Origin of the sequence: Kitasatospora sp. NPDC002551 (genome assembly GCF_040296005.1) — a bacterium.
In the GTDB taxonomy this organism is placed as follows: Bacteria; Actinomycetota; Actinomycetes; order Streptomycetales; family Streptomycetaceae; genus Kitasatospora.
In genome coordinates, this window is record NZ_JBEOWI010000036.1 from 1 (window position 1) to 96,030 (window position 96,030).

At 75.1% G+C, this 96,030-nt stretch carries 74 protein-coding genes; 41 read left to right on the forward strand and 33 right to left on the reverse strand.

The annotated features are described in order from the left end of the window. Positions 1 to 450: 450 nt before the first annotated feature. The 12 genes from ABT093_RS26710 to ABT093_RS26765 all read left to right on the forward strand — a co-directional run bounded on the left by ABT093_RS26710 (position 451) and on the right by ABT093_RS26765 (position 15,738). Entirely contained in the window at positions 451 to 927 is a 477-nt protein-coding gene (locus tag ABT093_RS26710; RefSeq protein WP_350568787.1) for a GNAT family N-acetyltransferase, read from the forward strand. A gap of 874 nt (positions 928 to 1,801) precedes the next feature. Beyond that, positions 1,802 to 2,659 carry a leishmanolysin-related zinc metalloendopeptidase gene (locus tag ABT093_RS26715; protein WP_350568789.1) on the forward strand — a complete coding sequence of 286 codons (858 nt, stop codon included), beginning with the start codon at positions 1,802 to 1,804 and terminating at the stop codon, positions 2,657 to 2,659. Positions 2,660 to 2,672: 13 nt separating this feature from the next. Next, positions 2,673 to 3,053, forward strand: a complete 381-nt coding sequence (locus ABT093_RS26720; RefSeq protein ID WP_350568791.1) for a hypothetical protein — start codon at positions 2,673 to 2,675, stop codon at positions 3,051 to 3,053. Positions 3,054 to 3,308: 255 nt separating this feature from the next. Beyond that, positions 3,309 to 6,932 (forward strand): DUF4132 domain-containing protein, encoded by a 3,624-nt coding sequence (locus tag ABT093_RS26725; protein WP_350568793.1) that lies wholly within the window; start codon positions 3,309 to 3,311, stop codon positions 6,930 to 6,932. Positions 6,933 to 6,982: 50 nt separating this feature from the next. After that, on the forward strand, positions 6,983 to 8,065 hold the full coding sequence (locus ABT093_RS26730; protein ID WP_350568795.1) for an ATP-binding protein: 1,083 nt from the start codon (positions 6,983 to 6,985) through the stop codon (positions 8,063 to 8,065). Continuing rightward, on the forward strand, positions 8,065 to 10,347 hold the full coding sequence (locus ABT093_RS26735) for a DUF5682 family protein (protein WP_350568797.1): 2,283 nt from the start codon (positions 8,065 to 8,067) through the stop codon (positions 10,345 to 10,347). The genes ABT093_RS26730 and ABT093_RS26735 overlap by 1 nt, the downstream gene beginning before the upstream one ends. Beyond that, positions 10,344 to 11,486: a VWA domain-containing protein gene (locus ABT093_RS26740; RefSeq protein WP_350568799.1), complete on the forward strand. Its 1,143-nt coding sequence runs from the start codon at positions 10,344 to 10,346 to the stop codon at positions 11,484 to 11,486. Before ABT093_RS26735 ends, ABT093_RS26740 begins: the two co-directional genes overlap by 4 nt. Next, positions 11,483 to 13,498: a YehQ family protein gene (locus tag ABT093_RS26745; protein WP_350568801.1), complete on the forward strand. Its 2,016-nt coding sequence runs from the start codon at positions 11,483 to 11,485 to the stop codon at positions 13,496 to 13,498. The genes ABT093_RS26740 and ABT093_RS26745 overlap by 4 nt, the downstream gene beginning before the upstream one ends. A gap of 169 nt (positions 13,499 to 13,667) precedes the next feature. After that, on the forward strand, positions 13,668 to 14,078 hold the full coding sequence (locus ABT093_RS26750) for a VOC family protein (protein WP_350568802.1): 411 nt from the start codon (positions 13,668 to 13,670) through the stop codon (positions 14,076 to 14,078). A 51-nt stretch (positions 14,079 to 14,129) separates the two neighbouring features. Next, complete coding sequence (locus ABT093_RS26755) at positions 14,130 to 14,651, forward strand: helix-turn-helix transcriptional regulator (RefSeq protein ID WP_350568804.1); 522 nt, start codon at positions 14,130 to 14,132, stop codon at positions 14,649 to 14,651. A gap of 85 nt (positions 14,652 to 14,736) precedes the next feature. Further along, positions 14,737 to 15,150, forward strand: coding sequence for a VOC family protein (locus ABT093_RS26760; protein WP_350568806.1), 414 nt, complete (start codon positions 14,737 to 14,739; stop codon positions 15,148 to 15,150). Between the two features lie 153 nt (positions 15,151 to 15,303). Next, entirely contained in the window at positions 15,304 to 15,738 is a 435-nt protein-coding gene (locus ABT093_RS26765) for a YdeI/OmpD-associated family protein (protein ID WP_350568808.1), read from the forward strand. 127 nt (positions 15,739 to 15,865) lie between these two features. On the opposite strand, the gene ABT093_RS26770 is transcribed toward ABT093_RS26765, so the two are convergent. Then, positions 15,866 to 16,018, reverse strand: a complete 153-nt coding sequence (locus ABT093_RS26770; RefSeq protein WP_209413824.1) for a hypothetical protein — start codon at positions 16,016 to 16,018, stop codon at positions 15,866 to 15,868. Positions 16,019 to 16,227: 209 nt separating this feature from the next. Next, positions 16,228 to 19,005 (reverse strand): AAA family ATPase, encoded by a 2,778-nt coding sequence (locus ABT093_RS26775; protein WP_350568897.1) that lies wholly within the window; start codon positions 19,003 to 19,005, stop codon positions 16,228 to 16,230. 151 nt (positions 19,006 to 19,156) lie between these two features. On the opposite strand from ABT093_RS26775, the gene ABT093_RS26780 reads away from it, so the two are divergent. From ABT093_RS26780 to ABT093_RS26805, 6 genes are all read left to right on the forward strand, one after another. Then, a complete protein-coding gene (locus ABT093_RS26780) occupies positions 19,157 to 19,714 on the forward strand; it encodes a TetR/AcrR family transcriptional regulator (RefSeq protein ID WP_350568809.1) in 558 nt (185 codons plus the stop codon). 165 nt (positions 19,715 to 19,879) lie between these two features. Then, a complete protein-coding gene (locus ABT093_RS26785; RefSeq protein ID WP_350568810.1) occupies positions 19,880 to 20,647 on the forward strand; it encodes an SDR family NAD(P)-dependent oxidoreductase in 768 nt (255 codons plus the stop codon). Between the two features lie 34 nt (positions 20,648 to 20,681). Then, on the forward strand, positions 20,682 to 21,476 hold the full coding sequence (locus tag ABT093_RS26790; protein ID WP_350568812.1) for a FadR/GntR family transcriptional regulator: 795 nt from the start codon (positions 20,682 to 20,684) through the stop codon (positions 21,474 to 21,476). Continuing rightward, positions 21,473 to 22,618, forward strand: a complete 1,146-nt coding sequence (gene dgoD, locus ABT093_RS26795) for a galactonate dehydratase (RefSeq protein WP_350568813.1) — start codon at positions 21,473 to 21,475, stop codon at positions 22,616 to 22,618. The genes ABT093_RS26790 and dgoD overlap by 4 nt, the downstream gene beginning before the upstream one ends. A 76-nt stretch (positions 22,619 to 22,694) precedes the next feature. Continuing rightward, positions 22,695 to 23,378, forward strand: coding sequence for a bifunctional 4-hydroxy-2-oxoglutarate aldolase/2-dehydro-3-deoxy-phosphogluconate aldolase (locus tag ABT093_RS26800; protein WP_350568814.1), 684 nt, complete (start codon positions 22,695 to 22,697; stop codon positions 23,376 to 23,378). After that, positions 23,375 to 24,337: a sugar kinase gene (locus ABT093_RS26805; RefSeq protein WP_350568815.1), complete on the forward strand. Its 963-nt coding sequence runs from the start codon at positions 23,375 to 23,377 to the stop codon at positions 24,335 to 24,337. Before ABT093_RS26800 ends, ABT093_RS26805 begins: the two co-directional genes overlap by 4 nt. Positions 24,338 to 24,376: 39 nt before the next feature. Here ABT093_RS26805 and ABT093_RS26810 read toward each other — a convergent pair whose 3' ends face one another. From ABT093_RS26810 to ABT093_RS26825, 4 genes are all read right to left on the reverse strand, one after another. After that, entirely contained in the window at positions 24,377 to 25,156 is a 780-nt protein-coding gene (locus ABT093_RS26810) for a GntR family transcriptional regulator (RefSeq protein ID WP_350568816.1), read from the reverse strand. Positions 25,157 to 25,263: 107 nt separating this feature from the next. After that, on the reverse strand, positions 25,264 to 26,064 hold the full coding sequence (locus ABT093_RS26815) for a sulfite exporter TauE/SafE family protein (RefSeq protein WP_350568817.1): 801 nt from the start codon (positions 26,062 to 26,064) through the stop codon (positions 25,264 to 25,266). Continuing rightward, a complete protein-coding gene (locus ABT093_RS26820; protein WP_350568818.1) occupies positions 26,061 to 27,497 on the reverse strand; it encodes an MBL fold metallo-hydrolase in 1,437 nt (478 codons plus the stop codon). The genes ABT093_RS26815 and ABT093_RS26820 overlap by 4 nt, the downstream gene beginning before the upstream one ends. A gap of 78 nt (positions 27,498 to 27,575) precedes the next feature. Continuing rightward, the gene (locus tag ABT093_RS26825; RefSeq protein ID WP_350568819.1) at positions 27,576 to 28,778 is read right to left on the reverse strand and encodes an NAD(P)/FAD-dependent oxidoreductase; all 1,203 of its coding nucleotides are present in this window, start codon (positions 28,776 to 28,778) and stop codon (positions 27,576 to 27,578) included. A gap of 268 nt (positions 28,779 to 29,046) precedes the next feature. On the opposite strand from ABT093_RS26825, the gene ABT093_RS26830 reads away from it, so the two are divergent. The 3 genes from ABT093_RS26830 to ABT093_RS26840 all read left to right on the forward strand — a co-directional run bounded on the left by ABT093_RS26830 (position 29,047) and on the right by ABT093_RS26840 (position 34,439). Then, positions 29,047 to 29,925: a universal stress protein gene (locus ABT093_RS26830; protein WP_350568820.1), complete on the forward strand. Its 879-nt coding sequence runs from the start codon at positions 29,047 to 29,049 to the stop codon at positions 29,923 to 29,925. 50 nt (positions 29,926 to 29,975) lie between these two features. Beyond that, positions 29,976 to 30,623, forward strand: coding sequence for an Rv1733c family protein (locus ABT093_RS26835; RefSeq protein ID WP_350568821.1), 648 nt, complete (start codon positions 29,976 to 29,978; stop codon positions 30,621 to 30,623). Positions 30,624 to 30,845: 222 nt separating this feature from the next. Next, positions 30,846 to 34,439: a DUF7617 domain-containing protein gene (locus tag ABT093_RS26840; protein ID WP_350568822.1), complete on the forward strand. Its 3,594-nt coding sequence runs from the start codon at positions 30,846 to 30,848 to the stop codon at positions 34,437 to 34,439. An 84-nt stretch (positions 34,440 to 34,523) separates the two neighbouring features. On the opposite strand, the gene galK is transcribed toward ABT093_RS26840, so the two are convergent. Further along, positions 34,524 to 35,669 (reverse strand): galactokinase, encoded by a 1,146-nt coding sequence (gene galK, locus ABT093_RS26845; RefSeq protein ID WP_350568824.1) that lies wholly within the window; start codon positions 35,667 to 35,669, stop codon positions 34,524 to 34,526. Positions 35,670 to 35,871: 202 nt separating this feature from the next. On the opposite strand from galK, the gene galT reads away from it, so the two are divergent. Then, complete coding sequence (galT, locus tag ABT093_RS26850) at positions 35,872 to 36,978, forward strand: galactose-1-phosphate uridylyltransferase (protein WP_350568825.1); 1,107 nt, start codon at positions 35,872 to 35,874, stop codon at positions 36,976 to 36,978. A 32-nt stretch (positions 36,979 to 37,010) separates the two neighbouring features. On the opposite strand, the gene ABT093_RS26855 is transcribed toward galT, so the two are convergent. Genes ABT093_RS26855 through ABT093_RS26870 form a run of 4 tightly spaced genes read right to left on the reverse strand, consistent with a single transcriptional unit; the run spans position 37,011 to position 42,689 of the window. Then, positions 37,011 to 38,465 carry a carboxylesterase/lipase family protein gene (locus tag ABT093_RS26855; protein WP_350568826.1) on the reverse strand — a complete coding sequence of 485 codons (1,455 nt, stop codon included), beginning with the start codon at positions 38,463 to 38,465 and terminating at the stop codon, positions 37,011 to 37,013. Between the two features lie 20 nt (positions 38,466 to 38,485). Next, complete coding sequence (gene surE / locus ABT093_RS26860; RefSeq protein WP_350568827.1) at positions 38,486 to 39,559, reverse strand: 5'/3'-nucleotidase SurE; 1,074 nt, start codon at positions 39,557 to 39,559, stop codon at positions 38,486 to 38,488. Between the two features lie 30 nt (positions 39,560 to 39,589). Further along, positions 39,590 to 41,371, reverse strand: a complete 1,782-nt coding sequence (locus tag ABT093_RS26865; RefSeq protein WP_350568829.1) for a glycoside hydrolase family 3 protein — start codon at positions 41,369 to 41,371, stop codon at positions 39,590 to 39,592. A gap of 58 nt (positions 41,372 to 41,429) precedes the next feature. Next, positions 41,430 to 42,689 carry an MFS transporter gene (locus ABT093_RS26870; protein ID WP_350568831.1) on the reverse strand — a complete coding sequence of 420 codons (1,260 nt, stop codon included), beginning with the start codon at positions 42,687 to 42,689 and terminating at the stop codon, positions 41,430 to 41,432. 234 nt (positions 42,690 to 42,923) lie between these two features. On the opposite strand from ABT093_RS26870, the gene ABT093_RS26875 reads away from it, so the two are divergent. The 3 genes from ABT093_RS26875 (at position 42,924) to ABT093_RS26885 (ending at position 45,887) form a co-directional block, all read left to right on the forward strand. Continuing rightward, on the forward strand, positions 42,924 to 43,598 hold the full coding sequence (locus tag ABT093_RS26875; protein ID WP_350568833.1) for a TetR/AcrR family transcriptional regulator: 675 nt from the start codon (positions 42,924 to 42,926) through the stop codon (positions 43,596 to 43,598). A 227-nt stretch (positions 43,599 to 43,825) separates the two neighbouring features. Further along, positions 43,826 to 45,223 (forward strand): NAD(P)/FAD-dependent oxidoreductase, encoded by a 1,398-nt coding sequence (locus ABT093_RS26880; RefSeq protein WP_350568835.1) that lies wholly within the window; start codon positions 43,826 to 43,828, stop codon positions 45,221 to 45,223. Between the two features lie 247 nt (positions 45,224 to 45,470). After that, positions 45,471 to 45,887 carry a hypothetical protein gene (locus ABT093_RS26885; protein ID WP_350568836.1) on the forward strand — a complete coding sequence of 139 codons (417 nt, stop codon included), beginning with the start codon at positions 45,471 to 45,473 and terminating at the stop codon, positions 45,885 to 45,887. A gap of 72 nt (positions 45,888 to 45,959) precedes the next feature. Here ABT093_RS26885 and ABT093_RS26890 read toward each other — a convergent pair whose 3' ends face one another. Further along, a complete protein-coding gene (locus tag ABT093_RS26890) occupies positions 45,960 to 47,330 on the reverse strand; it encodes an MFS transporter (RefSeq protein ID WP_350568837.1) in 1,371 nt (456 codons plus the stop codon). 391 nt (positions 47,331 to 47,721) lie between these two features. Here ABT093_RS26890 and ABT093_RS26895 point away from each other — a divergent pair, with 391 nt between their 5' ends. The 6 genes from ABT093_RS26895 to ABT093_RS26920 all read left to right on the forward strand — a co-directional run bounded on the left by ABT093_RS26895 (position 47,722) and on the right by ABT093_RS26920 (position 59,604). Next, a complete protein-coding gene (locus ABT093_RS26895) occupies positions 47,722 to 53,736 on the forward strand; it encodes an acyltransferase domain-containing protein (protein WP_350568839.1) in 6,015 nt (2,004 codons plus the stop codon). Next, positions 53,733 to 55,562, forward strand: a complete 1,830-nt coding sequence (locus tag ABT093_RS26900; RefSeq protein WP_350568841.1) for a non-ribosomal peptide synthetase — start codon at positions 53,733 to 53,735, stop codon at positions 55,560 to 55,562. Before ABT093_RS26895 ends, ABT093_RS26900 begins: the two co-directional genes overlap by 4 nt. A 63-nt stretch (positions 55,563 to 55,625) precedes the next feature. Further along, positions 55,626 to 57,407, forward strand: coding sequence for a beta-ketoacyl synthase N-terminal-like domain-containing protein (locus ABT093_RS26905; RefSeq protein ID WP_350568842.1), 1,782 nt, complete (start codon positions 55,626 to 55,628; stop codon positions 57,405 to 57,407). After that, positions 57,404 to 58,645, forward strand: coding sequence for a cytochrome P450 (locus ABT093_RS26910; protein ID WP_350568844.1), 1,242 nt, complete (start codon positions 57,404 to 57,406; stop codon positions 58,643 to 58,645). Before ABT093_RS26905 ends, ABT093_RS26910 begins: the two co-directional genes overlap by 4 nt. Then, on the forward strand, positions 58,642 to 58,839 hold the full coding sequence (locus ABT093_RS26915; protein WP_350568846.1) for an MbtH family NRPS accessory protein: 198 nt from the start codon (positions 58,642 to 58,644) through the stop codon (positions 58,837 to 58,839). The genes ABT093_RS26910 and ABT093_RS26915 overlap by 4 nt, the downstream gene beginning before the upstream one ends. Before the next feature lie 69 nt (positions 58,840 to 58,908). Then, positions 58,909 to 59,604: a formyltransferase family protein gene (locus ABT093_RS26920; protein ID WP_350568848.1), complete on the forward strand. Its 696-nt coding sequence runs from the start codon at positions 58,909 to 58,911 to the stop codon at positions 59,602 to 59,604. Between the two features lie 73 nt (positions 59,605 to 59,677). On the opposite strand, the gene ABT093_RS26925 is transcribed toward ABT093_RS26920, so the two are convergent. The 17 genes from ABT093_RS26925 to ABT093_RS27000 all read right to left on the reverse strand — a co-directional run bounded on the left by ABT093_RS26925 (position 59,678) and on the right by ABT093_RS27000 (position 75,795). Continuing rightward, positions 59,678 to 60,499 (reverse strand): lipase family protein, encoded by an 822-nt coding sequence (locus ABT093_RS26925; RefSeq protein WP_350568850.1) that lies wholly within the window; start codon positions 60,497 to 60,499, stop codon positions 59,678 to 59,680. 196 nt (positions 60,500 to 60,695) lie between these two features. Beyond that, on the reverse strand, positions 60,696 to 61,685 hold the full coding sequence (hypE, locus tag ABT093_RS26930; protein WP_502884324.1) for a hydrogenase expression/formation protein HypE: 990 nt from the start codon (positions 61,683 to 61,685) through the stop codon (positions 60,696 to 60,698). 88 nt (positions 61,686 to 61,773) lie between these two features. After that, on the reverse strand, positions 61,774 to 62,898 hold the full coding sequence (hypD, locus tag ABT093_RS26935) for a hydrogenase formation protein HypD (protein ID WP_350568853.1): 1,125 nt from the start codon (positions 62,896 to 62,898) through the stop codon (positions 61,774 to 61,776). Then, positions 62,895 to 63,185, reverse strand: a complete 291-nt coding sequence (locus ABT093_RS26940; protein WP_350568854.1) for a HypC/HybG/HupF family hydrogenase formation chaperone — start codon at positions 63,183 to 63,185, stop codon at positions 62,895 to 62,897. Before ABT093_RS26940 ends, hypD begins: the two co-directional genes overlap by 4 nt. Positions 63,186 to 63,198: 13 nt before the next feature. Continuing rightward, entirely contained in the window at positions 63,199 to 65,511 is a 2,313-nt protein-coding gene (hypF, locus tag ABT093_RS26945) for a carbamoyltransferase HypF (RefSeq protein ID WP_350568856.1), read from the reverse strand. Continuing rightward, a complete protein-coding gene (gene hypB / locus ABT093_RS26950) occupies positions 65,508 to 66,272 on the reverse strand; it encodes a hydrogenase nickel incorporation protein HypB (RefSeq protein WP_350568858.1) in 765 nt (254 codons plus the stop codon). The genes hypF and hypB overlap by 4 nt, the downstream gene beginning before the upstream one ends. A 4-nt stretch (positions 66,273 to 66,276) precedes the next feature. Next, the gene (gene hypA / locus ABT093_RS26955; protein WP_350568860.1) at positions 66,277 to 66,663 is read right to left on the reverse strand and encodes a hydrogenase maturation nickel metallochaperone HypA; all 387 of its coding nucleotides are present in this window, start codon (positions 66,661 to 66,663) and stop codon (positions 66,277 to 66,279) included. Between the two features lie 115 nt (positions 66,664 to 66,778). Further along, positions 66,779 to 66,889: a DUF6893 family small protein gene (locus ABT093_RS41045; protein WP_502884322.1), complete on the reverse strand. Its 111-nt coding sequence runs from the start codon at positions 66,887 to 66,889 to the stop codon at positions 66,779 to 66,781. Beyond that, positions 66,883 to 67,389 (reverse strand): hydrogenase maturation protease, encoded by a 507-nt coding sequence (locus tag ABT093_RS26960; RefSeq protein WP_350568861.1) that lies wholly within the window; start codon positions 67,387 to 67,389, stop codon positions 66,883 to 66,885. Before ABT093_RS26960 ends, ABT093_RS41045 begins: the two co-directional genes overlap by 7 nt. Then, entirely contained in the window at positions 67,386 to 68,756 is a 1,371-nt protein-coding gene (locus ABT093_RS26965) for a hypothetical protein (RefSeq protein WP_350568863.1), read from the reverse strand. Before ABT093_RS26965 ends, ABT093_RS26960 begins: the two co-directional genes overlap by 4 nt. Continuing rightward, complete coding sequence (locus tag ABT093_RS26970; RefSeq protein ID WP_350568864.1) at positions 68,753 to 69,397, reverse strand: DUF6084 family protein; 645 nt, start codon at positions 69,395 to 69,397, stop codon at positions 68,753 to 68,755. Before ABT093_RS26970 ends, ABT093_RS26965 begins: the two co-directional genes overlap by 4 nt. Continuing rightward, on the reverse strand, positions 69,394 to 70,041 hold the full coding sequence (locus ABT093_RS26975; RefSeq protein ID WP_502884323.1) for a DUF5947 family protein: 648 nt from the start codon (positions 70,039 to 70,041) through the stop codon (positions 69,394 to 69,396). Before ABT093_RS26975 ends, ABT093_RS26970 begins: the two co-directional genes overlap by 4 nt. Then, positions 70,038 to 70,517: a NifU-related iron-sulfur-binding protein gene (locus ABT093_RS26980; RefSeq protein WP_350568866.1), complete on the reverse strand. Its 480-nt coding sequence runs from the start codon at positions 70,515 to 70,517 to the stop codon at positions 70,038 to 70,040. Before ABT093_RS26980 ends, ABT093_RS26975 begins: the two co-directional genes overlap by 4 nt. Next, a complete protein-coding gene (locus ABT093_RS26985; protein WP_350568868.1) occupies positions 70,514 to 72,298 on the reverse strand; it encodes a nickel-dependent hydrogenase large subunit in 1,785 nt (594 codons plus the stop codon). The genes ABT093_RS26980 and ABT093_RS26985 overlap by 4 nt, the downstream gene beginning before the upstream one ends. An 82-nt stretch (positions 72,299 to 72,380) precedes the next feature. Continuing rightward, entirely contained in the window at positions 72,381 to 73,436 is a 1,056-nt protein-coding gene (locus ABT093_RS26990; RefSeq protein WP_350568870.1) for an NADH-quinone oxidoreductase subunit B family protein, read from the reverse strand. Positions 73,437 to 73,568: 132 nt separating this feature from the next. Continuing rightward, the gene (locus ABT093_RS26995; RefSeq protein ID WP_350568901.1) at positions 73,569 to 75,251 is read right to left on the reverse strand and encodes an enoyl-CoA hydratase-related protein; all 1,683 of its coding nucleotides are present in this window, start codon (positions 75,249 to 75,251) and stop codon (positions 73,569 to 73,571) included. 130 nt (positions 75,252 to 75,381) lie between these two features. Then, entirely contained in the window at positions 75,382 to 75,795 is a 414-nt protein-coding gene (locus ABT093_RS27000) for a winged helix-turn-helix transcriptional regulator (protein WP_350568872.1), read from the reverse strand. Positions 75,796 to 75,919: 124 nt separating this feature from the next. On the opposite strand from ABT093_RS27000, the gene ABT093_RS27005 reads away from it, so the two are divergent. The 7 genes from ABT093_RS27005 (at position 75,920) to ABT093_RS27035 (ending at position 85,135) form a co-directional block, all read left to right on the forward strand. Beyond that, positions 75,920 to 77,422, forward strand: a complete 1,503-nt coding sequence (locus ABT093_RS27005; RefSeq protein WP_350568874.1) for an MFS transporter — start codon at positions 75,920 to 75,922, stop codon at positions 77,420 to 77,422. Between the two features lie 229 nt (positions 77,423 to 77,651). Then, on the forward strand, positions 77,652 to 79,298 hold the full coding sequence (locus ABT093_RS27010) for an ABC transporter substrate-binding protein (protein WP_350568876.1): 1,647 nt from the start codon (positions 77,652 to 77,654) through the stop codon (positions 79,296 to 79,298). A 1-nt stretch (position 79,299) separates the two neighbouring features. After that, positions 79,300 to 80,262 (forward strand): ABC transporter permease, encoded by a 963-nt coding sequence (locus tag ABT093_RS27015; RefSeq protein WP_350568877.1) that lies wholly within the window; start codon positions 79,300 to 79,302, stop codon positions 80,260 to 80,262. After that, positions 80,259 to 81,110, forward strand: coding sequence for an ABC transporter permease (locus tag ABT093_RS27020; RefSeq protein ID WP_350568879.1), 852 nt, complete (start codon positions 80,259 to 80,261; stop codon positions 81,108 to 81,110). The genes ABT093_RS27015 and ABT093_RS27020 overlap by 4 nt, the downstream gene beginning before the upstream one ends. Next, on the forward strand, positions 81,107 to 82,882 hold the full coding sequence (locus ABT093_RS27025; RefSeq protein ID WP_350568880.1) for a dipeptide ABC transporter ATP-binding protein: 1,776 nt from the start codon (positions 81,107 to 81,109) through the stop codon (positions 82,880 to 82,882). The genes ABT093_RS27020 and ABT093_RS27025 overlap by 4 nt, the downstream gene beginning before the upstream one ends. Continuing rightward, positions 82,879 to 84,069, forward strand: coding sequence for an acyl-CoA dehydrogenase family protein (locus ABT093_RS27030; RefSeq protein ID WP_350568882.1), 1,191 nt, complete (start codon positions 82,879 to 82,881; stop codon positions 84,067 to 84,069). The genes ABT093_RS27025 and ABT093_RS27030 overlap by 4 nt, the downstream gene beginning before the upstream one ends. A gap of 25 nt (positions 84,070 to 84,094) precedes the next feature. Next, the gene (locus ABT093_RS27035; protein ID WP_350568884.1) at positions 84,095 to 85,135 is read left to right on the forward strand and encodes an LLM class flavin-dependent oxidoreductase; all 1,041 of its coding nucleotides are present in this window, start codon (positions 84,095 to 84,097) and stop codon (positions 85,133 to 85,135) included. On the opposite strand, the gene ABT093_RS27040 is transcribed toward ABT093_RS27035, so the two are convergent. Beyond that, positions 85,119 to 87,830, reverse strand: coding sequence for a BTAD domain-containing putative transcriptional regulator (locus ABT093_RS27040; protein WP_350568885.1), 2,712 nt, complete (start codon positions 87,828 to 87,830; stop codon positions 85,119 to 85,121). The genes ABT093_RS27035 and ABT093_RS27040 overlap by 17 nt on opposite strands. A 12-nt stretch (positions 87,831 to 87,842) precedes the next feature. Between ABT093_RS27040 and ABT093_RS27045 the strand changes: the two genes are divergently transcribed. From ABT093_RS27045 to ABT093_RS27055, 3 genes are all read left to right on the forward strand, one after another. Continuing rightward, complete coding sequence (locus tag ABT093_RS27045; protein WP_350568887.1) at positions 87,843 to 88,256, forward strand: hypothetical protein; 414 nt, start codon at positions 87,843 to 87,845, stop codon at positions 88,254 to 88,256. A gap of 246 nt (positions 88,257 to 88,502) precedes the next feature. After that, complete coding sequence (locus ABT093_RS27050; protein WP_350568889.1) at positions 88,503 to 91,331, forward strand: helix-turn-helix transcriptional regulator; 2,829 nt, start codon at positions 88,503 to 88,505, stop codon at positions 91,329 to 91,331. 5 nt (positions 91,332 to 91,336) lie between these two features. Beyond that, positions 91,337 to 92,554: a 3-deoxy-7-phosphoheptulonate synthase gene (locus ABT093_RS27055; RefSeq protein WP_350568891.1), complete on the forward strand. Its 1,218-nt coding sequence runs from the start codon at positions 91,337 to 91,339 to the stop codon at positions 92,552 to 92,554. A 205-nt stretch (positions 92,555 to 92,759) separates the two neighbouring features. On the opposite strand, the gene mhpA is transcribed toward ABT093_RS27055, so the two are convergent. From mhpA to ABT093_RS27070, 3 genes are all read right to left on the reverse strand, one after another. Continuing rightward, a complete protein-coding gene (mhpA, locus tag ABT093_RS27060) occupies positions 92,760 to 94,376 on the reverse strand; it encodes a bifunctional 3-(3-hydroxy-phenyl)propionate/3-hydroxycinnamic acid hydroxylase MhpA (protein ID WP_350568893.1) in 1,617 nt (538 codons plus the stop codon). Continuing rightward, positions 94,373 to 95,161: an arylamine N-acetyltransferase family protein gene (locus ABT093_RS27065; protein WP_350568894.1), complete on the reverse strand. Its 789-nt coding sequence runs from the start codon at positions 95,159 to 95,161 to the stop codon at positions 94,373 to 94,375. The genes mhpA and ABT093_RS27065 overlap by 4 nt, the downstream gene beginning before the upstream one ends. 5 nt (positions 95,162 to 95,166) lie before the next feature. After that, on the reverse strand, positions 95,167 to 96,030 hold an 864-nt coding region (locus tag ABT093_RS27070; RefSeq protein ID WP_350568896.1), incomplete at its 5' end, for an acyltransferase domain-containing protein.

Below are 96,030 nucleotides of genomic sequence, written 5' to 3' on the forward strand. Positions count from 1 at the left end.
GGCCGGGGCCCCGCGCGGCCCGGCCCCTCCGCCCCGCGCGGGGGGGGCGCGGCCCGGCCGGGCCTGCCAACCGCCGCTGTTCGTAGGCCGGTTGTCATCGATGCCGGACACAACGGTGACGGGTGCGCGGTCGCTCCGGCGCGGCATTGCACGGATTGATCAGGAGCCGCACCGTGAGTTCCGGCCGCAGGGCGAACCGGGCAGGCTCGGTCGGACTGCAGGAGCCTGGAGAGCTGTCCGAGCCGCGTCCGCCGACGAGGTCTTCGCGTACGCATCGGCGGGCGGACACCGTTGGCAGCGGTGTTCCTGGTCCGCTCGGGTCCAGGCGTCGGCCAGGTCTGGCCGGTCTCGACCTCGACCCAGGTGGAGGGGTGTTGTGTGGTCCTCGCCGGGGACGATCGACAGGTGAGCACCCCACCCCTCCCCCGCAGAGGTGCCAGGATGCACTCCATGGATCTTGAGAACGCCGGCGGGCTGATGACACGTCGCGCGAACGCCTCGGACTGGACCGGACTGGCCAGGATCGACTCCATCGCCGCCGCGGGCGACCACGCGCGGGGCGTGAGCATCCGACGCTGGTGCGAGCAGGGACTGGTCCTGCTCGCCGAGGACGCCTCCGGGCCCTTGGGCTACAGCGTGCTGGAGTACACCTTCTTCGAGCAGGGCTTCGTCACCATGCTGATGGTCGCGCCCACCGCCCGTGGACAAGGCGTGGCCGCACGCCTCCTCAAAGCCACCGAAGCCGCGTGCACCACCCCGAAGCTGTTCACCTCGACCAACGTCTCCAACCACCCCATGCAGCGCCTGCTGCAGTTCGCCGGCTGGAGCCCGGTCGGCCTGCTCCACGGCCTGGACGAAGGCGATCCCGAACTCTTCTACCTGTGCCCGAGCACCCGGCTGCGTGGCGCATCCGGGGCAGAGGGTTGAGCAGCAAGCCACGTGTTCGGACGAAGGCCGGGAGCCCTGCCCAGACGTTCGACCGTCACGGACCGAGCGCAGGAGCGGGGCCGACCCGCCGCCGGAGCGGCCGGAGGCCCCACAGGGGCGACCGAAGTCGGCCTTCCCCTGCGCCGACCCGGGTGCGGCGCTCTCTCTCATTTCTCGTAGTCGCGCAGCCAGTCGCGCATCCGGTCGGCTGACGTGACGGTCGGTCCCGGGCTGTCCGGCCGGGGCCACCGCCAGGAGGTGAGGTGGCCGCCACCGGCTTCAGGGGTGGGCCGCCGGGAGGAAACCGAGCGGCAACCGGGCGGCAACCGAGAGGAGCTGGACGACCACGGTCGGGGACGAGGCGGCGGGCAGTGCCGCGCCACCGCTACCGGTTGTGACCGGCTCGGCCCGAACGGTCGCTCCGGAGCGTCACCACGGCAGCCGAACGCCCTGGTCGGAGTCCCACCCTCGGCCCCCTGCGACCAACGGGGCGTACGAGGTCGGTCACCGACCGTTCCGATGGCTCACAGTGGCCAGGGTTCGCCGGAAAGAGCACGGCTCGATCCGTGACCCGCAGTCACCCGACACCCCGGCAACTCAGCTCCGCACGGTCACCGGGCCGGCCGGCCCGCGGTCGCTACCGCATGCAACGCCCTTGCCACACAACGAGTTTGGGCGAGATCCACGGGTCCACAGCACCAGAACCGAGAGACAATCAATAACGACAGAGGGGCGAACCCGCAGCGTCGCGTTCCCCGCGCGCCGACCAGCCCTCCCGCAGCCGAAGGACCCCGGCGCGGTGCGTGCCGGGCACCCGACGCTCCCTTCCACCATCGGCACCGTGACACGACTCCCACGAAGGAGTGGGAACCTCATGAGCGAGAACGAGCGCCACTTCGCGCGCGCCGACCACGAGGCCGCCAAGCGCCTCGCCAACACCGAATCCCCGTTCACCATCGAGGTCGAGTTCCTCGACGGGCTGACCGACACCCAGAAGAACGCGTTCAAGCAAGCCGCCGACCGCTGGGTCAAGGTCATCGTCGGCGACCTGCCCGACATCGCGCTGGACGACGGCCGAATCGTCGACGACCTCCTCATCCAGGCCGAGGGAAAGCCCATCGACGGCGTCGGGATCGTCCTGGGCCAGGCAGGCCCCACAGGCCTGCGACCCAACCCCGGCCCCACGGAGTTCATCCCCGCGACCGGTCTGATGTCCTTCGACACCGCCGACCTCGCCAGCATGGAGGCCAACGGCACGCTCGTCGACGTCATCACCCACGAGATGGGTCACGTCCTCGGCATCGGCACCATCTGGGACCTCAAGCACCTCCTGCGCGGCGCCGGAACCTCCAACCCGACCTTCATCGGCCGGGCGGCCATGGCCGAGTACGCCCGCCTCGTGGGCACGTCCGCCCCCAGGCGCGTCCCCGTCGAGAACACCGGCGATCCGGGAACCCGCGACGCCCACTGGCGCGAGTCCGTCTTCGCCAACGAACTCATGACCGGCTTCGTCGGCCGGGCCGGCAATCCGCTGAGCCGGCTGACCGTGGCGAGCCTCGCGGACCTGGGCTACCAGGTCGACCTGGACGCCGCCGACCCCTACACCCTGCCCAACCACCTGGAACTCGCCGAGAGCGGCGTGCTGCGGGCCCGCATCGCTCCCATCGACGTCGGTGTCATGCGCCCCACCTCGCCCGAGATCCTGCCCGCCGGCAGCCTCCAGGCCGCCTGAGGCGGCATCCGCCATGGCGGACAACGACCCACCCCACCGGAAGAACGAGCCCTACGCCGTCCGGCGTCCCGAGGCATCCGTTCTCGACAGCCGAGCCGTCGTCCCCCGGGACAACGTCGTACGCCCCCCGCCCAACCAGTTCACCCACACCCTGATCACCGACCAGCCCTACTGGTACGACCACAGCAGCCCCGGCGGACCGCCCGACGGAACGGTCCCGGCCGGAACCCCCGTCGCCCTCCTGATCCGGACCGGCGACCGCTGCCGTGCCGTCACTCCCACCGGCCTCTACGTCACCGTCCCCTGCCCCCAGCTCCGTCCCCTGCCCGGCCCGCACCGGGACCGGTCGGCGCCTCCCGACGCCGCCGCCGGTCCAGGGGCCGGAGCTGAGTAACGGTACGCCGGGCGGCGGGTGATCAGCCCGGGCTGGGACCGAGGCCCTCGCGGCGACCGGAGACAGCTCCGGCCGCGACGAGGGCCGACGACGGTCGGCCGCGCGGACAGGTTCCCCCGGTGCCGGTCGCACGACTGCGCCCGACCGCGCGGGGGCGGTCCGGGCGGCCGTGACGGGCGGTCCGGCGATCTGGCTGTCGGAGGGCGTCGGTACTGTTCCTCACCTGATCGAACGTTCGAGGAGAGGGGCGGAGCTGTGCGGCGCTGGGAGTTCGTCGAGGGCGGCTCGGACAAGTTCTGGGAGGCCTCGGTCGACGATGCGGTGGTGACCGTGCGCTACGGCCGGTCCGGCACCGCCGGGCGGGAGCAGAGCAAGGAGTTCCCGACCGCGGAGGCCGCGCAGGCGCACTTCGCCAGGACGGTCGCCGAGAAGGAGCGCAAGGGCTATCGCGAGAGCACGGCCGGCGCGGCACCCGTCCCGCCGTCCGTCGCGGTGACCCCGCCGGCCGCCGCCCCCGGGCTTCCGGAGGCCCCGGTCGACGAGGACGCCTTCGTCCTGCCGGAGGCCTGGCGGAGGGCGCTGATCCCCCGCCGGGGCGGGGTCTCCCGCCCTCCGGCCGCCGCGGCGAGGAACGCGGTGTCGGAGTACCGCGCCTCGCTGAGGCAGCTGGACGACCGGATGGAGCAGGCGCTCACCTCGGACCGCAGCGACGCGGACCTGGTGGCGGCCGCCCGCGCCCACCACTCCGGCCGGCAGGACCCGCTCGGTGCGGCGGTGGTCGCCGCGTTGTTCTCGCGCTTCGCCGAGAACAGCGTGCGGAAGGCCGTGGACGCCTGGGTGGCGGAGTTCGGTCTGCCGTTCGCGGCCAGGGCCACCGTCGAGCTGTTCACGACGGCCGTCGAGACCGACTGGCACAACTCCCGCTCCGTCAACCCCCGCGTCCGGCGCGGACCCGACCCGAGGAGCGGCGTGTACCGCCCCGCCGCGGACCGGGTCCGGTCACTGCTCGCGGCGTGCGACGAGGAGACCCACCGCGCGGCGGTCGAGGAGCTGGCCGGGTGCCGGAACAGCCTGACCCGCCTGCTGGTGGCGGCCTACCTGGTGCCGTCCGAGTCCGCCTGGGCCGAGGAGTGCGCCGAGTCGGGGGCCCGGCTGGGCTCCGCCGAGTGGTCGATGCTGCTGTGCTCGCTCTCCTCGGCCGAGCCCCTGGAGAAGCTTCCCCCGCTGCCGAGCCTGGGCTGGAACGGATGGTCCGCCGAGATCATCGCGACCGTGGCGGAGGGCCTCGGGGGCGCCGCCGCGCCGCTGATGCTGCACGACCTGACCACCAGCCACCACGACAACGACGGGAGGAAGCGGCTGCTGGGCGCGCTCGCCGAGCTCCCCTCCGACGAGGGCTTCCGGGGGCTGCTGGCCCTTCAGGGCGACAACAAGGCCGCCCGCGGAGCCCTGCTCGCCGCCGCCCGCCGCTTCCCCCGGCGGGCCGTGCGCCTCCTCGCGGAGGCCGCGGCGGCCCCGGCCGGCCCGGCCGCGCAGCGGCTGTCCCGGCAGCTCCTGACCGGCCACGTCGCCGCCCACCGCGCGATCGCGCTGGAGCTGTTGCCGCAGCTGCCGCCGGAGCAGGCCGCCGTGGTCGAACCGCTCACCGACCTCGGCCACCTGGTACCGGAGGTCCGTTCCGACTCGCTGCCGGAGCTGTTCACCAGCCCGCCGTGGGAGCGGCCGCGCTCCACCGGCAAGCCCCGCGTGCTGACCGGCCTCACCCCGCCGCAGGAGCCGCAGGTGCGGTGGCTGCCGGGTGAGCGGGAGGCCTGGGCGAGCGCCGAATCCTGGTACGCCCGCTGGTCGGACGGCGACTGGCAGCGGATCGCGGGCACGATCCGGGCCGCGGGCGAGTGGTCCGCCGAAGCCCGGTACCGCTCCAACCGGCACGAGGAGCTGGCGCTGTTCGCGTACGGCGACGAGGAGCTGGCCCGGCCGCTGATCGCGCGGTGGCGGACCGACGAGCACATCTGGGACGCCCAGGGCGCGCTGCGCCGGGTCGCCGCCCGTTTCGGGCCGGACGCGCTCGAACCGATCCGGGCCGCCGCGCTGCAGAACCCGGCCGCGTACGCGTCCCTGCTGCTGCCGTACCTGGACGTCCGGGTGGCCGAGACGATGGCGGACTGGCTGGGGCGCCTCAAGTCGGCCGGGGACACCGCCCGTTCCTGGTTCACCCGGCACGGCTCGGACGCGGCCCGGCTGCTGGTTCCGGCCTCGGTCGGGAAGGCCGGAGCGGCCCGGCGCGATGCCGAGCACGCCCTGCGGCTGATCGCCGCCGCGCACGGCGCCCCGGCGGTGCGCGCGGTAGCCGGCGAGTACGGGCCGAAGGCGGAGGAGGTGGTGGGCACGCTGCTGTCGGCCGACCCCCTGGTGAACGCGCTGCCGGCGAAGCTGCCCCAGCCCGGCGACTGGGCGGAGCCGGTGATGCTGCCGCAGCTCCTGGTGCGCGGCGGCGAGGGCGCCCTGCCCACCGCGGCGGTGCGGCACGTGCTCACCATCCTCGCGCTGTCCAAGTCCGGGGAGTTCTACCCCGGCCTCGACCAGGTGGTGGAGGTGTGCGAACCCCGGTCGTTGACGGAGTTCGGCTGGGCCGTGTTCGAGCAGTGGCGGCTGGCCGGCATGCCGTCCCAGGACGGGTGGGCGCTGCACGCGCTCGGCCGGCTGGGTGACGACGAGACGGTCCGCCGGCTGACGCCGGTGCTCCGGGCGTGGCCGGGCGAGGGGGCGCACCACCGGGCCGTGGACGGCCTGGAGGTTCTGGCCGGGATCGGCAGCGACGTCGCCCTGCTGCATCTGCACGGCATCGCGCAGCGGGTGAAGTTCAAGGCGCTCAAGGCGCGGGCACAGGAGAAGATCGCCGAGGTCGCGGCCGGTCTCGGCCTGTCCGGGGAGCAGCTGTCGGACCGCCTGGTGCCGGACTTCGGGCTGGACGCCGACGGGACGACGGTCGTCGACTACGGCACCCGGACGTTCACGGTCGGCTTCGACGAGCAGCTCAGGCCGTACGTGCTGGACGCGGCCGGCGCCCGCCGCAAGGATCTGCCGGTCCCGGGGGCGAGGGACGACGCCGAGCTGGCGCCTGCCGAGCGCAAGCGTTTCGCCGCGCTGAAGAAGGACGTCCGCACGGTGGCGGGGGACCAGATCCGCCGTCTGGAGGACGCGATGGTCACCCGGCGGTCGTGGACGGCGGAGGAGTTCGACCAGCTGTTCGTCGGGCATCCGCTGCTGTGGCACCTGGTGCGCCGGCTGGTGTGGCTGGCAGAGGCGGACGGCACCACGACGGCGTTCCGGGTCGCCGAGGACCGCACCCTGGCGAACGTCGCGGACGAGGTGTTCGTGCTGCCCGCCGGGGCCACCGTCCGGCTGGCCCACCCGCTGCTGCTCGGCGCGGAGCTCGCGGCGTGGTCGGAGCTGTTCGCCGACTACGAGATCCTGCAGCCGTTCCGTCAGCTCGGCCGCGCGGTGCACGCGCTGACCGACGGGGAGCGGGCGGGCCACCGCCTGGCCCGCTTCGAGAACGGTCCGGTGCTGCCCACCGCCCGGCTGGTCGGCATGGAGCGGCGCGGCTGGCAGCGCGGCGAGCCGCAGGACGCGGGCGTGGAGCGCTGGCTGTCCCGCCGGGTCGGGCCCGACCGCTACGTGGTGCTCGCACCGGAGCACGGCATCGCGGTCGGCATGCACGACGTGTACCCCGAGCAGCGGGTGGAGACGGTGTGGCTCGACACCCGTCCGGGCGACTACTGGACGCACAACCGGACGTTTCCGACCTTCGCCGAGCTCGACCCGGTCACCGCCTCCGAGGTGATCGCCGACCTGATCGAGCTGACCACGCCGTGACGGCGCACCACCTCACCGACAGCCACGCGAACCACTCCGGGAAGGCCGCCATGACCACCACCGCCGAGGAGCAGCTCCAGCGGCCGCCCGCCGAGGTCCGGTACGCCGAGGAGCTGGCGGCGCTGCGCGCCGGGGACCGCGACCCGCGCCCGCCGGGCTGGGAGCTGAGCCTGCGCGCGGCCCGCCGGTTCATCGTCGGCGACGAGGCGGCCGGCATCGCCCGCAAGTTCGTCGGCGATCCGGCGCTGGTCGAGCGCGCCCTGGTGACCCTGGCCACCAACCGCGGCCTGCTGCTGGTCGGTGAGCCGGGCACCGCGAAGTCGCTGCTGTCGGAGCTGATCGCGGCGGCGGTCAGCGGGACGTCCCGGCTGACCGTGCAGGGCGGCGCGGCGACCACCGAGGACCAGATCAAGTACTCGTGGAACTACGCCCTGCTGGTCTCCGAGGGCCCCTCCACCCGGTCGCTGGTGCCCGCGCCGATGCTGCGCGGCATGGCCGAGGGCCGGGTGGTCCGGTTCGAGGAGATCACCCGCTGCCCGCTGGAGGTGCAGGACTCGCTGCTGTCCCTGCTCTCCGAGCGGGTGGTGGCGATCCCCGAACTGGACGGGCCGGAGGGCATGGTCTTCGCCAGGCAGGGCTTCAACGTGATCGCCACCGCCAACACCCGCGACCGAGGGGTGAACGAGATGAGCGCGGCGCTCAAGCGCCGGTTCAACTTCGAGACGGTCTTCCCGATCCCCGACCTGGCGACCGAACTCGCCCTGGTGGAGGCGGAGTCCGGGCATCTGCTGCGCCGCTCCGGGGTGGCCGCCGCACCCGACCGGGACCTGCTGGAGGTCCTCGTGACCACGTTCCGCGAGCTGCGGGCCGGTGAGGGCGGTGACCGTCCGGCCGCGGTGATGAGCACCGCGGAGGCGGTCTCGGTCGCCCATGCCATCGGGCTGCGCGGCTGGTACCTGCGCGGCGAGGCCGGCAACGCGGCCGACCTGGTCGCCGGCCTGGCCGGCGCCGCCGCCAAGGACAGTCCGGAGGACCTGGCCCGGCTGCGCCGCTACCTGGAGCAGCGGGTCCCTCGGCGGCACGGCCCGCACTGGAAGGCCGTGCACGACGCCCGCCACCTGCTGGCCGGCTGATGCCCGCGGTCTTCCTCGGGGTCCGCCACCACTCCCCCGCCTGCGCCCGGCTGGTGGCGGACACCGTCCGACGGCTGCGGCCCGGGTACGTGCTCGTCGAGGGACCGGCCGACCTCAACGGCCGGCTGGACGAGCTGGCCCTCGACCACGAGCTGCCGATCGCCGTGTTCAGCCACTACCGCGACGCCGAGCGGACCGCCACCACCTGGGCGCCGCTGTGCGACTACTCGCCCGAGTGGGTGGCGCTGCGGGAGGGCCGGGCGGCCGGCGCGGAGGTGCTCTTCGTCGACCTGCCGTCCTGGCACCCGGCGTTCGACCTGCGCGCCAACCGGTACGCCGACGCGGAGGCCCGGTACGCCGAGGCGACCGCCCGGCTGTGCGAGCGCTTCGGCACCGGCTCGGTGGACGCCCTGTGGGACGGCCTGTTCGAGGTGGCACCGGCGGACGGGCTCGCCGAGCGCCTGGACGCCTACTTCGACCTGGTCCGCGGCGACGCCGAGGCGGACGAGGGCGACCGGGCCCGCGAGGCGTACATGGCGGCCTGGATCCGCGCCGTCCTGGCCGAGGCGGGGACGGCGACCGTGCTGGTGGTCACCGGCGGCTTCCACACCCCCGCGCTCCGCACCCTCTGCGCGCGGCCCGCGGAGGCGCCCGGCCGGCCCGCGCTTCCGGAGCCGCGCCCCGGCGCGGTGTCCGGAAGCTACCTGGTGCCCTACTCGTTCCGGCAGCTGGACGCCTTCACCGGCTACCAGTCGGGCATGCCCTCGCCCGCCTACTACCAGCGGCTGTGGGAGAACGGCCCCGGCCCCGCGGCCGACCGGCTGCGGCAGTCCGTGGTGTCGCGGCTGCGCGGGCGGGGCCTCCCCGTCTCCACGGCCGACCTGGTGGCCGCCGCCGCGCTCACCGGCGGCCTGGCCGCGCTGCGCGGACACCCGGTGCCGGCCCGTGCCGACGTGCTCGACGGCCTGGTCGGCGCACTGGTCAAGGACGACCTGACCCAGCCCCTGCCCTGGTCCCGGCGCGCCCCGCTGGCGCCGGGCAGCCACCCGGTGGTGGTCGAGACGGTCGCCGCGTGCAGCGGCGAGCGCACCGGGCGGCTGCACCCCGACACCCCGGCCCCGCCGCTGGTCCACGACGTCGCCGCCCGGCTCGCCGCGATCGGCGCCACCGGCACCCGCCCGGTGACCTGCGAGCTCACCACCGAGCACGGTCTGACGGCCAGCCGGACCCTGCACCGGCTGCGCGTCCTCGGCGTGCCCGGCCGTCACCGCACCGCCGGGCCCGCCCACGGCGCCGACCCGGTCACCACCGAACGCTGGGAGGCCGGACCGGAGGCCGGCCGCGACGCCGCCCTGATCGAGGCGGGCGCGTACGGCGCCACGCTCGACGAGGCCGCCGCCGGCGTCCTCGCCGAGCGCGCCCGTACCACCGGCCCCACGGACGGCGGACTCGCCGTCCTGCTCTTCGACACCGTGCTGTGCGGCGCCACCGCCCTCACCGACCGCCTGCTGACCACGCTCACCGCCGTCCTCGCCCGCCACCCCGACCCGGGTTCGCTCGGCGCCGTCCTCGCCACCGCGCTCGGCCTGTGGCGGCACGACCGGGTGTACGGCACCGCCCGCAGTCCGCTGCTGGCCGCCGTCCTGGACGGTGCGGTCGCCCGCATCCTGTGGCTGGTCGAGGGCGCGCACGGCCGCTCCGGCGCCGACCCGGCGCGCCTCGCGGCCCTCGCCGCCGTCCGCGACGCGCTGTGCCACGCCCCTGGCCCGCTCACGGTCACCCCCGAGGACGCCGCCGCCCTCGCCCTGCGCATCGCCCGCGACCCGCACGCCCCCGCCGACCTGCGCGGCGCCGCCCACGGCCTCCACCTCGTCCTCACCCCCTCGGCCGATCCCGGCCTCGCCTCCGCCGCCCTGCGCGCCGCGGGCGACCCCGGCGCGCTCGGCGACTGGCTGGCCGGCCTGTTCGCCCTCGCCCGGGAGGAGGTCACCGCCGACGCGGGTGACGGCTCCCTGCTGGCCGCCGTGGACTCCGTGCTCGCCGATCTCACCGACGCCGAGTTCCTCATCGCCCTGCCCGCCCTGCGCCAGGCCTTCGCCTGGTTCCCGCCGCGCGAGCGCGAGCGGATCGCCCGCCGTCTGATCGAGCGTCGCGGTCTGCGCGGCTCCGCCCGCGCCCTGCTCCGCACCACCGCCGACCCCGTGCACCTGGCCGCCGCCCGCGCCCTGGAGGAGAACGTGACCGCCCTGCTCGACCGCCACGGCCTGCGGAGCGCCCGGTGACCTCGCCCGAGCCGGCCCCCGGAACGGCGCCCGACCCCGCCCTGGAGCGCTGGCGCCTGGTCCTCGGTTCCCCCGCCGAGCGCTGGACCGGCAGCCCGGGCGCCGACGGCGCCGCCCGCGACGCCGCCCTGGAGTGGCTGTACGGCCGCGACGAGGACCTCGACCGGCGCGGCATCCGCGGTGCCGGCCTGGACCCGTCCCGGGTCACCGCGGTCGACTGGCTGGACGCCATCCACCGGCTCTTCCCCCGCGAGACGATCGAGCGCCTGGAGCGCGACGCCGTCGAGCACTACGGCATCGACGAGATCGTCACCGACCCGACCGTCCTGGAGCGGGTCGAGCCGAGCGCCGCCCTGCTGCGCGCCGTGCTCCGCACCAGGCACCTGATGAACGAGCAGCTGCTCGGCCAGGCCCGCCGCATCGTGGCCACGGTGGTCCGGCAGCTGATGGAACGCCTCACCCCGGAGCTGCGCCAGGCGTTCACCGGCGCCCGGTCCGCCCGCCCGAGCCGCCGCCCGCTCGCCCGCGACTTCGACTTCCGCCGCACCGTCCGGGCCAATCTCGGCCGCTACCGTCCCGCCGAGCGGCGGATACTGATCGAACGCCCGCACTTCCACTCCCGCACCCGCCGGCACCTGGAGCAGTGGCAGCTGATCCTGCTCGTCGACCAGTCCGGTTCCATGGTCGGTTCGGTGATCCACTCCGCGGTCACCGCGGCCTGCCTGTGGGGCCTTCCGGGCCTGAAGACCCATCTGGTCGCCTTCGACACCGAGGTGGTGGACCTCACCTCCGACGTCACCGACCCGGTGGAGCTGCTGCTGCGGGTCCAGCTCGGCGGCGGCACCGACATCGCCCGTGCCGTCGACTACGCGGCCGGTCTGGTGGAGAACCCTCGGCGCACCGTCCTCGCGGTGATCAGCGACTTCTACGAGGGCGGCGACCGGTACCGGCTGCTGCGCACCGTCCGCTCGCTGACCGAGCAGGGCGCCACCGTGCTCGGCCTCGCCGCGCTGGACGAGGAGGCCGCCCCGGCGTACGACCGGGAGCTGGCCGGCCGGCTCGCGGACGCCGGGGCGCGGGTGGGCGCGATGACGCCGGGGATGCTCGCCGAGTTCGTCGCCGAGAGGATCGGCCGATGACCGCCGCGACGCGGACCGATCTGCTCGCCCTGGACACCGACACGCTCGCCGCCCTCGCCAACCGAGGCCTGGTGAAGCGCGCCGCCCGCGAGGTCGCCGCGGGCGACGGGCCCCTTCCCGAACTCGACCCGAACGGCACGCTGCGCGGCACCTGCCCGGACGGCAACACCGTCGTCCTGCCGCCCGGCACCGGGCTGGACGGCGGCAGCTGCACCTGCGGCGCCCCCGGCGTGTGCCGGCACCGGATCGCCCTGGTCCTCGCCCACCAGCATGCCGCCGCCGACGGCCCCACCCCGCCGGGTCCCGCCCCCGGCGGCGGCCCCGCGACGTCCGGCGCCCCGGCGCCCGCCCCCATGTGGTCCCCCGGCGCACTGGACGACGAGGCGCTGACCGCCGCCGTCGGAGCCCGTGCCGTGGCCGCCGCCCGCCGGACGCTGGCGCGCGGCTGCACCGCGCGGCTGCACCACGCGCGCCCGGACGATCCGCAGCCGGTCGCCGAACTGGCCGCCTGCACGGTCCGGTTCCCCGTCCCCGGTGAGCTGGGCTTCGCGGTGACCGACGCCGCGCAGGACCGCCGCGGCGAGATGATCGCCCTCGCGGTCTGGGCCTTCCGAGCCGCCGACGGCCGACCGACCGTCACGCTCGGCGATCCTTCCGCGCCGGATCCGGGCATCCCGGCGGTCCTGGACACCGCCCTCGATCTCGCCCGCGACCTGCTCCTCGACGGCGCCGTGCACGCCGGGCCGGTCCTCACGGCTTCTCTCCGCCGGGTGCGCGGCGAGCTCGCCGACCGTTCCCTGCACTGGCCGGCCGACCTGGTCGCCGACCTGATCGGCCAGCTCGACGCGTACGCCTCCCGGTCCGCCGACCACCGGCCCGGGGAGACCGCGCTGCTGCTGGCCGAGCTCCACGCCCGTCACCGCGCCGCCGCCCGCCCCGGCGCGTCCCGGTCCGAGATCCTCGGCGTCCGGGAGACCGCCGAGACCCCGCTGCGCCGGGTCCGCCTGACCGCGCTGGGCTGCCGGATCCGCGGCACCGCGACGACCCGGTCCGCCGAGATCTACCTCGCCCACCCCGCCGCCGGGACCGTCCTGGTGCTCCGCCGCGGCTGGGACGTCCCCGCCGACGGCTCTCCACCCACCGGGCACGCGCTGGGCGCCCGCCGGATCGCCGGCCACCGCCTCGACGCCCTCGCCCGCGGCAACGTGGTCAGCGAGAGCGCGGTCCGCAGCGCCGCCCGTGAACTGCGCCTCGGCCGAGGCCGGGCCGCCGCCGGCACCGTCACCCCGGTCGGCGGCTCCTGGACCGACCTGCCCGCGCCGCTGCTGCTCACCGACCTCGACGCCCACCTGCGCACCCTCGAAGGCCGGCCGCCATGGCTGATCCGGCCGCGCATCGCCGCCGAGTCCCTGCACGTGGTCCGGCTCTCGGCCGTGGAGGGGATCCGGTACGACGCCGGCGAGCAGCGTCTGGAGGCCCCGGTCCGGGACGCCGTGGGCAACCCGGCCACCCTGGCCGCCACCCACGACCCGGTCTGCCCCGGCTCCCTCGACGCGCTCGCCGCGGCGCTCGGGTCCGGCGCCGTCACCCATGTCAGCGCCGTCGTCCGACGGGCGGCGGGCCGTACGGTCCTGGAGCCCGCCGCACTCCTCGCGGGTGACACCGTCATCGTCCCCGACCTCGCTCCCGGCACCGGGTCCACCGCCCTCTCCCCCGCCGCGCCGCCGCCGGCCGACCCCGTCGCGGCCGACCTCGCCGAGGCCCTCGCCGCTCTCGCCGACACCGCCCACCGGGGCCTGCGCCACCCGGACGGCCCCACCCTGACCCGTCTGGACCGCACCGCCGCCCAGCTGGACCGAGGCGGCCTGGCCACCACCGCCGGGCTCCTGCGCGCCCTCGCCCACGCCATGCGCGCGGGCGACCCGGAGGCCGCCGCCCGGACCTGGTCGGACGCGGTCGTCCGGGTCGCCGTCACCGTCGAGGCGCACCGGGAGAGCGCCGGCCGCCCCTGAGCACCGCCGCCGGGAACACCGGCCGGGGCGGCCCGAGCGGACGGCGGCGGAGTCCGGGCGTGCCCGGAGCCACGCGTGCCCGGAGCGATGCGCGTCCGGAACCATGCGTGTCCGGATCGATCAGGAATCGAGAAGCGCTGTTCACGGAGTTGCCCATAGCCTGCTCGCCATGGACATCACCATTCACACGACCGCCCTTCCGCACGACGACCCGGACGCGTCGCTCGCCTTCTACCGCGACGCCCTCGGCTTCGAGGTCCGCAGCGACGTCGGGCAGGGCCGGATGCGCTGGATCACGGTCGGCCCGCCCGGTCAGCCGGGCACGTCGATCCTGCTGGCGCCGCCCGCCTCCGATCCCGGCATCACCGAGGACGAGCGCCGCACGATCACCGAGATGATGGCCAAGGGCACCTACGGCTGGATCCTGCTGGCCACCCCGGACCTCGACGCCGTGTTCGAGAAGGTGCAGGCCGGTGACGCCGAGGTCGTCCAGGAGCCGACCGAGCAGCCGTACGGCGTCCGCGACTGCGCGTTCCGCGACCCCGCGGGCAACCTGATCCGCATCCAGGAACTGCGCTGACGCGCGAGGACGCCGATGGACAGGGAAGACGAGGGACAGAGGGGGGCTCCCATGTGCAAGGAGGAATGGCGGCGCGCACGCGTCCAGGCGCAGCGCCTGGCCGATCTCGCGCGGCTGCGCCGTGTCCGCGACCGGATCGACCGGGAGTACGCGCAGCCGCTGAACGTGGAGGCGCTCGCCCACGATGTGAACATGTCCGCCGGGCATCTGAGCCGGCAGTTCCGGGCCGCCTACGGCGAGTCGCCGTACGCGTACCTGATGACGCGTCGCATCGAACGGGCGACGGCGCTGCTGCGGCGGGGCGACCTCAGCGTCACCGAGGTCTGTTTCGCGGTCGGCTGCGCGTCGCTGGGCACGTTCACCACCCGCTTCACCGAGCTGGTCGGCATGCCGCCCGGGGCCTTCCGGCGCCAGGCGGCGGATGCGGCGGCCGGCCGGTCCGACACCTCGGGTGCGGCCCGCGACGCGGGACCGGCGGTCACCGTGGAGGGGATGCCCGCGTGCGTGGCGAAGCAGGTCGCGAGACCGGTCAGGAATCGAGAAGCCCCGCCCGCCGCGCGGCCCCTAACGTGATGTCCATGGCGAGCGGCACTTCCGCCCCTCCCGCCACAGCCCGCACATCCCCATCCATCCGCAACACCAGCACACGGAGTACGACATGAAGGCGCACGTCAGCTCGATCCTCCTCGGCGTCCGGGACATGGACCGGGCCAAGCAGTTCTACACCGAGGGACTCGGCTGGAAGATCCAGAACGACTACGGCATCTCGGTGTTCTTCGAGTCGGACGGCGCCTCGCCGGTCGGCTTCTACGAGCGCGGGGGCCTGGCCGGCCAGGTGGGCACGGACCCGGAAGGCAGCGGCTTCAGCGGGCTGGTCCTGACCTACGTCGTCCGCAGTGAGGCGCGGGTCGACGAGATCATCGCGGAGGCCCGGAAGGCCGGCGCCACGATCCTCAAGCCCGCCGGCGCCCTGCCGTGGGGCGGGTACGGCGGCACCTTCGCCGACCCGGACGGCTACGTCTGGAGCCTCGGCTACAGCGCCCAGGGAACCGACCAGCCCTACGCCGAGTAGCCGCGCCCTCCTGCCCCACAGCCGTTCGGGACGGCGCGGCGCGTGCCGCGGCCGTCCCGGACACGGCGATGGCCCCGGCGCGGGAAACGGGAACGGGAACGGTCACGGCGGCCGGAGCCGCGGTGAGCCGACAGAACGACCAGGAGAAGGATCGTGAGGTTCACGGCCCAGGTCGAACCACCCGAGCCCATGCGGGGGCTGGAGGTTCCGCCCGCGGTGGTGGCGGCGCTCGGCGGGGGCGCGCGGCCGCCGGTGACGATCACGGTCAACGGGCATTCCTGGACGAGCCGGGTCGCCCTCCTGCGCGGCCGTCACCTGATCGGCCTCAGCAACGCCAACCGACGGGCCGCGGGTGTCGCGATCGGCGACGAGGTCGAGGTCGAGGTGCGACTCGGCACCGGGCCGCGCGTCGTCGTGGAGCCCGCGGACTTCACCCGGGCCCTGGACGGCGATCCCGCCGCCCGCGCCGCGTACGACAAGCTCGCCCACAGCCGCAGGCGTGAGCACGTGCGCGCCGTCGAGAGCGCGAAGAAGCCCGAAACCCGCTTGCGGCGGATCGAGAAGGCGATCGCCGCCCTGCGGGGCTGAACCCCGGGGAACGGGACTTCGCCGGCCGTGCCGCCTCGGCCTCGGCCGCTCCGGCGGGACGGAGGCCTGCCCGGTTCGCCGCCCCCGGGTCAGTGCTCCCGGGCAGCGGCCTGCCAGGCGGCGCCGCTCAGCCGCCGAGGCGGGCGAGCAGCAGGCGCGCCCGCCGGGTCTTGGCCTCGGCGCGGTTCTTCAGGTACAGCGCGTGGGCGAGGCGGTGCTGCTCGGCCTCGCGCATCCGCTCGTCGATGATGGCGCGCGCGGTGTCAAGGTGGTAGTTCATGACAGTCGTCTCCCTCTGGCAGGTGGCCCGCCGATGGCTTCACCATCGACCCCCAAGGCCGCCTTCCACCTATGATTCTACACCCAAATGTGACCACCGCTTGCCATTTCACAGCCGAACAAGCCTTGTTGTCCTACTGTTTAAAGGCCCGTCGGTTGGTGAGCATTCGGTGTGCCGGGCGTGACCGGCCGCCGTCCGGACGAGGACGGTCAGGGCGCGGCGGGGTGCTGGCCGCCCAGCCGGGTCAGGGCGTCGCGCAGGGCGGCGCGGGTGGTGATGCCCAGCTTGGGGAAGGCGCGGTAGAGGTGGGCGCTGACGGTGCGGGGGGACAGCCGCATCTGCTCACCGATCTCCTTGTTCGTCAGGCCGCCGGCGGCGAGCTCGGACACCCGGCGTTCCTGCCAGGTCAGCGGCACCGCGGTGGGCGCCGGGGTGCGGGACGCGACGCCGGCGGCCCGCAGTTCGGCCTGGGCGCGCTCCGCCCAGGCGGTGGCGCCGAGCCGGTCGAGCGTCTCGGCCGCCGGGGCGAGGAACGCGCGGGCCGCCGCGCCGCCCTGGGTGCGGCGCACCCGGGTGCCGTGCGCGAGCCGGATCCGGGCCAGCTCGAACGGGAAGCGCTCGGCGGCCGGGTGTGACTGGGCGCGCGCGTACATGTCCGCCGCCTCCCCCTCGTCGTCGGCCGTCAGCGCCAGGGCTCCGTAGGTGACCAGGGCCAGGCGCGGGGAGATGTCCGGCAGGCCGGCGTCCCGGGCCGCCAGCGCGTGGGCGCGGGCCTGCTCGGCGCGGCCGGTGTGCAGGGCGGCCTCCACCAGGTCGAGCAGGGTCCGCGACGCCTGGTAGGCGTAAGGCCGGAACGCGCCCGGCGCGGTGATGCCGATGGAGTAGAGGAACGCGGTCTCGTAGTCGCCGGCGCTCAGCGCGATGGTCGCGCCGACGGCGTCCGCGATCTGGGTCAGGAAACCGACGGCGCGCGGGCGGGCCCAGGCGTCGACCGCGGCCTGCAGGTCGCGTGCCTCCTGCGCCCGGCCGCGCAGGGCGGCCAGCTGGGCCAGGTAGGCCCGCGTCTGGTGGGCGAACAGCCCGTGGCCGTGTTCGCCGGCCAGGGCCAGGGCGCGCCGTCCGGTGCGCTCGGCGGCCTCCCACTGACCGAGCGCCAGCTGGTCGAGCATGATCAGGTGCAGCATGACGATGCCGCTGGAGACCGCGCCGGTGTCCAGTTCACGGTCCACCACGCGCTCCAGGTGCGGGCGCAGCGGGCTGAGGACGTCGAGGTGGTAGGCGGACACGGCCAGGCGCGTGACGTCCCACGGGTCCTGGTCCTCCAGGTCCACCGCGGCCCGGTCCACCGGCTCGGACCAGCCGGCGCCGTGCCGGACCACGTCGCTCCAGGTGCTGCCGTACATCGACGCCCGCGCGGTGGCGCGGTCGCCGAGGGAGGCGAGCACCTCGTGCGTGCGCTTCCAGGCGTTGCGGCTGCCGGCGTACTGGCTGACGGCCAGCAGCAGGCTCACCAGCCGGTCGAGCACCTGCGCGCCGTCGCCCCCGTCCGCTCCGCCGTCGCGCAGCCGCTCGACCGCCGCGGTGACCCGGCGGTGGGTGGCCCGCACGTCGCCGTCCTGGTACAGCGCCAGGTAGGCGTTGGCGAGGACCGCGGCCGGATCGTCCTCCGAGCCGTGCGCGGACGCGGCCCGCGCGAGGCTGCGCGCCTGGCCGAGCCGGTCCGCCTGCGCCGCGACGAAGGCGGCGTCACCGACCCGCCGGGACCGGTCGGCCCGGTGCTCGCTCAGCTCGGCGGCGCGGGTCAGCCAGGACACCGCCATCAGCGCGCCGCCGCGCCGGGTGGCCGAGCGGGCCGCGGCCTCCAGGGCGGCGGCCACCTCCTCGTCGGGTTCGACGGTGGCGGCCGCCAGGTGGGTGGCGCGCCGTTCCGGGTCCTCCCGGTGGACGTGCGCCAGCACCCGGTGGGCGGCGCGGCGCTGGTCGGTCGTGGCCAGCCGGACGACGCTCGACCGCACCAGCGGGTGCCGGAAGGCGAGGTCGCCGGTGGCGGGCTCGACGACCAGCAGACCGCAGGCCACCGCCTCGTCGACACCGCTCATGCGGTAGCGCGCGGCCGTCGGGGCCGCGCCGTCGCCCGACCTGGCCGCCGCGCCGTCGAGGGCTCCGGTCAGCAGTTCCGCGCGGACGGCGTCGCCGAGGCGCGCGAGGCGGGCGGCGTAGATCTCCTGGATCCGCCGGGGCAGCGGCACGCCGTGCCGGCCGGGCGGTTCCTCCGGCGCCGGGCCACCGGGGCGGGCGGCGATGTGGGCGGGCAGTTCCAGCAGGGCCAGCGGGTTGCCGCGGGCCTCGTCCAGCACCTGCGCGCGCAGCCGCTTGCCCAGCTCGGGGTGGTGACGGTCCAGCAGCCGGGTGGCGTCCGCGTCCGCGAGCGCGCCGACCGGCATCTCCGGCAGGGCCGCGGTGTCGAACCGCGAGGCGATGTCGCCGCGGACGGCGACCAGGAGTCTGGCCCCGGGGCTGCCGGCCAGCCGGCGGCCGACGAAGCCGCAGACCTCGGCGCTGGCGTCGTCCAGCCACTGGCCGTCGTCGAGGACGAGCAGCAGCGGCCGCCGCGCGGCCGTCGAGGAGAGCAGGGTGAGCACGGCGATGCCGAGGGCCATGACCGACGGTGGCGGGCCGTCGGTGCGGCTGAACACCGCGTCGAACGCCGCGCGCACGTCGGCCTTCAGTTCGCCGCCGTCGGCCCGGCCGCCGTCCGGGAGCAGCGGGTAGAGGAGCTGATGCAGCCCGGCGTAGGGCAGTTCGGTCTCCGCCTCGACCCCGGTGGCGCGGATCACCAGGTGGCCGGCCCGGGCCGCGTGCTGCGCCGCCAGGTCGAGCAGGGCGCTCTTGCCGACCCCCGCCTCTCCCCTGAGCAGCAGCGCCTGTCCGTCGGCGGCCCGCACGAACGCGGTCAGCCGATCCCGTTCGGGCTCCCGGCCGACCATCACCATGCCCGGTTCCACGCTCCGTTCCCTCCCCTGCCCCCGGCCGCCCCCGAAGGCGCGTCACCACCCGCCGTACTCAACTGGACGGTTAGTTGATTAGACTGTGCCTTGGTACAACTGTCAAGTAAATGGTTAGTTAGGAGCTGGGTGCATGGAGCGCGACGCGGAAGCCACGAAGCGCAGACTCATCGCGGCCGGCCGGGCGGAGTTCGCCGCGCACGGACTGAACGGCGCCCGCGTCGACCGCATCGCCGCCGCCGCGCGCAGCAACAAGGCGCAGATCTACCACTACTTCGGGAACAAGGCCGGGCTGTTCGACGCGGTCTGGAACGAGCTGGTCGAACAGATCGTGGTGAGCGTGCCGCTCGACGCGGACGACCTGCCGGGGTTCGCGGCCGCGCTGAGCGACCTCTACGCCGAGGACCCGGCCATGCCCCGGATCATCACCTGGCAGCGGCTGGAGCACGGCAGCTCGGTCAACGAGCTCGGGGTCGCGGACGTGCGCAGCAGGAGTGCCGCCATCGCCGAGGCGCAGGCCAGGGGCCTGGTCTCGACCCGGTTCGAGCCCGAGGTCCTGATCGCCCTGCTGGTGCACGTCGCGATGCTCTGGCCGGCGGCCAATCCGGAGGTCCTGGCGGTGGTGGACCTGGAGGACCGCGCGCGGCGCCGCGAGGTGGTCCGCCGGATCGCCGCCGCCCTGGTGGAGTGAGGCCGCGGCGGTTCCGCCGACGGGCGGGGGTCCGCCGACGGGCTTCGCCGACGGACCGGCCCCGGGGCGGGGGCGGGGGCGTTCCTGGCACGGGGAACCGCACGGGCCCAGGCCGATGCGGCCGGGATATTTCCATAATTAATGACAAGCACTAGGGTGCGGCTCGTGGCAGAACTGACGGGTCGAAGGTTCGAGGGAAAGGTCGCCGTGATCACCGGTGCCGCCCAGGGCATCGGCGCGGCCACCGCGCACCGGCTGGCGTCCGAGGGCGCCTCGGTGGTCCTGGTCGACATCGCGGACGCCCCCGGCCGGGCCACCGCCGCGGCGATCAGGGAGCGGGGCGGCAGGGCCGAGTACCGGCACGGCGACGTGGCCTCCGCCGCGATGTGGGACGAGCTGGCCGCCGCCGTCCGGCACACCCACGGGCGGCTCGACGTGCTGCACAGCAACGCCTACGCCGTCGTGGTCAAGCCCGCCCACGCGCTCAGCGAACAGGAGTGGGACAGCCAGCTGGACGTCACGCTCAAGGCCTCCTGGCTGGCGGTGCGCGCCTTCGCCCCGGCGCTGCGCGAGTCCCTGGGCTCGGTCGTGCTCACCTCCTCGGTGCACGCCCTGGTGGGCCTGCCCGGCCATCCGGCCTACGCCGCGGCCAAGGGCGCGCTGGGTGCGCTCGGGCGGCAGCTCGCCGTGGAGTACGGGCCGCGGGTGCGGGTCAACACCGTCCTCCCCGGGCCGATCATGACCTCGGCCTGGGACCGGGTGGACGCGGCCGGGCGCGGCGCGAGCGCGGCCGAGACGGTGGCCAAGCGGTTCGGGCGCCCCGAGGAGGTGGCCGCCGCCGTGGCGTTCCTGGCCTCCGGCGAGGCGTCCTACATCACCGGCGCGAGCCTGGTGGTGGACGGCGGATGGTCCGTCGTCAAGGCCTCGTCGTGACCGGGGCGCGGCGGGACGCGGAAGGCGGGCCGACATGAACTACCCCGGCCGGGGGCTGCACGGACAGGCCGTCGAGGTCATCGGCGCGCGGATCGTCGCGGGCGCCTACCCGCCCGGCTCGTCGCTGCACCCGGGTGCGATCGAGCAGGAGCTGGACGTCAGCAAGACGGTCGTCCGCGAGGCGCTCCGGGTGCTGGCGGCGAAGGGCCTGATCGACTCGCGCCAGAAGCGCGGCACCTTCGTGCGGCCCCGCGCGGACTGGAACCTGCTCGACGGCGACCTGCTGCGCTGGCAGACCCTCGGCGCCCCCGGCCGGACCGGTGCCCAGGGCCGGATCGAGGCCCAGGCGGGGCCCGGCGCCCAGGACCGGTGCGGCGTCCGGCACCGTCCCTTCCTGGACGACCTCGCCGAGGTCCGCGGCATCGTGGAGCCCGCGGGCGCCCGGCTGGCCGCCGTACGCCGCGACGAGGCCGACCTGGCCGCGCTCGCCGCCGCGCTCGACCGGATGGGCGCGGCGGGCCGCGACCCGCAGGCGGTCGTCGAGGCCGACCTGGCCTTCCACCGGGCCCTGCTCGCCGCCGCCCACAACGAACTGCTGACCCGTATGGAGGTGGTCATCGAGGCCGGCCTGCGCGTCCGCGACCGGATCGTGCACGGCGCCGGGCACTGGGCCGACCCGGTCCCCGCCCACGCGGCCGTGCTGCGGGCGGTGCGGAACCGGGACCCCGAGGCCGCCGAACGCGCGGTCGAGGCGCTGCTCGCCCAGGCCTCCGAGGACCTCGCGGAACTGGCGGACGGGCCCGGCCTCGGGGAGGGCGGGAACGGATGAGGATCACCTCACTGGAGACGTTCCTCGTCGCGCCGAGATGGCTGTTCCTGCGCGTCGCCACCGACGAGGGGATCACCGGCTGGGGGGAGCCGGTCGTCGAGGGCCGCGCCGAGACGGTCCGCACGGCCGTCGCCGAGCTCGCCGACCACCTCGTCGGCCGGGACCCGCTGCGCATCGAGGACCACTGGCAGGTCCTCACCAAGGGCGGCTTCTACCGCGGCGGACCGGTGCTCTCCAGTGCGGTCGCCGGCATCGACCAGGCGCTGTGGGACATCGCCGGAAAGGCGTACGGCGTCCCGGTCCACCGGTTACTGGGCGGGCCGGTCCGCGACCGGGTCCGGATGTACGCCTGGATCGGCGGGGACAGCCCGGCGGAGGTCGCCGAACTGGCCCGCGCCCAGGCCGAGGCCGGGTTCACCGCCGTCAAGATGAACGGCTCGGGCCCGATGGGACCGCTGGAGACCCAGGGCCGGACCCGCGAGGTGGTCGACCGCGCCGCCGCCGTACGGGAGGCCCTCGGCCCCGAGCGCGACCTGGTGATCGACTTCCACGGGCGGATGTCCACCGCGATGTCCCGGCGCCTGCTGCCGCTGCTGGAACCGCTGCACCCGCTCTTCGTCGAGGAGCCCGTCCTGCCCGAGCACTCCCGTCACCTGGAGCGGCTGGCCGGGTCGACCGGCGTCCCGCTGGCCGTGGGCGAACGCCTCTACTCCCGCTGGGACTTCCGGGACGTGCTCACCTCCGGCATCGCCGTCGCCCAGCCCGACGTCTCGCACGCCGGCGGCATCTCCGAGGTCCGCCGCATCGCCGCGCTCGCCGAACTCCATGACGTCGCGCTGGCCCCGCACTGCCCGCTCGGCCCGATCGCCCTCGCCGCCAGCCTCCAACTCGCCTTCGCGGTACCGAACTTCCTCATCCAGGAACAGAGCCTGGGCATCCACTACAACCGTGGAGGCGAGCTGCTCGACCACCTGCTCGACCCGACGCCCTTCCGCTTCACCGACGGCCACGCCGCCCGCCCCACCGGGCCCGGCCTGGGCATCGAGATCGACGAGGCCGCCGTCCGCCGGGCCGCCGAGCTCGGCCACCGGTGGCGCAACCCCGTCTGGCGCCACCAGGACGGCTCGTTCGCGGAATGGTGACCGGCCGGGACCCCAGGGCCCCCTGAGGCCGCCGGGACCACCGCCACCACCCGACCCGACCCGACAAGGCCACGCCATGAACCTCGCCGACCTGTCCGCCTCGGTGCTCGCCGTCGTCCGCGGCACCGACCCCGACGCCGCGCTCGACTGCGTGCTCGCCCTCGCCGAAGGAGGCATCTCCGGCATCGAGGTCTCGCTGACCACCCCCGACGCCCTGCGGGTGATCGAACGGGCCCGCCGCGCACTCGGCGACACCGCCCTGCTCGGCGCCGGCACCGTGCTCACCGCCGCCGACGCCGCCCGGGCGGCCGGCGCCGGCGCCCGCTTCCTCGTCACCCCGGCCGTCGTCGCCACCGGGCAATGGGACCCTTCGGCACGCGAACTGCCCGTGCTGATGGGTGCCCTGACGCCCAGCGAGATCACCACGGCGATGGCGCGAGGGGCCCTCGCCGTCAAGCTCTTCCCCGCCTCGCTCGGCGGCCCCGCCTACCTGCGCGCCCTGCGCGACCCGCTCCCCGGCGTCCCCTTCGTCCCGGTCGGCGGCGTCGGCCTCGACGAGGCCAGGGCCTACCTGGCCGCCGGGGCCGTCACCGTCGGCGTCGGCTCGCCCCTGGTCGGCGACGCCGCCCGCGGCGGGGACCTGGACGCCCTGCGCGCCCGGATCGCCCGGTGGCGCACCGCCCTCACCGAAGAGACCGCCCTCGCCGAAGAGACCGCACGCACCGAGGAGACCGCGCGCACCGAGGAGACCGCGGCATGAGCGGCGCGGTACCCCAGGTCGTCACCGTCGGCGAGACGATGGCCGCGCTGCGGGCCGACGGCCCGATCCGGCTGGGCGGAACGATGCGGCTGTCGGTGGCCGGCGCGGAGAGCAACGTCGCGATCGGCCTGGCCCGCCTGGGCCACCCGGTCGGCTGGGTCGGACGGGTCGGCGACGACGAGTTCGGCGCCCTCGTGCTGCGGACGCTGCGGGCCGAGCAGGTGGACGTCGGCTTCGCCCGCGTCGACCGGGACGGCAGGCCCACCGGTCTGCTCGCCTCCGAGACCGGCGCCCGCGATCTGGTCAAGGTCGGCTACTACCGGTCCGGTTCGGCGGGATCGGCGCTCACCGCCCAGGACGTCCTGCCGGCCCTGACCCCGGGTGTGCGCGTCCTGCACCTGACCGGCATCACCCCCGCCCTGAGCGAGGAGGCCGCCGACGCCGTCCTCGCCGCGGCCGTCCGCGCCGGGGACCTGGGCATCACCGTCTGCCTCGACGTCAACTACCGCACCCGGCTCTGGTCGGTCGCCGAGGCCCGCGCCCGCCTGCGTCCGCTCGTCCGCCGGGCCGACGTGCTGGTCGCCTCCGCCGACGAACTCCCCCTGGTGGCCGGTGCCCCCGCCCTGGACGAGCCGGAGGCGGTCGCCGAGCTGCTCACCCGGGGACCGGGCGAGGTCGTCGTCACCCGGGGTGCCGCCGGCGCCACGCTCACCACCGCCGACGGCACCGTCGACCAACCCGCCCGCCGGGTACCGGTGGTGGACGTCGTCGGCGCCGGTGACGCCTTCGTCGCCGGCTACCTCTCCGGCCTGCTCGACGGCCTCGCCCCACCGGCGCGCCTGCACCGCGCCGCCACCACGGCGGCCTTCGCCGTCGCCACCCCCGGCGACTGGGAGGGCCTCCCGACCCGCCGCGACCTGCACCTGCTCGACGCCCCCGCCGGCACCACCCTCCGCTGACCCCGCGGGAGACCGCGGGAGACCGCGGGTCCGGGCAGGTCAGGGGATGTGGACCGAGGCGCCCATGCGGTAGTCGTGGGCGGAGAAGGCGGCGCCGACGGCGAAGCGGTCGCCGCGCACGAGGGTCTGCCGCCATTCGACCAGGCGCCCGGCGGTGTCGTGGCCGAGGCGGTCGATCGCGAGCAGCGCGGTGGTCTCGGGGCACTCCAGCAGGATGCGCTCCCCCCGGCCGGGGACGACGGCGCGGATGCGCTCCCAGCCGCCGCAGATCCGGCTGCCGCAGTGGCGTTCGAGTTCGTCGTAGAGTCCGGTGTGGGTGAAGTCGACGTCCAGCAGCGGGCGGGCCACGTCGGCGGGGAGCCAGACCCGGTCGACGGCGAGCGGTTCCTCGTCGGCGAGGCGGACGCGTTCGAGGTAGACCAGCGGGGTGGACTCCTCCAGGCCCAGGCGGGCGGCGATGACGCCGTCGGCGCGCTGGTCGAGGGCGCGGACGACGCTGCGCTGGACGGCGCCGACCTCCTCGACGGCGCGGAAGAGGCTGTACGCCTCGCCGATGTCCTGTTCCAGCGGGCGGCTGGTGGTGAAGCGCGACACCTTGCCGCGCTGGGCCGTGACGAGGCCCTCCTCGCGGAGCGTGCGGAGGGCCTCGCGGACCGTGTGCCGGCTGACCGCGTACTCGGCGACGAGGTCGTGCTCGCCGGGGAAGACGTCGCGGAACTCGCCCCCGTCGAGCCGGCGCAGCAGGTCGGCGCGCAGCTGCGCCCAGAGCGGCTTGCCCGGGGTGCGGACGAGCGGACGGGGGCCGGGCTGGGAGGTCACGGCGTCTTCCCGGGGGTCAGGGGTCGGTTGGTCGGTGCGGGCCACGGAGTGAATGGTGGTCCCTTCGGGGGGACAGCACAAACCCGGGCCCGCGGGCGCCAGGGGTGTCAGACCAGCAGGTCGACCAGCATGAAGGCGGCCACCGCGAGCAGCAGGACGGCGAAGGCCCGCTGCAGGGCGGCTCCGGAGAGCCTGGCCGCCAGCCGCCGGCCGTCCCAGGCGCCGAGGACGGCGGCGCCCACGAACGGTCCGAAGACCGCCGGGTCGAGGGAGACGCCGGTGACCGTCAGGCGGGTGGCGAGGGAGACCAGCGAGTTGATGAGGACGACCACCAGGCTGGTGCCGACGGCCCTGCGCATCGGCAGGCGGAGCACGGAGACCAGGGCGGGCACCGCGAGGAAGCCGCCGCCGACGCCCAGCAGTCCGGTCACCGCGCCCAGGCCGGCGCCGGCCGCCACCGTGCCCAGCGGCCCGCCCCGGGCGGCCGGGCGCCCGGACGGACCGTCGGCGGCACCGGCGGTGCCCTCGCCGGGCACACCCCGCGCCGCCCGGGTGCCGCGCAGCATCGCCGCGGCCGCCAGGGCGGCGAGGGCGGCGAACGCGCAGGTCAGCACCGGCTGGGGGATGCGGTGGGCGAGCGCGGACATCCCGGCGGCGGGCAGCACGCCGGCGGCGGCGAACAGAAGGCCGGTGCGCCAGGCGATGGTCCCGGTGCCGCTGTGGCGGGCGAGGGCGGTGACGGAGGTCGCGGTGACGATGACCAGGCTGGTGGTCCCGGCCTCGGCGGGCGAGACGCCCAGGAGGTACACCAGGGCCGGGACCGCCAGCACTCCCCCGCCGCCGCCCAGCGCGCCGAGCGCCACGCCGACCACGGCTCCGCAGAGCAGGGCGAGGATCAGGACGCTCACGCCGTGACGCCGTCCGGGGTCCGGTCGTCCGCCGTCCCGTCGGCCGGGTGGACGACCTCGCCGTGCCACGCGGCGAAGCCGCCGCGCAGGTCGGTGGCCTCGAAGCCGCGGGCCCGCAGCACGGAGGCGGCCACCGAGGATCGGTTGCCGCTCGCGCAGATCACCGTCAACGGCCGCTCGGTCGGCAGTTCGCCGAGCCGGGCGAGCAGTTCGGGCAGCGGGAGAAGGCGGGCTCCGGGGACGGTCCCGTTGTCCCGCACCTCGCCGGGACCGCGCACGTCCAGCACCTCGAAGCCCTCCACCGCGTCGGCGAGCCGCTCCGCCAGGGCGTCGGCCTCCACCCGCGCGGTCGCGGTCAGGTACGCGGCGCCGATCGCCTCCACCGGCGTCGCCAGGGCGCCCTGGACGCGGTCGAAGCCGATCCGGGCCAGCCGGGTGCGGGCCTCCGGCGCGGCGTCCGGGTCGCCGCACAGGACGATGGCGCCCTCGGCCTCAAGCACCTGGCCGGCGAGTTCGGCGAACCGGCCGCCCAGCGGGATGTTGACCGCGCCGTGCAGGTGGGCCGCGGCGAACGCCTCCGGGTCCCGGGTGTCCAGCACGGTGGCGCCGGCCGCCCTGGCCCCGAGGAAGTCCTCCGGGGTGAGCGGGGCGACGGGGTCCTCGTGCAGCACCGGGCGGTCCTGGCGGTTGCGCACCGAGGTGAACGCGAAGTAGGCGGGCGCGGTGGGCTGGCCCTCGGTCACCACCGCGACGAACTCGTCCTCGGTCATCTCGGCCAGGGCGTAGTTGCCCCGGCGCTGGTTGCCGATGGTGCAGCTCAGCTCGGTGGAGAGGTTCTTGCCGCAGGAGGAACCGGCGCCGTGCGCCGGGTAGACGCGGGTCTCGTCGGGGAGGGTGAGCAGCGCGCGGGTGGAGTGGTAGAGGGCGCGGGCCATCTCCTCGGCGGACCGGCCCCGGGAGCTGAGCAGGTCGGGCCGGCCGACGTCGCCGATGAACAGCGTGTCCCCGGTGAGGACGCCGAACGGGACGGCGTCCTCGGCGTGTTCGCGCACGACGACGCAGATCGACTCGGGGGTGTGGCCCGGGGTGTGCCGGATCTCCAGGTCGACCTCGCCGAGGCTCAGGTGCGCGCCGTCCGCCAGGGGGTCGGTGTCGAAGTCGAGCGCGGCGGCGGAGCCGAAGGAGATCCGGGCGCCGGTGCGCTCGGCCAGCTCCAGGTGACCGGAGAGGAAGTCCGCGTGGATGTGGGTCTCGATGACCCGTTCGATGGTCAGGCCGTGGCCCTCGGCGGTGGCGAGGTACTCGTCCACGTCGCGCTGGGGGTCGACCACGACGGCCCGGCCGGTGGTGCGGTCGCCGACGAGGTACGAGGCGTGGGAGAGGCAGTCGAGGTAGAACTGCACGAAGACCAGTGGTCCGGTGTGCTCGGTCATGACGGGCTCCTGGGGGTGGGCAGGGCTGAGGGCGCCGGGTGGGCGGGGGAAGGGGGCGGGAGGGGTGTGGCGGCGGCGTCAGGCGAGCCCGCGGAGCATGAGGTTCCAGTAGAGGAACGGCAGTCCGCGCCGCTTGAGGTGCCACATGTCGGTGCGCTCGCGGATGGTGTCGATCACCGGGATCGAGGGCGTGGGCCGCCCGCTGTAGTCGAACTCGGCGAGCAGCATCTTGTTGCGGGCGGTGACCAGCGGGCAGGACGAGTAGCCGTGGTAGGCGGCCCCGGGCTCGCGGCCGGCGAGGCTCGCGAGGAGGTTCTCGACGAGCACGGGCGCCTGCTTGCGCACGGCGGCGCCGGTCTTGGAGTTCGGGGAGGACCCGGCGTCGCCGAGGGACCAGATGTTCGGGTAGCGGACGTGCCGCATGGTGTGCTTGTCGATCTCGACGTAGCCGGCCGGGTCGTCGGCGCCGGCCAGCGGGCTGCGCTTGATCCAGTCCGGGGCGCTCTGCGGCGGCACCAGGTGCGCGACGTCGTACGGCAGGGTCGTCCCCTCGCCGGTGGCCAGGTCGGTGACGACCACCTCGCGGGCGTCGGGGCGCACCTCGGTGACCTCGCTGCCGTAGTGGACCTTGATGCCGTAGCGGCGGACCACGTCGTCGAGGACGCGGGCGAACTCCGGGACGCCGAAGATGGCGGCCCCGGGGATCACCAGGTGGACGTCGATCCGGTCGAGCACGCCTTCCCTGCGCCAGTGGTCGGCGGCGAGGTAGGCGATCTTCTGCGGGGCGCCACCGCACTTGACGGCGCCGGTGGGCATGCTGAACACCGCGCTGCCCGAGCGGGTCTCGCGGATGAAGCGCCAGGTCCTGGGGGCGGTGTGCGGCAGGTAGTTGCTGGACAGGCCGTTCTCGCCGAGCCCGGCCGCCAGGCCCGGCACCCGGTCCCAGTCCAGCTGGATGCCGGGGCAGACCACGAGGTGGTCGTAGGAGACGGTGGCGCCGTCGTCCAGCGTCACCTCCTGGGCCTCGGGGTCGACGGCGACGGCGGCGCGGCGTATCCACTGCACGCCCTTCGGCATGACGGACGCCTGCGGACGGATGCTCTCCCGCAGCGGCGCCCGTCCGCCGCCGACCAGCGTCCACAGCGGCTGGTAGTAGTGGCGCTCGTTCGGGTCCAGCACGGCGATGTCCTGCTGCCCGGCCCGGCGGAGGCGGGCCGCGACCGAGATGCCCGCCGTTCCGCCGCCGATGATCACGATCCGGTGATGCTGCTTGGTCCTCAAGGGCCCTCCTCGCTAAATGTACGTACATTAAGCTAGGTCCGACCTGCATGGATATGCAAGAGGCGTCGGCCTAAATGTTCGGACATTTAGCGAGGAGAGCCCCGCCAGGGGCAGCCGCCTCGCCCCCGGTCCGCTCCCGCACCGGGACCACCGGCCCAGCGGCCGGTCCCTTCGGGCCCTTCTGCCGTCCCGCCTGCGCACGGGAGATTCGTGGTGTGCCGGACGCCGAACGGCCGGCTCGACGCCGTGACCCACGAGGGGAACCACCATGACGCGCCATGTCCTGACCGGAATCGACGGATCGCCGCAGAGCGAGGCCGCGGCGCTGTGGGCGGCCGCGGAGGCCCACCGCCGGGGCTGCGCGCTCCGGCTGCTGCACGCCTGGCCGTGGCTGGACGCCGGGGACGAGAACCGCGCACAGCCCGGTGACCTGCGGCCGAGGGCGCTGGACGCGCTGCGCGCGATCGCCGACCGGATCCGGCACGACCACCCGGACCTGCCGGTGGAGGCCGAGGTGATCTCGGACGATCCCGTCGACGGGCTGCTCTGCGCCGCGAAGGGGCAGGAGCTGCTGGTGCTCGGCTCCCGCGGGCTCGGCGGCTTCGCCGGCCTGCTGGTCGGGTCCGTGGGGCTCGCGCTGGCCGCGTCCGCGCCGATCCCGACGGTACTGGTCCGCTCCGGACAGGCCCCCGCCGAGCTGCCCGCCTCCGCCGGGGCGGCCCGGGAGGTGCTGGTCGGTCTCGACGGCCGTGAACCCGCAGAGGCCGTCGTCGGGTTCGCCGCCGCCGAGGCGGAGCTGCGCGGCTGCCGACTGCGCGTCGTGCACGGGTGGGACCCGGTGCCGATCATGCCCTTCGGAGGCCTGACGCCGCCCCTGCTGAACCCGGCCGAGCAGCAGGCCGCCGAAGCGGCCCTGATCTCCCCGGTGCTCACCGCCCTGAGGGCGAAGCACCCCGGCCTCGACATCGTCGAGGACCTCCGCCTCGGCGGCGGGGCCCAGGCCCTGCTGGACGCCTCCACCCACGCCGACCTCGTCGTCATCGGCCGGCGCGAGCGCCGTCACCCGGTGGGTCCGCGTCTCGGCCCGGTGGCCCACGCCGTCCTGCACCACTGCGGCGCCCCGGTCGCCGTGGTCCCCCACGCCTGAGCCGGCCGTCCCCCGACACCAGCCCCCGAGCAGCGACCAGGAGCGCCGTCGTGTCCAGCACCCACCGCCCCGCCCGGCCCGACGGTCCGCCGGCGCAGCCCTGCGGCCACCTGCGCCGGGCGCTCGGCCGGGAGCACAACCCGCTCGGCCGCGCCGTCGACCGGGCGCGCAGCCGGGCGGTGGTGCTCACCGTCCTCGGGATCGCGCTCGCGGCGCTGCTCGGGGCCGGGGCCGCCGTCCCCCGCTACACCGCCGAGCAGCGGGCGGCCGCGGCCACGGCCGCCCGCCTGCAGAAGGTCGACGCCGTGCTGCAGGGCCCGGTCCGCACGGTGGAGGCCGCGGTCGTCGGAGGAAGGCCCGCCTACCACGCCGACGCGGCCTGGACCCGGTCCGACGGCCGGCACCACACCGGCAGCATCGACGTCCCCCGGAACACCGGGCCCGGCGCCACCGTCGTGATCCTGGTCGACGAGGACGGCCGCCCGACCGCCGCCCCGCCGGGCACCGCCGACCTGGTGGCCGACGCGGTGTGCGTGGGCCTGTCCCTGTTCGGCCTGCTCGGCGTCCTCCTCTTCACCGGGCTGCTCGCGAGGCTGAGCGTCCTCGACCGCCGGGCCGACCGCGCCTGGACGCGGTCCTGGGCCCGCTGGGAACCGGTGTGGAGCGGCCGCGACCGGCACCCCGGTCACGACGGCTGACCGGACATCACCTCACCGCCCCACCGCCCGGGCGGCAACCCCGCGCCGACGAGCCGCCGCGCCGGAGGCGACAGGGTGAATGCGGTCCCGTTCGGGTGCATGAGCGCTAATTGTCGGATTTTCAGATCGACACGCTGGGGAGCGATTGCTCGACTGCGTGCGCCCGGTCCACGGTTTCCCGCGCGCCGCGGGATTCCGGACCGTCGATCGAAGGGAATCGTCATGAGGCGCTGTCCACCCACCAGCGGACGCGAACCGGAACACCACCGACCACGCGCGATCCGCGGCCGCCTCGCCCGGGCCGTGCTGCCCCTCCTCCTCGCGGCCACCACGGCGGCCGGCTCCTTCGCCGCCGCCCCGGTGGCGCACTCCGCGGACCGGGCCGCCCCCGCCGACGGCGGCAGCGGCCGCCAGCACGGCCGCCAGCTGCCGGTGACCCTGACGAAGACCGGTACCGACGTCGCGACCGGCAGCACGACCCAGACCACCCACGGCGACACCGTCCGCTGGGTGGTCTCCGCGACCAACCCCGACACCGTGCCCGTCAGCACCACCGTCACCGACGCGATCCAGGGCGGACCGGGCAGCTCCCCGCAGACCCAGACCTACGTCCCCGGCTCGCTCCAGGTGCCGCCCGGCTTCAGCAAGCAGTGGTCCACCGACGGCGGCGCGACCTTCGCCTCCACCGACCAGGGTGCCTCCACCAACGTCGTCCAGGCGACCAACCCGATGCTGGCGGCCCCGGCGACCGGCGCGGTGGTCCAGATCCCGCCGCCGTTCACCCCGGTCAACACGGCCACCGGCGGCGACGGCTTCACGCCGATCCTCTACACCGCCACCATCAACGGCGTCCCCACGCCCGAGATCTGGAACATCTACCACCACGGGTTCTCCAACACGGCCAGCGTGTTCTGCACCGACCTGCTCACCAACAGCCCCTGCCCGACACCGAGCGGTGCCCCCACCAGCTGGCCCCAGCCGCTGAACTCCTCGACGCCCGGCGGCACCACCGGCGACCTCGGCAGCACCCGCACCCCGACCTACGTGCAGGACGGCTCCAAGCTGTACTACGCCGCCGTCAGCCGGGTCACCTACGCGGTGATCGGCGTCGGCTGCATCGACCTCCAGGCCCAGGCCAGCTGCGGCTTCACCCCGCTCCAGACCGGCACCGGTTCGGTCATCGGCGGCGTCGTCGAGGCGCCGAACGGGCTGATCTACGCCGTCTCCGGCACCGGTGAGATCCTCTGCTACGACCCCGACGGCAACCTCTCGTGCGGGACCTTCCCCAGCGGCCTGCCCACCAACGAGGGACAGGGCGGCTTCGGCGGCGACTACGTCGGCACCATGCGGGTCATCGAGGGCAAGATCTACGTCACCAACAACCAGCTGGCCCCGCTGCCTTCGCTGATGTCCTGCTTCGACCCGGCGACGAACGCCCCGTGCACCGGCTGGCTCCTCCCCAAGGTCGTGGTCACCCCGATCGGCACCGCCCCCGCCCGGGTCGACAACGTCTTCGAGATGTACGACGCGGCCGGCACCGTCACCGGCGTCTGCACGGTGGTCGGCGGCGTCTACCTGGCGACCGTCCCGCCCGTCGGCACCGTCGTCTGCTTCAGCCTGGCCGGCACCCCGATCGCCGCGCCCCCGGGCCTGCAGACCCTGGTCAGCACCAACGTCGCCGCCGGCGAGGCCAACTACCAGGTGCCGCTGACCATCACCGCCCCCAACGGGCACCTGGAGACCGAGTTCCCGTTCTGGATCTACCAGGGCACCACGCCGACCCTCAACAGCTCCGAGTTCTGCTACGACTGGAACACCCAGGCCCCCTGCGCCCAGTACGGCACCAACGGCGTCGTCAACGGCCCGCCCAACGTCAACGGCGGCTACACCAGCCCGTACGGCTTCGCCTACGACGGCCAGTGCAAGTACAGCCTCGGCGACGTCGGCGTCCTGTTCTCGCTCGACCCGGTCACCGGCGCCTCGCCCTGCCTGAAGACCAGGGCCCAGGGCACCATCAGCCCCTCCGCGTACTACTGCGACGGGGCCACCGGGCACGTGCAGGCCTACGGAACGGTCAGCCTCCTCGGCATCGACCCGACGACCGTCGACTTCACCCAGTCCTCGGTGACCGTGCTGAACTCCGGCGGCACCACCATCGGCACCTTCCCGTTCGACCCGGCCACCGAGACGGCGGACATCTCGTCCGTCCCGATCAGTGCATCGCCGATCCAGGTGGTCGCCAACATCACCCTGATCAACGGGTCGTCCTTCACCCCCGACAACCACCCGGCGATGCAGGTGACCTTCGTCGGCGACGCGCCGCAGATCTGCTTCGAGACCACGGTGTCGGCCGACTGCTCCGTCACCTCCGTCTCCGACCAGGCCTCCGCCGTCACCAACGGCATGCCGGCCGTCACCTCCAACACCGTGACCCTGCAGGTGACCCCGGGCGCGTCGTGCGCGCCGATGCTGGCGATCAACAAGGAGGTCTGCACCTCGGCGAACGCCGCCGACTGCGGTAGCGGCGGGCCGGGCCCCTGGGCCAAGACCACCACCGTCGCCCCCGGCGCCACCGCCTACTGGCGGATCACCGTCACCAACAACGGACCCGTCGACATCACCGGCATCACCCTCACCGACGCCATCACCCCCTCCTGCGCGACGGCAGCGGGAACGTTCGACCTCGCCACCGGCGCCTCCACGCAGATCTACTGCAACCTGCCGGGGGTCACGCAGTCGACGACGAACACCGTCACCGCCTCCTTCCCCGGGCCCGGCGGGACCCCGATCACCACGCCGCCGTCCGAGGCCACCGTCGACGTCCCGTCGCTGGCCATCAACAAGGAGGTCTGCACCTCCACCAACGCCGCCGACTGCGGTAGCGGCGGCCCCGGCCCCTGGGCCAAGACCACCACCGTGGCACCGGGCGCCACCGCCTACTGGCGGATCACCGTCACCAACAACGGACCCGTCGACATCACCGGCATCACCCTCACCGACGCCATCACCCCCTCCTGCGCCACGGCCGCCGGAACGTTCGACCTCGCCACCGGCGCCTCCACGCAGATCTACTGCAACCTGCCCGGCGTCACCCAGGCGACGACGAACACGGTGACGGCCTCCTTCCCCGGACCCGGCGGCACGCCGATCACCACGCCGCCCTCCGAGGCGAGCGTCCAGGTGACCGGGACCCCCGTCCCGTCGCTGACGGTCGACAAGGAGGTCTGCCAGTCCGACAACCCCGACAACTGCGGTCCGGGCGGAGCCGGGCCGTGGGGCAAGGAGACGACCCTGCACAAGGGTGCCGACCCGTGCTTCCCGGACGAGTGCCACGCGTTCTGGCGGATCACGGTGACCAACACCGGCACGGTCGACCTGACCGGCATCACGCTGACCGACGCCCAGGAGGTCTCCTGCGAGGTGGCGGCCGGGACGTTCGACCTGGCGGCGGGGCAGACGACGACGTACTACTGCACCAGCCTGATCGCCGCGGACACCGTCAACACGGTCACCGCCTCCTACGTGCCGCCGAACTCCCCGCCGGGGACCGCGCCGGTGACCACCGCACCGTCCTCCGCGCTCGCCCGGTGCAAGCCGCCGTGCGAGAAGCAGACGTGCCACGGGAACGGCCCCGGCCACGGTCACGGTCACGGCCATGAGTACGGCCACGGCGATCCCTGGGACCACGACTGGAACCACGACTGGAACCAGGGCTGGGAACCGGGAGGGGGCTTCACCGGCTCCTCGCTGCCCGACTTCGACTGGCTCATGCCCGTCCCCGTCGAGGGGATCGGCCGACCGGCCGACTGGTTCTGATCCGGCCCTGAGGGATTGAAGGGCGGTGGCCCGGGAGGACGATCCTCCCGGGCCACCGCCCTTCGCGTCGTGCGCGCGGGCCGGTCAGGCCAGGCGGCGGGCCCCGGGCGAGGGGACGGCGGTGAAGAGCACCGGCTCCGCGTAGCCCGCCGAGCGGAAGGCCGCGCGCACCGCGTCGGAGACCGGTGCGACGTCCCCGGCCGCGACCAGGGCGATGACGGAACCGCCGAAGCCGCCGCCGGTCATCCGGGCGCCCAGCGCGCCGGCGGCGACGGCGGCCTCGACCGCGAGGTCCGTCTCGGGGCAGGAGACCCGGTAGTCGTCGCGCAGCGAGGCGTGTCCGGCCGTCAGGACCGGGCCCAGCTCGGCGATCCGGCCGCCGTCCAGGTGCTTGATCGTCTCGGCCACCCGCTGGTTCTCGGTGACCACGTGCCGCACCAGCGGGGCGAGTTCGGCGGGGAGGCGCTCCAGCGCCGCGGCGAGGCTCCCGGCCGGCAGGTCGCGCAGCGCGGCCAGGCCGAGGAGTTCGGCGGCGCGCTCGCAGCCGGCCCGCAGGGAGGCGTAGGCGCCGTCGCCGAGGTCGTGCTTGACCCGGGTGTCGATCACCAGCAGCCGGAACCCGGCCGCCTCCAGGTCGAGCGGGACGTGCCGCTGCTCCAGGGTCCGGGTGTCCAGGAACAGCGCGGCGCCGTCGGTGCAGCAGGCGGAGGCCATCTGGTCCATCACCCCGCAGGGCACGCCGACGAAGGCGTTCTCGGCCCGCTGCGCGAGCAGGGCGATCTCCGGCGCCGAGAGGCCGAGTTCGTACAGGTCGTTCAGGGCGGCGGCGGTCGCGCACTCCAGGGCGGCGGAGGAGGAGAGGCCGGCCCCGGTCGGCACGTCGCTGTCGACGAGGAGGTCGGCACCGCCGATCGCGTGCCCGGCCTCGGCGAGGGCCCAGAACACACCGGCCGGGTAGGCGGCCCAGCTCGCCACCACGCCGGGCGCCAGCCCGTCGAGCGCGAGGTCGGTGATGGTGCCGTCGCCCTGGGCGCTGTAGAGGCGGATCCGGCGGTCCTCTCGGCGGCGGGCGGTGACCCGGGTAGCGTGCGGGAGGGCGATCGGCAGTACGAAGCCGTCGTTGTAGTCGGTGTGCTCACCGATCAGGTTCACCCGGCCGGGCGCGGCCCACACGCCACTCGGCCGGGCCCCGTGCACGGCCTCGAAGTCGGTGGCGGCCTGGTCGATCATCTGCTTCAGCTCCTGTGCATCGCGCGCTAATCCGACATAATCAAACATGATTGGAGGCCGCGGTCAATACCGGCGGCGGCACCAGGCCGAAGGGTCGGGTGCGGCGGCCCTCGGCGCACACCCGACAGAACCGGCACTTGTTGATAAACGATCGCTTATGTTTGAATCTGTCGACAATCCCCTTCTTGCAAGGAGCACGGCGGTGCACAAGACCGCGACCACGCTGGCCGACGGCCGTGAACTCTTCTACTACGACCGGACGCCCGGCCAGGTGCGCGACGCCCGGGACGAGCGCCCCCTGGAACGCCCCGCGAGCCTCTCCGAGGTCCGGCTGGACCCGGTGCTCGGCGAATGGGTGACGGTCGCCGCCCACCGCCAGCAGCGGACCTACCAGCCGCCCGCCGACGCGTGCCCGCTCTGCCCCTCCCGGGAGGGGCGGCCCAGCGAGGTCCCGGCCGCCGACTACGAGGTGGTGGTGTTCGAGAACCGCTTCCCCTCGCTCTCCCCCGACTCGGCCGCGCACGTCGCGACCCACGACGACGACCCCCTGCGCACCGTGCGGCCCGGTACCGGCCGCTGCGAGGTGGTCTGCTTCGCCCCCGACCACCACGCCTCCTTCGCCGACCTGGACGAGGCCGGGGCCCGCCTGGTCCTGGACGCCTGGACCGACCGCACGGCCGCGCTGTCCGCCCTGCCCGACGTCCGGCAGGTGTACTGCTTCGAGAACCGCGGCGCCGAGATCGGCGTCACGCTGGCCCACCCGCACGGGCAGATCTACGCCTTCCCGTTCGTCCCCTCACGCACCGCCCGGATGATCTCCCGGGCCGCGGCGCACCGGGCGAGCACCGGGCGGAACCTCTTCGAGGACCTGCTCGCCGCCGAACGGGCCACCCCCGAGCGGCTGGTGCTCCAGGGCGAGCACTGGACGGCCTTCGTCCCGTTCGCCGCCCGCTGGCCGTACGAGGTGCACCTCTACCCCAACCGCCGGGTCCGCGACCTCACCGCGCTGAACGAGGCCGAGCGCGCCGAGTTCCCCGGCCTCTACCTCGACCTGCTGCGCCGCTTCGACCGGCTCTTCCCCGCCCCCGAGGGCCAGGCGCCGAACCGCACCCCGTACATCGCCGCCTGGCACCAGGCCCCCGAGGACGGCGGCGGGGAACTCGCGCTGCACCTGGAGCTGTTCACCGTCCGGCGCGCCCCCGGCAAGCTCAAGCACCTGGCGGGCGTGGAGTCCGGGCTCGACGCCTTCGTCACCGACGTGAGCCCGGAGACCGCCGCCGAGCGGCTCCGCGCCGCCGCCCCGCACTGACCCGCGGCCCGGGGACGGCGGCCGAGACACCGTCAGGCGAGCCAGATCTCCCGGACGGCGCGCAGCGGGTCGTGCTCCACCCGGGGGTCGGCGTGCCAGCGCATCGTGGCGCGGCCGTCCCCGTACGGGGGCCAGGCGGCGCCCGGGTCGAGGTCGCGGACGAAGGCGACCCAGGCCCCGTGCACGGCGTCGGCCAGCGTCTGCGGCGGCGCCGCGCCGAGGGCCGCCTCGACGCCCTCGGCATGCAGCAGGTCGAAGGCGAAGGGCAGGTCGATGCAGTGGTAGGCCTGGCCGGCGCGGCCGGGGGCGGTTCCGGACCAGTCGAACTGGTAGAGCCAGGTCGGCCGTTGACGCTCCGCCCGGGCCTCGGCGAGGGCCACGGCGGGGGCGCGGAACAGCCAGTCGGTGATCGCGTCGCCGCCGGCGGCGCCCGGGTGCTCGGCGAGGAAGCGCGCCGCGCCGTGCTCGTCCAGGCCCAGCGCGCCGAGCAGGCCGCGCAGCTCGTCCTCGTCCTCGGTCCCGTCGGCGCCGTCCTCCGCGGGTGCGGCGAACTCGTGGGCGGTGAAGCCGAGCAGCAGCGGCACCTGCGCGTCCGGCAGCGCCTCCGGCACCGGCCGCGGCACCAGGTCGCCGTCCGCGAAGGGGGCGAGGACGAGGGCCGACAGGGCGTCCCCGTCCGGGTCGGCCTCGCCGAGCGCGTCCTGGAGTTCGAGCAGGCGCTCGTCGCTCAGCCCGCGCAGGGCCTCCGCCGTGGCGGGCACGCCGGTGCGGGCGGTGAGGGTCCGGCCGACGGCCTCGGCGGTCGCGCGGTCCTGCGGGCGCATCACCGCGCCGGAGACGGAGATCGCGGCGCGGAACAGTCCCCGGGCCGACGGGGTGGCGAGCAGGGTCTGGACGGCGCCGCCGCCCGCGGACTGCCCGGCGACGGTGACCTTGGCCGGGTCGCCGCCGAAGGAGGCGATGTTGTCGCGGACCCACTCCAGCGCGGCGATCCAGTCCCGCACGCCCCGGTTGTCCGGGGCGTCCGGCAGGTGCAGGAAGCCCTCGATGCCGAGCCGGTAGCCGATCGAGACGAGCACCACGCCGTCCCGGTTGAAGGCGGCGCCGTCGTACCAGGGGCTGGCCGAGCTGCCCGCGACGTAGCCGCCGCCGTGGATCCAGACCAGGACCGGCAGGCCGGCGTCCGGGGTGGGGACGGGGGTGAAGACGTTGAGGTTGAGGACGGACTCGCCCGGGACGGTCGGCTCCGGGATGGTGGTGACCTCACCGAACGGGCGGCGCTGCGCGGTCGGTCCGTAGGCGGTCGCGTCGAGCACCTCGGTCCACGGCCTCGGTGCCACCGGCGCGGCGAACCGCAGCTCGCCGACCGGGGGCTGGGCGTAGGGGATGCCGAGGAAGCGGACACCGCCGTCGGTGCGGCGCTCCCCGCGCACCGGGCCCCGGGTGGTGGGGACGACCGGGTGGTCCTGCGGTGCTGTGCTGGTCATGCGGTGCTCTCCAGTGGGTGTCACGGGCGCGGCGCGTCGTGCTCGATGTAGTGGCGGAGCCGGTTGAGCTCCCGGGGGTCGGTCGTCCTGACACCGTAGGTGCGGTCGGCGGTCACGGGGGTGACCGAGATGTGCCCGTCCCGCAGGAGGGCGGTGGCGTCGGCGTCCCGGACCGTCTCGGTGCAGGCGTCGGCGGGCCGGTGCTCGCAGACGCCGAGGGTGATGGCGAAGCCGTCGGCTCCGGTGGGCTCGTAGGCGTGCCAGACCTCGCGTCCGTGGCCGACGCCGGTCCAGCGGGCGGCCCCGGCGGGACGTCCGGCGGTGACGTCGGGGTAGTCGACCTTGAGCGCGAAGCGGGCGGTGAGCAGGTCCCGGTCGCGGAGCCCGGCGATCAGGCGGGCGCCGAAGTCGGCGGCGGCCCGGTAGTCGGCGAGCGGGAAGTACGCGCCGCTGTCGTCGCCGGCCGAGGAGAAGGCGAGCGCCGGGACGCCCTCCTCCACGGCGGCCAGGGCGGCACCGACCGTGCCGGAGTCGTTGACCTGGGCGCTCACGTTGGGGCCGGAGTTGATGCCGGTCACCACCAGGTCGGGGCCGTCGCTCCAGCCGGCCTTGGCGGCGAGGGCGGCCCGCAGGGCGAGCTTCACGGTGTCGGCGGGCGTGGCGCTCGGGCTGTCCGGGCCGCAGGGCCCGGCGGTCAGGCAGACCCCGTAGACCGGGGAGCCGGACGGCGTGCCGGCGCAGTCGCCGCGGTGGTCCGCGGGCAGCTCGGTGCGGCGGGCCAGGGTGAGGACGCCGTCGTTGCTGACGGCGGTGCCCGCACCGGAGCGCACCTGCCAGGGTGCCATCACCACCACGTCCGCCCCGGCGGCGCAGAGCGCGCGGCGCAGCTCGTACAGGCCGAGGCCGTCGGAGTTCGACGCCTTGGCGGCCCGCATGGAGTCGTCGTTGGTGAGCAGCACCCGCAGGCCGGCCAGCGGGCGGACGGCGGTCCGCTGCTCGGGGGTCCGCGGCTCGGCGGCCGAGGCGCCGGCCGGGGCGGCCAGCACGGCAGCGGCGGCGGCGAGGGCGAGGAGTCTTCGGGCTGGTGCTCGCATGCCGGTGTTCCTTCCGGGGGGGGCGGGCGGTCAGAGGGTGAGGCCGGCGCCGAACGGGAAGACCGGGTCGGCGGTGTCGTGCGGGACGTCGGGGCGGGAGGCCTCGACGGCCGCCATGGAGCGGGGCAGTTCGAAGGGCAGCCGGCCCTCGGCGCGGGCCCGGCCGAAGAGGACGTCGAGCAGTGCGTCGTCGCTCGCGCCGAAGTCGGCGACCAGCGCGGCGGCCCGCTCGGCGATCTCGGGGATGACCGCGGGCCGCTCCAGGTTGATCAGGACGACGGTCGGCACCTCGTCCAGGATCCTGAGGAGTGCGGCGAGTTCGGCCTCCGGGAAGTCCAGGCGGCCGGAGTGGAACATCGACTCGAAGCGGTTGGGGCGGTACTCGTACGGGGTGAACAGCCGCAGCACCGCGAGGTCGGCCTCGGCCGGGGTGGCGACCGGCCGCCCGTAGCGGGAGACCAGCGCGCGGTCCAGGCCCTCGGTGTAGAGCCGGGGGGCCGTGCGAGTGACCGGCAGGGTGCGGTCACGGTTGACCAGGACGGTGAGCGAGCGGCGCTGGGCGGCGGCCCCGGCGGCGCGGAACGCGGCGTTGCCGACGATCTCCTCGGCGGCGTCCGGATCGACGTAGCGCCGGTCGTCGAAGAGCCCGAGGACGAACTTCTCGCGCAGCAGGCGCCGGACCGAGTCGTCGATCCGCTGCTCGGAGATCCGTCCGGAGCGGACGAGTTCGACCACCACCTCGGGGCACTCCTCGCCGCCGAACTGGTCGACGCCGGCGTCCAGTGCCTTGGCCGCGCGCTCGGCGACGGTGAGGTGCTCGACGCCCCAGGCCCGGGCCCGGTGCGGCTCGCCGAAGATCTCGTCGTCGGTGAGCAGCCCCCAGTCGGTGCAGACGACGCCGCCGAAGCCCAGTTCCTCGCGGAGCAGCCCGGTGACCACGCCCCGGTTGAAGCCGAAGCCGACCTCCTCCCAGTCGGTGCCGATCGGCTGGCCGTAGTACGGCATCATCTGCGCGGCGCCGGCCTCGATCGCGGCGCGGAACGGCGCGAGGTGCAGCTCGCGCATCCCGCCGGGGTAGACCTGCTCCTTGCCGTGCGGGAAGTGCGGGTCCTCGCCGTCCTTCTGCGGTCCGCCGCCGGGGAAGTGCTTGACCATGGTGGCCACGCTGTCCGGGCCGAGCCGCTCGCCCTGGAAGCCGCGGATGTAGGCCCGGACGAGTTCGGCGGTGAGCTCGGCGTCGGCGCCGAAGGTGCCCTGCTGGCGGGACCAGCGGGGTTCGGTGGCGAGGTCGATCTGCGGGTGCAGGGCGACCCGCAGGCCGACGGCCAGGTACTCCCGGCGGGCGATGTCGGCGAAGCGGTGGACGAGTTCGGGGTCGCGGACGGCCGCGAGGCCGATCGCCTCGGGCCAGGCGGAGAAGGCGCCGGCCCGGATGGAGGCGCCGATGTTGAGGGTGAAGGAGTGCCGGGGGTCGGTGGAGACGGTGACCGGGATGCCGAGCCGGGTCCCGGCGGCGATCCGCTGCACGGCGTTGTGCCATTCCGCCAGCTGCCGGGGGCCGGCGGTGCCGACCAGGTTGAAGTGGTTCAGCCCCGCGTCGCGGACCAGGCCCGTGGTGTCGGCGGGGAAGTCGGTCCCCTCCCCGTCCGCCGCCTCGACCGGGCGGCCGTCGGGGTGCATCGGGATCATGGTGTGGAAGAGCAGGCCGGCCTTCTCCTCCAGGGTCATCCGGGCGAGCAGGTCGGCGACCCGCTCGTCGACCGGGCGGGCCGGGTCCTGGTAGGGGTGGACGGCGGGGGCGACGGTGTGCACGGGGTGACTCCTGGGTGGTGCGGGTGTGGTGCGGGGGCGGTGCGGATGGCGGCCGGGGTCAGCGGACGCCCTTGATCGGGACCACGGCGAGCGCCCCGACGAGGATGATCAGCGCGCCCACCAGGTAGAGGGCGTCGTAGCCGGCCGCGCCGACGACCAGGGAGGCCACGAAGGGGGCGATGATCTGCGGGCCGGCGTTGGCGATGTTCAGCACGCCGAGGTCGCGGGCCGCGTCGTCGGCGCTCGGCAGCACCAGGGTGACCAGCGCGGTGTCCACCGCCATGTAGCAGCCGAAGGCGATGCCGGCGAGGGCGGTGAAGAGCAGCATCCCGGTCCAGTCCGGCATCAGCACCGGGACCGTCATGGTCACCGCGGCCAGGACGCAGGAGACGGCGATCAGCGGCTTGCGCCGGGCGAACCGGTCGGAGAGCCAGCCGCCGAGGAGGGTGGCGGCCAGGGTGCAGACGGCGTCGACCGGGGCGAGCACGGCCTGGGCGCCGGCCGCGTCCATACCGTCGGGCAGGGTGATGTGGTCCTGGAGGATGTAGTACTGGAACAGCGAGACCGCGAAGAAGCCGAGCATCATCAGGAACCGGCCGATGAAGGCCCAGCGGAAGTCGGCGACCCGCAGCGTGTCGGCGAAGGCGGCCAACTGCCGTCGCAGCGGAACGGGTTCGACGGCCGGCAGGCGCTCCTCCCGCACCAGGGCGACGAACAGCACGGCCACGACGGCGACGGCCGCGCCGAGCACCAGGTAGCCGGTGCCGAGCCCGTCCGGGACGAATCGGGTGGCGAGGGTGACGCCGACGACCGAGCCGATCGGAGTGCCGATGCCGACCATGGCCGAGGCCAGTCCGCGCCGCTCGGCGGGCACCCGGTCGGGCACCACGGCGGTGAGCGCGGCCTGATAGACGTTCATCGCGGCCTGGACCAGGCACCAGACGATGGTGACGAGCAGGATGGTGCGGACCTGGCCGAGCAGCGCGAGGGCCGCGAAGGACGCGAGGCCGCCGCCGAGGATCCACGGGTTGCGGCGCCGGGAGCGGTCGGAGAGCAGTCCAGCGAGCGGGTTGAAGAGGGTCGCGAAGACGGCCGCGACGCCGGAGACCCAGCCGAGGGCCGCGACCTTGCCGTCCGGGTCGACGAGTTCGATCTGGGCGGGCAGCAGCACCTGTCCGATGCCCAGGTAGACGAGGTAGAGCACGGCGTTGCCGAGGGTGAGCATCGGCAGCAGGCGTCCGATGCGGCCGCCGCCGGGGGCCTGGGGCGGGGCCGCCTGGGCTCTCGGGGCGCCGACTGCGCTGTCGGGGGTGGTCATGGCCGGATCTCCTGGACCGCTGGTCCCGTGGGCGGGAGAGGGGGAGTGAGGGAGCCCGGAGGGCGGCGCGGCTCGGCTCCGGCCGGGGCGGGAAAGGGCCGGCCGGGCGGCGGGGGGCGCCGTCTCGGGGTGCGCACCAGAGAACCACGAAACCCGAGTGGGTACTAGGTTTTCATTCTGTGACCCAGGTCACGCTCCCCCGGCCGCCGCGCGCCGGTGGTTAAGGTGGCCTTCATGGACGTCAAGGACGGGCCCGCGGCCCGCGGCACAGGCAGGGGCGCGGCCCGCGGCACCTACGCGGTGGGCGACGAGCGGCGCGCCCGCATCCTGGACGCGGCCGTCGAGCACTTCGCGCAGTGGGGCTTCCACGCCACCTCGCTCGCCAGGATCGCCAAGGACGCCGGCATCACCCAGGGCGGCCTGCTGCACCACTTCCGCACCAAGGAGGCCCTGCTGGTCTCGGTGCTGGAGGCCAGCGACGAGCACGACACCGAGCGCTTCTTCGCCGAGGAATGCGAGAGCGTCGCCGAGTGGTTCCAGCGGCTGCTGGACCTCGCCTCCTACAACAGCCGGCGCCCGGGCCGCACCCGGATGTTCAACGCCCTGGTCGGCGAGTCCGGCGACCCGGAGCACCCGGCGCACGCCTTCTTCACCCGCCGCTACCGCACCCTGGTCACCGACGCCGCCCAGTCGCTGCGCCGCGGCGTGGACGGCGGCGAGCTGCGCCCCGGCACGGACTGCGAGCGCGAGGCGCGCCAGTTGCTGGCGGTCATGGACGGCCTCCAGCTGCAGTGGGTGCTCGCCCCGCAGGCGGTCGACATGACCGCCGAACTGCACGCCTACCTGGACCGGTCGTACCGCGTCCTGAGCACCACCGGCGAGGGCCTGCCGCCGCTCGCGGGCGCGTAGCCGCCCGCCGCGCGCGCCACCGCGCCCAGGCCGGCGGCGGCCGTCGTGGACCGGGACGGCGAGGGAGCGCAGCCCCTCCTCCAGCACCTGGTCCACCAGGGCGTCCCGCCCGCGGGGTCCGGGGCGGCGCCCAGCGAGCCTTATGACAACACCATTGACGTTGAGCGCGGCCCGGCGGTCTGATGGCGGAGGCCCCGACCCTCCCCGCACCCGAAGGAGCCACCGCCATGGCCGACCCCGTCCGCGCACTCCGGGACGCCCAGCCCGTGCCGTTCTGGCTGGACGACCCCGCCCGGCCGCCGGCCGCCTCCGCCCTGGTCGGCGACGTGCGCTGCGACCTGCTCGTGGTGGGCGGCGGCTACAGCGGACTGTGGACCGCGCTGATCGCCAAGGAGCGCGACCCCTCGCTGGACGTCGTCCTGGTCGAGGCGCAGGAGACCGGCTGGGCCGCCTCCGGCCGCAACGGCGGCTTCTGCGAGGCCAGCCTCACCCACGGCCTCGCCAACGGGTACCAGCGCTGGCCCGGCGAGCTCGCCACCCTGGAGCGGCTCGGCGCCGCCAACCTCCGGGCGATGGAGGAGACCGTCCGGCGCCGCGGCATCGACTGCGCCTGGGAGCGCACCGGCTCCCTCGTCGTCGCCACCGAGCCCTACCAGCTCGACGGCCTGCACGAGTTCGCCGGCCTCGCCGCCCGCTACGGCGAGCGGCCCGACTTCCTGGACCGCGAGGCCGTCCGCGCCGAGATCGACTCCCCCACCTTCCTCGGCGCGCTCTGGGACCGCGAGGGCGTCGCCATGCTCAACCCCGCCCGCCTCGCCTGGGGCCTCAAGCGGGCCTGCCTGGAGGAGGGCGTGCGGATCTTCGAGCACACCCGCGCCACCGGCCTGACCGCCTCGCCGCGCGGCATCACCGTCCGCACCCCGTACGGCCGCGTCGGCGCCCGCCGGGTCGCGCTCGCCACCAACGTCTTCCCCTCGCTGCTGCGCCGCCACCGCCCGTACACCGTGCCGGTCTACGACTACGCGCTGATGACCGAGCCGCTGAGCGAGGCGCAGCTCGCCTCCGTCGGCTGGAAGCACCGCCAGGGCTTCTCCGACAGCGCCAACCACTTCCACTACGTCCGGCTCTCCGCTGACAACCGCATCCTGTTCGGCGGCTACGACGTGGTCCACCGCTTCCGCGACGGCGTGCGGGCCGAGCGCGACCAGCGGCCGGAGACCTTCGCCACCCTCGCCCGGCACTTCTTCACGACCTTCCCGCAACTGGAGGGCCTGCGGTTCAGCCACGCCTGGGGCGGGGCGATCGACACCTGCACCCGGTTCAGCGCCTTCTTCGACCTCTCGCACAACGGCCGGGTCGCCCACGCGGCCGGCTTCACCGGGCTGGGCGTGGGCGCCACCCGGTTCGGCGCCGAGGTGATGCTCGACCTCCTGGCCGGCGCCCGTACCGAGCGCACCGCCCTGGAGATGGTCCGCCGCAAGCCGCTGCCGTTCCCGCCCGAGCCGGCCCGCTCGATCGGCATCGGCCTCACCCAGTGGGCCCTCGGCCGCGCCGACGCCGATTCCGGCCGGCGCAATCTGTGGCTGCGCACCCTGGACCGTTTCGGACTCGGTTTCGACAGCTGACGGGAAATCCGCCGGAAGGAATTCCGGAACCGTTTCCGGCCCACGGTACCGGCACCCCGTCGACGCCGCGTATACGCGGCGTACACGCAGGTCAGGGGCGATCGGAGCAGGCCAAATCGGCATGGAATTCCGGACGTCCGACCCTCCGGGGGCGCATTCCGCCCGGCCCCGGACAGCACCATGGAGGCGCGGGAATTCCCCGCGATCACCTCAGCCCGTCCGTTTCCCTCACCGGAGGATGTTTCCCATGCGCACGGCTCTCCGTACGAAGTTCACCCGGTTCCTGGCCGTCCCCGCCGTCGCCGCTGCGGGCGTGGCCCTCGTGACCGCTCCGGCGCACGCCGCCGGAAGCATCACGATCCGCGCCGACAGCGCGGCCGTCGCGGACGCCGGCCGGACGCTGAACGTCTCCGTCACCTACCGGTGCAACCCGGAGTTCTCCCCGGCCAACATCACCGTGGGCGCCACCCAGTCCGCCGTGGGGGGCCAGGGCAAGGTGCTGGGGGTCCCCTGCACCGGCGGCGAACGGACCGTCACCGTCCCGGTGACCGCCACCACCGCCGGCGCCGCGTGGACCACGGGCGACCGGGTGGACCTCGCGCTGTACATCGTCGACCGCGAGATCAACCGCGCCAGGAACTCGGCCTGGCTCAGCGTCAGCTGACGTCCGGTCACTCCGCCGGGGTGTGCCGGTGCGCGGCGGACCGCGCACCGGGACACCCCCAGTCCGGCCCCCTCAGGAGGTCTGCCGCCGGGCGGCGACGACCACCGCGCCCAGCACGCACGCGACGGCGGCGGTGATGTAGGCCAGGTGGTAGCCGGCCAGCTGGTCGTCCCGGGTCGCGGCGACCAGGACCATCACCGCCACGCCCGCGCTGGCACCGATCTGCTGGGTCACCACGTTCACCGCCCCGGCGACGGCGTGCTGCTGCGGCGGCACGCCGGTGAGCCCGGCGGAGGTCATCGAGGGGAAGTTCAGGCCCTGGCCGATGCCGCTGAGCACCAGGCCGGGCAACACGTGCAGCAGGTAGTCGCCGTCGTGCGGGGTGGCCAGCCACAGGCCGGTGCCCACCCCGATCAGCACCAGGCCGACCGCCATCAGGGTGCGCGGGGTGTACCTGGCCAGCAGCCGCCCGGTGGCGAAGTTGGCGGTGAGGAACACGGCCGCGGACATGGGCACCAGCGCCAGGCCGGACTCGAAGGGCGAGTAGTCCAGCATCCCCTGGAGGTACAGCGGCGCGAAGAACAGCATCCCGACCGACCCCATGTACTGGAGGAACGCCGCCAGGCTCGCCGCCCGGACCGAGGCCAGCCGGAAGAGGCCGAGCGGCAGGACCGGGTCGGCGGTGCGCTGTTCCCGCATCACGAACAGCGCAAGGCAGAGCGCGGCGGCGGCGAGCAGCACCCACACCGCCGCGCCGTCACCGCTCACCCCGACGATCAGCAGGGTGAGGCCGAGGGTTCCGGTGACCGCGCCGGGCAGGTCGAGGCTGCCGCTGTGCCCGGCTCCGCCGGGAAGGCCGGCGCGCGTCGCGGCCAGCACCGCGAGGCCGAGCAGCACCGAGAACCACAGCACCGAGCGCCAGCCGAAGAACTGGGTCAGGACGCCGCCCAGCAGCACCCCGCCGCTGAAGCTCGCGGCGCCGACCGCCGCGTACACGCTGAAGGCCCGGTTGCGCGCCGGACCGGCCGGAAAGGTCTGGGTGAGCAGGGCCAGCGCGGCCGGCCCCGACAGGGCTGCGCCGATGCCCTGGACGGCGCGGGCGCCCAGCAGCACCGCGGTGCTCGGGGCCAGTGCCCCGACCAGTGCCGAGAGGGTGAACAGGGCGACACCGGCCTCGAACACCTTCCGCCGCCCGAGGACGTCGGCCAGCCGCCCGCCCACCAGCAGGAAGCCGGCGAAGGTGACGGCGTAGGCGGTCATCACCCACTGGAGCGTGCTGTCGCCCAGGTCGAAGCGCGCTCCGACCGACGGCAGGGCCGCGTTGAGCACGCCGAGACCGCTCACGTCCAGGGCGAGCGCCCCGGCCAGGACACCGAGTGCCAGCCCCGGCCTGCGCACCGGGGACCGCTCGGGTAAGGCGCCTTCGACGCCGACTGACGTCACATCAGATTTGTCAACTGCCATGAAGGTCAGCTTGCATGTGCCGATCATCTGGTGTCCAGCCCGCCCTCCTGCCTATGATGCCGGAGCCCGCCCTTCAGGGGGCGTGCGCCTGCCGTCCGCCGAGCAGCGACGGCAGGACGCGCGACACCGCTGGACCGGGCCACCCTCCCGAACTGCCTTGAGCTCCGACTCCGGCTGCGTGCGGCCGGGCTGTCTTCACGTCGTGTGCGGCTCCTCCAGCTTGCCCGGCTGTCGCACCATGTGCGCGACCCCGCAATCCCCGAAGCTCCCGTTTCCCTCCTGACCGCGATCCCTGCCCATGTCATGCGCACGTTGAACGCCGTCGAACTCCGCCCACCCTTTTGCCATCCGCCCTGCTGAGGGAGTCGCCATGCCCCAAGAACGCGCAGTGCGAGACCTGTCCGCCGTGACGGACTTCCTGCTTTCCCGCTTCGCCGAGCTGCTGGACCTCTCCCCCTCCTCGGTGGACCGCCGGGCGCCGATGCACCGGTACGGACTGGACTCGCTGAGGTCGGTGTCGCTGGCGGCCTCCCTGTCCGAATTTCTTGGTTGGCAGGTACCTGCCACTTGGATCTGGCAGTATCCGACCGTCGACGGCCTGGCCCGGGCGCTGACCGACGGTCCGGGCGCCGCCGAGCCCGCCCCGGCCGCCACCCGCCGCACGCCCTCGCAGGAGCCCGTCGCGATCGTGGGCATCGGCTGCCGCTTCCCCGGCGGGCCGGACCCGTCCGCCTTCTGGCGGCTGCTGGTCGAGGGCGGCGACGCCGTCGGACCGGTGCCGGCCGCCCGCCGCGAACTGCTCAACGACCGGGTGCGCTGGGGCGGGTTCATCGACGGCATCGACCGCTTCGACCCGCTGTTCTTCGGCATCTCGCCCCGCGAGGCCGTCCAGATGGACCCGCAGCAGCGGCTGGTCCTGGAGCTGTGCTGGGAGGCGCTGGAGGACGCGGGCATCGCGCCGCACAGCCTCGTCGGGAGCGACACCGGCGTGTTCATGGCCTCCTGTTGGGGCGACTACGCCGCGCTGGCGCACTACCGGGGCCCGGACGCCCAGATCACCCCGCACACCGCGACCGGCATGCACGACGGCATCATCGCCAACCGCGTCTCCTACGTCCTCGGCCTGCAGGGCCCGAGCATGGCCATCGACGCCGCCTGCGCCGGCTCGCTGGTCTCGGTGCACGTCGGCTGCCAGTCGATCTGGCTCGGCGAGAGCGACCTGGTGCTGGCCGGCGGCGTCAACCTGAGCTTCGTCTCCGACTACTACACCGCCATGGACGCGATGGGCGCGCTCGCCCCGGACGGCCGCTGCAAGTCCTTCGACGCCCGCGCCAACGGCTACGTGCGCGGCGAGGGCGCCGGCGTGGTGGCGCTCGCCCCGCTGAGCGTGGCGCTGGAGCGCGACCTGCCGGTGTACTGCCTGATCAAGGGCAGTTCCTCCAACAACGACGGCCTGAGCAACGGCATGACGGCGCCGAACCCCCAGGCGCAGGAGAAGATGCTCCGCACCGCCTACCAGCGCGCCGGCATCGCCCCGCACCTGGTGGACTACATCGAGTGCCACGGCTCCGCGACGCCGCTCGGCGACCCGATCGAGGCCAACGCGATCGGCGCGGTCCTCGGCGGCGGCGAGCGCACCGAACCGCTGCGGCTCGGCTCGGTCAAGTCCAACGTCGGACACCTGGAGGCGGCCGCCGGCATCGTCGGCCTGGTCAAGCTCGCGCTGTCGATGCGCAACGGCGTGCTGCCGCCGAGCCTGCACTACAGCGCGCCGAACCCGCAGATCATGTTCGACGCCTACAACCTCACCGTCCAGGACCGGCTGGCGCCCTGGCCGCGGCGCTCCGACGCCCGCCGGGGCGGCGTCAGCTCGTTCGGGTTCGGCGGCGCGATCTGCCACGTCGCCGTCGAGGAACTGCCGCGCCCCGAGAGCGCGCTGCTGCTGCTGGCCGCGGACTCCCCGCAGGCGCTGGCCGAACGGGCGCTGGCCGTGCGGGACGAGACCGACCTGCGGGCGCTCTGCCGCCGCACGCCCGGCGACGGCGCCTTCCGGCTCGCGGCCGCCGCCCAGGACATGGCCGAACTGCGGACCCGACTCGATGCCTTCGCCGCCGGGGCGCCGGCCCCCGGACTGAGCTCCGGGGAGAACACCGGACGCCGGCCGAGGGTGGCGTTCCTGTTCTCCGGCAACGGCTCGCAGTGGGTGGGCATGGGCCGGCAACTGCTGGCCGGCCTGCCGGTGTTCCGCCGCTCGATGATGAAGTCCGACCGGCGGATGCGCGAACTGCTGGGCTTCTCGCTCGTCGAGCACCTGCTCTCCCCCGACGGCCGCCTCGACGACATGGACGTCTTCCAGCCGCTGCTGTTCTCGATGCAGGTCGCGCTGACCGAGGCCTGGCGCTCGCTGGGCGTCGAGCCGGACGTCGTCCTCGGCCAGAGCGTCGGCGAGTTCGCCGCCTCGCACGTCGCCGGCGCGCTCGACTTCGACGACGCCTCCCTGCTCGCCGCGCACCACGGCCGGCTCCTCCAGCAGCTCGCCGTCGGACGCGGCGAGGGCATCGTGGTCATGACGCCGGCGGACGACGTCCGGCCGTACCTGACCGGCCGGCTCACCGTCTCCGGCCGCAACGGCCTCACCTCCACCCTGGTCACCGGCACCCCCGAGGAGATCGACGCCCTCGTCCGGCGGCTGACCGACGAGGGCGTCACCACCCACCGGGTGCGGATGGGCCACGCCCCGCACTCCCCGCTGGTCGACCACGTCCTCGCGCCGCTGAAGCTCGAACTCGACGGCATCCGGCCCCGGACCACCCGCATCCCGATGATCTCGACGGTCACCGGCGAGGCCGTCGACGGCGCGGAGCTCGGGCCCGACTACTGGGCCGACAACCTGCGCCGGGAGATCCGGATGGTCGACGCCCTGACGGCGCTGCGCGACCACGCCGTCGACGCGGTGGTCGAGATCAGCCCGCACCCCGTACTGCTCAAGTCGGTGTCGGAGATCCTGCCGGCGACCACCCTGCCCTCGCTGCGGCGCGGCGCCGACGAGGCCGCCGTCCTGCTCGGCTCGCTCGGCGCGCTGTACACGGCCGGGCTGCCCGTCGCCGCCCACCCGTTCCTCGCGGGCGACCGGGGCCGGCACACCGCGCCGGGCCACGCCGAGCCCGCCGACGGCGGCCAGGCGCACCTGGTCACCGTCTCGGCCCGCACGCCGGAGGCGCTGACCGACACCTGCCGCGAGCTGTCCAACCACGTGGAACGCGACCCCGGCCTGCGGGTCGCCGACCTCGCCTACACGCTCACCGCCCGGCGCAGCCACCACAACCACCGGATCGCCCTGCTGGCCCGCGGCCGGCAGGACGTCCTGGACGGCCTCGCCCGGGTCGCCGCCGGCCAGTCCCACCCGGACGTCCTCACGGGCACCGCCTCCGGCGCCGCCGACCGGCGGGTGGCCCTGGTGTTCTCCGGCGGCGGCACCCAGTGGGTCGGCATGGGCCGCGAACTCCTGCGCAGCCACGCCGGTTTCCGCACCTGGATGAACGCCTGCGACGCCGCCGTGCGCGCGGCCGGCGGCTGCTCGGTGCTCGACCACCTCGCCGCCCCGGCCGAGGAGGCCCGGTACGAGGAGATGGACTTCCAGCAGCCCGTGCTGTTCGCCCTCCAGGTCTCGCTGGCGAAGGTCTGGCTCGGCCTCGGCATCGAGCCGGCCGCCGTGGTCGGGCACAGCCTGGGCGAGGTCGCGGCCGCCTGCGTGGCCGGCGCGCTGTCGCTGGAGGACGCCGCGCGCGTCGTGGTCGCCCGCTCGCACCTGCTCGAACGCAAGGCCGCCGCGGGCGCCATGATCGCGGTGGACCTGCCGGAGGCTCAGTTGCGGCCGCGGCTCGCCCCGTACGCGGCGCACGCGGCGATCGCCGTGGTCAACAGCCCCACCAGCGCGGCGGTCTCCGGCTCGCCCGAGGCCGTCGACGCGCTGGAGGCCGACCTCCTGCGGGACGGGATCTCGGTGCGCCGGATCCGGGTCGAACGGCCGGTGCACAGCCCCGGCATGGACCCGCTGCTCCAGCCGCTGCGCGAGAGCATCGAGGGCATCACCCCGCTCACCCCGGCCATCCCCTTCCACTCCACGGCGCTGGCCGACACCGTGGACCCCGTCACCGACGTCGACTACTGGGTGCACAACCTTCGCAACCAGGTCCGGTTCGCCGAGGCGATCGCCGCGCTGGCCGACCGGGACATCGGCACCTTCGTCGAGATCGGCCCGCACGAGACGCTGCGCGGCGCGGTCGAGGAGATCGCGCTGAGCCGCGGCGCCCGGGTGCACGCGGTCAACTCGCTGCGGCGGGGCGAGAGCGACGTCCGCTGCCTGCTGGGTGCCGTCGCCTCGCTGTACGTCCGGGGACTGCCGCTGGCCTTCGACGCGCTGTTCGCCGACGACGTCGAGCTCGTGGAGACCCCGCTCGTCCAGTGGCAGAAGGAGCGCTACTGGATCGACACCGAGCCGCACCGCGCGCCCGCGCCCTCGCCCGTGCCCGCTCCGGCCGTCGAGGCGGCGGTGGCGCCCGTCCCCCAGGCCGCTCCCGTGGCGGCGGTGCGGAGCCGGCCGCTGGAGGAGGTCGTGCTCGCCGAACTCGCCGACGCGCTGGGCGTGCCGGTGAGCCGGTTCGACGCCGGCGCCGCGCTGCGGGACTTCGGGCTGGACTCGATGCTGGCGATCCGTCTGGTCAACCGGATGCAGGCGCTGTTCGGGCACCGGGTCTCGCCGGTGGTGTTCCTGGACGGCCGGAGCATCGCCGAGGTCGTCGGCCACTTCGCCGAGCTCACCGGCGGCCCGGCCGCACCGGCCCCGGCCCCTGAGCCCGTGCCCGCACCCGTGTCCGTGCCCGCGCGCACCTCCCCCGACGAGCTGTCCGAACTCTCCGAGCTGTCCGAGCTCGACGCCGAGGAACTGCTGGACGAACTGGACGCCCGCGGCCTGCTGGAGGCCACCGACGCCCCGGCCCTGGAGCAGCTGCGCGCCGGGGGCCTCGGCCTGCGGCTCGCCCCGGCCTCGCACGGCCAGGCCTCGCTCTGGTTCATGCAGATGGTCGCGCCGGACGCCGTGCCCTACAACTTCATGGTCACCGCCCGGATCCGCACCACGGTCGACGAGAAGGCCCTGGAGCGCGCCGTACGGGCCGTGCTGCACCGGCACCCCGCGCTGCGCACCCTCTTCGTGGAGGCGGGCGGCCACCCCTACCAGGTCGTCCTGGACGAGCCGGAGTACGAGTTCCTCGTCGTCGACAGCTCCGGCCTGGACGACGAACAGGCCCGCGAGGAGCTGGCCCGCCACGGCCACCGGCCGCTCGACCTGGACAACGGCCCTCTCGTGCGGATCGTCCTGATGCGGCGCGGACCGGCCGACCACTACCTGCTGGTGCTCGTCCACCACATCGCCTCGGACGCGGCCTCGGCGGACGTGATGATCCGTGAGCTCCAGGAGTTCTACCAGGGAGCCGACCCCGCCGGACGCGCACCGGCCGCCCCGTACACCGAGTTCGTCGCCTGGGAGCGGCAGTGGCTGGCCGGACCGGCGGCCGGCGCGGCGCTGGACTGGTGGTCGCGGCGGCTGGCCGACCCGCCCGCCCGCCTCGACCTGTCCGGCAAGGAGCGGCCGCCGGGCGTCACCTACGAGGGCCGCGACCTCGCGTTCCGCTGGAGCGCCGAGGAGACCCGGCGGCTGCGGGAGTTCGCGGTGCGCGAGGGCGTGTCGGTCAGCACCGTCGTGCTGGCCGGGTTCTTCGCCACCCTCAACCGCGCGGTCGGCACCGAGGACGCGGTGCTGGCCACCGCCATCGCCCAGCGCTCCGAACCCGGCTGGGAGTCGGCGGTCGGCTACTACCTCAACACCGTGCTGGTCCGGGCGAACCCGGCCGCCGACCGGAGTTTCCGCGACCTGCTGCGCGAGGTCCACGCCTTCTCGCTCGGTCTTCTGGAGCACATGAACTACCCGCTCGACCTGCTGGCCTCCCAGCTGAAGCCGCCGCGTGCCGAGGGCCGCTCACCGTGGTTCGACGTGGTGGTGAACTGGCTGTCCTCGGACGCCTTCCCGCGTTCCGTCAAGCTCTTCCACGGCGTCGGCGAGACGCTCACCCCCGACGGCGCGCTGCCGCTCGAACCGCTCCAGGTGCGCCGGCACCTCGCCAAGTTCGACCTGGAGATCTCGATGGCCGACATCGACGGCAAGGTGGCCGGCCACGTCCAGTTCAAACCGAGCTACCTGGAGCGGCACACCGTGACGGCGCTGCTCGCGCTCTACCGCACGGTGCTCTTCGACTCGATCGCCCACCCCGACCTGGCCCTCGGCGCCGTCGCGCCGGCCGGCCTCCCCGAGGAGACGGACCAGTGACCGAAGCCCTGCACTCCGAGTTCGTCGCGCAAGCGGTCAAGAACCCCGACGCGATCGCGGTCTACTCCGACGCCGGCGTCCTGACGTACGGCGAACTGGACGAGCGGTCCCGGGTGCTGGCCGAGCGGCTGGCCGCCGACGGCGCGGGCCCCGGCGTCCCGGTCGGCATCTGCGTCGAGCGCACCCCCGACCTGCTGGTCGGCATCCTGGCGGCCCTGCGCACCGGCGCCTGCTACCTGCCGCTGGACCCGAACTACCCGGCCGACCGGCTGGGCTTCATGGTCCAGGACAGCGGGACCCGCCTGCTGCTCAGCACGCCCGCGTCCCGGGCCAGTTGCCCGCCCGGCCCGACCGTGGTCGTGCTGGGGGACACCGTGACCACCGAGCCCGGCGCGCGGCCGGTGGCGGTCGTGCCCGAGGACACCGCGTACATCATCTACACCTCGGGATCCACCGGCCGCCCCAAGGGCGTGGCCGTGCGGCACGGCAGTTGCGTGGCGCTGCTCGCCGAGATGGACCGGGTCCTGGAGGGCTGCGACCTGAGCGGGGTCTCGGCGGCGAGCTCGGTCTGCTTCGACATGTCCGTGATGGAGGTCTTCAACACGCTCTGCCACGGCGGCGCCGTCGTGCTGGTCGAGAGCGCGGTGCACCTGGCGGAGAGCCGGTACGCCGACCGGATCACCCATCTGAACGTCGTCCCGTCGGTCATGAACAGCCTGCTCGACGCCGGGGCCCTGCCCCCGAACGTGCGCTCGATCGTCTTCGGCGGCGAGGCGCTGCGCCGCAAGCTGGTCGACCGGGCCTACCGGGAGACCGCCGCCCTCCGGGTGTTCAACGCCTACGGCCCCACCGAGGGAACCGTCCTCTGCTCCTTCGGGCCGGTGCCCGAGGACGGCACCGACGATCCGACGATCGGGCCGCCGACCACCACCGACCGGATCTACGTGCTCGACGGGAACCTGCGGCCGCTGCCCGCCGGCGAGCCCGGCGAGCTCTACCTGGGCGGCGCCGGCCTGGCGCACGGCTACGTCAACCGGCCGCGCACCACGGCCGAGCGCTTCGTGCCGGACCCGTTCCGCAGCGGGGAGCGGATGTACCGCACCGGCGACCTCGTCCGGTTCACCGAGGACGGCGAGCTGCGCTTCCTCGGCCGCACCGACCACCAGGTCAAGCTGCGCGGCTACCGGATCGAACTGGAGGAGGTCGAGGCCCGGCTGACCGGCTGCCCCGAGGTGCGGGAGGCCGCCGCCGTCGTCCGCGGCAACCGGCTCGTCGGCTACGTCGTGCCGGCAGGCGAGGACGCGCCGCAGGACGGCCCCCGGCTGGACGCCGCGCTGCAGAGCGCCATCACCGGCCGGCTCGCCGTCGGGCTGCCGGAGTACATGGTCCCGGCGACCGTGGTCTTCCTGGCCGCGCTGCCGCTGGGGCCGGGCGGGAAGCTCGACCGCAACGCGCTCCCCGAGCCGCCGGCCGCCGGCACCGGCGGGCCCGTGACGCTCGCCGCCACGCCGACCGAGGTGGCCCTGTCGGAGATCTGGGGCCAGCTGCTCGACCTCGAACCGACCGCCATCGACGTGCAGTCCGCCTTCTACGACCTCGGCGGCGACTCGCTGCTGCTGGTCCGTCTCGCCCGGCTGATGACCCGGCGCTTCGGGCGGCGGGTCCGGGTGCCCGACCTGTTCAGCTTCCGCGACATCGCCTCCCTCGCCCGCTGGCTCGACGACGAGAGCGACGCGGCCCCCGAGGTGGTCCAGTCGGCCCGTGTGCGCGCCAACGCCCGCCGGGCCGCGCTGCGCGGCCGGGGCGGCGGCGCCACCGGCCGCTGAGCCGCCCGAGCCGCCGAGCCGCCGAGCCGCCCACCCTCCCTCCACACCCCCAGGAGTCTTCCCATGACCGACAGTCCCGAGCAGGAGTACGACCCGGGCGACGTGGCCGTGATCGGCATGTCGCTGCGGGCCCCCGGCGCCCGCACCAAGGAGCAGTTCTGGGACAACCTCGTGCACGGCCGGGAGTCCATCACCTTCCTGGCCAAGGACGACATCCACGTCGACGAGACCCTGATCCACAGCCCGTTCTACGTGCGCGCCTGCGGCGTGCTCGACACCTACGACCAGTTCGACCCCTCGGTGTTCGGCATCAGCGACCGGATGGCCGCCGCGATGACCCCGGAGAACCGGCTCTTCCTGGAGAGCGCCTGGGAGACGCTGGAGGACGGCGGCTACGACCCGGACCGGCTGAAGGCCGAGATCGGCATGTACGGCGCCAACAACCCGCAGACCGCCGCGCTCTACAGCTCCCCGCCGGACCGGGTGTCGGTCGGCCCCGAGGCGATCGAGGCCAGCCTGGCCTGGTCGCCGGACACCATGACCTCCAACGCCCTCTACTACATGGGCCTCACCGGCGAGGCGGTCACCGTCGCCGCGGTCTGCGCGGGCTTCCACTACGCGGTGCACCTGGCCTGCCAGTCGCTCCTGCTGGGCCAGACCGACCTGGCGATCGCCGGCGGCGCGATGGTGCGGCTGCCGCACCCCCGCGGCCACCTGTGGGAGGAGAACCGCATCCTGTCCAAGGACGGCCACTGCCGCCCGTTCGACGCGCACGGCACCGGCACCGCGCTGTCCAGCGGGGTGGTCACCGTCCTGCTGAAGCCGCTCGGCCGGGCCGTCGCCGACCGCGACCACGTCTACGCCGTGGTCAAGGGCTCGGCCGTCAACAACAACGGGGTCAGCGCGATGGCGTACGGCCTGGCCCAGCCCGAGCGGCTGAGCGCCTGCATCGCCAACGCGATGGAGGTCGGCGGCGTCACCCCGGACACCGTCTCCATGTACGAGGCCAACGGCCTCGGCATGCCGATGACCGACGAACTGGAGGTGCACGCGGCGAGCATGGCGTTCGGCAAGCAGACCGCGACCACCTCGATCGGCGGGGTCAAGGGCAACGTCGGCCACGGCGGCGTGGTGTCGGGCGGCTTCGGCGCCGTCAAGGCCGCGCTGTCGCTGTACCACCGCACGCTCCCGGCGACCATCAACCTGACCGAGGTCAACCCCGACCTCGACTTCCCCGCCACCCCCTTCGTCCCGCAGCTCGAAGGGGCGGACTGGGCGCCGGAGGCCGGGATCCGCCGCGCCGGCATCACCTCGATCGGCGGCGGCGGCTACAACGCGCACCTGCTGCTGGAGGAGGCACCGGCGGCCGCCGGGCGCGCGCCCGAGGACACCGGCCGGCCGAGGCTGGCCACCCTGTCCGCGCTGGACGACGAGGCGCTGGCCCGGCAGCGCGCGCGGCTGAAGGAGCGGCTGGAGGCCGACCCCTCGCTGCGGCTGGACGACGTCTGCTTCAGCCTCAACCTCGGCCGCAAGGTGATGCCCCGCCGCTGGGCGGCCGTGGTCCGCACCCGCGCGGAGCTGATCGCGGCGCTGGCCGACGAGGCCGGCGGCCCCGTCACCACGACCGCCGCCGCCCCGGCCACCGACCCCGGCGCCTTCACCCGCACCGAGCGGGGCATCGTGCCCGCGGGCCCGGACGCACCGGCGCTGGCCGGGCTGGCCGCCGCCTGGGTGACCGGTCAGCAGGTGGACTTCGAGGCCCTGCACCGCGGGGAGGCCAGCCACCGCGTACCGCTGCCCGCCTATCCGTTCCGGCCCCGCCGCTTCTGGCGCACGGACTGGTGACCATGGGCACCCCGGCACTGGACACGGTGGACCTGGGCGACCCGGCCACCTTCGCGGACCACGACCTCGGCGGGTTCTGGCGCACCCTGCGGGACACCGCCCCGCTGCACCACAACCCGCCCGCCGACGGCCGGCCCGGCTTCTGGGTGCTCTCCCGTCACGAGGACATCCTGGCCGCCTACCGGGACAACGTGAACCTCACCTCCCAGCGCGGCAACGTCCTGGTCACCCTGCTGGAGGGCGGCGACGCCGGCGCGGGCCGGATGCTGGCCGTCACCGACGGGCACCGGCACCTGGAGCTGCGCAAGATCCTCCAGCGGGTGCTCTCGCCGCGCGTGCTCGACCAGGTCGCGCTCACCGTCCGCGCCAACACCCGGCGGTGGATCCGCGAGGCCGTCGAGTCCGGCGGCTGCGACTTCGCGGAGCGGATCGCCGGCCGGATCCCGATGACCACCATCTCGAACCTGCTCGGCGTGCCCGAGCAGGACCGGGAGTACCTGCTCAGCCTCACCAGGACCGCGCTGTCGGCCGACGACGAGTCCATCGACGAGGTCGACTCCGAGATGGCCCGCAACGAGATCCTGATGTACTTCATGGACGTCGTCGAGGAGCGCCGCGAGTCGCCGGGCGAGGACGTGATCAGCATGCTGATCGGCAGCTCCATCGACGGCGTCCCGCTCTCCGACGAGGACGTGGTGCTCAACTGCTACAGCCTCATCATCGGGGGCGACGAGACCAGCCGGCTGACGATGATCGACTGCGTGCGCACCCTCGCGCGGCAGCCCGGGGAGTGGCACCGGCTCAAGCACGGCGAGGTGGCGGTGGAGACCGCCGTCGAGGAGGTGCTGCGCTGGGCCTCGCCCACCATGCACTTCGGGCGCAGCGTCGAGCGCGAGACGGAGCTGCACGGCGTACGGCTGCGCCCGGGCGAGATCGTCACGCTCTGGCACGCCTCCGCCAACCGGGACGAGCGGGTCTTCCCGCGGCCCGAGGTGTTCGACCTCGGCCGCACCCCCAACAAGCACCTGGCCTTCGGCTTCGGCCCGCACTTCTGCCTCGGCTCGTACCTGGCCAAGGTGGAGATCGCCGAACTCCTCAAGGCGCTGCGGGACTTCACCACCGGGTTCGAGCAGAGCGGCGAGGCGCTGCCGATCCGCTCCAACTTCCTGACCGGGTTCTCCACCCTGCCGGTGCGGTTCCACCCCGATCACTCCGGACTGAAAGAGGTCGACCGATGAGCGGCAACCCCTTCGAGGACGGCGAGGGCGACTGGCTGGTCGTGCTGAACGCCGACGGGCACCACGCGCTGTGGCGGCCGTTCCTGGGCCTGCCGGAGGGCTGGCGCACGGTCCACCGCGGCCCCGACCGCGACGGCGCCCTCGACTACGTCGAGCGGCACGCGTCCACGCTGCCGGGCACGCCCGCGGTCTGAGGCCGACCCGGCACCCGAGCGCGACCAGCCGACGGGCTGACCAGCCGACCAGCCACCGCAGGAGGACGGATGAACATCTTCATATCAGGACAGGGGGCCTTCGCGGTGCAGGTCGCGGAAGCCCTGCTGGACGAGGGGCACAAGATCGTCGGCGCGGCCGCGCCCCGGCTGCGCAAGGGCCGGTCCGACGAGGCCGACCCGATGTCCTGGGACCGGCTGCGCACCTGGGCGTACCACCGGGACCTCGCCTGGACGGACTCGGCCGAGCTGCGCGCGATGCACGTCCCGGACGGGGTGGACATCATCCTGGCCGCGCACTCGCACGCCTTCCTCGGCCGCCGCACCCGCGCCAGAGCGGCCGTCGCCACCATCGGCTACCACCCCAGCCTGCTGCCGCTGCACCGCGGCCGGGACGCGATCCGGTGGACGATCCGCGACGGCGACAAGGTGACCGGCGGCAGCGTCTACCACCTCACCGAGCGCACCGACGCAGGCCCGCTCGCCGCCCAGGAGCACCTGTTCGTGCCCCCGGGCTCGACCGCGCAGAGCCTGTGGCGCGACCACCTGGCACCGCTCGGTGTGCGGCTGCTGCTCAAGGTGGTCGCCGACCTCGCCGCCAACCGCCGGATCGAGGTCCCCCAGGACGAGAAGCTGGCGACCTGGGAGCCCGCGATGGGCGCGCCCCCGCTGTTCAAGCCCGAACTCATCGCGCTGCCGGGCACGGTGCCGGTCGACAGCAGCAAGTGGGCCCTGCACGACCACTGATCCGCCGGCCCCGCGCCGCGGCCCCGGTGCACGACAGGCGTGTACCGGGGCCGCGGCGGATCGCGTCGCGCGGTCAGGCGAGGGCCTTCTCCAGCGCGGCGAGGTAGCTGCGCATCAGGTGGTCGCGGATGCCGTCGCCGTCCGGGTTGAAGGCCGCGGCCCCCAGCCCCTTGGCGCGGTCGGCGAGGCCCGCGACCAGCCCGGTCCTCTCGCCGACCCGGCCCGCCGAGTCGATCCGGTGCAGCGTCGCCACATGGGTGAAGGCGGGCTCCGGGGGCAGTTCGGGCACGATGTCGTTGCCGTGGACGAAGCGGTGCGTGCGGCTCCCCAGCCCCTTGTCGTAGGCGGCGGCGAGCAGCCGGTCGCAGGTCCGGGGCTGGCCGAAGGTGTAGACGCCGTCGGCCTGGAGCCGGGGATCCTCCAGGCTCAGCCGGGCGGCGACGAGCATCGCGAGGGCCCCGCCGAGGCTGTGGCCGGTGAACCACACGCTCTGCCCGTCGGTGCGCAGGTCGGCGAGGGTCTTGGCGACGTCGGGGAAGATCGATTCCAGGGCCTCGGCGAAGCCGTAGTGGACGTAGCCGGTGCGGGCGGGCCCGGGCCAGGGCGGGGTGGTGCTGTCGGTGAGCCAGTCGCGGATCTGCGCGGGCTCGGTGCCGCGGAACGCGGTGACGATCATGTGCTCGCCGGCCATGGTGTAGGCCTGGGTGTCCTGGAGCGGGAACGGCGGGGTGAACCGGGTGCGGTGGTGGCGCGCGGTCTCGAAGCCCCACTCGCGGGCCCGCGCCTCGATCGTGGCCTCGTCCTGGTAGGCGAGTTCGGCGGCCCTGGCCAGGTTGTAGGCCAGCGGAAGGCCGAAGCCGGCGGCGTTCTGGTCGAAGGTGGTGGGTACGGCCACGGGGGAACGCTCCTGTCGGGTCGACGGATCGACGACGGCCACGGCGGGGCCTCGCCCGCGGTGGCCCGGGGCACGCGGTCGGCGACGGCCCGGTGACCGTCAGTGACACTACCCCGCCGACGGTTCGTGAGCGACCGGACGGCGGGCGGCCCCGGCGCCGGACGTCCCGTCCGCCGGGGCCGGCCGTGCCCGACGGTCAGCAGATCCGCGGCAGTTGCTCCCCCATCGGCAGGTCGACCACCCGGGTGCCGCCGAAGGCCGTGCGGGCGACCACCGTGCCGGGGTGGTCGGCGACGCACTCGCCGATCACCGCCGCCCCCGCGCCCAGCGGGTGAGCCCGCAGGGCGGCGAGCACCGCGTCCGCCTCGCCGCGCGGCACGAAGGCGACCAGCTTGCCCTCGTTGGCCACGTACATCGGGTCCAGGCCCAGCACGGCGCAGGCGTTGGCCACCTCGGGCGGCACCGGGACGGAGCGCTCGTTCACCACCACGCCCACCCCGGCCGCCGTCGCGATCTCGTTGAGCGCCGCGCCCAGCCCGCCCCGGGTGGGGTCGCGCAGCACGTGCAGGTCGGGGGTCACGGCGAGCATCGCCTCGACCAGGCCGCCGAGCGCCGCGCAGTCGCTCTCGACCGCGACCCCGAACTCCAGGCCCTCGCGGACACTCATGATCGCGACGCCGTGCAGCCCGATGGCCCCGCTGACGATCACCACGTCGCCCGGCACCGCCCGCTGCGGCCTGATGTCCACGCCGGCCGGCACCAAGCCGATGCCCGCCGTGTTCAGGTAGACGCCGTCGCCGCGCCCGGCCTCGACCACCTTGGTGTCCCCGGTGACGACCTCCACCCCGGCGGCCCGGGCCGCGGCGCCGAGGTCCCGGGCCACCCGGTCCACCACGGCCATCTCCACCCCCTCCTCCAGGATGAAGCCGCAGGACAGGTAGGCGGGCCGCGCCCCGCTCATCGCGAGGTCGTTGACCGTCCCGTTGACGGCGAGGTCGCCGATGCTGCCGCCGGGGAAGAACAGTGGCCGCACCACGAAGGAGTCGGTGGTGAACGCCAGCCTGGCGCCGCCCAGTTCCAGGACGGCCGAGTCCGCGAGGCCGGCCAGGGTCCGGCCGCCGAAGGCGGGGGCGAACAGGCCCGCCACCAGCTCGGCGGACATCGCCCCGCCGCCCCCGTGCCCCATCACCACCCGGGGGTGGTCGCGCAGCGGCAGCGGACAGCTCCAGCCGGAGAAGTCGGGCGCCGCGGACGGCCGGGTCGGGATCTCGGTGTCAGCCAACGGGGCTCGCCTCCCGGGAGACGCCCGGCACGCCGAGGCGCCGGTAGAGGTAGTAGGCGGCGCAGGCCCCCTCGCTGGACACCATGGTGGCGCCCAGCGGGGTGCGCGGGGTGCAGACGGTGCCGAAGGCCTCGCACCGGTCCGGTTTGAGCAGCCCCTGCAGCACCTCGCCGCTGCGGCACTGCGCGGGCTCGCGGGTGGTGATCCCGGAGACGTCGAAGCGGTACTCGGCGTCGTGGTCGCGGTAGCGCGGGGAGAGCCGCCAGCCGCTGCCGGGGATGATCCCGATCCCCCGCCAGGCCCGGTCGGTCACCTCGAAGACGTCCGCCAGCATCGCCCGGGCCGCCGGGTTGCCCTCCGGGCGGACGGCGCGCGGGTAGGCGTTGTCCACGGTGTGCTCGCCGCGCTCCAACTGCCGTACGGTGCGCCGGATCCCCTCCAGGATGTCGAGCGGCTCGAAGCCGGTGACCACGATCGGCACCCGGTGGCGCTCGGCCAGCTCCGGGTACTCCTCGGTGCCCATCACGCTGCACACGTGCCCGGCGGCCAGGAAGGCCTGCACCCGGCAGTCCGGCGCGTTCATGATGGCCTCGACGGCCGGGGGCACCCGCACGTGCGAGACCAGCATGCTGAAGTTGCGCACCCCCTGCTTCCTGGCCTGGTGGACGGCCATCGCGTTGGGCGGGGCGGTGGTCTCGAAGCCGATGCCGAAGAACACCACCTCGCGGTCCGGGTTCTCCCCGGCGATCCGCAGCGCGTCCAGCGGCGAGTAGACCACCCGCACGTCCCCGCCCTCGCCGCGGACGCGGAACAGGTCGCGGTCGGTGCCCGGCACCCGCAGCATGTCGCCGAAGGAGCAGAAGATCACCCCGGGCCGGGCGGCGATCGCCAGCGCCCGGTCGATCACCTCCAGTGGGGTCACGCACACCGGGCAGCCCGGCCCGTGGATCAACTCCACACCCTCGGGAAGCAGTTGGTCGATCCCGTGCCGGATGATGCTGTGCGTCTGCCCGCCGCACACCTCCATCAGCGCCCACGGTCTGGTCACCGCCGCCCGGATGTCGGCGAGCAGACCGCGCGCCAGCTCCGGGTTCTGGAACTCCTCCAGGTACCTCACTTGCGCTCCTCCGTTCCGGCGGCCCCGGCCGCCGCCTCCCACGGATCGCCGAACTCCTCCTGCAACAGGCCGAGTTCGGCGAAGAGGTCGAGGGTTCGCCGGGCCGACTCCTCGTCCAGCCGCTGCAGCGCGAACCCCACGTGCACGATGGCGTACTCGCCCACCTCCAGATCGGGCAGGTACTCCAGGCAGACGTCCTTGACGACGCCGCCGAAGTCGACGACCGCCATCCGCGTCCCGTCCCGTTCCTCGATCTCCATCACCCTGCCGGGCACCGCCAGGCACATCCGCCCTCTCCTCTCAACCGGCGCCCGGACCGCCGGCCCGGGCGGCCACCATCAGCTGGCCGAGCGCCAGTCCGCCGTCGTTGGGCGGCACCCGGCGGTGCCGCAGCACGGTGAAGCCGTCGGCCCGCAGGCCGCGCCCGCAGGCGGTGGTGAGCAGCGCGTTGGCGAACACCCCGCCGGTCAGCGCGACCGTCTCCAGGCCGTGCTCCTCCCGGGCGGCCCGGCAGAGCGCGCGGACCAGCCCGGCCACCGCGGCGTGGAAGCGGGCGGCGAGCAGGCCGGCCGGCGCCCCGGCGGCGAGGTCCTCGACCGCCGCCGCGAGCACCGGGGCGGGGTCGCCGACCAGGACGCCCTCCTCGCGGCGCAGCGCGAAGGCGTACCCGTCGGCCGGGCCGTGCGCCAGTGCCGCCGCCTCCAGCTCGACCGCCGCCTGCGCCTCGTACCGCGCCAGCGCGCAGACCCCGGCCAGCGCGGAGAGCGCGTCGAACAGCCGGCCCATGCTGGAGGTCGGCACGCAGTTCAGCGAGCGCTCCAACTGCCTGCGCAGCACTTCCCGTTCGCCCTCGGGGCAGGCCCGGACGGCGGGCAGGCCGGGGGTCCACGGCAGGCCCGCCGCCCACAGGTGGGCGAGCGCCATCCGGTACGGGCGCCGCACCGCCGCGTCGCCGCCGGGCAGCGGTACGTAGGCCAGCCGGCCGAACCGGCGGTAGCCGTCGTAGTCGGCGAGCAGCACCTCGCCGCCCCACACCGCGCCGTCGTCGCCGTAGCCGGTGCCGTCGAAGGCGACGCCGATGACGGGGCGGCGGCCGTCCAGCCCGTGCTCGGCCATCGCCGAGGCGACATGGGCGTGGTGGTGCTGCACGGTGCGCCGCTCCGCCGCCGGGACGGTGCGCCGGGCGTGCCGGGCGGACCGGTAGCCGGGGTGGCGGTCCACCACCAGCAGCTCCGGCCGGACCCCGGTGACGGCCCCCAGCTGGGCCGCCGCGCGGTCGAAGGCGCCGAGCGTGGCGAGGTCGTCCATGTCGCCGAGGTGGCCGGACAGCCAGGCGTAGCCGCCGTCCGCCAGCGCGAGGGTGTTCTTGAGGTCCCCTCCGGCGGCCAGCGCGGGCCGGACCGGCACGGGCAGCGGCAGCGGCAGCGGGACGTAGCCGCGCGAGCGGCGCAGCGGCAGCTGCTCCCCGTCCACCACCCGCAGCACCGAGTCCTCGCACGGCACGTGGATGGGCCGGTCGTGGGTCAGCCAGCCGTCGACCAGCGGGGCGAGCCGCTCAAGGGCCTCCCCGTCGTCCGTCACGATGGGCTCGCCGGACAGGTTGGCGCTGGTCATCACCAGCAGTCCGGGGCCGGGCGGGGCGAGCAGCAGGTGGTGCAGCGGGGTGTAGGGCAGCATGAGGCCGAGGTCGGGGCTGCCGGGCGCCACCGCCTCCAGGGCCGCCGGGGCCGGGCCGGTGCGGCGCAGCAGCACGATCGGCCGGGCCGGGCCGGTGAGCAGTTCCAGCTCGACCGGGCCGGGCGCGGCCAGGGCGGTGATCTCCGCGAGGTCCCGGGCCATCAGGGCGAAGGGTTTGGCGCCGCGCCGTTTGCGCAGGCGCAGCCGGGTGACGCTCCGCTCGTTGTAGGCGTCGCAGGCCAGGTGGTAGCCGCCGAGGCCCTTGACGGCGAGCACCGCGCCCTCGCGCAGCAGGCGGCGGGCCCCGTCGAGGGCGGCCTCGCGCTCGGTGTCCGGCCGGCCGGGGACGGTGAGGGTGAGCCGGGGGCCGCAGGCGTGGCAGCAGACCGGCTGGGCGTGGAAGCGCCGGTCGGCGGGGTCGGTGTACTCGCGGTCGCAGTCCGGGCAGAGCGGGAAGCCGGCCATGGTGGTGTTGGCGCGGTCGTAGGGCAGGCCGGTGACGATGGTGTGGCGCGGGCCGCAGTTGGTGCAGCTGATGAACGGGTGCCGGTGGCGGCGGTCGGCCGGGTCGGCGAGTTCGGCGAGGCAGTCGGCGCAGGTGGCGGTGTCCGGCGGGACCAGGGTGCGGCGCGGACCGTCGTCCCGGGAGGGGGTGATGGCGAAGCCGCGGGCGCCGGTGGGCGGCAGGGGCGCGTGGTCGACCGCGGCGACCAGGGCGAGCGGCGGCGCGTCGCCGCGCACGCGGCGGCAGAACGCCTCGACCGCCTCCGGTGGGCCCTCGACCTCGGCCAGGACACCCTCGCCGGTGTTGGTGACGGTGCCGGCCAGGCCCAGCTCGGTGGCGAGCGCGAACACGAAGGGGCGGAAGCCGACGCCCTGGACGAGTCCGCTGACGGCCACCCGCCGCCGCCGCGGCCCGGTGACCGGTGCCGTCACGACCGCTCCGCGGCCGTGCCCGCGTGCTCGTGCTCGTGCTCGTGTGTGAGCGCGTGCGTGTGCCCGTGCTGCGGCGCGCCCGCCATCACCGGGCGGTGGACGGGCGCACCGTCCAGCACGGCGTGCGCCCGCTCCAACAGCTCCCCCGCCCCCAGCCCGGTGCGTGCCGAGGTGAACACCACCTCCACGCCCGGGTTGACCCGCGCGACGTTCGCCAGGAACGCCTCCCGGTCGAACTCCACCGCCGCCGCCAGATCGGCCTTGGTCACCAGCACCAGGTTGGCCAGCCCGAACGCCGTCGGGTACTTGAGCGGCTTGTCCTCCCCCTCGGTGACCGATGCCAGCACCACCCGCAGCGATTCGCCGAGGTCGTAGGAGGCCGGGCAGACCAGGTTGCCGACGTTCTCCACGAAGAGCAGCCTGGTGCCCTCCGGGAGCCAGCCGGCCAGTTGCCCGCTGAGCATCGCGGTCTCCAGGTGGCAGAGGCCGTCGGTGAGCACCTGCTTCACCGGGACGCCCGAACGGGCCAGGCGCACCGCGTCGTTCTCGGTCGCGAGGTCGGCGGTGAGTGCCGCGACCGCGATCCCGCGCTCGCGGGCCAGCCCGAGTTCGGCCTCCAGCAGCGCCGTCTTCCCGCTGCCCGGGCTGGAGAGCAGGTTCACCGCGACGGTGCCCCGGGCGAGCAGCCGGGCGCGCAGCTCGCGGGCGCCGTCGTCGTTGCGGGCGAGGACCGCCTGGCGGAGTTCCACCGTGCGACACATGGGTTCAGCCTTCCTGTCGGGCGCCGGCCCCGGCGGCCGGCGGGCGTTCGGCCCACTCGACGCCGAGGATCTGCAGTTCACGGCCGGCCAGCAGCTCGACCCGGCCGCCGCCGCAGTGCGGGCACCCCAGGTCGGGCGGCATGCCGACGGCCCACTCGGCCGCGCACGGCGCGCACCGGGCGCGGGCCGCCACCGCCTCGGTCTCCAGCAGGGCGCCCTCCACCAGCGTTCCGGCGCAGGCCAGTTCGAAGCAGAAGTCGAGGGCCGCGGGCACCACGCCGGCCAGTTCGCCGACCTGCAGGCGCACCCGCGCGACCGCCCGCGCCCCGTGCGCGCGTGCCGCGGCGTCCACCTGCTCGACGACGGCCGTCGCGATCGACATCTCGTGCATGGGCCCCGTTCCCGGCTGGAGGCGACAGGCCCCATTACAGGCCGCGGCGGCGGCGGCGGCCCGAAGCCGCGCCGCCGCCGCGGCCGGGACTACGCCGGACGCACCAACGCCCCGCTCACATCCGGCGGATGCGCAGATAGCGCTTGAGGTCGTCCAGGTTCTGCCAGACCACCACCGCCACGACGGCCAGCACGACCGCGCGCCGCAGGTTCTTCTTCTTCACCATGCTGAGGCCTCTCTCTTGGCTTGCGCGTGGGCACCGACGGTCCGCAGGACCAGGTGGACCGCCTCCTCGACGGCGGCGGCCACCGGTGCGCTCAGTCCGATCCCCTCCTCCAGCGACTGCGGTTCGCAGCCCACCACCAGGACCCGGCCGGGCGGAGTGCCGCCGGTGCCGGCGGCCAGGGTGCCGAGCAGCGCGAGCACGGCGTCCGGTCCCATCCGGTGCCCGTCCAGCACGGGCGCCTCCACCGGTCCGGCGTCCGCCTCGATCAGGTAGAGGGTGCCCGGCTCGCCGCCCCGGGCGGTGGCGTCGACGAGCACCAGCATCCGGTAGCCGTCGAGGAGTTGGTAGGCCAGGTGGACGCCGCGCACGCCGACGTCGAGCAGTTCGACGTCGGCCGGCAGCGGGTGCCCGCGCAGCCGCCGCACGGTCTCCACGCCGAATCCGTCGTCGCCGAGGAAGAGGTTGCCGACCCCGGCGACCAGCACCTTTCCCGGCGTCACGGCCCCTCCAGCGGGGTGATCTCGTCGGGCTGGAAATAGCGGAAGCGGCCCTGGGCGCGCCACAGGTCCGCCCCCGGGTCGTCCTCCAGCGTCACCGCCAGGTGCACCGAGCCGTCGACGTCGTGCAGCACGGCCTCCACGACGGCGGTGCGGCCGTCCAGGAAGAGGTCCTGGGCGTCGGTGCGCCGCCGTCCGGGGCGCAGCAGGACCCGGCTGCCGGCGCCGACCGCGCGGCCGTCGACCAGTACCCGGTCGGTGTCCGGGTCCACCCCGGGGTCGTCGCCCGGGTCCCACCAGGGCTGTCCGGGCGCGTCGCCGGTGATCTCGCGCAGGCCCCGGACGGCGCCGTGCAGCCGCTCCAGCACCTCGGGGGGCATCGAGTCGGCGAGGTCGATCACGGCGCCCGCCCGCTCGTCGGTGCCGCGGGCCTCGCGCTTCTCGCGGTCGGTCAGAGCGGCGGTCCGCAGGGCGAGGATCTCGTCGATCTCGGTGGCGTCGTAGAGCGCGCCCGGGCTCTCGGGGGCGACGACGGGATGGTCCTCCAGGATGATCGGCGAGGAGAGCACCACCCGGTCGCGGCCGGGCGGGCCGGCCAGCACCGGCCAGGTGTGCTCGTTGCGGCACAGCGCGGTGGCGGCCCGGGCCCATGCGGGCGGGTCGGCCGGGGACAGGAAGGTGCCGCGCTCCAGGCCGAGCAGCAGGTGGGCCGAGACCAGCGAGCGGGCCAGCGCCGCGTCCCGCGCCTCGTCGGGCCGCGGGGTCCAGTCGGTGGTGTTCTCCACCACGGCGGTCAGCAGCCGCACCCCGTACGGCCCCGGGACCTCCCGGGCGGTCAGCCGCAGCAGGCCGTCGGTCCGTTCCCGGCGGCGCAGCAGCCGGCCGGCGGTGGCGCCGCCGTCGTGCAGCGGTTCCGTCTCCCGGCCGGCCGGGAGGTGGAACGGCCGCACCAGCTCGCCGGCCAGCTCCTCGACGGGCACGACGAGTTCGATGCGCTCCTCGACCCCCTCGTCCCACGGCTGGAGGACCCGGTCGGCGAGTTCCAGTTCGTCGACCGGCTCGAAGCCGCCGGGCACGGCCCGTTCGACGGTGCGCCGCCGCACCCGCAGGAAGCGCAGTTCGACGGCCAGCCGGTCGCCGGGGCGCGGTTCCATCAGGCATTCGGTGCGCTGGTGGGCGTGCTCGCCGCGGTCCGCGCCGTAGCCGGGCGGGACGAGCACCCCGAACTGCCAGCGCAGCCGGTTCTTGGCCGCCGAGGCCCGGTAGGGGTAGAGCACGTAGCCCTCGAACAGGACGGCGTCGGCGATCTGCCGGGCGGAGGCGAAGGCGGCCTCGACCTCGGCGGTGAAGCCGGTGACGGGGGCGGTCACCGGGTCGCCTCGGCGAGTTCGGCGCCGGCCAGCAGGGCGCGCACGGTCGCCTCCCAGGACGGCAGGGCGCGGCGCGAGCGGTAGGCGAGCAGCGCGTCCATCAGCTCCTCGGGCAGCCGCAGCCAGCCGCAGCCCGGGAAGTGCCGGTCGATCGCCTCACGCCACACCTGAACGGGCATCCGCACCGAGGCCTCGCGGTCCCAGGGGACCGGGGAGACCTGGAAGCCGCCGGGGCCGGCGAAGGCGGTGCCGGAGAACAGCAGCAGCACGGGGACGTCGCCGCCGCCGAGCGCCCTGAGGTAGCGGGCGGCGGCGACGTCCTGGTCGTAGGTGCAGGGGACGGGCAGGTCCAGTTCGGTCTCGCCGGTGAAGCCGGGGACCATCAGCGGCACCTGGGCGAACTGGACCGGGTTGAGGGTGGTGCCCCAGCGCGGACGCTCGCCGAACAGGTCGGTGAGCCGCCCGGCCTCCGCCGCGTCGTAGCCGCGCCGGGCGGGTTCGATGCGCAGCTGGCAGCGCAGCGCCAGGGCGTGCACCCGGGTGTCGGGGGGCGCGGTGATCCGCAGCCGGAAGAGCAGGGTGGGTCCGGCGGCGTGCTCGGCCGCCCGGACGGCGGTGCAGGCGAAGGCGAGCGGGGTCACCGGGGTCCGTCCTCTCGCAGCGGCCGGGCCCGTTCGTCGAGCCGGGCGAAGAAGGCGTCGGCCTCGGCCCGGGCCTCGGGCCCGCCGTCGAACCCCTTCCAGCAGCGCCGCAGCCGGCCGACCAGTTCGTAGCAGGCGTCGATGGGCACCAGCAGGCAGTGGATGCCGGTGCCGGTGCGGCGCAGCAGCAGGGCCTCGACGTCGGGTTCCAGGGCGGCGGCGAGGGCGCTGTCGCCGAGGGCGGCCCGCCAGGCGGCCTCGTCCGGTTCGCTCTCGGTGGCGCCGCCCGGGCCGGGGTAGAGCAGGACGAGCCGGTCCTGGCGGGCGTTGCGGAACAGGAAGGCGGTGGAGACCGGGATGCCGAGGGCCGCCCACGCCTGCTCGCCGATCCGGTGGCCCGGGTCGGCGAGGTGGCGGTCGGGGACGTGCCGGTAGCGGCCGCCGGCTGCTCCGGGCTGCCGGAACAGCAGTCCGCAGGCCGTGCAGACGCAGGTCAGGGCCTGTTCCTCGGTGTCCACCAGGTGCCGGTGCGCCGGGGGGACGCCCTGGCCGCAGAAGGCGCAGCGCTCCGGCTGCGGCGGCGCGGGCTCGCGCAGCCGGTGCAGCAGGGCGGTGCCGGGGCGGGTGATCTGGCGGGTGCTCACCGGGCGGCCTCCGCCGGGGTGCCGGGGCGGGTGGCGATCTGCAGCAGCCGGGGTTCGCGTTCGACCACGGTGGCCGTCACCTCGGGCGCGTGGCAGGCGAGGAGGGCCTCGATGTCCTGCTCGGAGCAGCCGCAGCCGCCGCCGGTGCGCAGCAGCCGGGCGGTGCCGGTGTCGGGGTCGAAGCCGGCCAGCCCGACGGGTTCGGGCAGGGCGGCGAGCGCCCGGCCGATCCGGGCGGCGGTGTCCTCGGGGTGCAGGTCGTGCAGGACGAGCAGGCCGGCCACCGCCGGGTCGTCCAGCAGCGCGGTGAGGGCGGGCGGCGGCAGCGCCTCGACGATCCGGGCCAGGCCCTCGTGGTAGAACTCCATGAGGTCGCGGGCCAGTTGCTCGCCGGCCTCGCGCGCGCCCCGGTCGGCGAGCGCGTCGAGCCGGTCGAGGGCCTCCTGGATCCGCAGCCCGGTCCGTTCCGCCGTCATGCGGTGAGTCCGCTCAGGCCGGTGGGCACGTGCATCTGCTGGACGGTCCGGCCGCCGCCGACGTACATGTGCACGCCGCAGGGCAGGCAGGGGTCGAAGCTGCGGACGGCCCGCATGATGTCGATGCCCTTGAAGTTCTCCGGGGGGTTCTCCTCGAAGATCGGCGTGTTCTGCACGGCGTCCTCGTAGGGCCCGGGGGTGCCGTGGCTGTCGCGCACGCTGGCGTTCCACGGGGTGGGCGGGTAGGGGTGGTAGTTGGCGATCTTGCCGTCCCGGATCACCAGGTGGTGCGACAGGACGCCGCGCACGGCCTCGGTGAAGCCGCAGCCGACGGCCTCGTCCGGCACCTCGAAGCGCTCCCAGGTCTGGCTGCGCCCGGCGCGCACCTCCTCCAGCGCCTTCTCGGTGAAGTGCAGGGCGCAGGCGGCGGCGTAGGCCTGGAAGTAGGTGCGGGCGCGGTTGCGCTCCAGGGCGTTGCTCCACTGCGGGATCGTCCACTCGAAGGTGGTCTCCGGCTTGGTCATCGAGCGCGGCAGGCTGATCCGCACGCTGTGCCCGGTGGCCTTGACGTAGCCGATGTCGACGAGCCCGGACAGGGCGGTGGACCACAGACGGGCGAGCGGGCCGCCGCCGGTGTCGAGGGCGAGGTGGTCGGTGCCGTCGAACCAGCGGGGGGACATCACCCAGCTGTACTTGCCGTCGAAGTCGCGCTTCTGCGGGGCGGGGATGGTGTGCTGGTTCCAGGGGTGGCGGGGGTCGACCGGGTTGCCGAGCGGGTCGTGGGTGACGAACAGTTCCTCGCCCTGCCAGTCCTGGTAGTAGGAGCTGCCGAGCAGGATGCGGATGCCCAGGTTGATCCGGGTGAGGTCGTTGGTGACCAGCTTGCCGTCGACCACGACGCCGGGGGTGACGAACATCCGCCGGCCCCAGTCGGTCATGTTGCGGTAGGTGAAGTCGCAGTGGTCGGGGTCGTTGAGGCTGCCCCAGCAGCCGAGCAGCACGCGCCGCCGGCCGACCTCCTCGTAGCCGGGCAGCGCCTGGTAGAAGAAGTCGAAGAGGTCGTCGTGGAGCGGCACGACCTTCTTCATGAACTCCACGTAGCGCATCAGCCGGGTCAGGTAGTCGGTGAACAGCTGGACGGTGGCCACCGTGCCGACGCCGCCCGGGTAGAGCGTGGAGGGGTGCACGTGGCGGCCCTCCATCAGGCAGAACATCTCCCGGGTGTAGCGGCTGACCTGGAGCGCCTCGCGGTAGAACTCGCCCTCGATGGGGTTGAGCGCGCGCATGATGTCGGCGATGGTCCGGTAGCCGTGGTCGCCGGCGTGCGGGGCCTCGGTGCGTTCGGCGAGGTCCAGGACGCCGGGGTTGGTCTCGCGGACCATCTTCTCGCAGTAGTCGACCCCGACCAGGTTCTCCTGGAAGATGTTGTGGTCGAACATGTACTCGGCGGCCTCGCCGAGGTTGATGATCCACTCGCCGAGGTGCGGGGGTTTCACGCCGTAGGCCATGTTCTGCGCGTAGACCGAACAGGTGGCGTGGTTGTCGCCGCAGATGCCGCAGATCCGGCTGGTGATGAAGTGGGCGTCGCGGGGGTCCTTGCCCCGCATGAAGACGCTGTAGCCGCGGAAGACCGAGGAGGTGCTGTAGCACTCCGCGACCTTCTTCTGCTTGAAGTCGATCTTCGTGTGGATGCCCAGGCTGCCCACGATCCGGGTGATCGGGTCCCAGGACATCTCCACCAGACCGCTGCCGTCCCCGGCCGCCCTGGTCGTCGCTGTCATCGTGTCTGTCATGCCCTTCTGGAGGCGGGGAGGGGGGTGCGGCGGCGGGGCCGCCGCGCACGGGGCGCGGCGGCCCGTCCGGTCACCGCGGCGGGCGGTAGCCGGTGGTCAGGGTGGGCCCGGTGTGGCGCCACCTGGGTTCCTTGTCGAGCGTGGCCAGGGTGATCGCGCGCAGCCGGCGGATCACCGAGCCGTAGGTGCGGCTGACCCTGGTCGACACCGTCGAGCCGGGCGGCGGGTCCATGAACGGCATGAACTTGTCGGGGAAGCCGGGCATCGTGCAGGCGATGCAGATGCCGCCGACGTTCGGGCAGCCGCCGATGCCGTTGATCCAGCCGCGCTTGGTGACGTTGCACTTGACGACCGGGCCCCAGCAGCCGAGCCGCACCAGGCACTCGGGCGTGCCGTAGTCGGTGGCGAACTGCCCCTGCTCGTAGTAGCCGCCCCGGTCGCAGCCCTCGTGCACGGTGGCGCCGAACAGCCAGGCGGGCCGCAGCTTGTCGTCCAGCGGGATCATCGGCGCGGAGCCGGCCAGCTGGTAGAGCAGGTAGGTCAGGGTCTCGGCGAAGTTGTCGGGCTGGATGGGGCAGCCGGGCACGCAGACGATCGGCAGACCGGCCTTGGACTTCCAGTCCCATCCGAGGTAGTCGGGCACGCCCATGGCGCCGGTCGGGTTGCCCTCCATGGCGTGGATGCCGCCGTAGGTGGCGCAGGTGCCGATCGCGACGACCGCGGTGGCCTTGGGGGCGAGGCGGTCCAGCCACTCACTGGTGGTGATCGGCTGGCCGGTGGCCGGGTCGTCGCCGAAGCCGCACCAGTAGCCCTCCTCCTTGATCCGCTCGTTGGGGATGGACCCCTCGACGACCAGGACGAACGGGTCGATCTCGCCCCGGTCGGCCCTGAAGAACCACTCGACGAAGTTGTCGGCGCCCTGGACCGGGCCGCACTCGAAGTCGATCAGCGGCCAGTGCACGGCGACCTTCGGCAGGCCCGGCAGGGCTCCGGTGACGATCTCCTCGATGCTCGGCTGCATGGCGGCGGTCAGGGCGACCGAGTCGCCGTCGCAGCTCAGACCGGCGTTGATCCAGAGAATGTGCACCACGTCGGTGTCGGTGGCGCTCGTTGCTGCAGCACCCATGAGGATGCCTCCTCGGAACTGGGAGCCGGACGATATGGCTCAGAACTGTCATAACAGCCCCCGGCCGCTCCCGCCGGTCCACGCAGCCGGGCGCGGCGTCCGAACGGCCGCCATCCGGGTGGGCCGTCCGGGTCACACCGTGGCGGCGGGGGCGGGCAGCTTGCGGACGAAGGCGGCGCGCAGCGCGTGGTAGGGCGCGTGCGGGTCGAAGAACTGGCGGCGCATCACGGCGAGCTCGGCCGTCCGGTGGTCGGCGAGCGGCCTGGCGCGCTCGTCGGCCTCGCGGGCGGCCTTCTTGGCGGCGATCCGGCCGTGCACCGTCGGCGAGGCGGCGGTCAGCCGGGCCAGCCGGGCCGCCCGCTCGCCGAACTCCTGCGGGGTGCAGGGCAGCACCCGGTCGACCAGCCCGAGGTCCAGGGCGGTCGCGGCGCTCACCGGCCGCGCCTGTTCGGTGAGCCGGCGGGCCTGCTCCGCGCCGACCCTGCGCGGCAGGGTGTACGTCCAGTACTCCGAGCCGTGCAGGCCCATCAGCCGGTAGTGCGGATTGAGCACGGCGCCGCGGCGGCACCAGACCTCGTCGGCGGCCAGCGCGAGCATCACCCCGCCGGCCGCCGCGTTCCCGCCGAGGGCGGCGACCACCAGGCGGTCGGTGGTGGTGAGGACCGCCTCGACCAGGTCGTCGATGGCGTTGATGTTCGCCCATGACTCGGCCGCCGGGTCGGCGGCCGCCTCGATCACGTTCAGGTGGATGCCGTTGGAGAAGAAGTCGCGGCCGCCGCCGAGCACCAGCACGGCGGTCGGCCGGGTCAGCGCGAAGCGGTAGGCGTCCAGCAGGCGGCGGCAGTGGCCGGTGCTCATCGCGCCGCCGGGGAAGGAGAAGCGCAGCAGGCCGACCGGTCCGTCCTCGGTGTAGCGGATGTCCGACCAGACCGGGTCGTCCCCGGCCGGCATCAGCGGGGCGGGCAGTTCGGGCAGCCGGGGCAGCGTGTCGCCGAGGGCGGTGACGGCGGGCAGCTTCACCGTGGCGGGGCCGCCCGGGCGGCGCCGGCGGCGCAGCTCCGGGATCCAGACCGCGCCGTCGGCGGTCGCCCGGCACAGCGCCCCCGCGCGGGTGGCCAGCGGCTCGCCGGGGCGCCCGCGCAGCGTCCGCTCGGGGTGGCCGCCGTGCAGGTACCACTGCCCGCCGAGCAGGTCGTCCAGCACGCCGGGCCGGGAGTCGGCGGCCCGCAGCGTGCGCACGACGGTGTCGGTGTCGTCCCGCGCCCAGTCGATCCGCCGCGCCTCCTGGCGCAGGTAGGGGCGGGTGTGGTCGGGCGCGTGCCAGTCGGGGCCGCTCTGCGGGCGCGGGGTGTGGGTGCCGGAGGCGAAGCGCCGCACGGCCCGCAGCACCGCCTCGACGGCGGCGTCGGCGACCTCGCCGCGGTAGAGGTCGCTCTTGGCGGCGGGGGGCAGCGGGCAGGGCTGCCAGGCCCAGACGGGGCCGGCGTCCATCACCGCGTCGGCCTGCAGGACCGTCACGCCCCAGTCGGCCGCGCCCTCGTGGATCGCCCAGTCGAGGGCGGAGGGGCCCCGGTCGCCCGGCGGGCCGGGGTGCACGACCAGGCAGGTGACGGTGGACCAGACGTCCTGCGGCAGCGTGGTGGTGAGCATCGGCGCGATCACCAGGTCCGGGGCGGCCCGGCGCACCGCCGCGCGCAGCGCGCCGTCGTCCCCGGTGGCCAGGTGGACCTCCACCGGGTGGCGCCGGTCCCGCAGTTCGGCGTGGATCCGCTGGGTGAGGCTGTTGTACGCGCTCGCGACGAGCAGGATCCGCATGTGCGCCTCCGGCGGTGTGGACACCCGTGAACGCGGCGATCATCTCCCCCGTCCGGGCCCCGGCCGGCCGCGCCGCTCCGCCGGGTCACCCGGGCGGCGGGGCCCGGGGTGCGGCGGGTGCGGCGGCGGGTCAGAGGTCGGTGCCGGTGGCGCCCTGCTCGCGGTCGTAGGCCTCGCGGGAGTGGGCGATGGTCTCGCGGTGGCGCTCCGCCCAGGCGGTGAGGCCCTTGAGGGAGGCGTAGAGCTCGGCGGCCATCTCGGTGCCGCGGTACTCGACCTTGGGCGGGACGGTCGGGTGGACGGTGCGCTCCAGCAGGCCGTCGCGTTCGAGGTTGCGCAGCGTGAGGGTGAGCATGCGGCGGCTGATGCCGGGGATGGCCCGTTCGAGTTCGGTGAAGCGGACCGGGCCGTGGCTGACGTTGAGCAGGATGCCGATCGCCCACTTGCCGCTGATCCGGTTGAGCGCCTCCAGGACGGTGCAGGCCTCGCGTTCGGCGGGCGGCGCCCCGGCCTCGTCGATCACATCGCTGTTCCCCAGGAACATGAAAGTGCCTCCTTACGGTGGACTTGATGGTCACACATGATGGGCGCTGTAACAAGAAGTGCCCTCAGGGAGCGCGGGCGCCACCGGGCGCCCCTCCCGGGCCATTCCCCGAAGGACTCCTCCGATGACCACGCACGCCCCGCCGTCCCTCCAGCCTTCCAGGTCACGCTGGTTGGCACTGGGGGTCCTCTGCACCGGCAACCTGATGATCATCCTCGACGGCTCCATCGTCACCGTCGCCCTGCCCACCATCCAGACCGACCTCGGCTTCACCCAGTCCGGCCTGGCCTGGGTGGTGAACGGCTATCTGATCGCGTTCGCCGGACTGCTGCTGCTCTCCGGCCGGCTCGGCGACCTGCTGGGCGGCAAGCGGGTGTTCAGCGCGGGCCTGGGCCTGTTCACGGCGGCCTCGCTGGCCTGTGGCCTGGCCTCCTCCTCGACGGCGCTGGTGGTGTTCCGCTTCGTCCAGGGCGTCGGCGGGGCGCTCGCCTCGGCCGTCGTCCTCGGCATGATCATCACCCTGTTCCCGGACGGCGGGGAGCGCGCCAAGGCGCTGGCCGCGTACGCCTTCGTGTCCGCCGCCGGCGCCTCGCTGGGCCTGATCCTCGGCGGTGTGCTCACCCAGAGCTTCAGCTGGCCGTGGGTGTTCTACGTCAACGTGCCGATCGGCCTGGTGGCGCTGGTGCTGACGCAGAGCGTGGTGCCCGGCGGAGCGGGGCTGGGACTGCGCGAGGGCGCCGACCTGGTGGGCTCGGTGCTCGCCACCGGCGGGCTGATGCTGCTGGTCTACACCATCATCAAGGCCGAGGAGTACACCTGGGGCGACGGCCGCACGCTCGGCCTGCTGGCCGGTTCGCTGGTGCTGCTGGCCGGCTTCGTGGTCCGCCAGGCCTACGCCGCCAAGCCGCTGCTGCCGCTGCACATCTTCCGCTCCCGGGCGGTCTCCGGCGCCAACGGCATCATGGTGCTGATGGTGGCCGGCCTGTTCGGCTACCAGTTCTGCACCGCGCTGTACTTCCAGAACGTGCTGGGCTACGACGCGCTGAAGACCGGCCTCGCCTTCCTGCCCGCGCCGGTCACCATCGCGATCGTCTCGCTGGGCTTCGCGGTGAAGCTCAATCAGAAGTTCGGCCCGCGCCGGGTGCTGGTCGCCGGCCTGCTGCTGGTGGCCGCCGCGCTCGCGCTGCTGGCCCGGGTGCCGAGCGACGGCAGCTTCCTGGTCGACATCGTGCCGCCGTTCGTGCTGCTCGGCCTCGGCTTCGGCGCGGCCATGCCGGCCCTGATCGGCCAGGCCATGTCGGTCGGCTCGCCCAACGACGCCGGCATCGCCTCCGGCCTGGTGAACACCACCCAGCAGGTCGGCGCCTCGATCGGCACCGCCGTGCTGGCCACGGTGGCCGCCTCCCGCTCGGCGACCCTGCTCGGCGACGGGAAGAGCCCGGTGGAGGCGCTGACCGGCGGCTTCCACCTCTCCTACGGGCTCAGCGCGGTGTTCGTCGCGATCGGCGTGCTGGTCGCCGCCTTCGTCCTGCGCAGCCCCGCGTCCGCCCCCGCCGCCGCGGGCGGGGCCGAGGACGCCCCCGGACCGGACCTCACGTCCGCGGACTCCCCCGTGCCGCAGACCTGACGGTCCCGGTGCGGCCGTTCCGGCCCCCGGAACGGCCGCACCCCTCCAAACCACCCGTGCCCCGGTTCAGGGCCCTGATAGGGGGACGGACAGGGGGGTCGGATCCGCCGGGAGCCAGCAGACTCGTCGCACCGCCCGCGGCCGGCGCCGTTCGCCGCCCCCGCCGGACGGGCAGGCGCCCGACGCCGCCCACCGCTTCCCCGCTTCGCGCAGGATCGAGAAAGAACCCATGTACACCAGACGCCGCTTCCTCCGCCTCCCGGTCGCCGCCACCGCCGTCGGCCTCCTCTCCACGGCCGTCCTCGCGGGCTGCTCCGACTCCTCCGCCCCGCCCTCCGCCAAGAGCGGCGGCGGCACCCTGCGCTACGGCGCCGCCGTCGAACCCGACAGCTGGGACCCGCACGCCGCGTCCACCGCCGTCACCGGGCGGCTGCTGCGGCCGGTGCTGGAGTCGCTGGTCGCGGTGGCGCCGGACGGGACGGTCAAGCCGTGGCTGGCCGAGTCGTGGACGGTGACGCCCGACGGGCTGACCTACACCTTCACGCTGCGCAGCGGAGTGACGTTCAGCGACGGCACGCCGTTCGACGCCGCGGCGGTGAAGGCCAACTTCGACCACGTCACCGCGGCGAAGACGGCGTCCAAGCGGGCGGCCGGCCTGCTCGGGCCGTACCGGGACACCGAGGTCGTCGACCCGCGCACGGTGGCCGTCCACCTGACGGCCCCGCACGCCTCCTTCCTCAACGCGGCGGGCAGCACCTTCCTCGGCTTCCACTCCCCCGCCGCGCTGCGCGACCACGCGGGCGACCTCTCCTCGGGCGGGCGGTTCGTCGTCGGCACCGGTCCGTTCACCTTCGAGTCGGTGACGCCCGGCCAGCAGGCGGTCTTCAAGCGCCGGCCCGACTACGCCTGGGCCCCGCCGACCGCCGCCCACCAGGGGCAGGCGAAGCTGGAGAGCATCGTCGTCCTGCTGCTGAAGGAGGACGCCTCCCGGGTCGGCGCGCTGACCTCCGGTCAGGTCGACGCGGCCGAGCTGATCCCGGCCAACCGGCTGGCCGGGCTGCGCGGCCAGAACGGCGTCCAGGTGGTCCGCAAGGCGGTGCCCGGCGTGCCCTACACCTACTACCTCAACACCGCCCGGGCGCCCTTCGACGACCTGCGCGCCCGGCAGGCCGTGCGCCACGCCGTCGACTTCGCCGGCATCGTCAAGGGGATCTTCCAGGGCGAGTACCAGCAGGCCTGGGGGCCGCTGGCACCCTCCACCCCCGGCGCCGACGAGCTGCTCGCCAAGCCCGCCTGGGAGTACAGCCGGGAGAAGGCCGAGCGGCTGCTCGACGAGCTCGGGTGGACCGGGCGCGACGCCGACGGCTACCGCACCAAGGACGGCAAGCGCTTCACCGTCGAGCAGCCGTACGTGCAGACCTTCGTCTCCGCCCAGAACCACACCTTCGACGTCGGCGTCCAGGACGCGCTGAAGCAGGTCGGCATCGAGCTGAAGCTGGTGCCGCTGGACTCCGCCGGCTCCATCGGGCGCACCGGCAAGGGCGACTACGACGTCTTCGCCTTCGCCTGGCAGGGCTCCGACCCCAGCCTGCTGGAGAGCCTCTACCACTCGACGAAGCAGTTCGGGGGCGGCGGCGCCAACGGCGCCCGGGTGCACGACGCGCAGATCGACACCTGGCTGGACCAGGCCGAGGCCACCGTCGACGCCGGGCAGCGGACCGAGCTGTACCGCAAGGTGCAGCGGCGGATCGTCGAGCAGGCGTACTCCTTCCCGGCGTACATCGCCACCATGGACGTCGCCCTGCACCCCAAGGTGAGCGGGCTGGCCCTGGACGTCGACGCCAACACCGACTTCTACGGCATCGGGGTGGCCTGAGGTGGCCGACCGCGTCCGGCAGGTGCCGCCCTGGGCCAGGTTCGCGGCCCGGCGGCTGGCCGCGGGGCTGGTGGTGGTGTGGGGGACGCTCACGGTGACCTTCTTCGCCCTCCACCTCGCCCCCGGCGACATCGTGGACGGACTCATCGGGCCGGGCGCCGCCGCCACCCCGGCGCTGCGCGACCAGGTCATCGCCGAGAACGGCCTCGACGACCCGCTGCTCGTCCAGTACGGCCGCCAGCTCGCCCGGCTGGCGGGCGGCGGCCTCGGCTGGTCGTACCAGCTGAACGAGCCGATCGAGCGGCTGCTGGGCAGCCAGCTCGGGCCGACCGTCGAGCTGGCGCTCGCCGCGCTGGTCACCGCGCTGGTGCTGGCGGTGCTCGCGGCCGTGCTGACGGCCGGCCGGGGGCGGGCGGTGCGCGGCGCGGCCGGCGTCGTCGAGCTGCTGATGGTCTCGATGCCCTCGTTCTGGCTGGGCATCATCCTGCTGACGGTGTTCTCCTACCAGCTGCACGCGCTGCCCTCGATCGGGGCGGACGGGCCGGCCGCGCTGGTGCTGCCGGCGCTGGCCCTGGCGCTGCCGCTGGCCGGGGTGCTCGCCCAGGTGATCCGCCAGGAGCTGGAGAGCGCCGACGGCCGCCCGTTCGTGCTCACCGCGCGCTCGCGCGGCCTCGGCGCCACCGCCGTGCTGCTGCGGCACACCCTGCGGCACGCGCTGCTGCCGCTGACCACGCTGGCCGGGTTCGTGCTGGGCAGCCTGTTCGGCGGCGCGGTGCTGGTGGAGAACATCTTCACCCGCCCGGGTCTGGGCCGGGTGCTGGCCAACGCCGTCGGCTCGCGCGACCTGCCGGTGGTCAGCGCGCTGGTGGTGATCTCCAGCGCGGCGTTCGTCCTCATCAACACCGCGGTGGACCTGCTCCACCCGCTGATCGACCCCCGGCTGCGCGAGGGAGGGCCCGCATGAGCAGCGTCACCGCCCTGCCGGGGCGCCCGGCCGCCGCCCGCCGGGGCGCGCTGCTGCGCTCGCCCGCGCGGCTGGCGCCGCTCGTGCTGCTGGCCGCCGTCGCCGTCGTGCTGGCCTTCCCCGGCCTGTTCGCCACCCACGCCCCCGAGGCGACCGACGTCGCCTCGGCGCTGCGCCCGCCGGGCGCGGACCACTGGCTGGGCACCGACCAGCTCGGGCGCGACGTGTGGTCGCGACTGGTGCACGGCACCCGGCTGTCGCTGCTGATCGCCGTCGGCGCGACGCTGGTCGGGGTCGGCGGCGGCGCGCTGCTCGGCCTGCTCGCCGGGTGCGGCGGGCAGCGCGTCGACTTCCTGCTGATGCGGGTGGTGGACGTGCTGCTGGGCTTCCCCGAACTGCTGCTCGCGCTGCTCGTGGTGGCGCTGCTGGGCGGCGGCACGGTCAACGTCGCCCTCGCCATCGGCATCGCCGGGGTGCCCAACTACGCCCGGCTGGTGCGCGGGCAGGCCCGGCTGGTGCTGCGCGCGGAGTACGTGGAGGCCGCGCGGGTGCTCGGGGTGCCGGCCTGGCGCTCGGTGCTGCGGCACGTGCTGCCCAACGTCGGCGGGCCGCTGGTGGTGCTGGCCTCCATCGGGCTGGGCTCGGCCGTCATCTCGGGCTCCGGGCTGAGCGTGCTCGGCCTCGGTCCCGTCCCGCCGGAGGCCGACTGGGGGTCGATGGTCGCCGACGGCAAGGACTTCCTGCAGACCGCCTGGTGGATCTCGATCGCGCCGGGCCTGGCCGTCTCGGCGGTGGTGGTCTGCACCACCCTGATCGGCCGTTCGCTCCATCTGAAGGCGGTGCGATGACGACCACGGAGACGAAGCCGACGACGGCCGGCGCGGAGGCGCGGCAGGCGGGCGACCTGGTGCGGGTGGAGGGCCTGCGGGTCACCTTCCCCGGTGCGGCGCGGCCCGCCGTGGACGGGGTGTCGCTGGCCGTCGGCCCCGGCGAGTGCGTGGCGCTGGTCGGCGAGTCCGGTTCGGGCAAGTCCGTCACCTCGCGTTCGCTGATCGGGCTCGCCGGCGCCCGGGCCCGGGTGGCCGCGCGGACGCTGGAGGTGGCCGGGGCGGACGCCTCGGGCTACCGCGAGCGGCAGTGGCGGGCGGTGCGCGGCCGGCAGGTCGCGATGGTCTTCCAGGACGCGCTGACCGCGCTGGACCCGCTGCGCACGGTCGGCGCCGAGATCGCCGAGGCGGCCCGGCCGCACGGCGGCGCCGGCCGGGACGGCACGGCGGCCCGGGTGGTGGAGCTGCTGACCGAGGTGGGCGTGCCGGAGCCGGAGGCCCGGCGCACCCAGTACCCGCACCAGCTCTCCGGCGGGCTGCGGCAGCGCGCGCTGATCGCCTCCGCGCTGGCCGCCGGGGCGCCGCTGCTGGTCGCCGACGAGCCGACCACGGCGCTGGACGCGATCGTCCAGGCGCAGATCCTGCGGCTGCTCGGCCGGCTCAAGGACGAGGGCCGCGGGCTGCTGCTGGTCAGCCACGACCTGGCGGTGGTGGCGCAGCTGGCGGACCGGGTGCTGGTGCTGCGGCAGGGCGAGGCGGTGGAGAGCGGGGAGGCGCGGCGGGTGCTGTCCGCCCCGGAGCACCCGTACACCCGGATGCTGCTGGCCGCGGTGCCCTCGGGGCGGCCGGCGGCCCGGCGGCCCGGTTCCTCGGCCGCGTCCGGCCCCGACACCGGTTCCGACACCGGTTCCGACACCGGTTCCGACACCGACTCCGGTTCCGGGGAGCCGCCGGTGCTCGCCGGGCGGGGGCTGGTGAAGTCCTTCGCCCCGGGCGGGCCGAGGGCGCTGGACGAGGTGGCCTTCACCCTGCGGGCCGGCGAGGCGCTGGGCGTGGTCGGCGAGTCCGGCTCGGGCAAGACCACGCTGGCGCGGGTCGCGATGGGCCTCACCCGCCCGGACGCCGGGGAGGTGCTGCTGCACGGGCGGCCCTGGTCCGCGCTGCCGGAACGGCAGCGGCGCCCCGCCCGGCCCGCGGTCCAGTTCGTCCAGCAGGACCCGTACGCCTCGGCGGACCCCCGGTTCACCGTGGCGCGGATCGTCGGCGAGGGGCTGCCGGGACTGCGGCGCGCCGAGCGGGCCCGGCGCAGTGCCGAGCTGCTCGCGCAGGTCGGGCTGCCGGCCGAGCTGCTGGACCGCAGGCCGCACCAGCTCTCCGGCGGCCAGCGCCAACGGGTCGCCATCGCACGGGCGTTGGCCACCGGTCCCGAGGTTCTGGTGTGCGACGAGCCGGTGTCGGCGCTGGACGTCTCGGTGCAGGCGCAGGTGCTGGAGCTGCTGGACCGGCTGCGGCGCGAGACGGGCATCGCGCTGCTGTTCATCACCCACGACCTGGCCGTGGTGCGGCAGGTCGCGGAGCGGGTGCTGATCATGCGCGGCGGGTCGGTCGTCGAGGAGGGCGACACCGAACGGATCTTCACGGCCCCGGCCCACCCGTACACCCGGGCCCTGCTGGACGCCGTCCTGCGGCTGCCGCCCGGTACGGCCGGGGACGCCCGCGGCACCGGGCACGAGAGCGAGCGGGCCGGCGGGCACGACGGCGAGCACGAGCACATCACGAAGTGGGAGAAATGACCGACACGACGACAGAGGCCGCCCCCGGCGGGGCCGAGAAGTGGCTGCGGCGGGCCGAGGCGGTGGCCGGGGAGCTGGCGCCCGGGGCCGCCCGGCGCGACCGCGAGGGCGCGGCGCCGGTGCGGGAGATCCGGCTGCTGAAGGAGACCGGGCTGGTGACCCTGCTCGGGCCGGTCGAGCACGGTGGCGGCGGCCAGGACTGGTCCACCGCGCACCGGGTGGTGCGCGTCCTGGCTGCGGCCGACGCCTCGGTCGCCGAACTGCTCGCCCACCACTACGTCTGGGTGTCCATCGCCGAGTTCATCGGGACCGAGGAGAAGATCCAGCACATCGGCGAGGTCGCGGCCCGCGCCCGGTGGTTCTTCAGCGGCTCGGCGCGGCCTCGCTCGGCCCCCCTGGTGATCCGGGACACCGGCGGGCACATGCACTTCCACGGCCGGCTGGAGCGCGTCCTGGGCCACCCGGTCTCCGACATCACCATCCTGGAGGGCCACCTGGAGGACGGCGCCACCCCGATCAGCGCGCTCGCCATGAGCGCCCACGAGGGGCTGTCCTTCGAGCCCGCCGAGGAGGAGTTCGGGCTGCGCGCGCTGGTGGCCGGCACGGTCGTCGCCGACTCCGCGGACATCCCGTGGACCGGAGCGCTCGGCCACGTCGACAAGACCTTCGTGCCCCGGGTCTACAACGGCTTCCTCGCCCCGGCCTTCCAGCTCGCCCGGGCCAATGTGCTGATCGGCGCCGCCCGCGGGGCGCTGGAGGCCGCCGCCCGTCAGGTCCGCGAGCAGGGGGCGCGGGACCAGGAGGCCGACCCGGCCGTGGCGGAGGCGGACCGGCGGTTCGGCGAACTCGCCTCCCGGCTCTGGGCGGTGGAGGCGTTCGCCGACGCGGTCGGCGCCGAGGCCGACGCCCTGCACGCCCGCCGCCGCACGGTGACCGAGGAGGAGCGCGGCCGGCACGCCGTACGGGTGGCGGCGCTGGCCGCGCAGGCCGGCGAGGCCGCCGAGGCGGTCACCGCCGGTGCCCCCGCCGCGGCGGGCGCCGGGGGCACCCGGGCGGCGGCCGGGCTGGACCGCCACTGGCGCGACGCCCGCGCCCGGCGGGCGCACGACGACGACCCGGCGCGCGCCCGGGCGGTGGGGCGCCACCTCCTGCACGGCGAGACCCCCCGGCCCACCTGGTACGCGTGACCCCCGCGAGAAGGAGCACCCCGGCATGACCAGCACGCCCCCGATCCCCCTGTCCGTCCTGGACATCTCGTCCATCGACACGGCCGGCCGCCCGGCCGACACCCTGGCCGGCACCCGCCGGCTGGTGGAGGCCGCCGACCGGCTCGGCTGCACCCGGTTCTGGGTGGCCGAGCACCACAACTCGCGCGGTATCGCCGGGTCCGTCCCGGCCGTCCTGCTGGCCGCCCTCGGGGAGCGCGCCGGCCGGATCCGGATCGGCGCGGGCGGGGTGATCCTGCCCAACCACCCGCCCTACGCCGTCGCGGAGGCCTTCCGGACGCTGGCCGCGCTCTTCCCCGACCGGGTCGACCTCGGCATCGGCCGCTCCGGCGCGGACCCGGTCCTCGCCCACGCCCTGCGCCGGGCGCCCGAGGAGGACTACCCCGCCGCTCTGGAGGAGCTGCTGCGCTTCCTCGGCGACGGCTTCCCGGCCGGGCACGCCTACCACCGGCTGGAGGCGCTGCCGCAGCCGCCGCGGCCGCCGCAGGCCTGGCTGCTCGGCGCCAGCGTGCGCAGCGCGGTGGAGGCGGGGCGGCGCGGGCTCCCGTACGCGTTCGCCCACCACTTCTTCAACTCGCGCGGCACCGAGGAGGCGCTGCGGGCGTACCGGGAGAACTTCCGCCCCTCGGCCCGGGCCGAGCGCCCGCACGCCATCGTCACCGCCTTCACGGTGTGCGGCGAGACCTCGGAGCAGGCGCGCCGGCTGGCCGCCCCGGCGCTCTTCCCGGTGCTGCGGCTCGACGGCGCCGCGCCGACCGCGCCGCTGCCCACCGTCGAGGAGGCGCAGGCCTATCCGTGGACGGACGCCGAGCGGGCCGCCGCCGACGCGCTGCTCGGCGCCCAGGCGGTCGGCGACGCGGGGGAGGTCCGCCGCGCCCTGGCGGACCTGCTGGAGCGCACCGGCGCGGACGAGCTGATGGTGACCAACAACGTCACCGACGCCGACGAGAAGATCCGCTCGCTGGAGCGGGTGCGGGAGATCGCCGACACGCTGCCGGTCCCGGCCGGGGTCAGCGCCCGGGCGTGAGGTGCCGCGCGCGGGCGGGGCCGAGGCTGTCGAGGATGCGCCGGTGGTGGGTGGCGAGCCAGACGCGTTCGGGCTCGCCCGGCGGGCAGCGGTCCAGGGCGTGGTCCAGGCAGCGGACGGCGAGGGCGTCGTCGCCCGCGGCGGCGGCGCGGGCGGACGCCGCCACCAGGGCCTCCCAGGCCCGGCGCTCCATCGTCTCCACCGGGGTGCCGTCGGCCTCGGCCAGGGCGATCGCCCGGTCGTGGTGGAAGGCCAGCAGGCCGGGCCGGGGCACCTCCAGCAGGCCCGCCCAGGCGGCCGCCCGCAGGTGGCGTTCGACCAGGACGCGGCCGGGCAGCTGGGCCAGCGCGACGTCCCGGCTGACGGCGTGCCGGAAGGCGTACTCGACGTCGCCGGGCACGCCGCTGCGGCGCACCCGGCGCAGCAGCTCCCGGGCCTCCAGCGCCTCCAGGACGCGGGCCACCTCCTCGGTGTCCCGCAGGCTGACGGCGGCCACCGCCCCGCGCCAGAGCGTGGTACCGACCACGGCGGCGTCGCGCAGCACCGAGCGGGCGGTCCGGTCGAGGCCGTCGAGCTGGGCGGCGGCGATGGCGAGCACGGCCTCGGGGTGCCCGGCGGCCGGGCCCGCGCCGGTGGCGGGGGTGCGGGCGTAGGCCTGGGCGAACAGCGGGTTGCCGTCGGCGAGCACCGCGCGGCGGTCATCGGCGGGGGTGGGCCGGGCACGCCCGGCGGCGGCGCCGACGACGGTCGCGGTGGCCGCGGTGGACAGCGGCGCCACGTGCAGCAGCACCGAGCGGCGCTTGGAGCACCCCCAGGACGGCGTGCTGTGGAGGAGTTCGGAGCGGGCGCCGGCGACCATCAGCAGGGCCACCGGGCCGAGCCGGACGGTGAGTTCCTCCACGAAGGAGCGGACGAAGCCGGCGGCGCGGTGCAGGTCGTCCAGCACCACCACCAGCGGGCGTTCGGCGGCCGCCTCCTCGATGAACTGCCGCAGCACGTCCAGCACCTCCTCCCGGGGGACCGGCCGGCCCGCGGCGGCGGCCGGGGCGGGCAGGCCCAGGCAGGCGGCCAGCGCGGCGACGGCCCGGTCGGCGGCGGCGTGCGGGAACAGCGCGCGCACCACGGTGGTGAGCGCGGGCAGCACGACGGCGGGCGGGGCGCCCGGGCGGATGCCCGCGTAGGCGCGGACCACACCGGCGAGCGGCTCGTACGGGGTGTGGGCGTCGAAGGCGGGCGTGCCGGCGTGCAGCACCCGGGGGGCCGGGCGGTCCGGCGCGGCGGGCAGGGTGGCGGTGAACTCGCGGATCAGCCTGGTCTTGCCGATGCCGGGCTCGCCCAGCACGGTGACCAGGTGCGGAAGTTGGCGGCGGACGGCGTCCTGGTGGGCGCCGCGCAGCAGGTTCAGCTCATGGGTGCGCTCCAGGAACGGCGGCTCGGCGGGGCTGCCGGGCAGCGCCCGGCCGGCGGGGCGCCCGCCGGTCAGGCGGTGGACGCCGGGGGTGCCGTCGACGGGGGCGAATCCGAGGTCCGCGCCGCCGGCCCCGACGGTGGCGGCGCAGGCCCACAGCTCGCCCCGGGGGACCCGCAGCAGCAGGTCGTGGCAGGCGTCCAGGACCTCGCCGGTGACCTCCACCGGCTCGGGCGCTTCGGCGTCGTAGGTGACCACCACCTCGCCGCTGCCGACCACCAGATGGGTGACCGGGCGGGCGGCGCCGGCCTCGCTGCCGGGGGCGGGGACCGCCTCGGGGCCCGCGCCGGGTGCCGTCCCGGGAGCCGCGAAGTGCCGCCGCAGGGCGAGCGCGGCGCGCAGGGCCCGCTCGGCGTCGTCCTCGTGGGCCCTCGGGACGCCGAACACCACCAGCCACACCGAGCCGAAGGCGCGGCGCACCAGTCCGTCGAACGGCTCCGTCTCCCGGCGGATGTCGGCGGTCAGCTCCTTGATGGCGTGGTCGATCCGCTCGGGGGCGAGCGCGCCGCCCCCGGCCGGCCACTGGGCGCGGACCATGACCACGCTGGCGCGGCGCCGCTCGACCCGTTCCCAGACGGGGCGCCGGGCGTGCCCGGGGACGGCCCCGGCGGGGGCGGGCGCCTCGGCGACGGCGGGCGCGGCGGGGCGGGGGCGGTGCTGCGGCGCGGGCTGCGGGGGGACGCGCTCCGCGGCCGGCCGCACCGTCCGGAGCGCGGAGGGGTACGACGGCGACGGCGGGAGCGGCTGCGGGACCCGGGGCACGGCGGCCGGTTCCGGGACGGTGCCGCCGGTGAGCCGCAGGGCCGGCACCGGCTCGTGGCTGAGGATCGCGCGCTGGAGCCGCCGCAGGTCCCGGCCGGGCTCCAGGCCGAAGCGGTCGGCGAGCAGGTCCCGGGTGCGCCGGTAGCGCTCCAGCGCCTCGGGCTGGCGCCCGCAGGTGTAGAGGACCACCATGAGCTGGGCGACCAGCCGCTCGCGGGTCGGCTCGGCCTCCAGCAGGTGCTCCAGTTCGCCGATCAGCTCGCGGTCCCGCCCCATCGCCAACTCGGCCTGGATGCAGTCCTCGTGGACGGCCAGCCGGGTGCCCTGGAGGGCGGCCAGCTCGGGCCAGTTGAGCCCGGCCTCGGTCACGTCGGCGAGCACCGGGCCGCGCCACAGGCCGAGCGCCCGGCGCAGCAGCTCCGAGGCCTCCGCCCAGGCGCCGGCCGCCAGCCGGGCCCGACCCAATGTGACAAGCTCATGAAATTCCGTGAGATCGAGCTGTGCCGGGTCGATTTTGAGCAGGTAACCGGGCACAGTGGTATTCAGCGCGACATTCCCGCCCGGCCCGGCCGGAACCGCCTGGAATGCCCGGCGCAGCCCGGCCACCGAGTTCTGCACCATTTTCCGGGCCGTGGACGGACGATCGTCGCCCCAGAGCGCCGCGATTATCTCGTTGATTCCCACCACGCTATTCGCGCGGAGCAGCAGAACACCCAGCAGCGCCCGCTGCTGAAGGCCGCGTATGGGCACCTCGGAGCCGTCGGAGAGCACTTCAAGCGGCCCCAGAACATTGAATCGCACCCTGCCCCCTCGACTCTCGGCGAATCCGGAAAACACCATTCCGAAGAATGTTCCCGATGGTACATCAGGGCGGCCCGGGTTCTCCATTGACCGCCCGTCAAATCCGCCCCGGCATACCGCCGGCAAGCCGGGCCGGCGGTCCGCCCGGGCATTTCACGGCCCCCGCCCGGCGGCCCTGACGGCAATGCCCCGCCCATGGGCGGCCAGTTCCCGGCCGATGGGCGGGGTGTCCCCATGATGGGACCGACCGGGAGCGGGCGGCCGTCGCCGCAGCCCCGGGGGGCCGTCGGGAGAACCGGCGGCCGGATCCACAAGAGATGAGGTCGGGGGTACCAGGTGCCTGCCCTGCTGGAACGTGACGCGCACATCGACAGACTCGACCACCTGCTCGCCGACTGTCTCGGCCGCGCGGGCCGGGTGGCCCTGCTCGACGGCCCCCTGGGCAGCGGCAAGAGCGCGCTGCTGCGGGCGTTCGCCGCCCGGGCCGCCGGGCGCGGGGTCCTGGTCGTCGGCGCCGACTGTTCCGCCCAGGAGCGGGACCTGCCGTTCGGCGTCGCCGACCGGATCGCCCGCTCCCCCGCCTGGCCGGCCGGCCACGCCGAGCGACTGGCGGCGGCGGCCGACCCGGCCGTGCTCGCCGAGGCGGCCGCCGGCGACGCCGGCGACGACCCGGCGGGCCCGCCGGCGGTGGAACTGCTGCGCGCCTGCCGCGACCTGACCGCGGCACTGCTCGCGGTGGCCGCCGAGACCCCGGTGCTGCTCTGCGTCGAGGACATCGGCCACGCCGACGAGGCGTCCCTGCACTTCCTGCGCCACCTCGTGCGGCACCTGCCGCAGAGCCGGGTGCTGCTGGTGCTCACCGACGGCGGCACCGCCTGGCCGGCGCGCCGCCGGGTGCACGCCGAACTGCTGCGCCACCCGCACGCGCACCGCCTGACGCTGGCCCCGCTGTCCCGGGCCGGGGCGCTGCGGCTGGTCGCCGAGGGCCTCGGCGAGGAACCGGCCCGCCGCCGCGGCCCCGGGCTGGTGGACGTGGCCGGCGGCAACCCGCTGCTGCTGCACGCCCTCGTCGAGGAGCACCTGGACCGGGCCGACGAGCCCGAACCGCGCTACGGCCCCGCCCTGCTGAACTGCCTGCACCGGGCCGGGCCCGGCGTGCTGCGGGTCGTCCAGGCGCAGGCCGTGCTGGGCGACGACGCCCCGGCCGAGGACGTGGCCCGGCTGCTGGGCGAGCGGGAGAGCGCCGACGCGGTGGGCCGGATCCGCTCCGCGCTCAGCGCCGCCGGACTGCTGGACGGCGAGGGGCGGCTGCGCACCGCGGCGGCGCGCACCGCCGTCCTGGAGGACCTCGCCCCGCACGAGCGGACCGACCTGCGGCTGCGGGCCGCCCAGCTGGCCCACGAGGCGGGCGGCCCCGCCGCCGAGGTGGCCCGGCACCTGGTCGAGGCCGGCCGGGCGCCGGCCCCGTGGGCGGTGGCCGCGCTGAGCGAGGCGGCCGAGCACGCGCTGCTGGACCACCGCCACCGCACGGCCGTCGCCTGCCTGCGGCTGGCCCACAAGGAGGCCGCCGAGGAGACCGACCGGGCGGTGCTCCGGCACCGGCTGGCGCAGGCCGAGTGGCAGCTCAACCCCTCGGAGGCGGCCCGTCACCTGGTGCCGCTCACGGCGGCCGTGCGGGCCGGGCACCTCGGGCTCGCCGAGGCGCTCGTCCTGGTCCGGCAGCTGCTCTGGCACGGGCGCGGCGAGGAGGCGCTGGCCGTCCTGGACCTGCTGCGGGCGCGGAGCGGACCGGCGGGCCCCGCCGCACCGGCCGCCCCCGCCGAGACGGGCGCGCTGCGCGACGCCGAGACCTGGCTCGCCTACACCCACCCGGGCCTGGCCCGGGGCCGGCGCCTCCCGGCGCTGCCCGCCGACCTGCGGCACGCGGTGGCCCCGGACGTCGACCCGCAGCTGCGGGCGGCCGGCGCGCTGGCCGGGGCACTGGCCCGCGGCCGGGCCGGCGAGGCCGTCGAGCGTGCCCGGCAGGTGCTGCACGACGCCCACCTGCACGGCCGCACGATCTGGGCCGAGGAGGCCGCGCTGCTGGCCCTGCGGGTGCTGCTGCAGGCCGGGCGCGCCGACACCGCGGCGCTCTGGAGCCAGCGGCTGCTGACCGCCGCCACGCGCCGCGAGGCCCCGACCGCGACGGCCCGGTACGCCGCCGCGCACGCCGAGTCGGCGCTGCGCCTCGGCGAACTGGCCGAGGCGGCGGAGAGCAGCCGGGCCGCGCTGACCCACCTCAGCCCCGCCGCCTGGGGCATCGCGGTGGGCCTGCCGCTGGGCACGCTGGTGACGGCGGAGAGCCGGATGGGCGAGCACCGGTCGGCGGCCAAGCACCTCAGCCACGCCGTCGGCGAGACGATGTTCCAGAGCCTCTACGGGCTGCACTACCTGTTCGCCCGCGGCGACCACTACCTGGCGACCCGCCACGGCCACGCCGCGCTCGCCGACTTCCTGTCCTGCGGCGAGCTGCTGCGCACCTGGGGCCTGGACGGCGCCGGGGTGGTGCCGTGGCGCACCCACGCGGCCGACGCCTGGCTGCGGCTGGACAACCGCGACCGCGCCTGGCGGCTGATCCACGAACAGCTCAGCCGGGCCGACGCCGACCTGCCGCACACCCGCGGCCCGGCGCTGCGGCTGCTCGCCGCGGCCGGCCCGCCCGGGCGGCGCGGGCCGCTGCTCACCGAGGCCGTCGACCTCACCGAGGCGGCCGGGGACCGGTACGAGCAGGTGCGGGTGCTCACCGACCTGAGCCGGGTGCACCAGGCGGCCGGCAACAAGCGCCGGGCGCGGCTCCTGCTGCGCCAGGCCCTGCACGTGGCGACCATGTGTGCCATGCACCCGCTCGCCCAGGAGCTGCTCTCGGTCTCGGCGGACCTCGGCGAGAGCGGCCCGGCCACCGACGGCGCCCCCGACCCGGGCGGGGTCGGGGCGCTCACCGAGTCCGAGCGGCGGGTCGCCTCGCTGGCCGTGCTCGGCTACACCAACCGCGAGATCGCCGGCCGCCTCTACGTCACGGCGAGCACCGTGGAGCAGCACCTGACCCGGGTCTACCGCAAGCTCGGGGTCCGCCGACGCAAGGACCTGCCCGCCGATCTGTGGGCCAACCTGAGGAAGACGGGATGACACCGATGACCACCACACCCCTCGTACAGGACGACACCGGGCCCGCGCTCGCCCGCGCCCTGGCGGGCCGGGCCGCCGGCCAGCAGCCGCAGTGGCCGGACCGGGAGCGGGTGCGCGAGGTGCGCGCCGCGCTCGGCGCCCTGCCGCCGCTGGTGCGGCCCGCCGCCGTGGACCGGCTGCGCGAGCGGCTGGCCGAGGCCGCGCTCGGCCGGGCCCTGGTCGTCCAGGGCGGGGACTGCGCCGAGACCTTCGCCGGGAACACCGCCGAGCACGTGCGCTCCAACCTGCACGCCCTGCTGCACTGCGCCACCCTGTTCGAGGTCGCCTCGGGGCTGCCGGTGGTGCCGGTCGGCCGGGTCGCCGGGCAGTACGCCAAGCCGCGCTCCAGCCCGGTCGGCCCGGACGGCCTGCCCGCCTACCGGGGCGACATCGTCAACGGCCAGGCCGCGACGGCCGGGGCGCGCACGCCCGACCCGGAGCGGATGCTCACCGCCTACGCCGGGGCCGGCGAGGCGCTCGGCGTCCTGGAGTCGGTGGCCGCCGCGACCCGCACCGAGCTGTTCGCGGGCCACGAGGCCCTGCTGCTCGACTACGAGGTGCCGCTGGTGCGCGACGGCTACGGCCTGTCCGGCCACTTCCTGTGGATCGGCGAGCGCACCCGGGAACTCGACGGCGCGCACGTGGCGCTGGCCCGGCGGATCGCCAACCCGCTGGGCCTCAAGCTGGGCCCGGGCACCACCCCGGAGCAGGCGGTCGCCTACGCGGAGGCACTGGACCCGGACCGCGTCCCCGGCCGGCTGACGCTGATCAGCCGGATGGGCGCGGACCGGGTGGCCGACGTCCTGCCGCCGCTGGTGGAGGCGGTGACGGCGGCCGGGCACCCGGTGGTCTGGCTCTGCGACCCGATGCACGGCAACACCGAGGTCGCGGCGTCCGGGCTGAAGACCCGCCGCTTCGAGCGGATCGCCGCCGAGGTGACCGGCTACTTCGCGGTGCACCGGGCGCTCGGCACCCACCCGGGCGGCCTGCACCTGGAGCTGACCGGCGACGACGTGACCGAGTGCCTCGGCGGGCGCGAGGAGCTGCGCGAGGAGCAGTTGCCGGAGCGCTACCTGACCGGGTGCGACCCGCGTCTGAACGGCCGGCAGACGGTCGACCTGGCGCGGATCGTGGCGGAGATCCTGCTGGAGCGCCCGGCCCGGCGGGCTCCGGTGGCGGTCTGACGGCCGCTCCCGAGGGCCGGCGGCCCGCTCCCCGACGCGGACGGGGGGCGGGCCGCCCGCGTGTCCGGGCGCGTCCTCGGCGGCGGGACGAACGGTGGCGGGACGACGAACGGTGGCGGGACGAACGGTGGTGGGACGACGGCGCCCGCCTGGGAACCGCCCGGGTGGGCGGTTCCCCGGCGGGCGGGGTGGTTCGGACGGCGCCTCAGGCCGCCAGGTCGGCGCGCAGGGCGGCGAACAGCGCGGCCAGCGCCGTCCGGTCGCCGGCCGCGCCGTAGACGTAGAAGTCGGGCCGCACCAGCACCGCGACCGCTCCGGCCGCCGCCAGGTAGGGCAGGTACACACCGTCGGTGTCGGCCACCGCGCCCGGCGGCGGCTCCTCGTTCCCGGCCTCGACCACCTGCACGGCGTGGCCGCCCAGTTCCGCCAGCCACGCGCGGTCCCCGTCGGTCAGCAGCGTCCGCGGCGGTTCGGTGGCGAGCAGCACGAACCCGCGCCCCACCACGTCGTCGAAGCGGTCGGCGGGGCGCCCGGCCGCGGTGACCCGCCCCTGGACGACCAGGTCGCCGGCCGGGGCGCCGCCGTGCCGCAGGCCGGTGGTGAGCGGCTGGACCGGGGTCCGCGGGCGGGCGGCGCCGACCTGCGCGCCGCGCCGGGCGCGTTCCTGGGCGGCCAGCATCACCGCGTCGCGGTCGCGCGCCGCCGCCGGGTCGGTCTGGCAGATCACCTTGCCGAGGTCCATCGACATCGCCAGCGCGTGCCGCACGTGCTCGCGCCGCTCGGCGGTGTAGCTGTCGAGCAGCCCCTCGCCCGCGCGGCCGGTGAGCACCAGGTCGAGCTTCCAGGCGAGGTTGGCGGCGTCCCGGAAGCCCGAGCACATGCCCTGCCCGGCGAACGGCGGCATCAGGTGCGCGGCGTCCCCGGCGACCAGCACCCGGCCGCGCCGCCAGCGGTCGGCGTAGCGGGCCTGGAAAGTGTAGACGGCGTGCCGCAGCAGGGTCGCGTTGCCGGGGCCGATGTCGAACAGCGAGAGCAGCTTCCAGACGTTGGCCTCGCTCCCGAACTCCTCGGGCGGCTCGTGGTCCAGCCGCATGAACTCCCAGCGCCGGTGGCCCGGCCCGGCGGAGACGGCGGTGCGCGGCCGGGCCGGGTCGCAGACCTGGAGGTTGTTCGGCTCGAACGCCCGGCCGTCGTGCGGGACGACGTCGCAGGTGAGCCAGTCGTTGAAGAAGGCGAAGTCGGTCGCGGTGAAACCGGCCTCCTCGCGCACCACGCTGTTCGCCCCGTCGCAGCCGATCACCCAGCGGGCGGTGAGTGTGGTGCCCTCCCCGGGGCCCTCGACGGTGAGGGCGACCGTGTCGCCGCGGTCGTCGAGCGCCGTCACCCGGTGGCCGCGCAGCACCCGCAGGTTCGGGAGCCGCTCGCCGTGGGCGGCCAGCGCGGCCTCCAGGCCCGGCTGGTAGACGGAGCTGGAGTCCGGCCAGCCGGCGCGGCCGGCCTCCTCGACGTCCACCCGGAAGAGCGTCCGCCCGTCGGCGGTGTGCCAGACGTAGTCCCGGGAGGACTCGACGTGCTCCGCCAGCGCCGCGCCCACGCCGGTGGCGGCGAGGATGCGGGCGGACTCTCCGTCGAAGGAGACCGCGCGCGGCATCGGGTAGGGCCGGGGGAAGCGTTCCAGCACGGTGACCCGGTGGCCGCGGGCGGCCAGCAGCAGGGCGGCGGTCTGGCCGACCGGCCCGTAGCCGACGATCGCGACGTCGGTGTCGGTCCCGGCCGGGGATGCGGCGGTCGAGGATGCGCCGGTCGAGAGTGCGGCGGTCATGCGGCGGCCGTGCCCTTCCGCAGGATGTCGGCGAGCACCCGGGCGTGCTCCTCCGGGTCGGCGAGCCCGCTCATCCGCTCGGTGCCGTCCTCGACGACCACCAGCCGGGTGCCGATCAGGATCCGCTGGCCGCCCTCGAAGGCCCGGCCGCGCACCACGATCCCGGAGCCGGCCAGCGCCCGGGCGAAGCGGTCCAGCTCCGGCGAGGGCACCAGCCAGTCCGCGAAGGCGCGGGGCCGCGGGTGGAAGCGGTAGACGGCGCGCCAGTCCCCGACCCGGCCGCGGCGCTGGACCACGTGGTGGCCGCCGTCGCCGCGCACGATCCGGAAGTCGGTGCCGAACTGCGGCTGCACCTCGTCGGGCACCACCCGCAGCGGTTCCAGGTAGGACGGGCCGACGAAGCCGACGTCGACCAGCCAGGTCTCGCCGTCCAGCCGCACGAAGCCGAGCACGTGCTCCAGGTCCGGGCCGAAGCTGTCGTCGACCTGGCGGATCCCGGCCGAGAACAGCCCCGTCTCGTAGCCCAGTTCACGGAGCAGGGCGAGGAAGAGACCGTTCAGCTCGTAGCAGACGCCGCCCCGGCCGCCGAGCACGACGGCGTCGAACACGGCGTCGAGGTCGATGTCCACGCCGGCCCACAGGGCCTCTCCCCGGCCGGTGTTGAGGGAGGAGTCGTAGGGGACGGCGATCAGGTGGCGCCGGTGCAGCTCGCGCAGCGTCGCGGCGGTGGGGTCGAGCGGGCCGTCGTAGTCGAGGGCCTTGAGGTAGGCGGCGGTGTCGAACACGACGGTCACTTCCCTTCGGCGGACTGCTCGTCGAGCAGCTCGCGCAGGTGGCGGGCGAGGCGGTCCGGGGTCGGCTGGTCGAAGGCGAGCAGGGCGGGCAGGTCGAGGCCGGTGACGTTCTGGAGGCGGTTGCGCAGCTCGACGGCGGTCAGCGAGACGAAGCCGATGTCGAAGAAGACGGCGTCCGCCCCGACGGCGTCCGGGCCCTCGTGCCCGAGGACGGCCGCGACCTCCGCCCGGATCACCTCGACCAGCACGGCGTCGCGCTCCTGCGGGCCGAGGTCCGCCAGCCGGCGGGCGAGCGCGGCGCCGGGGGTGTCCTCGGTGGTGGTGTCGTCGATGGCGGTGTCCACGGGGGGTTCTCCTGTGCGGGTCGTCACGGGCACCGACTCCAGCCAGTAGTGCCGGTGCTGGAAGGGGTAGGTGGGGAGGTCGGCGGGGCGCAGGGCGGCGGCGCCGGCGTAGGTCGCCGACCAGTCCACGGGGACGCCGTGGACGTGGAGTTCGGCGGCGGAGAGCAGCACGCGGTCCCAGCCGCCGTCGTCGCGGCGCAGGGTGCCGGTGACGGCCGCCTCGCGCACGGCGGCCGCCTCCAGGGCCTCGACGATGCCGTGGGCGAGCACGGGGTGGGCGCTGACCTCGACGAACGCCCGGTACTCGGCGGCGGCCAACGCCTGGACGGCGTCACCGAATTGAACGGTCCGGCGCAGGTTGCGGTACCAGTAGCCGGCGTCCAGTTCGGGGCCCTCCAGCCAGCGGCCCTCGACCGTGGACAGGAACGGGACGGCGGCGGGCTGCGGCTTCACCGCGCCCAGCAGCCCGGCGAGTTCGTCCTCGATCGACTCGACGTGCGAGGTGTGGGAGGCGTA

What these genes read in the sequence shown, in the direction of transcription:
- ABT093_RS26710 (WP_350568787.1), top strand. Translation starts at nt 451, where the DNA reads ATGGATCTTGAGAACGCCGGCGGGCTGATGACACGTCGCGCGAACGCC.
- ABT093_RS26715 (WP_350568789.1), top strand. Translation starts at nt 1,802, where the DNA reads ATGAGCGAGAACGAGCGCCACTTCGCGCGCGCCGACCACGAGGCCGCC.
- ABT093_RS26720 (WP_350568791.1), top strand. Translation starts at nt 2,673, where the DNA reads ATGGCGGACAACGACCCACCCCACCGGAAGAACGAGCCCTACGCCGTC.
- ABT093_RS26730 (WP_350568795.1), top strand. Translation starts at nt 6,983, where the DNA reads ATGACCACCACCGCCGAGGAGCAGCTCCAGCGGCCGCCCGCCGAGGTC.
- ABT093_RS26735 (WP_350568797.1), top strand. Translation starts at nt 8,065, where the DNA reads ATGCCCGCGGTCTTCCTCGGGGTCCGCCACCACTCCCCCGCCTGCGCC.
- ABT093_RS26745 (WP_350568801.1), top strand. Translation starts at nt 11,483, where the DNA reads ATGACCGCCGCGACGCGGACCGATCTGCTCGCCCTGGACACCGACACG.
- ABT093_RS26750 (WP_350568802.1), top strand. Translation starts at nt 13,668, where the DNA reads ATGGACATCACCATTCACACGACCGCCCTTCCGCACGACGACCCGGAC.
- ABT093_RS26755 (WP_350568804.1), top strand. Translation starts at nt 14,130, where the DNA reads ATGTGCAAGGAGGAATGGCGGCGCGCACGCGTCCAGGCGCAGCGCCTG.
- ABT093_RS26760 (WP_350568806.1), top strand. Translation starts at nt 14,737, where the DNA reads ATGAAGGCGCACGTCAGCTCGATCCTCCTCGGCGTCCGGGACATGGAC.
- ABT093_RS26770 (WP_209413824.1), bottom strand. Translation starts at nt 16,018, where the DNA reads ATGAACTACCACCTTGACACCGCGCGCGCCATCATCGACGAGCGGATG.
- ABT093_RS26775 (WP_350568897.1), bottom strand. Translation starts at nt 19,005, where the DNA reads ATGGTCGGCCGGGAGCCCGAACGGGATCGGCTGACCGCGTTCGTGCGG.
- ABT093_RS26780 (WP_350568809.1), top strand. Translation starts at nt 19,157, where the DNA reads ATGGAGCGCGACGCGGAAGCCACGAAGCGCAGACTCATCGCGGCCGGC.
- ABT093_RS26790 (WP_350568812.1), top strand. Translation starts at nt 20,682, where the DNA reads ATGAACTACCCCGGCCGGGGGCTGCACGGACAGGCCGTCGAGGTCATC.
- dgoD (WP_350568813.1), top strand. Translation starts at nt 21,473, where the DNA reads ATGAGGATCACCTCACTGGAGACGTTCCTCGTCGCGCCGAGATGGCTG.
- ABT093_RS26800 (WP_350568814.1), top strand. Translation starts at nt 22,695, where the DNA reads ATGAACCTCGCCGACCTGTCCGCCTCGGTGCTCGCCGTCGTCCGCGGC.
- ABT093_RS26805 (WP_350568815.1), top strand. Translation starts at nt 23,375, where the DNA reads ATGAGCGGCGCGGTACCCCAGGTCGTCACCGTCGGCGAGACGATGGCC.
- ABT093_RS26820 (WP_350568818.1), bottom strand. Translation starts at nt 27,497, where the DNA reads ATGACCGAGCACACCGGACCACTGGTCTTCGTGCAGTTCTACCTCGAC.
- ABT093_RS26830 (WP_350568820.1), top strand. Translation starts at nt 29,047, where the DNA reads ATGACGCGCCATGTCCTGACCGGAATCGACGGATCGCCGCAGAGCGAG.
- ABT093_RS26840 (WP_350568822.1), top strand. Translation starts at nt 30,846, where the DNA reads ATGAGGCGCTGTCCACCCACCAGCGGACGCGAACCGGAACACCACCGA.
- galK (WP_350568824.1), bottom strand. Translation starts at nt 35,669, where the DNA reads ATGATCGACCAGGCCGCCACCGACTTCGAGGCCGTGCACGGGGCCCGG.
- ABT093_RS26855 (WP_350568826.1), bottom strand. Translation starts at nt 38,465, where the DNA reads ATGACCAGCACAGCACCGCAGGACCACCCGGTCGTCCCCACCACCCGG.
- surE (WP_350568827.1), bottom strand. Translation starts at nt 39,559, where the DNA reads ATGCGAGCACCAGCCCGAAGACTCCTCGCCCTCGCCGCCGCCGCTGCC.
- ABT093_RS26870 (WP_350568831.1), bottom strand. Translation starts at nt 42,689, where the DNA reads ATGACCACCCCCGACAGCGCAGTCGGCGCCCCGAGAGCCCAGGCGGCC.
- ABT093_RS26875 (WP_350568833.1), top strand. Translation starts at nt 42,924, where the DNA reads ATGGACGTCAAGGACGGGCCCGCGGCCCGCGGCACAGGCAGGGGCGCG.
- ABT093_RS26880 (WP_350568835.1), top strand. Translation starts at nt 43,826, where the DNA reads ATGGCCGACCCCGTCCGCGCACTCCGGGACGCCCAGCCCGTGCCGTTC.
- ABT093_RS26885 (WP_350568836.1), top strand. Translation starts at nt 45,471, where the DNA reads ATGCGCACGGCTCTCCGTACGAAGTTCACCCGGTTCCTGGCCGTCCCC.
- ABT093_RS26895 (WP_350568839.1), top strand. Translation starts at nt 47,722, where the DNA reads ATGCCCCAAGAACGCGCAGTGCGAGACCTGTCCGCCGTGACGGACTTC.
- ABT093_RS26905 (WP_350568842.1), top strand. Translation starts at nt 55,626, where the DNA reads ATGACCGACAGTCCCGAGCAGGAGTACGACCCGGGCGACGTGGCCGTG.
- ABT093_RS26915 (WP_350568846.1), top strand. Translation starts at nt 58,642, where the DNA reads ATGAGCGGCAACCCCTTCGAGGACGGCGAGGGCGACTGGCTGGTCGTG.
- ABT093_RS26920 (WP_350568848.1), top strand. Translation starts at nt 58,909, where the DNA reads ATGAACATCTTCATATCAGGACAGGGGGCCTTCGCGGTGCAGGTCGCG.
- hypE (WP_502884324.1), bottom strand. Translation starts at nt 61,685, where the DNA reads ATGGGGCACGGGGGCGGCGGGGCGATGTCCGCCGAGCTGGTGGCGGGC.
- ABT093_RS26940 (WP_350568854.1), bottom strand. Translation starts at nt 63,185, where the DNA reads ATGTGCCTGGCGGTGCCCGGCAGGGTGATGGAGATCGAGGAACGGGAC.
- hypB (WP_350568858.1), bottom strand. Translation starts at nt 66,272, where the DNA reads ATGTGTCGCACGGTGGAACTCCGCCAGGCGGTCCTCGCCCGCAACGAC.
- hypA (WP_350568860.1), bottom strand. Translation starts at nt 66,663, where the DNA reads ATGCACGAGATGTCGATCGCGACGGCCGTCGTCGAGCAGGTGGACGCC.
- ABT093_RS41045 (WP_502884322.1), bottom strand. Translation starts at nt 66,889, where the DNA reads ATGGTGAAGAAGAAGAACCTGCGGCGCGCGGTCGTGCTGGCCGTCGTG.
- ABT093_RS26980 (WP_350568866.1), bottom strand. Translation starts at nt 70,517, where the DNA reads ATGACGGCGGAACGGACCGGGCTGCGGATCCAGGAGGCCCTCGACCGG.
- ABT093_RS26985 (WP_350568868.1), bottom strand. Translation starts at nt 72,298, where the DNA reads ATGACAGCGACGACCAGGGCGGCCGGGGACGGCAGCGGTCTGGTGGAG.
- ABT093_RS26990 (WP_350568870.1), bottom strand. Translation starts at nt 73,436, where the DNA reads ATGGGTGCTGCAGCAACGAGCGCCACCGACACCGACGTGGTGCACATT.
- ABT093_RS26995 (WP_350568901.1), bottom strand. Translation starts at nt 75,251, where the DNA reads ATGCGGATCCTGCTCGTCGCGAGCGCGTACAACAGCCTCACCCAGCGG.
- ABT093_RS27000 (WP_350568872.1), bottom strand. Translation starts at nt 75,795, where the DNA reads ATGTTCCTGGGGAACAGCGATGTGATCGACGAGGCCGGGGCGCCGCCC.
- ABT093_RS27005 (WP_350568874.1), top strand. Translation starts at nt 75,920, where the DNA reads ATGACCACGCACGCCCCGCCGTCCCTCCAGCCTTCCAGGTCACGCTGG.
- ABT093_RS27010 (WP_350568876.1), top strand. Translation starts at nt 77,652, where the DNA reads ATGTACACCAGACGCCGCTTCCTCCGCCTCCCGGTCGCCGCCACCGCC.
- ABT093_RS27020 (WP_350568879.1), top strand. Translation starts at nt 80,259, where the DNA reads ATGAGCAGCGTCACCGCCCTGCCGGGGCGCCCGGCCGCCGCCCGCCGG.
- ABT093_RS27025 (WP_350568880.1), top strand. Translation starts at nt 81,107, where the DNA reads ATGACGACCACGGAGACGAAGCCGACGACGGCCGGCGCGGAGGCGCGG.
- ABT093_RS27030 (WP_350568882.1), top strand. Translation starts at nt 82,879, where the DNA reads ATGACCGACACGACGACAGAGGCCGCCCCCGGCGGGGCCGAGAAGTGG.
- ABT093_RS27035 (WP_350568884.1), top strand. Translation starts at nt 84,095, where the DNA reads ATGACCAGCACGCCCCCGATCCCCCTGTCCGTCCTGGACATCTCGTCC.
- ABT093_RS27045 (WP_350568887.1), top strand. Translation starts at nt 87,843, where the DNA reads ATGAAATTCCGTGAGATCGAGCTGTGCCGGGTCGATTTTGAGCAGGTA.
- ABT093_RS27055 (WP_350568891.1), top strand. Translation starts at nt 91,337, where the DNA reads ATGACCACCACACCCCTCGTACAGGACGACACCGGGCCCGCGCTCGCC.
- mhpA (WP_350568893.1), bottom strand. Translation starts at nt 94,376, where the DNA reads ATGACCGCCGCACTCTCGACCGGCGCATCCTCGACCGCCGCATCCCCG.